100 protein-coding genes, 1 tRNA gene, 2 rRNA genes and 2 pseudogenes (2 of these 105 running past the window's edge) are annotated in these 115,343 nt (G+C 66.2%); 72 read left to right on the forward strand and 33 right to left on the reverse strand.

Annotation, left to right across the window (positions count from 1 at the left end):
- From gltB to D7316_RS01710, 7 genes are all read left to right on the forward strand, one after another.
- On the forward strand, positions 1-3,530 hold the 3' portion of the coding sequence (gene gltB, locus D7316_RS01680) for a glutamate synthase large subunit (RefSeq protein WP_124706760.1). The gene continues 1,042 nt to the left of window position 1, outside the view; only the last 3,530 of its 4,572 coding nucleotides appear in the window; the start codon falls outside the window, past its left edge; it ends in the stop codon at positions 3,528-3,530.
- Positions 3,523-5,028 (forward strand): glutamate synthase subunit beta, encoded by a 1,506-nt coding sequence (locus D7316_RS01685; protein ID WP_124706761.1) that lies wholly within the window; start codon positions 3,523-3,525, stop codon positions 5,026-5,028. The genes gltB and D7316_RS01685 overlap by 8 nt, the downstream gene beginning before the upstream one ends.
- Before the next feature lie 167 nt (positions 5,029-5,195).
- Positions 5,196-6,629, forward strand: a complete 1,434-nt coding sequence (pyk, locus tag D7316_RS01690; protein ID WP_124706762.1) for a pyruvate kinase — start codon at positions 5,196-5,198, stop codon at positions 6,627-6,629.
- Between the two features lie 36 nt (positions 6,630-6,665).
- Positions 6,666-7,541, forward strand: coding sequence for an acyl-CoA thioesterase (locus D7316_RS01695; RefSeq protein ID WP_124706763.1), 876 nt, complete (start codon positions 6,666-6,668; stop codon positions 7,539-7,541).
- Between the two features lie 235 nt (positions 7,542-7,776).
- Complete coding sequence (locus D7316_RS01700) at positions 7,777-8,346, forward strand: hypothetical protein (protein ID WP_124706764.1); 570 nt, start codon at positions 7,777-7,779, stop codon at positions 8,344-8,346.
- Between the two features lie 115 nt (positions 8,347-8,461).
- Positions 8,462-10,378 (forward strand): ABC transporter ATP-binding protein/permease, encoded by a 1,917-nt coding sequence (locus tag D7316_RS01705; protein ID WP_124706765.1) that lies wholly within the window; start codon positions 8,462-8,464, stop codon positions 10,376-10,378.
- A gap of 156 nt (positions 10,379-10,534) precedes the next feature.
- Positions 10,535-12,370 carry an AMP-dependent synthetase/ligase gene (locus D7316_RS01710; protein ID WP_124706766.1) on the forward strand — a complete coding sequence of 612 codons (1,836 nt, stop codon included), beginning with the start codon at positions 10,535-10,537 and terminating at the stop codon, positions 12,368-12,370.
- An 11-nt stretch (positions 12,371-12,381) separates the two neighbouring features.
- On the opposite strand, the gene D7316_RS01715 is transcribed toward D7316_RS01710, so the two are convergent.
- The gene (locus tag D7316_RS01715; RefSeq protein ID WP_124706767.1) at positions 12,382-13,071 is read right to left on the reverse strand and encodes a DUF998 domain-containing protein; all 690 of its coding nucleotides are present in this window, start codon (positions 13,069-13,071) and stop codon (positions 12,382-12,384) included.
- 218 nt (positions 13,072-13,289) lie between these two features.
- On the opposite strand from D7316_RS01715, the gene D7316_RS01720 reads away from it, so the two are divergent.
- Both D7316_RS01720 and D7316_RS01725 read left to right on the forward strand, forming a co-directional pair.
- Positions 13,290-13,718: a DUF6325 family protein gene (locus tag D7316_RS01720; protein WP_124706768.1), complete on the forward strand. Its 429-nt coding sequence runs from the start codon at positions 13,290-13,292 to the stop codon at positions 13,716-13,718.
- 51 nt (positions 13,719-13,769) lie between these two features.
- On the forward strand, positions 13,770-14,078 hold the full coding sequence (locus D7316_RS01725; protein ID WP_124706769.1) for an SHOCT domain-containing protein: 309 nt from the start codon (positions 13,770-13,772) through the stop codon (positions 14,076-14,078).
- Between the two features lie 12 nt (positions 14,079-14,090).
- Here the strand turns inward: D7316_RS01725 and D7316_RS01730 are convergent, their stop codons facing one another.
- Complete coding sequence (locus D7316_RS01730) at positions 14,091-15,725, reverse strand: MFS transporter (protein WP_232016721.1); 1,635 nt, start codon at positions 15,723-15,725, stop codon at positions 14,091-14,093.
- 188 nt (positions 15,726-15,913) lie between these two features.
- Between D7316_RS01730 and D7316_RS01735 the strand changes: the two genes are divergently transcribed.
- Genes D7316_RS01735 through D7316_RS01745 form a run of 3 tightly spaced genes read left to right on the forward strand, consistent with a single transcriptional unit; the run spans position 15,914 to position 18,310 of the window.
- Positions 15,914-16,168, forward strand: coding sequence for a BatC protein (locus D7316_RS01735; protein ID WP_124706770.1), 255 nt, complete (start codon positions 15,914-15,916; stop codon positions 16,166-16,168).
- A 10-nt stretch (positions 16,169-16,178) separates the two neighbouring features.
- The gene (locus D7316_RS01740; RefSeq protein ID WP_124711040.1) at positions 16,179-17,429 is read left to right on the forward strand and encodes a cupin domain-containing protein; all 1,251 of its coding nucleotides are present in this window, start codon (positions 16,179-16,181) and stop codon (positions 17,427-17,429) included.
- Complete coding sequence (locus tag D7316_RS01745) at positions 17,426-18,310, forward strand: sucrase ferredoxin (protein WP_124706771.1); 885 nt, start codon at positions 17,426-17,428, stop codon at positions 18,308-18,310. Before D7316_RS01740 ends, D7316_RS01745 begins: the two co-directional genes overlap by 4 nt.
- Before the next feature lie 36 nt (positions 18,311-18,346).
- On the opposite strand, the gene D7316_RS01750 is transcribed toward D7316_RS01745, so the two are convergent.
- The 5 genes and pseudogenes from D7316_RS01750 to D7316_RS01765 form a co-directional block, all read right to left on the reverse strand.
- The gene (locus D7316_RS01750; RefSeq protein ID WP_124706772.1) at positions 18,347-20,452 is read right to left on the reverse strand and encodes a glucose PTS transporter subunit IIA; all 2,106 of its coding nucleotides are present in this window, start codon (positions 20,450-20,452) and stop codon (positions 18,347-18,349) included.
- A 240-nt stretch (positions 20,453-20,692) separates the two neighbouring features.
- On the reverse strand, positions 20,693-21,199 hold the full coding sequence (locus tag D7316_RS27705; protein WP_408610063.1) for a pyridoxal-dependent decarboxylase: 507 nt from the start codon (positions 21,197-21,199) through the stop codon (positions 20,693-20,695).
- A 40-nt stretch (positions 21,200-21,239) separates the two neighbouring features.
- A pseudogene (locus tag D7316_RS27710) lies at positions 21,240-21,881 on the reverse strand (pyridoxal phosphate-dependent decarboxylase family protein); the annotation flags it as partial.
- A gap of 252 nt (positions 21,882-22,133) precedes the next feature.
- Entirely contained in the window at positions 22,134-22,454 is a 321-nt protein-coding gene (locus tag D7316_RS01760) for an SDR family oxidoreductase (protein WP_124706773.1), read from the reverse strand.
- 47 nt (positions 22,455-22,501) lie between these two features.
- Positions 22,502-23,101, reverse strand: a complete 600-nt coding sequence (locus D7316_RS01765) for a hypothetical protein (RefSeq protein ID WP_124706774.1) — start codon at positions 23,099-23,101, stop codon at positions 22,502-22,504.
- A 70-nt stretch (positions 23,102-23,171) separates the two neighbouring features.
- On the opposite strand from D7316_RS01765, the gene D7316_RS01770 reads away from it, so the two are divergent.
- The 4 genes from D7316_RS01770 to D7316_RS01785 all read left to right on the forward strand — a co-directional run bounded on the left by D7316_RS01770 (position 23,172) and on the right by D7316_RS01785 (position 26,811).
- The gene (locus D7316_RS01770; protein ID WP_232016722.1) at positions 23,172-23,585 is read left to right on the forward strand and encodes a YchJ family protein; all 414 of its coding nucleotides are present in this window, start codon (positions 23,172-23,174) and stop codon (positions 23,583-23,585) included.
- 66 nt (positions 23,586-23,651) lie between these two features.
- Positions 23,652-24,395 carry a hypothetical protein gene (locus D7316_RS01775; RefSeq protein ID WP_124706775.1) on the forward strand — a complete coding sequence of 248 codons (744 nt, stop codon included), beginning with the start codon at positions 23,652-23,654 and terminating at the stop codon, positions 24,393-24,395.
- Positions 24,396-24,418: 23 nt separating this feature from the next.
- Positions 24,419-25,183, forward strand: a complete 765-nt coding sequence (gene mddA, locus D7316_RS01780; RefSeq protein ID WP_124711042.1) for a methanethiol S-methyltransferase — start codon at positions 24,419-24,421, stop codon at positions 25,181-25,183.
- A gap of 62 nt (positions 25,184-25,245) precedes the next feature.
- The gene (locus D7316_RS01785) at positions 25,246-26,811 is read left to right on the forward strand and encodes an HD domain-containing phosphohydrolase (protein WP_124706776.1); all 1,566 of its coding nucleotides are present in this window, start codon (positions 25,246-25,248) and stop codon (positions 26,809-26,811) included.
- Between the two features lie 3 nt (positions 26,812-26,814).
- On the opposite strand, the gene D7316_RS01790 is transcribed toward D7316_RS01785, so the two are convergent.
- Positions 26,815-27,447, reverse strand: coding sequence for a DUF2461 domain-containing protein (locus tag D7316_RS01790; protein WP_124706777.1), 633 nt, complete (start codon positions 27,445-27,447; stop codon positions 26,815-26,817).
- A gap of 39 nt (positions 27,448-27,486) precedes the next feature.
- Positions 27,487-28,137: an MBL fold metallo-hydrolase gene (locus D7316_RS01795; protein WP_124706778.1), complete on the reverse strand. Its 651-nt coding sequence runs from the start codon at positions 28,135-28,137 to the stop codon at positions 27,487-27,489.
- Positions 28,138-28,210: 73 nt separating this feature from the next.
- Here D7316_RS01795 and D7316_RS01800 point away from each other — a divergent pair, with 73 nt between their 5' ends.
- Positions 28,211-28,678, forward strand: a complete 468-nt coding sequence (locus tag D7316_RS01800; protein WP_124706779.1) for a MarR family winged helix-turn-helix transcriptional regulator — start codon at positions 28,211-28,213, stop codon at positions 28,676-28,678.
- Positions 28,679-28,683: 5 nt separating this feature from the next.
- On the opposite strand, the gene D7316_RS01805 is transcribed toward D7316_RS01800, so the two are convergent.
- Positions 28,684-30,321, reverse strand: a complete 1,638-nt coding sequence (locus tag D7316_RS01805; RefSeq protein ID WP_124706780.1) for an SLC13 family permease — start codon at positions 30,319-30,321, stop codon at positions 28,684-28,686.
- A gap of 271 nt (positions 30,322-30,592) precedes the next feature.
- Between D7316_RS01805 and D7316_RS01810 the strand changes: the two genes are divergently transcribed.
- Genes D7316_RS01810 through D7316_RS01830 form a run of 5 tightly spaced genes read left to right on the forward strand, consistent with a single transcriptional unit; the run spans position 30,593 to position 35,970 of the window.
- On the forward strand, positions 30,593-30,886 hold the full coding sequence (locus D7316_RS01810; RefSeq protein WP_124706781.1) for a hypothetical protein: 294 nt from the start codon (positions 30,593-30,595) through the stop codon (positions 30,884-30,886).
- Entirely contained in the window at positions 30,883-31,707 is an 825-nt protein-coding gene (locus D7316_RS01815; RefSeq protein WP_124706782.1) for a hypothetical protein, read from the forward strand. Before D7316_RS01810 ends, D7316_RS01815 begins: the two co-directional genes overlap by 4 nt.
- A 59-nt stretch (positions 31,708-31,766) precedes the next feature.
- Positions 31,767-33,695 carry a fumarate reductase/succinate dehydrogenase flavoprotein subunit gene (locus tag D7316_RS01820; protein WP_124706783.1) on the forward strand — a complete coding sequence of 643 codons (1,929 nt, stop codon included), beginning with the start codon at positions 31,767-31,769 and terminating at the stop codon, positions 33,693-33,695.
- Between the two features lies 1 nt (position 33,696).
- Positions 33,697-34,443 carry a succinate dehydrogenase/fumarate reductase iron-sulfur subunit gene (locus D7316_RS01825; protein ID WP_124706784.1) on the forward strand — a complete coding sequence of 249 codons (747 nt, stop codon included), beginning with the start codon at positions 33,697-33,699 and terminating at the stop codon, positions 34,441-34,443.
- Between the two features lie 12 nt (positions 34,444-34,455).
- Positions 34,456-35,970, forward strand: coding sequence for an amino acid permease (locus D7316_RS01830; RefSeq protein ID WP_124706785.1), 1,515 nt, complete (start codon positions 34,456-34,458; stop codon positions 35,968-35,970).
- A 34-nt stretch (positions 35,971-36,004) separates the two neighbouring features.
- Here the strand turns inward: D7316_RS01830 and D7316_RS01835 are convergent, their stop codons facing one another.
- From D7316_RS01835 to D7316_RS01850, 4 genes are all read right to left on the reverse strand, one after another.
- On the reverse strand, positions 36,005-37,003 hold the full coding sequence (locus D7316_RS01835; RefSeq protein ID WP_124706786.1) for an NADP-dependent oxidoreductase: 999 nt from the start codon (positions 37,001-37,003) through the stop codon (positions 36,005-36,007).
- Positions 37,000-37,878 (reverse strand): alpha/beta fold hydrolase, encoded by an 879-nt coding sequence (locus tag D7316_RS01840; protein ID WP_124706787.1) that lies wholly within the window; start codon positions 37,876-37,878, stop codon positions 37,000-37,002. The genes D7316_RS01835 and D7316_RS01840 overlap by 4 nt, the downstream gene beginning before the upstream one ends.
- Positions 37,875-38,600 (reverse strand): SDR family oxidoreductase, encoded by a 726-nt coding sequence (locus tag D7316_RS01845; RefSeq protein WP_124706788.1) that lies wholly within the window; start codon positions 38,598-38,600, stop codon positions 37,875-37,877. Before D7316_RS01845 ends, D7316_RS01840 begins: the two co-directional genes overlap by 4 nt.
- A gap of 65 nt (positions 38,601-38,665) precedes the next feature.
- Positions 38,666-39,556, reverse strand: a complete 891-nt coding sequence (locus tag D7316_RS01850) for an alpha/beta fold hydrolase (RefSeq protein WP_124706789.1) — start codon at positions 39,554-39,556, stop codon at positions 38,666-38,668.
- Positions 39,557-39,682: 126 nt separating this feature from the next.
- On the opposite strand from D7316_RS01850, the gene D7316_RS01855 reads away from it, so the two are divergent.
- A complete protein-coding gene (locus D7316_RS01855; protein WP_124706790.1) occupies positions 39,683-40,270 on the forward strand; it encodes a TetR/AcrR family transcriptional regulator in 588 nt (195 codons plus the stop codon).
- Positions 40,271-40,382: 112 nt separating this feature from the next.
- Here D7316_RS01855 and D7316_RS01860 read toward each other — a convergent pair whose 3' ends face one another.
- Positions 40,383-40,991 (reverse strand): response regulator transcription factor, encoded by a 609-nt coding sequence (locus D7316_RS01860; RefSeq protein ID WP_124706791.1) that lies wholly within the window; start codon positions 40,989-40,991, stop codon positions 40,383-40,385.
- Between the two features lie 366 nt (positions 40,992-41,357).
- Here D7316_RS01860 and D7316_RS01865 point away from each other — a divergent pair, with 366 nt between their 5' ends.
- A complete protein-coding gene (locus D7316_RS01865) occupies positions 41,358-41,678 on the forward strand; it encodes a carboxymuconolactone decarboxylase family protein (RefSeq protein WP_124706792.1) in 321 nt (106 codons plus the stop codon).
- Between the two features lie 249 nt (positions 41,679-41,927).
- Here D7316_RS01865 and D7316_RS01870 read toward each other — a convergent pair whose 3' ends face one another.
- Positions 41,928-42,569 (reverse strand): TetR/AcrR family transcriptional regulator, encoded by a 642-nt coding sequence (locus D7316_RS01870; RefSeq protein WP_164473711.1) that lies wholly within the window; start codon positions 42,567-42,569, stop codon positions 41,928-41,930.
- 248 nt (positions 42,570-42,817) lie between these two features.
- Entirely contained in the window at positions 42,818-43,036 is a 219-nt protein-coding gene (locus D7316_RS01875; RefSeq protein ID WP_124706794.1) for a hypothetical protein, read from the reverse strand.
- Between the two features lie 106 nt (positions 43,037-43,142).
- Between D7316_RS01875 and D7316_RS01880 the strand changes: the two genes are divergently transcribed.
- Both D7316_RS01880 and D7316_RS01885 read left to right on the forward strand, forming a co-directional pair.
- Positions 43,143-44,786, forward strand: a complete 1,644-nt coding sequence (locus D7316_RS01880) for a linalool dehydratase/isomerase domain-containing protein (RefSeq protein ID WP_124706795.1) — start codon at positions 43,143-43,145, stop codon at positions 44,784-44,786.
- The gene (locus D7316_RS01885; RefSeq protein WP_124706796.1) at positions 44,783-45,667 is read left to right on the forward strand and encodes an oxygenase MpaB family protein; all 885 of its coding nucleotides are present in this window, start codon (positions 44,783-44,785) and stop codon (positions 45,665-45,667) included. The genes D7316_RS01880 and D7316_RS01885 overlap by 4 nt, the downstream gene beginning before the upstream one ends.
- 191 nt (positions 45,668-45,858) lie before the next feature.
- Here the strand turns inward: D7316_RS01885 and D7316_RS01890 are convergent, their stop codons facing one another.
- From D7316_RS01890 to D7316_RS01900, 3 genes are all read right to left on the reverse strand, one after another.
- On the reverse strand, positions 45,859-48,567 hold the full coding sequence (locus D7316_RS01890) for a cation-translocating P-type ATPase (RefSeq protein ID WP_124706797.1): 2,709 nt from the start codon (positions 48,565-48,567) through the stop codon (positions 45,859-45,861).
- A gap of 346 nt (positions 48,568-48,913) precedes the next feature.
- The gene (locus tag D7316_RS01895; protein ID WP_124706798.1) at positions 48,914-49,327 is read right to left on the reverse strand and encodes a VOC family protein; all 414 of its coding nucleotides are present in this window, start codon (positions 49,325-49,327) and stop codon (positions 48,914-48,916) included.
- Between the two features lie 308 nt (positions 49,328-49,635).
- Positions 49,636-49,712: transfer RNA gene (locus D7316_RS01900), tRNA-Leu, on the reverse strand.
- A 139-nt stretch (positions 49,713-49,851) separates the two neighbouring features.
- On the opposite strand from D7316_RS01900, the gene D7316_RS01905 reads away from it, so the two are divergent.
- From D7316_RS01905 to D7316_RS01960, 12 genes are all read left to right on the forward strand, one after another.
- Positions 49,852-50,478 (forward strand): ANTAR domain-containing response regulator, encoded by a 627-nt coding sequence (locus D7316_RS01905; protein ID WP_124706799.1) that lies wholly within the window; start codon positions 49,852-49,854, stop codon positions 50,476-50,478.
- A gap of 181 nt (positions 50,479-50,659) precedes the next feature.
- Positions 50,660-51,892 (forward strand): branched-chain amino acid ABC transporter substrate-binding protein, encoded by a 1,233-nt coding sequence (locus D7316_RS01910; protein ID WP_124706800.1) that lies wholly within the window; start codon positions 50,660-50,662, stop codon positions 51,890-51,892.
- Between the two features lie 84 nt (positions 51,893-51,976).
- Positions 51,977-53,017, forward strand: a complete 1,041-nt coding sequence (locus D7316_RS01915) for a branched-chain amino acid ABC transporter permease (RefSeq protein WP_124706801.1) — start codon at positions 51,977-51,979, stop codon at positions 53,015-53,017.
- Between the two features lie 47 nt (positions 53,018-53,064).
- The gene (locus tag D7316_RS01920) at positions 53,065-54,276 is read left to right on the forward strand and encodes a branched-chain amino acid ABC transporter permease (RefSeq protein ID WP_124706802.1); all 1,212 of its coding nucleotides are present in this window, start codon (positions 53,065-53,067) and stop codon (positions 54,274-54,276) included.
- Positions 54,273-55,250: an ABC transporter ATP-binding protein gene (locus D7316_RS01925; RefSeq protein ID WP_124706803.1), complete on the forward strand. Its 978-nt coding sequence runs from the start codon at positions 54,273-54,275 to the stop codon at positions 55,248-55,250. The genes D7316_RS01920 and D7316_RS01925 overlap by 4 nt, the downstream gene beginning before the upstream one ends.
- The gene (locus D7316_RS01930; protein ID WP_124706804.1) at positions 55,234-56,010 is read left to right on the forward strand and encodes an ABC transporter ATP-binding protein; all 777 of its coding nucleotides are present in this window, start codon (positions 55,234-55,236) and stop codon (positions 56,008-56,010) included. Before D7316_RS01925 ends, D7316_RS01930 begins: the two co-directional genes overlap by 17 nt.
- Before the next feature lie 63 nt (positions 56,011-56,073).
- Positions 56,074-56,643, forward strand: a complete 570-nt coding sequence (locus D7316_RS01935; RefSeq protein ID WP_124706805.1) for a GNAT family N-acetyltransferase — start codon at positions 56,074-56,076, stop codon at positions 56,641-56,643.
- A gap of 42 nt (positions 56,644-56,685) precedes the next feature.
- The gene (polA, locus tag D7316_RS01940; protein WP_124706806.1) at positions 56,686-59,454 is read left to right on the forward strand and encodes a DNA polymerase I; all 2,769 of its coding nucleotides are present in this window, start codon (positions 56,686-56,688) and stop codon (positions 59,452-59,454) included.
- Between the two features lie 17 nt (positions 59,455-59,471).
- Complete coding sequence (locus D7316_RS01945; RefSeq protein ID WP_124706807.1) at positions 59,472-60,524, forward strand: isocitrate/isopropylmalate dehydrogenase family protein; 1,053 nt, start codon at positions 59,472-59,474, stop codon at positions 60,522-60,524.
- Positions 60,525-60,742: 218 nt separating this feature from the next.
- A complete protein-coding gene (locus D7316_RS01950; protein ID WP_164473712.1) occupies positions 60,743-61,654 on the forward strand; it encodes an ABC transporter substrate-binding protein in 912 nt (303 codons plus the stop codon).
- Between the two features lie 4 nt (positions 61,655-61,658).
- Positions 61,659-62,615 (forward strand): amino acid ABC transporter permease, encoded by a 957-nt coding sequence (locus D7316_RS01955; protein ID WP_124706808.1) that lies wholly within the window; start codon positions 61,659-61,661, stop codon positions 62,613-62,615.
- Positions 62,602-63,375, forward strand: coding sequence for an amino acid ABC transporter ATP-binding protein (locus D7316_RS01960; protein WP_124706809.1), 774 nt, complete (start codon positions 62,602-62,604; stop codon positions 63,373-63,375). Before D7316_RS01955 ends, D7316_RS01960 begins: the two co-directional genes overlap by 14 nt.
- 140 nt (positions 63,376-63,515) lie before the next feature.
- On the opposite strand, the gene D7316_RS01965 is transcribed toward D7316_RS01960, so the two are convergent.
- From D7316_RS01965 to D7316_RS01975, 3 genes are all read right to left on the reverse strand, one after another.
- A complete protein-coding gene (locus D7316_RS01965) occupies positions 63,516-64,391 on the reverse strand; it encodes a class I SAM-dependent methyltransferase (RefSeq protein ID WP_124706810.1) in 876 nt (291 codons plus the stop codon).
- 5 nt (positions 64,392-64,396) lie between these two features.
- Complete coding sequence (locus D7316_RS01970) at positions 64,397-65,479, reverse strand: class I SAM-dependent methyltransferase (RefSeq protein ID WP_124706811.1); 1,083 nt, start codon at positions 65,477-65,479, stop codon at positions 64,397-64,399.
- Between the two features lie 63 nt (positions 65,480-65,542).
- Positions 65,543-66,103 carry a 2'-5' RNA ligase family protein gene (locus tag D7316_RS01975; RefSeq protein ID WP_124706812.1) on the reverse strand — a complete coding sequence of 187 codons (561 nt, stop codon included), beginning with the start codon at positions 66,101-66,103 and terminating at the stop codon, positions 65,543-65,545.
- A gap of 207 nt (positions 66,104-66,310) precedes the next feature.
- On the opposite strand from D7316_RS01975, the gene rpsA reads away from it, so the two are divergent.
- The 3 genes from rpsA (at position 66,311) to coaE (ending at position 70,452) form a co-directional block, all read left to right on the forward strand.
- Positions 66,311-67,789, forward strand: a complete 1,479-nt coding sequence (gene rpsA, locus D7316_RS01980; protein WP_124706813.1) for a 30S ribosomal protein S1 — start codon at positions 66,311-66,313, stop codon at positions 67,787-67,789.
- A 125-nt stretch (positions 67,790-67,914) separates the two neighbouring features.
- Complete coding sequence (aztD, locus tag D7316_RS01985) at positions 67,915-69,153, forward strand: zinc metallochaperone AztD (protein WP_124706814.1); 1,239 nt, start codon at positions 67,915-67,917, stop codon at positions 69,151-69,153.
- Positions 69,154-69,264: 111 nt separating this feature from the next.
- Positions 69,265-70,452 carry a dephospho-CoA kinase gene (coaE, locus tag D7316_RS01990; RefSeq protein ID WP_124706815.1) on the forward strand — a complete coding sequence of 396 codons (1,188 nt, stop codon included), beginning with the start codon at positions 69,265-69,267 and terminating at the stop codon, positions 70,450-70,452.
- Positions 70,453-70,464: 12 nt separating this feature from the next.
- Here the strand turns inward: coaE and D7316_RS01995 are convergent, their stop codons facing one another.
- Positions 70,465-70,944, reverse strand: coding sequence for an SRPBCC family protein (locus D7316_RS01995; RefSeq protein WP_124706816.1), 480 nt, complete (start codon positions 70,942-70,944; stop codon positions 70,465-70,467).
- 215 nt (positions 70,945-71,159) lie between these two features.
- Here D7316_RS01995 and D7316_RS27760 point away from each other — a divergent pair, with 215 nt between their 5' ends.
- The 5 genes from D7316_RS27760 (at position 71,160) to D7316_RS02020 (ending at position 74,061) form a co-directional block, all read left to right on the forward strand.
- Entirely contained in the window at positions 71,160-71,570 is a 411-nt protein-coding gene (locus tag D7316_RS27760; protein WP_232016723.1) for a hypothetical protein, read from the forward strand.
- A gap of 95 nt (positions 71,571-71,665) precedes the next feature.
- A complete protein-coding gene (locus D7316_RS02005; RefSeq protein ID WP_124706817.1) occupies positions 71,666-72,208 on the forward strand; it encodes a hypothetical protein in 543 nt (180 codons plus the stop codon).
- Between the two features lie 191 nt (positions 72,209-72,399).
- A complete protein-coding gene (locus D7316_RS02010; protein ID WP_124706818.1) occupies positions 72,400-72,822 on the forward strand; it encodes a hypothetical protein in 423 nt (140 codons plus the stop codon).
- 177 nt (positions 72,823-72,999) lie between these two features.
- Positions 73,000-73,398 carry a hypothetical protein gene (locus D7316_RS02015; RefSeq protein ID WP_124706819.1) on the forward strand — a complete coding sequence of 133 codons (399 nt, stop codon included), beginning with the start codon at positions 73,000-73,002 and terminating at the stop codon, positions 73,396-73,398.
- Positions 73,399-73,623: 225 nt separating this feature from the next.
- Positions 73,624-74,061, forward strand: coding sequence for a hypothetical protein (locus D7316_RS02020; RefSeq protein WP_232016724.1), 438 nt, complete (start codon positions 73,624-73,626; stop codon positions 74,059-74,061).
- A 49-nt stretch (positions 74,062-74,110) separates the two neighbouring features.
- Here D7316_RS02020 and D7316_RS02025 read toward each other — a convergent pair whose 3' ends face one another.
- Entirely contained in the window at positions 74,111-74,644 is a 534-nt protein-coding gene (locus D7316_RS02025; protein ID WP_124706821.1) for a DUF402 domain-containing protein, read from the reverse strand.
- A gap of 104 nt (positions 74,645-74,748) precedes the next feature.
- Between D7316_RS02025 and uvrB the strand changes: the two genes are divergently transcribed.
- Positions 74,749-76,914 carry an excinuclease ABC subunit UvrB gene (gene uvrB, locus D7316_RS02030; protein WP_124706822.1) on the forward strand — a complete coding sequence of 722 codons (2,166 nt, stop codon included), beginning with the start codon at positions 74,749-74,751 and terminating at the stop codon, positions 76,912-76,914.
- Positions 76,915-76,947: 33 nt separating this feature from the next.
- Here the strand turns inward: uvrB and D7316_RS02035 are convergent, their stop codons facing one another.
- The gene (locus D7316_RS02035; protein WP_124706823.1) at positions 76,948-78,171 is read right to left on the reverse strand and encodes an oxygenase MpaB family protein; all 1,224 of its coding nucleotides are present in this window, start codon (positions 78,169-78,171) and stop codon (positions 76,948-76,950) included.
- Positions 78,172-78,330: 159 nt separating this feature from the next.
- Here D7316_RS02035 and D7316_RS02040 point away from each other — a divergent pair, with 159 nt between their 5' ends.
- Together D7316_RS02040 and D7316_RS02045 are read left to right on the forward strand one after the other, a co-directional pair.
- The gene (locus tag D7316_RS02040) at positions 78,331-79,002 is read left to right on the forward strand and encodes a TetR/AcrR family transcriptional regulator (protein ID WP_124706824.1); all 672 of its coding nucleotides are present in this window, start codon (positions 78,331-78,333) and stop codon (positions 79,000-79,002) included.
- A gap of 204 nt (positions 79,003-79,206) precedes the next feature.
- Positions 79,207-79,653 (forward strand): universal stress protein, encoded by a 447-nt coding sequence (locus D7316_RS02045; protein WP_124706825.1) that lies wholly within the window; start codon positions 79,207-79,209, stop codon positions 79,651-79,653.
- 39 nt (positions 79,654-79,692) lie between these two features.
- Here D7316_RS02045 and D7316_RS02050 read toward each other — a convergent pair whose 3' ends face one another.
- Positions 79,693-81,999: a HelD family protein gene (locus D7316_RS02050; RefSeq protein ID WP_197718166.1), complete on the reverse strand. Its 2,307-nt coding sequence runs from the start codon at positions 81,997-81,999 to the stop codon at positions 79,693-79,695.
- A complete protein-coding gene (locus tag D7316_RS02055; RefSeq protein ID WP_232016725.1) occupies positions 81,996-82,460 on the reverse strand; it encodes a hypothetical protein in 465 nt (154 codons plus the stop codon). The genes D7316_RS02050 and D7316_RS02055 overlap by 4 nt, the downstream gene beginning before the upstream one ends.
- A gap of 16 nt (positions 82,461-82,476) precedes the next feature.
- Here D7316_RS02055 and D7316_RS27360 point away from each other — a divergent pair, with 16 nt between their 5' ends.
- Positions 82,477-82,647 (forward strand): hypothetical protein, encoded by a 171-nt coding sequence (locus D7316_RS27360; protein ID WP_232016726.1) that lies wholly within the window; start codon positions 82,477-82,479, stop codon positions 82,645-82,647.
- Between the two features lie 70 nt (positions 82,648-82,717).
- Here D7316_RS27360 and D7316_RS02060 read toward each other — a convergent pair whose 3' ends face one another.
- Both D7316_RS02060 and D7316_RS02065 read right to left on the reverse strand, forming a co-directional pair.
- Positions 82,718-83,857, reverse strand: a complete 1,140-nt coding sequence (locus D7316_RS02060) for a DoxX family protein (protein ID WP_124706826.1) — start codon at positions 83,855-83,857, stop codon at positions 82,718-82,720.
- 128 nt (positions 83,858-83,985) lie between these two features.
- Positions 83,986-84,669: an MBL fold metallo-hydrolase gene (locus D7316_RS02065; RefSeq protein WP_124706827.1), complete on the reverse strand. Its 684-nt coding sequence runs from the start codon at positions 84,667-84,669 to the stop codon at positions 83,986-83,988.
- A 329-nt stretch (positions 84,670-84,998) separates the two neighbouring features.
- On the opposite strand from D7316_RS02065, the gene uvrA reads away from it, so the two are divergent.
- A complete protein-coding gene (gene uvrA / locus D7316_RS02070) occupies positions 84,999-87,881 on the forward strand; it encodes an excinuclease ABC subunit UvrA (RefSeq protein WP_124706828.1) in 2,883 nt (960 codons plus the stop codon).
- A gap of 37 nt (positions 87,882-87,918) precedes the next feature.
- Here the strand turns inward: uvrA and D7316_RS02075 are convergent, their stop codons facing one another.
- Positions 87,919-88,500 carry a hypothetical protein gene (locus D7316_RS02075; protein ID WP_124706829.1) on the reverse strand — a complete coding sequence of 194 codons (582 nt, stop codon included), beginning with the start codon at positions 88,498-88,500 and terminating at the stop codon, positions 87,919-87,921.
- A 142-nt stretch (positions 88,501-88,642) separates the two neighbouring features.
- Here D7316_RS02075 and D7316_RS02080 point away from each other — a divergent pair, with 142 nt between their 5' ends.
- Positions 88,643-89,266, forward strand: coding sequence for a TetR/AcrR family transcriptional regulator (locus tag D7316_RS02080; protein WP_164473713.1), 624 nt, complete (start codon positions 88,643-88,645; stop codon positions 89,264-89,266).
- A gap of 10 nt (positions 89,267-89,276) precedes the next feature.
- Here the strand turns inward: D7316_RS02080 and D7316_RS02085 are convergent, their stop codons facing one another.
- Complete coding sequence (locus tag D7316_RS02085; RefSeq protein WP_124706831.1) at positions 89,277-89,621, reverse strand: PspA domain-containing protein; 345 nt, start codon at positions 89,619-89,621, stop codon at positions 89,277-89,279.
- Positions 89,622-89,680: 59 nt separating this feature from the next.
- A complete protein-coding gene (locus D7316_RS02090; protein WP_124706832.1) occupies positions 89,681-90,121 on the reverse strand; it encodes a DUF1844 domain-containing protein in 441 nt (146 codons plus the stop codon).
- Between the two features lie 287 nt (positions 90,122-90,408).
- Here D7316_RS02090 and infC point away from each other — a divergent pair, with 287 nt between their 5' ends.
- The 20 genes and pseudogenes from infC to D7316_RS02190 all read left to right on the forward strand — a co-directional run.
- Positions 90,409-91,002: a translation initiation factor IF-3 gene (infC, locus tag D7316_RS02095; RefSeq protein WP_124706833.1), complete on the forward strand. Its 594-nt coding sequence runs from the start codon at positions 90,409-90,411 to the stop codon at positions 91,000-91,002.
- A gap of 109 nt (positions 91,003-91,111) precedes the next feature.
- A complete protein-coding gene (gene rpmI / locus D7316_RS02100; protein WP_005178720.1) occupies positions 91,112-91,306 on the forward strand; it encodes a 50S ribosomal protein L35 in 195 nt (64 codons plus the stop codon).
- Positions 91,307-91,340: 34 nt separating this feature from the next.
- The gene (gene rplT, locus D7316_RS02105) at positions 91,341-91,721 is read left to right on the forward strand and encodes a 50S ribosomal protein L20 (RefSeq protein WP_124706834.1); all 381 of its coding nucleotides are present in this window, start codon (positions 91,341-91,343) and stop codon (positions 91,719-91,721) included.
- A gap of 61 nt (positions 91,722-91,782) precedes the next feature.
- Positions 91,783-92,589: a TrmH family RNA methyltransferase gene (locus D7316_RS02110; protein WP_124706835.1), complete on the forward strand. Its 807-nt coding sequence runs from the start codon at positions 91,783-91,785 to the stop codon at positions 92,587-92,589.
- 164 nt (positions 92,590-92,753) lie between these two features.
- Entirely contained in the window at positions 92,754-94,121 is a 1,368-nt protein-coding gene (locus D7316_RS02115; RefSeq protein ID WP_232016727.1) for an acyltransferase, read from the forward strand.
- Between the two features lie 82 nt (positions 94,122-94,203).
- Positions 94,204-95,235 (forward strand): phenylalanine--tRNA ligase subunit alpha, encoded by a 1,032-nt coding sequence (gene pheS, locus D7316_RS02120; protein ID WP_124711046.1) that lies wholly within the window; start codon positions 94,204-94,206, stop codon positions 95,233-95,235.
- 98 nt (positions 95,236-95,333) lie between these two features.
- Positions 95,334-97,865 (forward strand): phenylalanine--tRNA ligase subunit beta, encoded by a 2,532-nt coding sequence (pheT, locus tag D7316_RS02125; RefSeq protein ID WP_124706836.1) that lies wholly within the window; start codon positions 95,334-95,336, stop codon positions 97,863-97,865.
- A 52-nt stretch (positions 97,866-97,917) separates the two neighbouring features.
- Complete coding sequence (gene argC / locus D7316_RS02130; RefSeq protein ID WP_124706837.1) at positions 97,918-98,955, forward strand: N-acetyl-gamma-glutamyl-phosphate reductase; 1,038 nt, start codon at positions 97,918-97,920, stop codon at positions 98,953-98,955.
- Between the two features lie 32 nt (positions 98,956-98,987).
- Positions 98,988-100,241, forward strand: a complete 1,254-nt coding sequence (gene argJ, locus D7316_RS02135; RefSeq protein ID WP_408609960.1) for a bifunctional glutamate N-acetyltransferase/amino-acid acetyltransferase ArgJ — start codon at positions 98,988-98,990, stop codon at positions 100,239-100,241.
- A gap of 62 nt (positions 100,242-100,303) precedes the next feature.
- Positions 100,304-101,173, forward strand: coding sequence for an acetylglutamate kinase (argB, locus tag D7316_RS02140; protein WP_232017115.1), 870 nt, complete (start codon positions 100,304-100,306; stop codon positions 101,171-101,173).
- Positions 101,170-102,366, forward strand: coding sequence for an acetylornithine transaminase (locus D7316_RS02145; protein WP_124706840.1), 1,197 nt, complete (start codon positions 101,170-101,172; stop codon positions 102,364-102,366). The genes argB and D7316_RS02145 overlap by 4 nt, the downstream gene beginning before the upstream one ends.
- A complete protein-coding gene (argF, locus tag D7316_RS02150) occupies positions 102,363-103,286 on the forward strand; it encodes an ornithine carbamoyltransferase (RefSeq protein ID WP_124706841.1) in 924 nt (307 codons plus the stop codon). The genes D7316_RS02145 and argF overlap by 4 nt, the downstream gene beginning before the upstream one ends.
- Positions 103,283-103,831, forward strand: a complete 549-nt coding sequence (locus D7316_RS02155) for an arginine repressor (RefSeq protein WP_232016728.1) — start codon at positions 103,283-103,285, stop codon at positions 103,829-103,831. The genes argF and D7316_RS02155 overlap by 4 nt, the downstream gene beginning before the upstream one ends.
- A gap of 99 nt (positions 103,832-103,930) precedes the next feature.
- Positions 103,931-105,145, forward strand: a complete 1,215-nt coding sequence (locus D7316_RS02160) for an argininosuccinate synthase (RefSeq protein ID WP_124706842.1) — start codon at positions 103,931-103,933, stop codon at positions 105,143-105,145.
- A complete protein-coding gene (gene argH / locus D7316_RS02165; protein ID WP_124706843.1) occupies positions 105,142-106,566 on the forward strand; it encodes an argininosuccinate lyase in 1,425 nt (474 codons plus the stop codon). Before D7316_RS02160 ends, argH begins: the two co-directional genes overlap by 4 nt.
- Positions 106,567-106,657: 91 nt before the next feature.
- Positions 106,658-109,663, forward strand: a complete 3,006-nt coding sequence (locus D7316_RS02170; RefSeq protein ID WP_124706844.1) for an AMP-binding protein — start codon at positions 106,658-106,660, stop codon at positions 109,661-109,663.
- 96 nt (positions 109,664-109,759) lie between these two features.
- Positions 109,760-109,969 (forward strand): annotated as a pseudogene (locus D7316_RS02175) (Trm112 family protein); the annotation flags it as partial.
- Between the two features lie 77 nt (positions 109,970-110,046).
- Positions 110,047-111,342 carry a tyrosine--tRNA ligase gene (gene tyrS, locus D7316_RS02180; RefSeq protein ID WP_124706845.1) on the forward strand — a complete coding sequence of 432 codons (1,296 nt, stop codon included), beginning with the start codon at positions 110,047-110,049 and terminating at the stop codon, positions 111,340-111,342.
- A 480-nt stretch (positions 111,343-111,822) separates the two neighbouring features.
- Positions 111,823-113,343: ribosomal RNA gene (locus tag D7316_RS02185) — 16S ribosomal RNA — on the forward strand.
- A 400-nt stretch (positions 113,344-113,743) separates the two neighbouring features.
- Positions 113,744-115,343 (forward strand): 23S ribosomal RNA (locus D7316_RS02190) (it continues 1,535 nt past the right edge of the window).
- The 16S and 23S rRNA genes sit together here, the layout of an rRNA operon.

Consider the following 115,343-nt stretch of genomic DNA (forward strand, 5'->3'; position numbering starts at 1 on the left):
TCCTCCAGTTCAACGCGTCCCTGATGGAGGCGTGGGACGGTCCGGCATGTGTCACGTTCACCGACGGCGCCGTGGTCGGTGCGGTCCTCGACCGCAACGGCCTGCGCCCCGGTCGCTGGTGGCAGACCCGAGACGGCCGCGTCATTCTGGCGTCGGAGGCCGGCGTCCTCGACGTCCCGGTCGACGACGTCATCTCCAAGGGTCGGCTCGAACCGGGCCGCATGTTCCTCGTCGACACCAAGCAGGGCCGGATCATCCCCGACGAGGAGATCAAGGGTGACCTGATCCACGCCGAACCCTACGACGAGTGGCTGCACGCTGGGTTGCTCGACATCGCCACGCTGCCGAGCCGCCCGGTCTACAAGCCCAACCACGACACGGTGGTGCGGCGGCAGGTCTCGTTCGGCTACACCGAGGAGGACCTGCGCGTCCTCATGACCCCGATGGCCGCGTCGGGGTACGAGCCACTCGGCTCGATGGGCACCGACACCCCGGTGGCGGTGCTGTCCAAACGCTCACGACTGCTCTACGACTACTTCGTCGAGCTGTTCGCGCAGGTCACCAACCCGCCGTTGGACGCCATCCGGGAAGAGATCGTCACCTCGATGGCGCGGGTGATGGGCCCGGAGCAGAACCTGCTCGATCCGACGGCGGCGTCGTGCCGGCAGATCCTGCTGCATTGGCCGGTCGTCGACAACCACGATCTGGCGAAGCTCGTGCACATCAACGACGACGGGGACAACCCGGGGTTGTCGGCGAAGGTCCTGTCCGGCCTGTACGAGGTGGCCGAGGGTGGCTCCGGGCTGGCCGCGGCGCTCGAGGATCTGCGTCTACGGGCCAGTCAGGCGATCGCCGAAGGGCACACCACCCTGGTCATCTCCGACCGGCACACCGACCGCGAGCACGCGCCGATCCCATCGCTGCTGGCGACATCGGCGGTGCACCACCACCTGGTGCGTACCAAGGAGCGGACCAAGGTCGCTCTCGTCGTCGAGTCGGGCGATGCCCGCGAAGTCCACCACATCGCGTTGCTCATCGGTTTCGGGGCCGCGGCGGTCAACCCGTACCTGGCTCTGGAGTCGCTCGAGGACCTGATCGCCGAGGGCGAGCTGACCGGCGTGCGGCCGTCGAAGGCGAGCCGCAACTTCATCGAGGCACTCGGCAAGGGTGTGCTCAAGGTGATGAGCAAGATGGGCATTTCGACCATCAGCTCCTACACCGGCGCGCAGGCGTTCGAGGCCGTCGGGTTGTCGTCCGAGGTCGTCAAGGAGTACTTCACCCGGACCGTCTCGCGGATCGAGGGTGTCGGTCTCGACGAACTCGCCGAAGAGGTGCGGATGCGGCATCACCGGGCATTCCCCGAGAACCCCACCGAGCAGGTCTACCGCAGGCTCGAGGTCGGCGGCGAATATCAGTACCGCCGCGAGGGCGAACTGCACCTGTTCACCCCGGAGACGATCTTCCTGTTGCAACACGCGACGAGAACCGGGCAGGCCGAGGTCTTCCAGAAGTACTCCGACGAGGTCGACAAGCTGTCCCGCGAGGGCGGCACGCTGCGTGGGCTGTTCGATTTCGACATCGCCGGTCGGGACCCAATCCCGCTCGACGAGGTGGAGTCCGTCGAGTCGATCATGACCCGATTCAACACCGGCGCCATGAGCTACGGATCCATCTCGGCCGAGGCGCACGAGACCATCGCCATCGCGATGAACCGCATCGGCGGGCGGTCGAACTCCGGTGAGGGTGGCGAGGACGTCGACCGTCTGTACGACCCGGAGCGCCGCAGTGCCGTCAAGCAGGTGGCCTCTGGCCGATTCGGCGTGACCAGCGACTACCTGATCAACGCAACCGACATCCAGATCAAGATGGCGCAGGGCGCGAAACCCGGTGAGGGCGGACAACTTCCGGCCTACAAGGTGTACCCGTGGATCGCCAAGACGCGGCACTCGACGCCGGGTGTCGCGCTGATCTCGCCGCCGCCGCACCACGACATCTACTCGATCGAGGACCTGGCGCAGCTGATCCACGACCTGAAGAACGCCAACTCCGACGCGCGAATCCACGTCAAGCTGGTGAGTGCGGTCGGTGTCGGCACGGTCGCCACGGGGGTCTCCAAGGCGCACGCCGACGTCGTGCTGATCTCCGGTCACGACGGCGGCACCGGTGCGTCGCCGCTCACCTCGCTCAAGCATGCCGGAACCCCGTGGGAGATCGGGCTCGCCGACGCGCAGCAGACGCTGATGCTGAACGGGTTGCGCGACCGGATCACGGTGCAGTGCGACGGCGCGCTGCGGACCGGCCGCGACGTGATCATGGCCGCACTGCTCGGTGCCGAGGAGTACGGCTTCTCCACCGCGCCGCTGATCGTCACGGGCTGCATCATGATGCGGGTCTGCCACCTCGACACCTGCCCGGTGGGTGTCGCGACGCAGAACCCGCAGCTGCGGGCGCGGTTCACCGGACAGGCCGAGCACATCGTCAACTTCTTCCGGTTCATCGCCGAAGATGTCCGAAAGTATCTGGCGCAGCTGGGCTATCGCACACTCGACGAGGCGATCGGGCAGTCGCAGCGTCTGCACACCGACGCGGCGGTCGCGCACTGGAAGAGTCGTGGTCTCGACCTCACGCCCATCTTCCGCAAGTACGAGGACAAGGGTCCCACCCGCCGGATGCGCGGTCAGGACCACGGCCTCGACCGTGCACTGGATCAGACGCTCATCCAGCTCGCCGAGGGTGCGCTCGAGGACGCCCACACGGTGACCCTGGAACTGCCGGTCCGCAACGTGAACCGGACGGTCGGCACGCTGCTCGGGTCGGAGGTGACCCGACGGTACGGTGCCGAGGGCCTGGCCGAGGACACCATCGTGGTGAAACTGACCGGGTCGGCCGGTCAGTCACTCGGCGCGTTCCTGCCGCCCGGCGTCACCATCTCGCTGTCCGGCGACACCAACGACTACGTCGGAAAGGGCCTGTGCGGCGGCAAGATCGTCGTGGCCCCCGACCCCGACGCGTGGTTCATCGCCGAAGACCAGGTGATCGCCGGCAACACGATCCTGTACGGCGCGACCTCGGGCGAGGTGTACCTGCGTGGCCGCGTCGGCGAGCGGTTCTCGGTCCGCAACTCGGGTGCCACCGCGGTCGTCGAGGGCGTCGGCGACCACGCGTGTGAGTACATGACAGGTGGCCGTGTGGTGATCCTCGGTCCCACCGGACGCAACCTGGCCGCCGGGATGTCGGGCGGTATCGCGTTCGTCTACGACCTCGACGCCGCGAAGGTGAATCCCGCGATGGTGGCCCTGCTGCGGCCGGATCCCGACGACCTGCGGTTCCTGCACGAGACGATCACCAAGCACACCGAGCTCACCGGCTCGGCGATCGGCGCGTCGATGCTGGCGGACTGGCCGCGGCGTTGCCTGGCCTTCACCAAGGTCATGCCCACCGATTACAAACGAGTGCTCGACGCCGCCCGGATGGCGGAAGCCGAAGGGCGCGACGTCGATTCAGCGATCATGGAGGCGGCACGTGGCTGATCCACGCGGGTTCCTGGATGTCCCGAAGAAAGAGTCGAAGTACCGACCTGTCGCCGAGCGTGTGCAGGACTGGGGTGACGTCTACGCGCACTCGGAGAATCCTCTGCGCGAGCTCGCCGAGGTCTCCGAACAGGGTCGTCGCTGCATGGATTGCGGCATCCCGTTCTGTCACTCCGGCAGCGCGGGTTGCCCCCTCGGCAACCTGATCCCCGAGTGGAACGATCTCGTACGCCGTGGCCGCTGGGATGCGGCCAGTGCCCGGTTGCACGCCACCAACAACTTCCCGGAGTTCACCGGCCTGGTCTGCCCGGCGCCGTGTGAGTCCGCGTGCGTGCTGTCCATCAGTGAGCCGACGACCGGCGGCAGCGTCACGATCAAGCGGATCGAGAAGACCATCGCGCACGAGTCGTGGGCGGAGGGCATCATCGGGCCGGAGCCACCGGCGGCACGGTCGGGCAAATCGGTCGCCGTCGTGGGTTCGGGCCCGGCCGGTCTCGCGGCCGCGCAGCAGCTGACCCGCGCCGGACACGACGTGACCGTCTACGAGCGCGACGACCGGATCGGCGGGCTGCTGCGGTACGGCATCCCCGAGTACAAACTGCCGAAATCCGACATCGATCGCCGCATCGCGCAGATGCGCGCCGAAGGAACGCAATTCGTCACCGGTTGCGATGTGGGCACCGACCTGTCGGTGGCCGAGTTGCGCTCCGGGCACGAGGCGATCGTGCTGGCCATCGGGGCGATGGAGGCGAGGGACAATCCGGTGCCGGGTCGCGACCTGCGCGGCGTGTACCTCGCGATGGAACACCTCGTGCCGGCGAACAAGGAATGTGAGGGCGACGGTCCGTCGCCGATCTCCGCGGCCGGCAAGCACGTGGTGATCATCGGCGGTGGCGACACGGGTGCGGACTGCCTCGGCACCGCACACCGGCAGGGCGCGGCCTCGGTGGTGCAGCTCGACTACAACCCCGAGTTGCCGTCCGACCGGGACGATTCGCGGTCGCCGTGGCCGACCTGGCCGTTGATCATGCGGACGTCGTCGGCACACGCCGAGGGCGGCGAGCGCAAGTATCAGGTCGCGGTGCAGCGGTTCGTCGGGGACGAGAACGGCAACCTCACCGCCATGGTCCTGGCCGAGGTCGAGGTCGTTCGCGAACCGGACGGGCGCCGGGTCGTCTCTCCGGTCAGCGACGAGTTCGAGATCCCCTGCGAGATGGCCTTGTTCGCGATCGGCTTCGCCGGGGTGAAGGGTGGCCCGCTGCTCGATGATCTCGGCATCGACCGCAACGGGCGCGGAGCGCTCTCCTGCGGCAGTGATTGGCAGACCGACGCGCCCGGCGTGTTCGTCTGCGGTGATGCGCATCGTGGCGCATCCCTCGTCGTGTGGGCCATCGCCGAAGGACGATCGACGGCGCGCGCCGTCGACGAATTCCTGATGGGCGAATCCGACCTGCCGTCCCCCGTCCGGCCGGCCGCGCTGCCGTTGTCGGTGCGCTGAGTCCGACCACTCGAGAGCACATCGCAACTCGCGCGGACAGGATGTTTTCATTCTGTTCGCGACGACCGCGGCTACCTACGTTGACCTGCCCGAACCCCACGTGGACTGCAAGTGTCCAATCGCCGCTGAGATAGAGATGGCGATACAACGCGACTAAGGTGATCACAGTGACACGGCGAACAAAGATTGTCTGCACCCTGGGTCCGGCCACCAGCAGCGACGAGAAGCTCAAAGAGCTCGTCTCCGCAGGTATGGACGTGGCGCGAATGAATATGAGTCATGGCACCCACGAGGTGCACCGCGAGGTGTACGCGAGGGTTCGCAAGGCCAGCGACGCGACGGAGAAGGCCGTCGGCATCCTGGCCGATCTGCAGGGACCGAAGATCCGGCTGGGCAAGTTCCAGGACGACGGCGCACTCAACGGTGAGGTCATGTGGGCTACCGGCGACGAGGTCCGCATCACCGTCGACGACGTGCTCGGCACCCAGAATCGGGTGTCGACGACCTACGAGAACCTCGCCGAGGACGTCAAGCCCGGCGATCGACTGCTGATCGACGACGGAAAGGTCGGTCTGGTCGCCACGGCGATCGACGGGAACGACGTCGTGTGTGCGGTCACCGAGGGCGGCCCGGTCAGCAACAACAAGGGCTTGTCACTGCCCGGTGTCGACGTGTCGGTGCCGGCGATGTCGGAGAAGGACATCGCCGACCTGGAGTTCGCGCTGGAGCTCGGCGTGGACATGATCGCGTTGTCGTTCGTGCGCAGCCCTGCCGACATCGAGCTCGTCCATGAGGTGATGGACCGGGTGGGTCGTCGTATCCCGGTGATCGCGAAGCTGGAGAAGCCGGAGGCGATCGAGAATCTCGAGGCGATCGTGCTCGCCTTCGACGCGATCATGGTCGCTCGCGGTGATCTGGGTGTGGAGCTGCCGCTCGAAGAGGTGCCGCTGGTGCAGAAGCGGGCGATCCAGATGGCCCGGGAGAACGCCAAGCCGGTGATCGTGGCGACGCAGATGCTGGACTCGATGATCGAGAACTCGCGCCCCACCCGCGCGGAGGCCTCCGATGTCGCCAACGCTGTGCTCGACGGTGCTGACGCGGTGATGTTGTCGGGCGAGACGTCGGTGGGCAAGTGGCCGATCGATGCGGTGCTGACGATGGACAAGATCGCGCGCGCGGTCGAGGGCGGCTCGCGTGATGTGCCGCCGCTGTCGCACGTGCCGCGGACCAAGCGCGGCATCATCTCGTATGCCGCGCGGGACATCGGTGAGCGGCTCGAGGTGAAGGCGCTCGTCGCGTTCACCCAGTCCGGTGACACGGTGCGCCGTCTGGCCCGGTTGCATTCGCGGCTCCCGCTGCTGGCGTTCACGCCGATGCAGGAGGTGCGCAGCCAACTCGCGTTGAGTTGGGGCACCGAGACGTTCATCGTCGATCACGTCGACACCACCGACCACATGATCGATCAGGTCGATCAGCAGTTGCTCCGGATCGGCCGGCTCGCCGAAGGCGACGTGGTGGTGATCGTGGCCGGTGCTCCTCCCGGAACGGTGGGTTCCACCAACATGATTCACGTCCACCGGATCGGCGAGCAGGACCACTGAGCTTGCATCGGTCATGGGGGCATAGGGTGTGCTCTCATGACCGAACAATCCGCGGATCTCGGACAACTGTTAGCTCTGCTCGACGTCGAGCGGCGGGGTGACGACCTCTTCGTCGGACAACATCCGGAACAGAAGACCGCACGTACGTTCGGCGGGCAGTTGCTCGCCCAGGGCGTGGTGGCCGCGTCCCGGACGATCACCCGCGGCAACCCGCCGGTCCATGCGCTGCACGCCCACTTCATCCGCGGCGGCGACGTGAGCAAGCCGATGGAGTATCACGTCGCCCGGTTCCGGGACGGGAAGGCGTTCGCGAACCGGCAGGTGACGGCGGTGCAGGACGACGTCGAGGTGTTCACGATGCTGGTCGCGTTCCAGGACAACACCGCGGGGCTCGAGCACGCCGTCGAGATCCCGCAGGTGCCGTATCCGGAGGAGCTCCCGCCGCTCGGCGAGCACTTCAAGGGCTACGAGGACCGCATCGCGACATTCGTCAACGCGATGCATCCGATCGACATCCGATTCGCCAACGACCCGACCTGGAAGATGCGCGACGCGGGGGAGCGACTCAAGGACAACCGCGTCTGGATGAAGACCGACGGTCCGATGCCCGACGACCCGATCATGCACGTGGCGGCGATGTGTTACGCCTCGGACACCACCGTGCTCGATTCGATCATCACCACGCACGGTCTGTCGTGGGGGATCGATCGGCTGTTCGCCGCGACCGTCAACCATTCGATGTGGTTCCACCGTGAGTTCCGGTTCGACGACTGGATGCTCTACGCGACCCGGTCGCCGGTTGCCTCCGGATCCCGTGGCATGGGCTCGGGTCGATTCTGGATGCGCGACGGCCAGTTGGCGACCTCCGTCGTGCAGGAGGCTCTCATCAAGTACTTCCCGCCGAAGAGCTGAACCGCTCCGACCCGGTGGTCGAGTGGTCGGCGAGCGTTTCCCGGTGGTCGGGTGGTCGGCGCACATTTTCCGGTGGTCGGGTGGTCGACGCAATTTTTCCGGTGGTCGGGTGGTCGGCGAGCGTTTCCCGGTGGTCGGGTGGTCGGCGAGCGTTTCCCGGTGGTCGAGTAGTCGACGAGCCGCCAGGCGAGTCGGCGTATCGAGGCCAAATCCGTCTCCTGGCAGACTGGTCGCCATGACCTCCGCCCAGCCGCCTCGGCCCGACGGTCCGCCGCTCATGAACCCGCACGATGGGCCGGCCGAGTCCACGAGTACGACACCGCCGGTCGGCCCGTTCACCGGCGCGGCGCCCGCCGCGCCGCCACCGCAGTATTGGTTGCGCTCGGGACCGATGCTGCCGCAACGCACCTGGCAGCGCACCACACGGTCGCCGGTCATTCTGGTCAGCGCGCTGGCGGCCATGGCGCTCGCGGCGGTGGCGGTCGTCGCGCTGGTGGTCGGCTCGATCAACGCGTCCGCGTTCACCGCGCGCGGGGTGATCCTCTGCCCGACCGCGCCGGGCCTGGCGTTGCAGGTCGGCCCGGGTGCCCCCGTGCAGATCTTCGACGAGACCGGGGACGAACTGTCGGCCACCACCCTCGGCCCGCGACGCTCCGGCGACGCCGGGCGGTGCGAGATGCAGTTCCGGGCCCGCGACGTCCCGTCCGGCCGTGCCGGATATGTCGTGCGCGTCGGGAATGTCTTCCAGGAGACGGTGTCCGAATCGGCGCTCACCTCTGGCGCGGTACTGCGACCCCTCGGTTAGATCCCCGGGAGCCGGTTGGACCGGCCGCGGGGACGTTGACGGGTGCCGTCGGGGCCCGCGGGTTAGACTGCGGCGATCTGTCCGACCGAACGCAGGCTGATGCCGAGGGGGGTTGATGGAATACAGCATCGATTGGGCCACCGAGGTCTGGACGTCGTTACGGTGGATCGCGATCGCCAGCGCGATCTCGCTCCTCGGCCTCCTCGTGGTGGGCTTCTTCATCGCTCGCATGACCCGGTGGGGCCGCCAGTTCTGGCGGGTCAACGGGGAGTTCTTCATCGGCAAGGACACCCGTGTCGTCGCGTGGGCCTTCGTGATCGCGCTACTGGTGTTCTCCATCTTCGGCGTGCGGATGTCGATCCTGTTCTCCTACTGGGGCAACGATCTGTTCACGGCGCTGCAGAATGTCGGTTCCGGCCTCACCGGGGAAGGTGCGGCAGGCCGGCAGTTGATCGACGCGGGCAAGTCCGGTTTCTGGCACTCGATGTGGGTGTTCGGCATCATCGCGACGATCCACGTCGTCCGCACTCTCGTCGAGTTGTACATCGGCGCAGCGTTCGAGATCAGGTGGCGGCGGTGGCTCACCTCGTATGCGACGGCGGACTGGATGCGGGGCAACGCGTTCTACCGCAACAGGTTCGTGGACCTGGGCGACGACAGCAAAGACTCCGGAATCCAACCAGGCATCGACAACCCCGATCAGCGCATCGAATCCGACATCACGAACGTCGCGCAGTCGAGTCGGCTTCTGCTCTTCAGTTCCGGCGGATCGTCGACGAACGGTGTCATCCCCGCTCTGGTGACGATCGTGTCGTTCTCGCAGATCCTGTGGAACCTGTCGGGGCCGATGACGATCTGGGGTGTCGAGATCCCACGGATGATGGTCTGGCTCGTCTTCATGTACGTCCTCATCGCCACCGTGATCGCATTCTGGATCGGCCATCCGCTGATCCGCCTGAATTTCTGGCGCGAACGCCTGACGGCGAACTTCCGCTACGCCCTCGTGCGGGTCCGTGACGGCGCCGAGAACGTCGCGTTCTACCGGGGCGAGCGAGTCGAGCACGACGGTCTGATGACGCGTTTCTCCGCAGTCATCGCCAACTATTGGCAGATCGTGTTCCGCAATCTGAAGTTCGTCGGCTGGAACTTCAGCATCACCCAACTCTCGGTGGTGTTCCCATACCTCGTGCAGGCGCCCCGGTTCTTCGAGGGCCGGATCAGCCTGGGCGACATGACACAGACCGCCGACGCATTCGGCAACGTGCACGATGCGCTGTCGTTCTTCCGGAACTCATACGATGATTTCGCCGACCTACGGGCGTCGATCATCCGTCTCGACGGACTCGAGGACGCCGATCAGAAGTCGCGCACGCTGCCCGTGATCGCCACCACGGACCGCGACCGCGCGGTCCGGTTGACCGACGTCGACATCAACACGCCGAATGGCGCCGAACTCATCCGCGATCTGTCCCTGTCACTCGACCCCGGCGACGCCCTGGTGGTCAAGGGCCGTTCGGGCTCCGGCAAGACCACTCTGCTTCGTGGCCTGGCCGGGCTCTGGCCGTTCGTCGACGGTGAGTTCGCCCGGCCGGCGGGCGATCGCACGCTGTTCCTCTCGCAGATCCCGTACATCCCGCTCGGTGACCTGCGTACGGCGGTCGCTTATCCGGCGCTGCCCGATGACGTCGGTGACGATGCCATCCGGGCCGTCCTGGAACGCGTGTTCCTCCCGCATCTCGTCGATCGTCTCGCCGAGGAGGAGGACTGGTCCAAGGTGCTGTCGCCGGGTGAGCAGCAGCGCGTCGCGTTCGCGCGCGTCCTGCTGACACGTCCCGATGTGGTGTTCATGGACGAGGCGACCTCCGCCGTCGACGAGGGCTTGGAGTACTCGTTGTACACGCTGATCCGGGCCGAGCTCCCGGACACGATCCTGGTGTCGGTCAGCCACCGCAGCACCACCGATCAGCACCACACCGAGGTGCTCGAACTCACCGGCGGCGGCTCGTGGGATCTTCGGCCGGTGGGTGGCTGACGAGGCCGGTGCCGCGGGAGTTCGGGCCGTCGAAATGTGCCGCTGACGACTGATTTTTACTGTTGCATTACCAATCTCGTCGATCGCTGTCCGATGTCCGGTCCACTGGGTACTGTGATGCCGACCACGTAGTCGGGCAGAACGAGGAAATCGGTCATGGCGGACACAGAACTCATCACATTCCCACACCAGAGCGGCGTCGCTGTGAGCACCCTCCCGGAGGCCTTCCAGCAGACGGCGACCATCCGACCGGACGCCGTCGCGCTGCGCACCGTCGGCGGGATCCAGCAGATCACCTGGGCGGAGTACGCAGAGCGTGTCGAGGCGATCGCCAGGGGATTGGCGGCCCTCGGGGTCGGCCACGGCGACACGGTCGGGATCATGCTCACCAACCGTCCCGAGTTCCACCTCGTGGACACCGCGGCGCTGCACCTCGGCGCGGTCCCGTTCTCCATCTACAACACGAGTTCGCCGGAGCAGATCGAGTATCTCTTCGGCAACGCGGGGAACGCGGTCGTGGTGACCGAGCAGGTCTTCCTGCCGGCCATCCGGGCGGCGCGGACGGCGGTCACCACGACGATCGTCGTCGACGGCGCCGCGAGCGACGCGATGACTCTGGCCGAACTCGAACAGAGCACTGCGCCCGAGGGATTCGACCTCGATGCGGCGTGGCGTGCCGTGCGGCCCGACGACCTCGCAACTCTCATCTACACCTCGGGTACCACCGGTCCGCCGAAGGGTGTGGAGATCACCCACCGCAACATCGTCGCGCAGCTCGCCGCGCTCGCCGAGCACGTCGACGTCGGCTTCGACGACCGCATCATCTCCTATCTACCGGCCGCCCACATCGCCGATCGGGTCTCCTCGCACGCGGCGAACATGGTCCGCGGCATCCAGGTGACCACGGTCCCGGACCCGCGCGAGATCGCCGCCGCCCTGCCCGAGGTCCGGCCGACGTTCTTCTTCGGTGTGCCGCGCGTGTGGCAGAAGATCCGTGCCGGTATCGAGGCGAAGATGGCCGAGGAGTCGAGCCCGGTCAAGAAGAACCTCGCCGCGTGGGCGCTCGGCGCCGGTGCGAGCTCGGCCCGCGCGCACATTGAGGGACGTGGCGAAGGTCTGCTGGGCGGGGTCCAACACGGACTGGCCGACAAGCTGGTGTTGCACAAGGTGCGCGCCGCGATCGGGATGGATCAACTCACCTTCGCCGGATCCGGGGCAGCCGCGATCCCGCCGGAGGTGCTCCAGTTCTTCCTGGGCCTCGGCATCCCGGTCCTCGAGGTGTGGGGCATGTCCGAGACCACCGGTGTGTCGACGATGACCACGGCGGAGAACCTCAAGATCGGCACCGTCGGCAAGCCGGTCGCCGGGGTCGAGACGAAACTCGCCGACGACGGTGAGCTCCTCATCCGCGGGCCCGTGGTGATGCGGGGCTACCGCAAGCAGCCGGACAAGACCGCGGAGACGATCGACGACGACGGCTGGCTCGCCACCGGCGACATCGCCACGATCGACGGTGAGGGCAACGTGTCCATCGTCGATCGCAAGAAGGAACTGATCATCAACGAGGCCGGGAAGAACATGTCGCCGACCAACATCGAGAATGCGATGAAGGCCGCGTCGTCGTTGATCGGTCAGGTGGTCGCGATCGGCGATGCCAAACCGTATGTCGCGGCTCTCGTCGTCCTCGATCCGGATGCCGCCGCCGCACGCGCCAAGATGCTCAACATCCCCGACGCCGACATCGCCACATTGTCCGCGCGACGTGAGGTGATCGAGGAGGTCTCGGCCGCCATCAGGGAGGGCAACGGCAAGTTGTCGCGGGTGGAACAGATCAAGCGGTTCACCGTGGTACCCGCGGCCTGGGACCCGGGCGGGGACGAGCTCACCCCCACGATGAAGTTGCGGCGCAAGCCGATCGCGACCAAGTACGCCGAGCGCATCGCCACCATGTACGACGGTGACGCCCCCGGGGAGGTCATCGACCTGCGGTGACCTCCACCGCCTCAGGTCGGCGCGGATGCAGCGCCCCGTGGACGCCCGGAGATGATCGACCATCCCCACAGCACCAGCCACACGGTCATCCCGCCGACCTGGATCCGCTGCGCCAACCCCAGTCGGTAATCGCCGCCGAGGTTGTCGGCGACCAACATCCACACCGTCGCGAGGACAACGACTGTCAGCACGATCGCCCCGACGACACGCAGCAGCGGCCACACCCTGTCGCGGTGAGCGGCGACGGTGGCCGCGATCATCGCGGTGAAGATCGAGAACACCGCCAACGTGCTGGTGAGTGCGTGCACGTGATGCAGCTGCGGCAGGATGCCGCTGGGTTCGCTCGGACAGCCGGGATCGACGCCGGGTATGCACTCGATGGGTGAGAGGGCGTCGGCGATGGTCGATGCACCGAAGGCGCCCAGTGCGGCGACGGCGGTGATCGCGGGGAATCCGCGGGTGAGTGGCCGTGGCAACAGCATCAGGACGGCGGCGATCATCGCGCAGCACGAGGCGGCGATGTCGCCGCCGACGTAGACCTCGCGGTGGGGCCGGTGGGCCGCGTCGAGTTCGCTCAGGAAGCTGCGCATCGGATCGAGCGGACTGGCCCAGAAGAACTCGAGAACCCATGACGAGTAACAGATGCCGGCGAGGGCCACCAGGATTCCGGCGGCGACCGACCGGACCGCACTCGATGACATCCGGCCAGCCTAGTGCTTCGGCGGCACGGTGTGCGGCACGTCCGGGGACCCGAAGCCGCGTCGGCACCCACGTAGGGGTTTCACCCGACCCGGATGAGAATGGCCCCAAACCCGCGGTGCGGAGGTGGGTCCGCACTACCATCGGATCCGTAGGTCGCGGGTCGATGTCAGGCTGCGATCGACACCCACCTGTCAATCGCGACGCAGCGAGGATTCCCATGACCGAAGAAGACGTTCAGGAAATCGGTCCCATCGATTACCTGGTCCTGGAATGGCCCGACCAGCAACCCAGTGGTGAAGCGATTCCCCATCTGATCGAGCTGGTGGACCGTGGCATCATCCGCATCATCGATCTGGCCTTCGTGGCGAAGGCCGAGGACGGCACGGTCACCCAGATCGCGATCGACGAACTCGGCGGCGAGTTCGCCGTCCTCGACGGGGCGTCGGCCGACCTGATCGGCGACGACGACATCGCCGAGGCATCGTCGGTGCTCGAACCCGGGACTGCGGCGGGCATCATCGTGTATGAGAACTCCTGGGCCGCACCGTTTGCGACCGCCCTGCGTCGCAACGGCGCCCAGGTCGTCGCATCGGGCCGCATCCCTGTCGATGCCCTCGTCGAGGCTCTCGACGCCGCCGAGGCCTGACGCTCGACGCCGACCGACCCCAACCGTCCGCCACCCAGCAAGGAGCACATCATGCCCGGACTCATCCGCGCCGCCGCGCGCACCGCCGTCATCGCCGGAACCGCGACGTCGGTGAGCAATCGCGTCTCCCGGCGTCAATCGAACAAGTGGGCACAGCAGGAGTACGAGCAGCAGCAGCGCTACTCGCAGCCGCAGCAACCCGTTCCGGTCGCCGCACCCGCTCCGGCGCCTGCCGCCCCGCCGGCGGCATCGACGCAGGACACCATCGAACAGCTCAAGGAACTCGGTGCGCTGTACCAGCAGGGCATCCTGACCGAGCAGGAATTCGCCGCGCAGAAGGCAAAGATCCTCGGCGGCTGAGGTCGTCGCCGCTCACGGCTCTGGCGGTCCCGCGGCGGCCACCGGCGTGGTGCCCAACTCGGCACCCGGGATTCGGGGGAGACGCTGCGCGATCACCAGGCCGAGGGCGGCGAGGAAGACGGCGAGCAGGATGGACTGTTTGATCGCCTGGATCTGACCGTTCACGTAATGCTCGGTGAGTGAAGCGATCTCGCCCTCAGGAAGCCCGAGTTCCGCACCGGCCTCGACGATCTTGTCCTTGGTCACGATTTCCACGCCATCGGCCGAGAGCTCCGACACCGTCTGCTTGGTCTGCGCGGAGATGTTCGGATCGGCTTGGGCGGCGTTGTTGAATCCCGAACTCAGCGAGGCGATCAGCAGCGCACCGAGCATCGCGACGCCGACCGACGTTCCGATGTTCTGTGCGGTGCCCTGCAGCCCACCGGCCTCACCACGGTCGCGGTCGCCGATCGACGACATGATCACGTTGCCCAGCTGGGACGCGATCAGGCCGAAGCCGGCTCCGAACACCGCCATCCCGACGGCGAACAAGGCGTGCCGGAGTTCCGGGTCGATGGTCGTGATCAGCAGCAACGATCCCACGATCACCAGGATCAGGCCGGTGGTGACCATGCGCCGCGGTGACTGTGTCGCAGCGAGTTTCGGGCTCGCGAACGCGGCGATCAGCATTGCCAGGGACATCGGGGCCAGCTTGAGGCCGGTCTCGAAGGCATCTTTGAGCAGCACGTATTGCAGATAGATCGGGATCACGAAGAACATCCCGCCGATGATGGTCTGCTGCGCGATCAACATGACGAGCCCGTTGCGCAACTGGAGCTTTCGCAGCAGGTCGGGGTGCATGAGCGGCGTCTCCCCGCGCTCGATGACGCGACGTTCCCAGTGGACGAACGCGATGAGGCCGAAGATGCCCGCGACGATCATGAACGGCACGATGGAGAACCCGAACGGCGTGATCTCGGTGCCCCCGATGGTGAGGGCCCCGGAGGGGCGGATGAAGCCCCACGTCCCGGCCTTGAGCAGGGCCAGGACGATGAATCCGAGACCCAACGCGGACAGCACCGTTCCGCCCCAGTCCATCCGTCGCGAGGTCTCCGTCCGCGTGTCGGCGATGACCTTGACACAGGCGATGACCGCGATGCACACCACCGTCTCGGCGGCGAACACCACGCGCCAGGTGAGCGTTTCGGTGACCCACCCGCCGATGAGCGGACCCGCGGCGGCGCCGGCGGCGGCGATGCCGCCCAGCGCGCTGTAGGCGGTGGCCCGGTCCCGGCCCTCGTAGTTGGCCGCGGTGAGCGAGATGATCGCCGGCATCACGAGAACCGCACCGGCGCCCTCGACGAATGACCAACCGAACAGCAGGGTCCCGATGTTCGGGCTGAAGGCGGTGATCAACGAACCGAGGCCGTAGACGAGCAGACCGATCGAGAACATCCGCCGTCGGCCGAACATGTCGCCGAGTCGACCGCCGAACAACATGAACGAGCCCATCACCAGCGTGTAGAGGGTGATCGCCAACTGGACCTGGGTGATGGTGGTGTCGAGATCGACGACCACAGCAGACACCGACACGTTCATCACGGTGGTGTCGAGCACCATGATGAACTGCGCGGCGCACAGGATGACGAGGACGCCCCAATGTCTCACCGCGGACACGCTACGCCCGGATCTGTCCCGGACCATGTTTGCCGAACGCCGGAGCGGGGAAATCATCCGATTCGGGTGAGCGGCGCCGGCGTGACGATCCGGCCAATGCCCGGACACGTGGCGCGTTGCTGCCCATAGTGAAAGAGGAGCCCCGACCCGGCGGCTCCGCTGACGAGAGGATTCACCCGATGGCACTCGACGACGACGACATCACCACCTCCGGCGCCGGCGGCGAAGGTCCCGCCGATGGGGGCTCGAATCCCGGCGGCCATGACGGTGGCGCCGACGGTACCGCGGATGGCGGTGAGGGTCCCGCGGATGGCGGCTCCAACCCCGACGGCCATGACGGTGGCGCCGACGGTACCGCGGATGGCGGTGAGGGTCCCGCGGATGGCGGCTCCAACCCCGACGGCCACGACGGCGGTGCCGACGGCACCGCCTGATCGGAACGCGATGCTCAGCCGCTGCATCGCGGTCGATCCGGCAACTTTCGCGCGCGACCACTGGGGATGTCGTCCATTGCTCAGTCGCGCGGCGACGCTACCCCAGGGCTTCGACGATCTGCTCTCCGCCCGGATGGTCGACGAACTGATCGCCGAGCGTGGAGTGCGGGCACCGTTCATCCGGATGGCCAGGGACGGCGACCTCGTCGCACGAAACTGCTACCTGGGACCGGGTGGATTCGGCGCCGAGATGCCCGATCAGGTCGACTCCGCCAAGGTGCTCGCACAGTTCGCCGCCGGCGCGACCATCGTCCTGCAGGGCCTGCACCGACTGTGGCCACCGCTCATCGATTTCGTGGGCGAGTTGGTCGGCGACCTCGGGCATCCGGTGCAGGCCAACGCCTACGTGACGCCCCCGGAGAGTCGCGGCTTCGACGCCCACTACGACGTCCATGATGTGTTCGTCTTGCAGACGGCCGGACGCAAACAGTGGAGAGTGCACGAGCCGGTGCACCGCGATCCACTGCCGTCGCAGCCGTGGACGGATCATCGTGCCGCGGTCGAGGCACGCGCCCACGACGATCCGGTCATCGACACCGTGCTCGGCCCGGGTGACGCCCTGTACCTTCCGCGTGGCTGGATCCACTCGGCGCAGGCGTTGGGCGAGACATCGATCCACATCACCGTCGGGGTCGCCGCCACCACGGTCCACGACGTCATCGCGGCGATCGTCGACGAGCTCGGGACCGTCGACGACCTGCGTGCATCCCTGCCGATCGGCATCGATCCAACCGATCGTGACGAGGCCGTCGCGATCGCGACCAAGACGATGGCGACCTTGGTCGAGGTCCTGCGCGACCGCGCGCCCGAGATCGGCGAGGGCGTCGCGACGCGATCGGCCGCGCGCCACGCGGCGGCGACGAGGCCGCCGGCGGTGCGACCTCTCGCGACTCTGGACAGCGCGGCGCAACTCGATGTCGACACCCGGTTGCGATGGCGTCGAGGTCTGGTGGCCACGATCGCCGATGCGGGGGACAGGGTCGAACTCCGGTTGGCCGATCGCGTCATGAGTTTTCCGCACTTCTGCGCCGATGCTCTCGGCGTCGTGCGCAGCGGCGCGGACGTCGTCGCGGGAGATCTGCCGCGCCTCGATGCCGCCGATGGTGTGGTGCTGCTGCGCCGGCTGCTGCGTGAAGCTGTCGTGGTCCCGACTGCCGCCACCGATGCGCCCGGAACCCCGACGGCGGGGCGGGAGGCATGACGGATCGTCGCCCGTGCAGCGACCAAGCCCTGGAGCGCGACGATCCGATGTTCGCGACCGCGTCGGCCGGGTTCTCCTGGTTGCTGCTCGAGCTGCCCGGCGCCTGGGGACATTCGGTATTCCTCAACTCGCCCAAGATCATCGATCCGACCCTCGGCCGGTCCATCGTCCGCCGTGTCGAGGCGACGGGCATGCGTATCGTCGCGATCCGCCCACCCGGACGGCGGTCGCCGACACCACGCTGGCGATGGTTCATCGCCCATTCGGAGCCCGGTGCCGAGAAATTGTTCCGCGGCGAGGTGGACCACCCGGCGCAGTACCTCGACCTCGCGCTCGACGGGTCCGATGGGGCGGTCTCGACCGATCCGCTCATCGCCGTGTGCGCGCACGGGAAGCACGACCAGTGCTGCGCGGTGCGCGGACGGGCCGCGACGTCGGCCATTGCCGCCGAGTACCCCGAATCGACGTGGGAATGTTCGCATCTCGGCGGCGACCGGTTCGCCGCGACGATGCTCGTGCTGCCGCACGGTCTGTGCTACGGCCGGGTCGACTCGGCCCCCGATCCGGCCGAGCTGGTTCGCAGGTACACCGTCGGGCGACTCGACGATGCGTTCCTGCGGGGCCGGACGTCGCTGCCGCACGCCGTGCAGGCGGCCCAGCACTTTGTGCGACGGGAGACCGGTGACGACCGTATCGATGCCCTGGCGCCGATCGACGTGCAGCGCGGTGACCATCGGATCGTCGTCCGGCTGCGGGGACGGACCGGCCCCGTCGAGGTCACCCTCGCCGAGGAACTGTCCGATCCGCTGCTGTCCACCTGCAGCGCCCATGTCGCCGGGCGCGTGCGCCAGTTCGTGCTCGTCTCGATGAACGTCCTCTGAGCATCGAGACCGCGAGCCGTCAGGACGGGGCGACGATCAGGTCGTGCGCTTCGCTTCCACGGAGATGACCGGGGTGCCCACCGACGCCTCACCGTGGGCGATCTGCTCCACCGCCGCGAACTTCTTGGTGTTCATCACCACCACCGGGGTGATGAGCGGATAACCCGCAGCCTCGATGACCTTGCGATCGAAGGTCACCAGTGGCGTGCCCACATCGACCTTCTGTCCGGCCTTGACCTTGACGTCGAAGCCCTCGCCCTTCAGTTGCACGGTGTCGATGCCGACATGGATCAGCAGTTCGATACCGCCGTCGAGGACCAGCCCGAATGCATGCCCGGTGGGTTGGGCGGCCACCACGGTCGCGGCCGCCGGAGCGTAGACGGTGTCACCGGAGGGCAGGATCGCCACGCCGCCGCCCATGGTGCCCTTGGCGAACACGGGGTCGGGGACATCGCTCAGCGCCACCACCGTGCCGTCGAGCGGCGACGGGATCTCGGTGATCGCGCCGTGCTCGGAGGTCTCCGCGTCGGTTCTCTCGGCGGTCGCCACAGCACCCGCCGCGGCCACGGCACCTGTGCCGGACCGGGCGCCGGTCGACTCCGCATCGGCCAGGGCCGCCGCGGATGCGACGCCCTCGGCCGAATCGTCGATCGGGATCGGTCCCGGCGATTCCAGCCCGGCGTCGCGCGCTGCCTCGAACTCGGCCTGCTGTTCCGGCGTCCGGTACCCGGACAGGACCACCAGGATCATCGCCGTGAAGAACGCGGCCGCGACGGCGATCGAGTAGAGGATGACACTGTCGAACGCGGGGATGGTCAGCAGCGAGGTGAACACGAACGCGTTGGTCGTGACACCGCCGCCGATGCCGATGATCAGGCCGCCGATGAAGCAGCCCACGAGCATTCGTGGATAGATACGTTTGAATCGTAGATGGATGCCGTACAGCGATGGCTCCGAGATGCCGCCGAGGAGGCCGGCGGCGAGGGCGCCGGTCGCGGTCTGTCGCATCTGTGCGTCCCGTTCCCGCCAGGCGATCAGCAGGACACCGGCCGTGGCGCCGAAGCAGGCGAAGTTCCATGCGCCCATCGGCCCCTGGATGAAGTCGTACCCGAGGGTCTGGATGTTGAGCAGCATGATCGCGTTGATCGGCCAGTGCAGACCGAGCGGCACCATGAACGGGTACGCGAGCGGGATCACGATCGCGAAGATGAACGGCGAGAAGTCGTTGATGGACTTCAGGATGTCGGCCAGGCCGGCGCCGACGTAGACGCCGATCGGTCCGATGAGGAACGCGGTCAACGGGATCATGATCAACATCGCCAGGAACGGCACGAAGATCAGTTGAACGTTCTCCGGGATGATCTTCTTCAGCAGCTTGTACAACGGTCCGAGCACCGCCGCCATCAGCAGCGGCGGGAACACCTGGGAGCTGTAGTCGAAGACGGTGAGCGGGATGCCGAAGATGTCGATCGTCTGCACGTCGAAGCCGAAAATCGTGTGCTGCGTGGCATTGTCGGCGAAGTTCGCATAGGCGGGCAGCATCAGCACGGCCATGATCGCGAAGCCGACCCACGGGTCGGCGTCGAGCTTCTTCGACGCGTTGTAGGCGATCATCAACGGCAGGAAGACGAACACGCACTGCCAGCACAGGTTGACGAACTGCCACGATGGCGACAACTCGGTACGCGGATCGGCCCAGTTGCCGATCACGTCGAGTGTGCTCATCAGCGACATGAACGTGATGAACAGCGACGCACCCAGCAGGGCTCCGAGGATCGGGCGGAACGAGTCGGAGAGGTATTCGAAGAGCGAGTCCAGCCACGCCGACTTCCCCCGGGGGCCCTTGGCGCGCTCGGCCGCCTTGATGGCTGCGGCATCCGTCGGCGCTCCGCCACCCATGCCCGGTTGCGCCATGATCTCGTTGTAGACCGTCTGCACGCCGCCGCCGATGACAACCTGGTAGCGGTTGCCGCCCTGCGGCACCGCTCCCATCACCCCGTCGATCGCCTCCAGCGCCGACTGCTCCACCCCCGACGCGTCACGTAGTTGGAACCGCAGGCGCGTCGCGCAATGGGTGAGGCTTTCGATGTTGCCGGGTCCGCCGACACCTGCGACGATTTCGGCTGCCGAGTTCGTAGACATGACTCTCCCTTGAGAATGTCCGATCTTGAGTTGCTCGTTCCCAAGCACGGTCCCGACGACGCGACGAGTGCCCAGCGCCTCGGATGCTATCGCGCCACTCCCACCTCGCGTGTCGAGATGACAAAGGCCGGTAGGCAACCGTTACCGCCCTCCGCTGATCGAGTGCCGCGCTACTTACCGCCTCCCGCTGATCGAGTGCCGCGCGAGCGTAGCGAGCCGGCGTATCGAGATCACCCACCCTCACCGAGCGCCCGCGAGTCCCTCCCCGAGTAGCGCCACGAGCCGGTCGATGTGTTCGCGCCGCGTCCGCCACGACGACACCGAGATACGGAACGCCGGCTCATCCTGCCACCACGCCGGGCCGAACCAGACCTGGCCACCCTCGAGCAGTGACCGGCGGACGGCCTCGGTCCGGGCCGCGGTGTCGGCCCGCGCCAGCACCTGGTTCAGCACGCACCGGTTGAGCACCGTGAAGCCGTTGGCCCGCAAGCCTTCCGCCGCCGACCCGGCGAGTTCGACGCAGCGATCGACCAGCTCCTCGACGCCGTCGCCGCCGAGGGTACGCAGCGCGGCCCATACCGGGATCCCGCGCGCCCGTCGGGAGAACTCGAGTGTCAGGTTCTTCTGGGCGTCGGCCGATCCGGTCAGATAGGCGGCGTCGGAGTTCATCGCCGACGACAGCGCGTCGGCGTCGCGGACGATCACCATCGCGCTGTCGTAGGGGGGTGTTGAGCCACTTGTGCCCATCCGTGGTCCAGCTGTCGGCGGCGTCGACGCCGGTGGTGAGCGCTCGGTGCGTTCGCGAGGCGCGTGCCCAGAGGCCGAATGCGCCGTCCACGTGCACCCACGCGCCGGCGCGGCGCGCGGCGGGGATGATGTCGGCGAACGGATCGAACTCGCCGGTGTTGACCTCTCCGGCCTGCAGGATCACCAGGGTCATGTCGTCGAGGGCGGGCATCGTGTCGGCGACCACCCGTCCGTGCTCGTCGACGGGTGCGCGTTCGATGTTCTCGAGCCCGAATCCCAGGACCCGCAGCGCACGGACGACGGTGATGTGGGCGAGTTCGCCGATGACCACCCGGACTCGCGGGGCGTCGGTCAGCCCACGTCGATCGACGTCCCATCCGTGGCGCAGCAGAAGTGCGCGCCGGGCCGCGGTGATCGCGGTGACGGCGCCGGCGGTCGCGCTGGTGGTGAAGCCGACCGCCGACGCACGGGGGAGGTCCAGCGCGTCGAGCACCCAGCGGCCCGCCTGTTTCTCCAGGGTGTGGGCGGCGGGTGAGTTGTCGAACGACGACGCGCACTGATCCCACGCGAGGGCGATGCGCTCCGCGGCTGCGGCCACCGGCAGGGTCGATCCCACGACGAAACCGAAGTAGCGCGGGTCGTTCGACGCGACAACGCCCGTGCCGGCCACCTCGTCGAGCATCGCGATGGTCTCGTCGGCCGGCCGACCCGATGCCGTCAGCGGTTCGTCGAGGCGGGCCAGCCCGGCGAGCGCCTCGGCGGACGGGAACACCCGTCGGCTCACCGCCCCGATGCCCGCCGTCCACGCGCGGGCACGTCGATCGGCATCCGCGAGCAGTTCCAGCTCGTCACGGGTGGGGTCGGTGTCGTTGCCGGGCACGATCTGAGGCTACCGAGGCACGGATACCGGCGGACGGCCTCGAGCCGAACGAGATCAGGCGACCTGTCGGTCGGCGGAGTGGACGTCGGACAGCAGGCCGCCCGGATCAACGATCATGATGACCGACCCGACGACGTCGGACGCCCGCTCGATGACCGCGGCGATCTGTTCGGGGTCGGACGGATCGGACACCACGGCCCACACCTGGTGGCGTACGGCCGCGTCGACGAACGGGACGAGGTCTCGCGGCGACGGGCCGGTGAGCGCGACGTTGTGTCCCGATCGCACGATCTGATGGACGATGGCCCGGGCGCGCGAACTGCCGTCCATAACGACGAGAACTGTATCGGTGGCCGTGGTTTCGGTGGTGGTCATGCTGTCATCACACCGCGCGCGGCTGGGCCCGTCGTGTGGCCCGGCTGTCAGTTGGCTGGCAGCGCTGCGACGATCTGTCGAGCTGCGGTCGACCACGCCGCGTCGTCCGGCGGATGCGGGATGTTCCCGACGACGAGCACCACGCTCGTCACATGGCGATCGGTCGCGACGCGCATGGTGGGGAAGGCGTTTGGCCCGTCGAGTGGCTCGATGATGACGTCGAGCCCGATCCCCGGAATCGACCGGGCGCCATCGTCGCCGAGATCGGCGAGCATGTCCGGTGTGACGGTGCCGGTCACGGGCGCCTGCACCTTGACCACGGCGGTGAACGACAGTACGCCGCCCGCCGCCGTGTAGTAGCTGCAATTGTGGCCGGTGGTTCCGTCGGATTGCTTGACGTCGGTGTCCTCGCCGTCTTTCAGGCGTACCCCCGACAGTGCCGACATCTGTGCGCCCGTGAGGATGCAGTCGCTCGGCACTACGTGATCGCGCCATTCGACCGCGGCGGCCGTCGGTGACGAGGCGGTCGACGGCGCTGCCACCGCCTGGCCGTCGAGGCTCCGGGCGCAGCCGGAGGTGCAGCACAGCGCCACCAGGGCACAGACCGCGGTGGTGAGAAGGCTGCGCTGGCGTCGGGTCACGGGCACGCGGTCACGCTACCCGTCATCCGGCGACACCGAGATCGGCCCACCGGGACCACGGCATAGGCTCTCCGAGGTGAGCGATGCGAAGCGACTCCGGCCGAAGCCCGAGCGTTGCCCGTGCACGTCGGGCATGACTTTCGACGAGTGCTGCGGTCCCGTGCTGTCGGGCGTGCGGAAAGCCGGTACGGCCGAGGCGCTGATGCGCTCACGATTCACCGCGTTCGCCGTCGGAGACAGCGGATATCTGCTCGCGAGTTGGCATCCACGTACCCGACCGCGCACCCTCGACCTCGACGACACCATCGAGTGGTACCGACTCAACATCGAATCCGTCTCCGGTGGAACGCCATTCGACACAGCCGGCGAAGTGACATTCACCGCGCACCATCGACACGACGGCACCCGCGGCAGACTCCACGAGCGCAGCCGCTTCGAGCGGCACGACGGTCACTGGGTCTACGTCGACGGAGTGGTCTCCCCGGGCTGACACACCTGCGAAATGTGAGGCATTTGCCCCACGAGCCGGCACCGGTGTGCGGCACAGACTGAGTGCATGAGCACACATACTCCCCACGAGGCGGTCGCCGCCCTGCGCGCACACCCGCAACTCCCGGACGGCCCCGACGAACGGTTCGCCGGGTACGGGATCATGGGTATGCCATTCGAATCAGGCCATTACCTCGCGCTGCGCGAGATGGTCGCGAGCTCCCTCGGTCCGCCCTATCGGACCGTCTGGCACCGAGAACCGAACGGTACGTGGACGATTCACACCACCGCAGCTCCGGAGCTGAGCTGTCCCCGCTACTTCGGGAAGGCTACGGCCGTCAACCAGGTTCCACACATCGATGTCTCCTGGACCGGCGAGGCGCAGCTCGAGGTCAACCTCGGCGACGTCCTGCACTGGAACATCGAGTTGGCGTCGTCTCCGGCCACCCGGATGATGACCGCGATGGGCTCCGCGATGCCGATGCGCGCACTGACCAGCGCGCCGGTGTTGACCACCATGGGCCCGATCGCCGGCGCAGTGCTGCGATCCGGGCGCATGAGGTTGTGCGGACGAACCCCGAACGGGCCGCGATTCCGGGCCATCCCACTCGAGGTCTGGCGGGTCGCGACGGCCGAGGCCTCCCATCGGGGACGGGCTCTCGGTAGGCCGGCACCGCTGGACGATCAGACCGCCCTCGGGGACTTCTGGTTGCCCCAGCGCGGGTTGTTCTTCGTCGGGCAGGCGCGGTTCATGCCGGCGACCGCATCGGCCGGCGACGTCGCCATCGAACGGGCTGAGGTGTCACGGTGACGACCACCGAGCACCGTCCCGCCATGACCGCCGGCCGGATCGCCGCCGTCGTCTACGGCACCGTCGCCTATGTCGTCTTCCTGCTGGTGTTCTCGTGGGCCATCGCGTTCGTCGAGGACGTTCGCGTCACCATCGGCGACACCGCTCTCGTTCCCCGGACCATCGACCACGGTGGACCGACCGTACCGGCTGCCGTCGCGCTGTTGGTGAATGTCGTGTTGTTGACCCTCTTCGCCGCGCAACACAGCGTGATGGCGCGAGCCGGTTTCAAACGGTGGTGGACGCGCATCGTGCCCGCGCCCGTCGAGCGCAGTACCTACGTGCTCGCCGCCTCCCTGTGCCTCGCCGTCCTGATGTGGTGGTGGTGTCCGATCACCGCCGAACTCTGGACCGTGTCGGGCGCGGTATCGGGCATCCTGGTGGTCATATCGCTCGCGGGGTGGCTGCTCGTCCTGACCTCGACGTTCCTGATCGATCACTTCGATCTCTTCGGACTGCGGCAGGTGGTGGCCAACGCGCGCGGCCGCCCGGCGCCGACCTATCGGTTCGTCACGCCGCTCTGGTACGGAATCGTCCGTCACCCCATCTATCTCGGTTTCCTCATCGGGTTCTGGGTGACCCCGACGATGACGGTCGGGCACCTCGTCTTCGCCGTCGCCACCACCGGATTCGTCCTCGTAGGCATCCAGCTGGAAGAGCGGGACCTGATTCGTACGTTCGGCGACGACTACCGGTCCTACCGTCGGCGGGTCCCGATGCTGCTACCCGGCGCACACCGCCGCACCTGAGTGGTCACCCGATGTACGACAGGTGGCTGACACCGCGCCCGCAACGGGTCGACAATGGGGTCATGACCGGGCGAACCCCGCTGCCGCGACGTGTGGAGGTGTTGGCCGGGCTCTCGGTCGCCATCGACCTGGGGCTCGGTCAGCCTGCCGAACACATGCTGCGCTCGGCGGTCATCGCCTGTCGGTTGTGTGATCGTCTCGGCCTGGACCGGACGCAGCGGGCCACCACCTATTACGCGACGCTGCTGATGTGGATCGGGTGTCATGCCGATTCGCAGGAGTACGCGCGCTGGTTCGGCGACGACATCGCGGTACGCAGCGACGCGTATCTTGTTGACTGGTCCGGGATTCCGTACTTTCGATTCCTGCTGGGCAATGTGGGGCGCGGTGAACCCGTCGGGCACCGCGTGAAGACCTTGGCGACGTTGTTCCGGGATGCTCGTGGACAGATCGCCACCCTGGTGCACTCGCACTGCATGTCGGCCGCCGCACTGGCGCGCCATATCGGTCTCGGCCCCGATGTCGAGCGGGTGATCGCCTACACCTACGAGCGTTTCGACGGCGGCGGGCTGCCGAGAGGCGCGGCGGGCGAGGACATCCCGATCGAGATGCGGGTGGCGCAACTCGCCGACATGGTGGAGGTGCACCAGCGTGCCTACGGGGTCGACGGCGCGGTCGCGATGGCGCGTAGTCGTCGTGGAGGTCAATTCGACCCGACGATCGTCGACGCGTTCGTCGCGGATCCGGACGCAGTGCTCTCGCCGGGTGACGATGACCCCTGGGGATGCGCGATGTCTCTGGCGCCGGAGACCGAGATCGCGCTCGACGATGCCGGACTGGATGCCCTGGTGACCGCGATCGGTGACTTCGGTGATCTCAAATGTCCTTTCGCGCTGGGCCATTCACGAGGAGTGGCGACCATCGTCGACACCGCCGCCCGGCATCTGGGGATGTCGATGGTGGAGGTCGACACGGCGCGTCGCGCCGCTCATCTACACGACGTCGGGCGGATCGGCGTGTCCAGCCAGATCTGGTCCAAGCCCGGCGAACTCAGTGGCGCCGAGTGGGAACGGGTTCGGATGCATCCGTATCTCACCGACCGGGTGTTGATGCGGATTCCCGGTTTCGGCGACATCGCCGCGATCGCGCGCGCCCACCACGAGCACCTCGACGGCACCGGCTATCCCCTCGGGCTCGGCGGGGCGGCGCTCGGCCGGGCACAGCGGTTGCTGACCGTGGCGGTCGCCTACCAATCGGCGCTCGAACCGCGGCCCTATCGCGACGCGTACCCCGCGGAGCGTGCGGCATCACGGATCAGGGAGCGTGCGGACCGCGGGGTGCTCGACGGTGAGTGCGTCGAGGCTGTTCTGGTGGCCGCCGGTCACAAGCGGGCACGGGTGCGTCGCGACGACACGCTGACTCCCCGCGAGACCGAGATCCTCGGACTCGTCGCACGCGGAATGTCCAACCGGGAGATCGCGGCCCGGCTCGTGCTGAGCGAGAAGACCGTGCGTAACCACGTCGAGCGGACCTACACCAAGATCGGCGCCGCCAACCGGGTCGGCGCCAGCCTCTACGCACTGGAACACGGGCTGGTCGCTCCGGTGGCCGAGGATACGTCCGGTTGACGCCTATGCGGCTCCGTGCCGGACGACCCAGTCGACGAGCGGGGCGGTGGCTCGCCAGTCGGCGCGGACGCGATCGACCAGTCCGGCCGTGTGGATCACATCGTCGAATCCGTAGTCCCGGCCGACGGTGAGGGACTTGTGGCGCAGCAGGTCGATGCGCGGATGGTCGGCATCCCAGCCGCGCGGCGAGGTCTTGAGCTTGTCGCCGCCGACCTCCCAGCCGGTCTTCTCGAGTTTCCGCAGCAGTCGTTCGAGTTTCGGGCCGTGCTCGTCATGGTCGATCGCTGCCCGTAGCGCGGCGAGGCGCTCGGCGGAGGCCTCGTAGTACCCGGCGCCGACGCGGACTCCGGGGGCGCCGATCTGCACGTAGTATCCGGTCGCCGGGCCGAGTCCGACGAACGCGCCCTGATGAATCTTGTAGGGCGTCTTGTCTTTTGCGAACCGGACGTCGCGGTACGGGCGGAAGATCTTGGCGGCACCGAACTCGTCGGCCAGGGCGTCGGTGAGTTCCTGCATCGGACCGGCGACGGCCGTGCGGTACACCTCTTTGTGTTCTTCCCAGAAGGTCTTGGTGTTGTCCATCTCGAGGTCGTCGTAGAAGTCGAGGGCGGCCTCGGGAAAGCCCTGGAACGTCATGGTGGCGACGTTACGCCGGGGCGAACGGTCGAAATCGTCTCACGCATCTGTCAACTCCCGGTCCTCCCCGATGTCCAACACTTCCAATGGTGTTCCGGTCAGCGAGTTCTCGCCGAGAAACATGTCAGAGGTCGCCTTGCCGGTGTCGCTGAGCATGATGTCGTGGATCGCGATGCTGACCTTCGGTGCGACCGCGCGCACGAAGTCGATGGCTTGTTCGGTGGAGATCCACGGTCCGCTCACGGGCAGCAGCAGGGTCTCGATCGGCCGGCCGGGGTTGAGGTAGGCGTCGCCGGGATGGAAGACGCTGTGGTCGACCAGGTAGCCGACGTTGTCGACCAACGGGATCTCCGGATGGATCACGGCATGATCGGCGACGAATGTCTCGACGGCGAATCCGGCGATGTCGAAAGACTCTCCGGTCGCCACCGGATGGACACGATCACCGACCTCGGTCAACGCATCGGCGATCGATGCCGGCCCGTAGAGGTGCAGCTCGTCCCGTTCCTTCATGGCGGCCACGATCTTCTCGGCGTCGAAATGATCGAAGTGCTCGTGCGTGATGAGGACGGCATCGGCGTCGGCCAGCAGTTGCGCGGCGTCGGGGGTGAACGCTCCCGGATCGATCAGGATCGTCTTGTCCGCCTTGGTCAGGGTAACGGTGGCGTGGGTGTACTTGGTGAGACGCATGAGACCTCCGAGACGCGGTTCGGCTGCAGGCACAACCTGCAGATAAGTACAGTCCGACTGTACACTTCGAGACATGGATGTCGACTCGGACAATGCCGACGACGCAACGGGCCTCGACCTCGCCGAGGAACTCAGGCGCGCGGTGGGCAACTTCGTCCGCGCGGTTCGGTTGGTCCCCGATTCACTTCCCCCCGGCTACGGTGAGGTGCTCGGCGCACTCGACCGCGACGGCCCGCAATCGGTCGCTTCGCTGGCACGGCAACGCGGAGTCCGTCATCAGAGCATGCGGATCATGGTCCGAGACATGGCGGCCGACGGTCTCGTCTCGCGGGCACCCGACCCCGACGATGCGCGCAGCGCGCTCATCTCGATGACGAGCCGAGCGCATGCCGTTCTGGAGCGGGATCGGGCACGACGGCGCACAATCGTTGCAGCTGCGTCCGATACCGCCCTGACGCCTCGACAGCGCCGCGTGCTCGACCAGATTCCCGAGATCCTCGACGCCGTGGCGGATTCGGTGCGGGTGAGCGCAGGTCGATAGACGGGTCAGTAGGCGATGCCCAACGACCACGCGAACAGGGTGTAGCAGGCGGCGGTGATGAGGACCACGCCGACCACATTGAGCCAGATGCCACCTCGGATCATCTGGCCGATCGTCACATAACCACTCGCATAGGCGACGGCGTTCGGTGGTGTGGCCACCGGCAACATGAACGCGCATGTTGCCGCGAGAGCGACGGGCACCGTCAGCACGAGTGGGTCGAGGTTCATGCCCAGCGCGACGCCGCCGGCCACCGGCAGGAAAGTTGCGGCAGTCGCCGTGTTGCTGGTGATCTCGGTCAGGAAGATGATCGCGGCGGTCACCACGATGATCAACAAGATCACCGGTATGGCATCGAGGTCCGCTGCCACCTCGCCGATCCAGGTGGTCAATCCGCTCGACTCGAACTGCTCGGACAGGGCGAGGCCGCCGCCGAAGAGCAGGAGTACACCCCAGGGCAGTTTGACTGCTGTCTCCCAATCGAGCAGGCGCACACCTGGTTTGACACCGCTCGGGAGTAGGAAGAGAAGGACGGCCGCGGTCATCGCGATCCCGGTGTCGGAGATCGGTGGACTATCGTCCCAGATCAGCGGCACGGCGACCCACGAGAGTGCGGCGAGGCAGAAGATCGCGGCCACCCGGATCTCGCCCTGTGACATCGGTCCGAGTGCATCGAGTTCACCCCGGATCAGGCGCTTGCCACCGGGAATGTCGTCGATCTCGGGCTTGAACAGCACGTGCGTCAACAGGAACCAGGCGATGACCAGGAACAGTGCGGCCAGCGGCACTCCGGCGATCATCCACTCGAGGAATCCGATGTCGATGCCCTCACCCTCCAGGTACCCCACGAGCAAGGTGTTCGGCGGCGTACCGATGATGGTGCCGAGCGACCCGATCGATGCGGCGTACGCGATGCCCAGCATCAGTGCGGTACCGAAGTTGCTGCGGATCACTGCCTCTGCGATGGTGCCGGTCGCGCCCTCCGAGGGTTCTGTCTGCTCCGATGCCGGTTCTGCGGCCGCCTCCTTGTCGAGGTCGAGGACGAGGACCAGAACGGAGACACCGATCGGGATCATCATGACGGCCGTGGCCGTGTTCGACACCCACATGGACAGGAAGCCGGTGGCGATCATGAACCCGGCGATCACCATCGTCGGCTTCGTGCCCATGGCGCTGACCGTGAGGAGGGCTATCCGACGGTGCAGGTTCCATCGCTGCATCGCCAGCGCCAGCAGGAAGCCGCCCATGAACAGGAAGATCACGTTGTTGCCGTAAGCGGCTCCCACATCGTTCACGGCGACGTCGGTGCCGAAGACCGGAAAGATGACCAACGGCAAGAGGGCCGTCGCCGGAATCGGAATGGCCTCTGTCATCCACCAGATACCCATGAGCACCGCCGTCGCCGCAGTCAGCCGGGCGCCGTGATCGACGTCGGTCGGCATGACCACGTACACGAGCGCGGCGAGCAGCGGTCCTGCCGCCAGGCCGACCCATTGCCGCTTCCGGCGCCTCGGTTCCACTTCCTCGGCACGTTCGCCGGCTGACTGCTGGTCGACTTCGTCGTATTCCCGGGGGTCTGATTCCTGGGGCGCCGACCGACCCGCCGCGCCCTTGTCCTGCTCCGCATTCCCGAGTTGCGCCATCTGCGTACCTCCTTGTGCCGTGCCGCCAGCGTATCGAGATCGATGACCGAAATGTCCAGATTCTCTGAGGTGTTCGGCCGTGACGCCCCCTCTGCCTGGCTCCGGGGCCGGGAGATGTTGGGCAGGTGGCCCGGGTGATCGGACACCTCAGAGGTATCGAAGTTCGGCGAGTCGGGTGCCCTCCACGACGCGACACGTTCGGTCGAAACCGTTGACTGACCGAGTCGTGCCAGTACTGTGGTACACATCACAGAGGTCTTGGAGGGAAGCCATGGCAACGGCCGAAATGAAGGAACTCCATCGCAGCATCGTGACGCTACGCCATCACATCGCCGCGCTGAAGCTGCAGTACGGGGATGTCGATGCCGTCCGCCGGATGACCAACGACCTCGACCGACTCGAGATCGATCTGCACGACTTCGAACATGCGCCGCCGCCGGTGGTGCGGGCCCGGGTCAGCAAGGACGACGTGATCTACGTGCCGGACAGCAAATCAGACGAGGCGGCATGGCTCGGTGCACAAGACGAAGGGCTGGGCTTCCACTCGCGTGAGCGAACGAAGTGAGCGCCCCCGCGACTGAGCGGGAGGCAACCGGGGTTTTCTCTCCGGGACGGGCGCGCATCCTGGCGCGCACCCTTCGAGTGGACAGATGGTGGCTGTCGCCGCTGCTGACGGTGCTCGGTCTGTCGGCGTTCATCATCTACGCGACCGTGCGTTCGTTTGTGCGCAGCGCGTATTGGGTTGCGGACTATCACTATCTGACGCCCTTCTACTCGCCGTGCCTGAGTGAGTCGTGCGTTCCCGGATCGAGCCATTTCGGGACGCCGTTCCCCGAGCTCCCGATGTGGATTCCACTCGGTTTCGTGGTGCTGCCGTTCCTCTTGGGTTTCCGCGTGACCTGCTACTACTACCGCAAGGCCTACTACCGCTCCTTCTGGTTCTCCCCGCCGGCGTGCGCGGTGGCCGAGCCGCACCGCCGGTATACGGGGGAGACCCGGCTGCCGCTGATCATCCAGAATGCGCACCGCTACTTCTTCTATGCGGCAGTGATCGTCTCGTTGATCAACACCTACGACGCCATCACGGCGTTCCACGGTAAGGACGGCGGCTTCGGCTTCGGCCTGGGCAATGTGATCCTGCTGGTGAACGTCATCCTGCTGTGGACCTACACGGTGTCCTGCCATTCGTGCCGACACGTCACGGGTGGTCGGCTCAAGCACTTCTCGGCGCATCCGGTCCGGTACTGGATCTGGACCCAGGTCTCCAAGCTCAACACCCGACACATGCAGTTCGCGTGGATCACGCTCGGCACCCTGGTCCTCACCGATTTCTACATCATGCTGGTGGCCAGCAACACGATCTCCGACCTGCGATTCGTGGGTTGACCGCAGTCATGCACGGAACGCTTGTCGCGCAACTACTTCACGCTGGGGGTCTGTGTTAGATGACGGAACCGGGACGCCACAAATACGACGTTGTTGTGATCGGCGCCGGGGGAGCCGGTCTGCGGGCGGTCATCGAGGCCCGGGAGAAGGGCTATTCGGTCGCAGTGGTGTGCAAATCGCTGTTCGGCAAGGCGCACACCGTGATGGCCGAGGGCGGGTGTGCCGCGTCGATGGGCAATGCCAATTCGAAGGACAACTGGCAGACCCACTTCAAGGACACCATGCGTGGCGGCAAGTTCCTGAACAACTGGCGGATGGCGGAACTGCACGCCAGAGAAGCGCCGGATCGGGTCTGGGAACTGGAAACCTATGGCGCACTGTTCGATCGAACCCCAGACGGACGGATCGCCCAGCGCAACTTCGGTGGGCACACCTATCCGAGGCTGGCACACGTCGGCGACCGGACCGGTCTCGAACTGATCCGAACCATGCAGCAGAAGATCGTCTCGCTGCAACAGGAGGATTACGCGGCCACCGGCGACTACGAGGCGCGTATCAAGGTGTTCGCCGAGTGCACCATCACCGACCTCCTCAAGGACGGCGATGCCATCGCCGGAGCGTTCGGATACTGGCGTGAGTCGGGCCGTTTCGTCCTGTTCGAAGCACCGGCGGTCGTGTTGGCGACCGGTGGGATCGGCAAATCCTTCAAGGTGACCTCCAACTCGTGGGAGTACACCGGCGACGGACACGCGCTCGCGTTGCGGGCCGGCGCCAGCCTGATCAACATGGAGTTCATCCAGTTCCATCCGACCGGGATGGTCTGGCCGCCCAGCGTCAAGGGCATCCTGGTGACCGAGGGTGTTCGTGGCGACGGTGGCGTGCTGAAGAACACCGACGGCAAACGGTTCATGTTCGATTACATCCCACCGGTTTTCAAAGGCCAGTACGCCGAAACCGAAGAAGAGGCCGACAAGTGGCTGGCCGACAACGACAGCGCTCGCCGCACACCTGACCTGCTGCCGCGCGACGAGGTCGCGCGGGCGATCAACGAAGAGGTCAAGGCCGGCCGCGGCACCGAACACGGCGGCGTCTACCTCGACATCGCCTCCCGCATGCCCGCCGACGAGATCATCCGCCGGCTGCCGTCGATGCACCACCAGTTCAAGGAACTCGCCGACGTCGACATCACCGCCGAACCCATGGAGGTCGGCCCCACCTGTCATTACGTGATGGGTGGCATCGAGGTCGATCCGGACACCGGGGCGGCCAGAGTGCCGGGCCTGTTCGCGGCGGGCGAGTGTTCGGGCGGGATGCACGGCTCGAATCGGTTGGGCGGCAACTCGTTGTCCGACCTGCTGGTGTTCGGGCGGCGGGCCGGTCTCGGGGCGGCGTCGTACATCGAATCGCTGCAGACGCGACCGGAGGTCTCCCCGGCAGATGTCGACCGGGCCGCAGCCTTCGCGCTCGCACCGTTCGAGTCGCAGAGCACAGGCAAACCGGAGAACCCCTACACCTTGCACACCGACCTCCAGCAGTCGATGAATGACCTCGTCGGCATCATCCGCAAGGAGGCCGAAGTCGCCGAGGCCATCGAGGTCCTCGACGACATCCGCGGGCGCCTGCCCGGGATGCAGGTGGAGGGACACCGGCAGTTCAACCCCGGCTGGCATCTGGCCGTGGACCTGCGAAACATGCTGTTGGTCTGCGAATGTGTCGCCAAGGCGGCACTGCTGCGGACCGAGAGCCGTGGTGGCCACACCCGTGACGACCATCCGGGGATGGATTCGGGGTGGCGCAACACGCTGCTGGTGTGCACCGCCGATCTGGGCGACGATTCACCGGTTCCCGAGGTGACGGTGGTCAAGGAGGAGCAGATTCCGATGCGGCCGGATCTGCTGGAACTCTTCGATTTCTCCGAGATCGAGAAGTACTACACCGCCGGTGAGATCGCCGGGCATCCCGACGCCGGGGGCGGCAAGGAGAACTGACATGGGCTATGACGCGAAGTTCCGGGTGTGGCGTGGTGACGCCGACGGTGGCGATCTCCAGGACTACACGGTGCTGGCCAACGACGGGGAGGTGGTGCTGGACATCATCCATCGGCTCCAGGCGACGCAGACCCCGGACCTGGCCGTCAGGTGGAACTGCAAGGCAGGTAAATGCGGGTCCTGTTCGGCGGAGGTGAACGGCCGTCCGAAACTGTTGTGCATGACCAGGATGTCGACCTTCACCGAGGACGAGGTCATCACGGTCACGCCGATGCGAACGTTCCCGGTGATCCGTGACCTGGTCACCGACGTCTCGTTCAACTACGCGAAAGCCCGCGAGATCCAGTCGTTCACCCCACCCGAAGGTCTGAAGGCGGGGGAGTACCGGATGAAGCAGGTCGACGTTGCGCGGTCACAGGAGTTCCGCAAGTGCATCGAATGTTTCCTCTGTCAGGACACCTGCCACGTGGTCCGCGATCACGAGGAGAACAAACAGAATTTCGCCGGGCCCCGTTTCCTGATGCGTGTCGCCGAGCTCGACATGCATCCCCTGGACGTGGCCGAACGTCGCGATTCGGCGCAGTCCGAACACGGGTTGGGACTCTGCAACATCACCAAGTGCTGTACGGATGTCTGCCCCGAGCACATCAAGATCACCGACAACGCACTCATCCCGATGAAGGAACGGGTGGTGGATCGTCATTATGATCCGCTGGTGTGGTTGGGTAACAAGCTGTTCCGTCGGTAGTAGACTCTGCGGGTGTCCAGTCCTCTGGGGATCACCCCCGACGAGTCCCTGCGCAAGGGACTGCAGAGTCGCCACATCAGCATGCTCGCGCTGGGCGGTGCCATCGGCACCGGTCTGTTCGTCGCCTCGGGTGCGACCATTGCCGACGCAGGTCCCGGTGGCGCCATCACGGCGTATCTGCTCATGGGCGCCATGGTGTTCTTCCTCATGCAGAGTCTGGGCGAGATGTCGGCCCACATCCCGTGCAGCAATCCCTTCGAGGAGTACGGCAAGCGGTTCGTGAGCAAGTCATTCGGCTTCGCCGCCGGCTGGAACTACTGGTTCAACTGGTCGATCACCCTTGCCGCCGAGCTGGTCGCGGCCGGGTTGATCATGAAGTACTGGTTGCCCGACGTGCCGTCGTGGATCTGGTCGGTGGTGTTCCTCGGGGCGCTCCTCGCCCTGAACCTGTTTGCGGTCAAGGCATTCGGCGAGGCGGAATTCTGGTTCGCCACGATCAAGGTGATCGCGGTGGTCGTATTCCTCTTTGTGGGTGTGCTCTTGATCCTCGGTGTCGTCGGCGACATGCCGTCGCCCGGTTTCAGCAACTGGACCACCGGTGATGCGCCGTTCGTGGACTGGCCACTGGGCATGCTGTCGGTGTTCCTGATCGCGGGCTTCGCCTTTCAGGGCACCGAGATGATCGCGGTGGCCGCGGGGGAGGCCGTCGAGCCGAAGACCGCGATCCCGCGCGCCGTCCGGACGGTGTTCGTGCGAATCCTGCTGTTCTACATCGGCACCCTGACCATCATCGCGTTCCTGATCCCGTATACCGATCCGAACCTGCTGAACGCCTCCGAGGAGAACATCGCGATCGCTCCGTTCACGTTGGTGTTCTCCCAGGCGGGTATCTCCGTCGCGGCCTCGATGATGAATGCCGTCATCCTGATCGCGATCCTGTCGGCGGGGAATGCCAGCCTCTTTGCGGCAACCCGAGCGCTGTACGGCCTGTCGGTGGAAGGCAGCGCCCCGCGGCTGTTCGGCTGGGTCACCCGGTCGGGTGTCCCGCTGATGGCGGTGGCCGCCACGACAGCGATCGGCGCGCTGTGTTTCACGGCCAGCCGGGTGGGTGACGGTCGCGCGTACGTGTGGTTGGTGACCGCGTCGTCGGTGGCGGGGTTCATCACCTGGATGGGAATCGCGTGGGCGCACTACCGCTTCCGACGGGCGTGGAATGTGCAGGGCCGCTCGCTCGACGAACTGCCGTACAAGGCCTGGCTGTACCCGGCGGGCCCGATCATCGCGCTGCTCATGTGTGTCGCCGTCATCGCGGGCCAGAATCTTCCCGCCATCCGCGACGGCAGCGCGGGAAACCTGGAACTGTGGCTGACCGCCTACGGTGCACTGTTCGTGTTCCTCGCGTTCTGGTGGGGCCACAAACTCGTCACTCGTTCACCGACGGTTGACCTCCGTACCGCCGATCTGTCGCCCGCCGCGGCGGCATCGGCACACCGCGATCCTGACCCCGATCCCGAGCCGATCCACTGATCAAGCCCAGGCGCTCACATGTTCTGTGAGGGAATCAGTTGTGGGTGATGACGACCTTCCCGCCCTTGGTTTTGCCCGAGTGGACGTAGGCGAGAGCTTCGACAGTCTGGTCGAACGGAAATGTCGAGTCGATGACAGGTCGCAGGTGGCCGGCATCATAGAGCTCGGCCAGGCTGCGGAGTTGAGCGCCGTCTGATCGCATGAAGAAGAAGGAGTACTGAACGCCACGCTTCCGTGCGGCCGCTCGGACCTTGCGGCTGAGCAGATTCAGGACGAGCTTGAACGGGGCGGGGGCGCCGAGCTGTGTGGCGAATCCGGCGTCAGGTGGCCCGGTGACTCCAAGTGCCAGGCCGCCGGGGGCGAGGACGGAGAGGGTCTTCATGAGGTTGCCGCCGCCGACGGCATCGATGGCCAGATCGACGTCGGAGAGTACGTCGGCGAAATCGGTGGTGCGGTAGTCGATCACCATGTCGGCACCCAGGCTGGTGACCAGATCTGTCGATCCGCTTCCGGCGGTGGTCGCCACGTACGCACCCAGGTGTTTGGCCAGCTGGATGACGGTCGATCCCAGACCGCCGGCGCCGGCGTGGACGAGGACCTTCTGGCCCGGCCTGATGTGGGCCTTCTCGACGAGCATCTGCCATGCCGCCAACGCGACCAGCGGAACCGCAGCAGCCTCCGCGAAAGTGAGTGTCGCGGGCTTGTGCGCTGCGTCGTCCTGGTCGATGGCGATGTACTCGGCGAAGGTTCCGATCCGCAGGTCACGGGGGCGGGCGTAGATTTCGTCGCCGATTGCGAAGTCGGTTACCTCGTTGCCGATGTCGGTCACCACGCCGGAGACGTCGTGCCCGAGGATCAAGGGCATCTGGTATTTGAGGAGCTGCTTGAATTCACCGCTGCGGACCAACTGGTCGAGTGGGTTCACACTGGCGGCAACTACTTTGACGTAGATGTCGCGCGGACCGACCACGGGTGTGGGTACCTGGGCGGCGTGAATCGGGCCCTTGTAGTTGTCGATGACAAACGCTTTCACTGGCTTCCTTCTCGAGTGGGTTGGACGCCGGGGGCGCAATCGGGGCCGTCGAGGAACTCGAGGACCTTGGGAACGAACTCACGGTAGTGCTGGAAGACGCCGCCGTGGCCGGAGCCGGGATAGATCACGATTTCCGCGTTGGGCAGTCGGTTGGCCAAGTCGAATGAGTGTTCGCTGGCAACCATCACATCGTTGTTGCCGTTGGCAACCAGGACCGGTTGGGTGATGCCCGAGAGATCATCGGGCGCCGCCTTGCCGCCGGCGATGATGGCGCGCAACTGGGCCAGCCGTGCCTGTAGCGAGATCGCGGTGTCGAGGTCGGTGGTCCGTTCCGCCAAGCGGTCGAAATACGCTGCGGCCGCACGTTTGCCGTCTGCGGTCCGTGGGAAGAACAGGTAGTTGCGGGCGTCTTGGCGGGTGAGGGTGGCTTTGAGGTAAGCGCTCCCGACGATGATGGCCATCTTGTCGATACCGGCCCCTCCTCGTGGTCCCGTGCCGGTCAGCACGATCCTGCGCACGAGGTCGGAAGCGCGCAGCGCCACGACCTGGGCGACACCACCGCCGAGGGAGAAACCGAACAGGTCGACCTTGTTCAAGCCGAGGGCGCGGATGAAGGCGATTGCATCGGCAGCCATCTCATCAATGCTGCCCGGAACTTTCGATCCGGATCCGCCGACTCCGCGATTGTCAAAGGCGATGACCCGGTGCTTCTCGGCAACGCCGTCGATGACGCGGGGATCCCAGTCGTCCAAGGTTGCGGTGAAGTGGTGTAGGAACACCACTGGCACACCGCTGGTGGGGCCGAGCTCACGATAGACGAAACGGACACCTTTGACGTCGATGCTCTGGTTGGGAGTATCCGTCCACGCGGTCATGACTCGGCAGCTACGGAAGTCGATCGCAGGGCGGGGTACGACGATTCGATGGGTCCGCTCAGAGCCGTCTTGACCATGACGGTCAGCTCGTCGCCGAGGACCTCGTAGCCACCCGATGCGACAGTGTCGTACACCTGCGTCACCAGGTCCTCGGGCCGGAGTTTGGGGCCGTCGGCGTGCGCGGCCATGGCGGTGTCGACGTAACCCATGTGCACTCCCACGACGTGCACGCCGTGTGGAGCGAGTTCGAGGCGCAGCGAATTGGTGGCCGACCACAGGGCGGCCTTGGATGCGCTGTACACCCCGCCGAAGGCGTTCCAGCTGGCCACGGAGTGGATGTCGACGAGTGCCGCGCCGGGTGCTGCGATCAGCGACTGGGCAAACGCCTTCGCGATCAGGACCGGCCCGAAGAAGTTCGTCTCCATGGCCGCTCGCAGGTCGGATTCCGACAGCTCGAGGTAACTCGCGGTCGGCGGGACCACGCCGGCGTTGTTGATGAGCACCGTCACGTCGGACGCGAGCTCGGCGGCGGCGGTGATCGATTCGCCATCGGTGACGTCGAGTTGCAGGGGGACGATGCGCTCGTCCTCCCACGTGCGTGGAGATCGCGCCGCTGCGTAGACCTTTCGCGCACCGCGGGCGAGCGCCTGATGGACGAAGTGACCGCCGAGGCCGCCATTGGCGCCGGTGACCAGGACGACCGAATTGTCGAGACCAACCATGGTGTGACCTTTCTGAGGGAAGTGCTCGGCGCACAGCGTGCTGCCGGGAGGAAAGAGCTGGGGCGCTATGCCGCGAGAAACTCCAGTGCGGTGGGGACGAACTGCTCGTGCGCCTGGAAGATTCCGCCGTGACCGGCGTCGGAATAGATGCGCAGGGTGGCGTTGGGCAGGCGGCGTGCCAGATCGTAGGAGTTGCTGGTGGGCACCATCCGATCGTCTTCACCGTTGGCGACCAGCACGGGGTGGGTGATCGTACTCAGATCAGCCGGTTCGGTCAGGCCCCAGGTGTGGATCGCGCGAAGCTGGGCTTGGAAGGTTCTCAGCGAGACCTTCTTGTCGCGGTTGGTGGACCGTTCACCCAGGCGTGTGATAAACGCCCGCGCCTGCGCCTTGCCGTTCGCGGTCCGTGTGAAGAAGAGGTTCTGTTTGGGATCTTTGCGTGTCAGCACCCCTGCGATGGAGTCCGCGTAGGTCACCCGGGTCACCTTGTCGATGCCCTCGCCGCCGGCCGGGCCGGTGCCGGCGAGGATGAGTTTGCGGACCAGTGCGGGGCGTTCGATCGCGATGACCTGCGCGACGAAACCGCCCAGTGAGAAACCGAACAGATCAACCTTGTCGAGTCCCAGTGCCGAGATGAAGGCGATGACATCGTGAGCCATCTCGTCGACGGTCGCCGGTGTCGCGCCACTCGAACCACCGACGCCCGTGCTGTCGACCACGATGACGCGATGCTGGGCAGCGATGCCGTCGACGACGCGTGGATCCCAGTTGTCGAGGTTCGCAGCGAGGTGGTTCAAGAACACCACCGGCACGCCACCGGCGCGACCGTATGTGCGGTAGGCGAAGTCGGTGCCGTCGACCGAGATCGTTTGGTTCGCAACGGTCGTCCATGAGGTGTCTGGGGTCGCGCGCGGCGCAGTGATGTCGCCGGGGTTGCGAACTGTGTGGTCTGTCATGTGTCTCCCACTCAAGTAAACCGATCTGTCTACTTCACCGTAGATCACGATCAGCGGTTTGTAAACAGATCTGTGTATATTGAACGAGTAACCCGTTCGGCGAGACGTGATTGGTCGGTGACTTCGATGGCAAACGCAACACGCGCCCAAGGGCCGCGCCGTGGTGACGGGCGGGGGCCTCGGGAACGCATCCTCGCGGCCGCGACCGAGCTGTTCTACGTCGAGGGAATCAACGCCACGGGTGTCGATCTGATTGCCGAACATGCCGACGTGTCCAAAAGGACTCTCTACAAGTACTTTCCGAGTAAGTCGGCGCTGGTGGAGCAGTATCTTTCCAGTGTTCGTGGCGTGGCGGTCGACCCGAGGGACGTACCCGCTGCCGGACCGCGCGAACGGTTGATGCTGCTGTTCGCCATCCCGGAGCCGGGGGAGGGTCGGATGCGCGGATGCCCGTTCCACAACGCGTCGGTGGAGGCGGCCGGCATCATGCCCGACGTCACCGAGTTGGTGCACCTACAGAAGCGGGCCTTCGCCGCAGCGATCATTGATCTCTGTCGCGAGTATGGCGCTGCTGACCCGGAACTGCTCGGACACCAGATCGCGCTGCTCTACGAAGGCGCGGCGGCCCTGTCGACATCGCTCAACGACCCCCAACCGTGGGTCTATGCACGAACAACTGTCGAGACACTGCTCGATCAAACAATGCCCGAATGAACGTCGTTCGGGCACAACGGCTTGGTGTTCAACAAAGTCGTGAACAGCAACTCCTGGCAACCGCGAGCCGGAACAGTTCGGCCCGCAAAGGTCCTACCGATAGCCGGCGCAGTCAGAGAAGACCTCGGGCTCGTGCGTTGGTGATGAGTTGTGCGCGGTTGCGTGCTGTGAGCCTTTGCAGCACGTTTCGGACGTAGTCCTTCACCGTGTTGACCGACAAGTTCAACTCGGAGGCAATCTCGACGTTTGTATGCCCGGCCGCGATGAGCCTGAGCATGTCGTACTCACGAGGGGTGAGCAAGCTGGTACCGGAGGGGATCTCGGGCGACGACGTCAGGCGTCCGGTTGCTGCGGCATCGTGGACGGCCGCGCACAGGTCGTACCCGGAGATGTCTTTCACCAGTAGTCCGCACGCCCCCGCCGCAAGCGCGGCTGCTACACCGTCGTGTTCAGGGAATGCGGTGAAGATGATGATCTTCGACTCCGGTGAGGTCGCCGCGGCGCGCCGAACAACCTCGTGCGCCGGCATGTCTGGCAGCCTGAGATCGAGTAGCACTACGTCGGGCCGGTAGTTGCCACACATCGCGACGGCTTCGCGTCCGGACGGGGCCAGGCCGACCACCGATACTTCAGAACATGACTTGAGCTGCGAGGCGACACCGTCACGAACGACTGGATGATCGTCGACAACGATAACGCGGATGCTGGCAGAGTCAGTCACGGGGAAAGCCTCATCCTCCACGTGGCGCCATCCTCTGACGAGTCCGACGACAGATCGAACGTTCCGCCCAATCGTCTGACGGCTTCGTCGGTCTTACTGAGACCGAAGCCCTTTCGGATCGGACCAGCAAGACCGACGCCGGCGTCGGTGACTGCTACGGTCACGCGGCCAGCGGGGCAGTGGCGAACCCCACTCGAGGCGCGAGTCGAGCCCCTACCCGCGGAGCAATTGAATCGCGTTGCGCGCGCGGTGTTGTGGGTCATTCGTCGGTGAACAGGTCAAGTCGAAGACTTCACGGTCTTTCGAACGTTTGCCCGGCTCGGTCGGATCTTCCCGGCGCACGCGGTGTTCCTTTCGCAGATTCTCATGCACGGCAAACTGAACCCCGCCGAGAAGGAGCTCGTGGTACTGCATGTCGCTTGGCGAGTGGGATGTGTCTGCAAATGGGCGCACCACGCGCAGATGGCCGATGAGCCCGGCATCTCAGAGGAGCACATAGTCGCGTTGGCAACGCACAACCCCGTCGTGGCCGAACCTCGACTCCACGCCTTCATTACCGCCGCAGCGCAGCTCGTCGAAACCGGTCAACTCGATCAGAACACCTGGCGCGCCGTAGCCGACGTCGCAGGCGATGACACCGCCCTCGAGTTGTGCATGCTGGCGGTCATTACGTCATGGTCGCGATGACCATCAAACAGCGCGGGCATTCAGCTCGAACCAGCGTTCCACTGCCGTCACCGACCGCATCCTTGCAGCCGCCACCACCGCCTGATTCAGGCGGATCAGAGTCCATCCGTGTGTGAAGCCGGGGCAGTCCCCACGGCATCGGCGGCCTCACCCGATCCAACGACTACACGTTCACAACCTCACCGGGTCTTGCATCTAGCTCGTCGTCAACGAGGGTGTGCTCCCTGGAGGCGGCCTTGTTCGGCTCGTTCAGTGTGGTGGCTTCAGCCGGAGGATGTGGTTGACGGCGTCGACGCCGAGTGCGGTGAGTGTGGCGACGAGCTCTGTGCGTTCGAGTGTGACGTCGCCGCGCAGCCATAGCGCGACTCCTTCGGTGGTGCCGCCGACGAGCACTCGGGCGATGAGTTGAGCTCGTGGGTCGTCGGCCCGGTCGCCGGCGAGCAAGGTCAGTAGCTGAGTGACGAAGTGGGCCACCGCGTGATCTCGCGCTGCGCGGAGTCCGCGGTTGCCCGGGGCCTCGAGATATAGACGTGCGACGCGTGGATCGTCGAAGGCGGTCAGGATTTCTTCGACGGCGCCTTCGATCAGTCGGGCTCTGGGCGCGTCGCTGTCGAGTTCGGCTGATGCCGCGGCGATGCGATCGGCGACGTGTGCGAGCACGTCGGTCAGTGTCTCCTCCGTGAGGTCATCGAGATTGGAGAAGCTGAGGTAGAGATGGCGTTTGGAGACCGATGCGCGTTCGCAGATAGCTCCGACACTCAGCGATTCGATACCGCTCTCATAGACGAGGTCGAGGACGGCCTCGGTCAGTCGATTGCGGCGCGATAGGCGTCGCTCTGTAGCGCTTTGCCCGCCGTAGGGCCGCCCGGCTGGCTCGGTGGTCTGCGTCACGTGCCCATAGTGCCAGTGTCGGCGACCGACTGTCGTTCGCCGGTCGCACTGTTGACGACGCAGGATACACCGCCCTACGATAAGTGAAACCGAAACGGTACGGTTTCAGAATGGGGTTCGGATGCTGTGCTGCACGATTTTGCTGCTGTTGATGGTCGGCCTGCGCAAAGTTTTCCTCGTCGTCGGCTCGTCGGCGGGCCACCAGGTCTCTCAGGCGACGGCGATGCCGCCGGTCGCACGGCGGGTCGTCACGCCGGAGTTGCCAGTGCCTGAGGTGGCGGGGCGATGAGCGTCACGCCGGCGGCGCGGCTCGGTCGGCGGCTTCCGGCGCGGCTGTTGCCGACGTCGCGCCCGGTGGTGTCGCCGGTGACCAGAAGCAGGTTCGGCAGAGCTGCGGGGGTGTATGCCCTGCTGTGGGCCGGTGGCCTGCTGGTCACCGCCACCGGCAACACCGTGGCCGGCGTCACGGCGATGGGGTTGCTGCTTCCCGGCGGTGGTCATCTGGCATCGGGTCATGTCGGGCACGCGGCAATGGCGTTGGTCGCGTTCGGACTCGCACTTCTGGTGTGGTGGATGATCGGCGCGATCGTCGCCCCGATCATCGTGTGGCTAGCGTTCACGATCGAAGCGGCTCTGACGCATTCTCATGCACATCATCTGTCGATCACCTGGATCTCGATCACTGCCGGACTGGTTCCGGGTGGGGTGTTGGTCGCGTTCGGCGTACATGTCCTGCGTCACAGCCATCAGGTTGCGGTTGCGCAGTCTTTGAATACCGAACTCGCTGATGTCACGTTCTTCGAGACTGCGGTGCCGTCGTCTCCCGAGCCGCCAGTCGGTGAAGCGTCGACAGATGATCTCGCGCATCTTCGCTTTGCGCTCGACCTCGCTCTGCAACCGCTCGAGGACTTCGCGGGATTCGACCGCCGGGACCAGTTCCGGGAAGCCGCACTTCGCTACCAGCTCAGCGTCCTGGCCTATGCGCTGTCGATGTACCGATACTCCGCAACGCCGGCGTTCTCGGGCTATCTGGCCGAAGCGCAGGAGCGGGCAATCCTGAAAATGGGGAACAAGCGGGTCTGGGGATACTGGCCGCTGGAAAATGCCTGGGGGCGACTGTCCCTCGGTCGAGACCCGGTCGACAACAACGACAACGTGATGCTGACCGGATGGCAGGGCGCCGCGGTCGGGATGTACGAGAGCTTCGGCGACAACCGATTTTCCCGGCCGGGCGGGTTGACCTACACCTGGTCCGACGGACAAGAGTATCGGCACGACTTCCACAACCTCACAGAGTCCATCCACCGCAACATGCGCCGGTCGCCCTACACACTGTTTTCCTGCGAACCGACGTGGATCTATCCCGTCTGCAACACCTTTGGTGTCACCACCCTCATCGCTCATGACCGACTGCACGGCACGAGTTTTCATGCCGACCTCGACGAGGCGATCGCGCGCGCGTACGAAGACGAGTTCACGCGCCCGGACGGCAAACTCATCGGGGTTCGCAATGAGAGCCTGGGTTTGTCCTGGAACATCTGGGCCAGCGAAGGTGTCAGTCTCCCGACGACCTACTGGATGAACGCATTTCTGCCGGACCAGGCACAGCGGGCGTGGTGGCTCATGAAAAGAAACTCGTTGAAGTTCGAAGGAGAGCGCTTTGTGCTACCGCGGACCGCAGCCAATCGCTGCGACGTCGGCAACTACTCCTTCGGCAGTGACTCGTTCGCCCATACCTTTCTCTCGCTGACCGCTCGTGAGATGGGCGATGACGAGATCGCAGACGCCGCATTCGCCTACGTCGATACGAAAGAGCACATCGAACGCCAGGCAGGTGTCGCGCGGTATGACGGAATGTCCACGCAGGGCAACCTGTACTCGCTGCTCGCGCGGTTCTCGCGGGCGGCGGCCAATCGTGATCTGATCGGTGCGGGCCTGCCCGCCCATTGGCTCGCGGCCCCTCGTCTGGCCGAGGCCGCGTATCCCGATGTTCTCGTCGCCCGCGCTGTCACCGATGGCCGAGCACTGGAGCTGGTTCTCTATCCCGGTGATGGCGGCACTCGCGCAACACTGGTGATCGATCAGCTCCGGCCTCACCGCCGGTACGCGGTGCTGGGAGCCTTCAACCCGGCGGTCGAAGCAGACCACAATGGTTGCGCCCGAATTGATCTCGACATCGAAGGACGCACCGCCGTCCGAGTGGAGCCAACCTCATGAAACTACGTCCCGGTCTCGTTGTGTCCCGGCAGATCGCACGGTTGGATCCGGTCGTCGACGCCGACGAGATCGCTCGGCTGTCGTTGGTCACCTTGCACGGCAATCCGGCTTTGACCTACGCCCTGTTCACCGTCGCGTTCATGAAGCAGGTGGCGGTTCCGACCATGGCCCGAATCCTGTACCGCCGTGGAGGTGGGGACATCATGGCCTTCCCGGCGCAGCGCAATGACGACACCCTGCTGTTCTTCGGGCAACTGCTCGATCACGGACCGACCTCGCCAACAGGACGCGCGTGGATCGAACGTCTGAACCAGATCCACGCGCACTTCCCGATCCGCAATGACGACTCGCTCTACACGCTCTCGACGCTGGCTCTTGATCCCCATCAGATCACCTCCGACATCGCGCATTCCCCCTTCACGCCAACAGAATTGGAAGCGCAGTGGCACTTCTGGCGCTCGGTGGCCGAGTTGCAAGGACTCCACAGCCTGCCCGAGACGCGCGAAGCGCTCCACGGATGGGCACAGTCCTACGAGCAGCGTGAGTTTGCGCCGACCAGCGAAGGGCGCGCCGTGGCCCGCTCGCTGATCGACACGTTCGCAGAGCGTGTTCTGCCCAGACATCTGCGACAGTATGCGGACCAGATCATCTCGGCCGTCTGCCCACCGAATCTCCGCGACGTCCACGACCTACCCCAACCCCCTCCGCCCGTACAACTCGCGGCCGGACTAACAGTCGCTGCGTACGCTCGATCCGCTGCATTACGCCTGGTCGACCTCGAGCGATCCATGGTCGACACATTCGGCGTCCGACAGTACGGCGAGCGACAGCCGTCAGAAGTGGGTTATCAACGGTCACAGCGCAAGGACCACACCATCTGAGCGGGAAACGATCACCAGTGCTTGAGGGGCCACCGATCGCCGCTGGTCCCGTAGGACCGGGAACCGGTCATCGCGTCAGATCGAAGTGCTCCGGTCTAGGCCTACGTGGATTCGAGGGCCGGTACGGCGGTCTCGCGATATCGTGAATCGCTCCGTCACTCTGGCGGACTACATGAATGCCCTACACACCTTCACAGCCTCCGCATCCCGATCGCCTTGTCAATGCCGACGAACGTCGGCGTGATCAAGGACAGTCCCAACACCACCAGCCACTGCCCGCCGGTCAGCGACACGGTGTCGAGCAGTCGTTGCAGCATGCCCAGTTCCACTGCAGCCCACGTGAGTGTCCAGCCGGCGATGAGCCAGCCGAAGTAGGGGAACATCGGCTGAGACCACGGGACCTGGCGCTCGCGGCGCATGACCACGCCGAGGTTGACCCCGGTCAGCGCGACGACCGCGAAGGCCATCGTCATCGACACCGAACCCGTATCCGACGACGGCTCGTCGGGTCCCCACTGCAGAAGGGCCAGCGCGGTGACGGCGACGAGGAAACCGCTGATCACCCACCGGATGACCTGCGGGCCCTCGACGATGCGGGTTCCCGGCTTGCGGGGTGGACGCTGCATGACGCCGGGGTCGGGAACGTCAACGATCAGGCCGACCACCACAGTGACCACCACGAACAACTTGCAGAACAGCAGTTGCATCGGCAGCATGGCCACCCCGCCGTTGATGTTGAAGATCGTCGCGAAGACCATCAACTGCAGAACCGACGAAAGGATCGTCAACTGCAGGCGGATGTAGGTCGATATCCGGCGGTAGATGTCCCGGCCCAGTTCCACGGCTCGCACCAGCGTGGCGAAGTTGTCGTCGGTGAGCACGATCTTCGCGGCCTGCTTGGAGACCTCGGAACCGCTTCCCATCGCGACGCCGATGTCGGCCTGCTTCAGGGCCGCCGCGTCGTTGACCGCGTCACCGGTCATCGCGACCACGTCCCCGTCCTCCTGCATCAGCCGGGCCAGTCGGAGTTTGTCCTCGGGAGCGACGCGCCCGAAGACGTGCAGTTGGGGAAGTCGGGTCTTCACGTCGTCGTCGCTGAGTTTCTGCAACTCGGTGCCGGTGATCACGCCCGGCCCCAGCCCGAGTTGATCGGCGATCGCCCGCGCGGTGATCGTGTGGTCGCCGGTGATCATGCGGACGTCGATGCCCGCGCCGAGCGCCGCGTGTACCGCGTCGGTCGCCTCTGTCCGCAGGGGGTCGATGATGCCGACGAGCCCGACGAACACGAGATCGGTGACCGATCCCATCGGCTCGCGCGACGCGGCCGTCATCTCGGCGTCATCGAGGCCCCGGGCGGCGAAGGCCAATACCCGCAGACCCTTCTCGGACAGTTCACGATTGGCGTCGAGAATCTGCTGGCGCATGTCATCGATCGGCACGATCTCACCGCGCCGAAGTGCTGCACCGCAACGGTCGAGGACGACGTCGGGTCCGCCCTTCACGACGACGAGGTGAGGTTGATCGATCACCGCACCGTGGATCGTGGACGGGCGGTCGTGGAAGGTGGCCATGAACTTGTAGTCGGAATCGAACGGCACCTCGGTCACGCGGGAGATCGCGCGGCGGGTCGCCTCCGCGTCGACGCCCATCTTCGCGGCGAGCACCACGAGGGCCGCCTCGGTGGGATCGCCGATCACCGAACCGTCGTCGCCGACAGTCGCATCCGAGCAGAGCGAGAGTCCCAGGGCGAGTGGGGTGAAGTCGGGCGGATCGCCCGCGGCGCCGAGGATCGCACCGGACTTGGCATACCCGGAGCCCTCGACCCGGAACCACTGATCGCCTGCATACAGGGCGGTGACCGTCATGGCGTTCATGGTCAGGGTGCCGGTCTTGTCGGAGTTGATGACCGTGGTGCCGCCCAGAGTCTCGACGTCGGCCAAGGACTTGACCACCGCCTTCTGTTCCGCAAGATGCTGTGCTCCGGAGGACAGCATCGTCTGCACAAATGTCGGCAGGCCGGTGGGGATCGACGCGATGGCGGTGGAAATACACAGCAGGGCAAGGGTTTCGCCGCTCTGTCCGCGGAGCAGTCCGACGACACCGATGATCGCGACCGCACCCCAGGCGAGGAATCCGAATACCTTGGTCAGGCCGTCGAGCTCCAGTTGCAGCGGGGATTTCGACCGTTTGGTGGCGGTGACCATGTCCGCGATCCGACCCATCTGGGTCGCGGCGCCGGTGGACGTCACCACGAACACCGCGGATCCCCGGGTGACCTGGGTGTTCTGGAAGACCATGTTCGTGCGGTCGCCCAGCGCGATGTCGCCGCCCGAGACAACCGCCGGATCCTTCGCCACTGGGGCACTCTCGCCGGTGAGCGCGGCTTCCTGTATCTCGAGGGTCGCCGAGGTGATGAGTCGGCCGTCGGCGGGCACGAGGTCGCCCGACTCGATCAGGACGACGTCGCCGGGTACGAGGTCGACGGCCGGGACCTCCGCCACCTGTCCACCGCGACGTACTCGCGCCAGCGGCACTTGCAGACCGGCGAGAGCGTCGACGCTCGCCTGTGCCTTCATCTCCTGACGGGTGCCCATCACGATGTTGAACACCACGAGGAAGGCCACGACGAGGCCGGTGGCGATCTGACCGATGGCGAACGCGGCCACCGCGACGATGAGCAGCATGATGTTCATCGGGTTCGCGAGCTGGCTGCGCGCGACCGCCCAGATGGACGGCGGTGGTTCCGCTGTCACCTCGTTCGGTCCGTAGGTTTTCAGCCGGACGGCCGCGTCGACGGTGGCCAGGCCGACGTTCGGGTCCACATCTGCGTCGGCTGCGACGTCGGAGGCGCTGCGGAGATGGGCATCGCCCAGGGCGTGCGAATCACTGAGGGCTGGCATGCAGGGCGTCCTCTCGACACGCGATGGTCGACATCTGAAGCCCACCGCATCAAGCACTGTCGATGAGCGCCGAGCAGCACCCATCCGAGCACATCATGCCCCGATCGGTCGCCTGGTGCGCTCGGTATGGAATGGGTCGTGACAGAGAGGTGATGCCTGTACAGGGTGTCTTCTGGTCGTACTCGTCGGTCAGGTGTCCCAGGCGACCGCGCCGGGGAGCCCAGCGATGCGCACACGCCGTCGGTGCGAACGAAAAATCAAGCCAGGCAAAGTCGGTCGCGGCCTCAACTGGTCACCCGTGCGACGGGGGATGCCGAGCCGATTCGCTGATCGCGATCGCGACGCCTCACTCCGGTTCGGCTCCGGTGGCGGTCGCCGGGTCCATCCACATGATCTGCCACGAGTGACCGTCGAGATCGCTGTAGCTGCGGCCGTACATGAAGCCATGGTCCTCGGTGTCGCCCGGCGTGGCGCCTGCGGCGACGGCCCGGTCGACGAGCGCGTCGACGCCGTCTCGGCTGTCGGCGTCGAGGCAGACGATGCATTCCTTTGTGGTTGACGCGTCCGCGGTCGTGGCCGGGTGAAACGAATCGAAGTAGTCGCGCTGGAGCAGCATCGCGACGATGTTCTCGCCGAGCACGAGCGAGATGGCCTTGTCGTCGGAGAAGACCTCGTCGAATGTGTAGCCGAGGTCGGTGAAGAAAATGCGCGAGCGGGCCACGTCGGCCACAGGCAGGTTCACGTAGATCGTGTTGTGCATCGGATGTCTCCCTTATGCTGTGCGCCCGTTGTCGGGCGACGTCGAGTAGATAGACATCGCGAGACGCCGAAACTGATCGTCGTCGTTGCGGGGCAACTGATCGCTGCACGCGCGGCGGCCTCGGCCGGGCGTCCGGATTGCCAGGCGCGCCACCATTTCCCAGTTCGCGCATCGATTGAGGCCTTACCGTAACTACCCTTCCAGGGTGATCGAGGCGCGATGTTGCCGTCGCCCATGGTCCGCACGTGCGCGCTCGTGAACGCAGGAGGTACTCGAAGCAGAAAGCCCCCGCTGTGCGGGGGCTTTCGTGGTGCCCTCGGTGAGACTCGAACTCACACTGGACGGGTTTTGAATCCGTTGCCTCTGCCAATTGGGCTACGAGGGCATCCGCAGCGCCGACATTGCTGTGGCGGCTGCGACAGTCCACTTTAGATGATCGGCCGACCGCGGGACCAACCGGTACTCTGCACGCATCAGGTCGTGACAGATCATGCTGGTCACGGCTGGTACATGCGGAGGAGGGGATGGTGACGGTGGCAGACAGGGCTGCGGATCGGACCGGCGAACAGACGACAACCCATCGGGTGCTCGTCGCCGAGGACGACTCGCTGATCCGGATGGATCTGATCGAGATGCTCCGCGAGGAGGGCTACGACGTCGTCGGCGAGGCCCCCAACGGGCAGGTCGCCGTCGAGCTCACCGAGAGCCTCGCACCGGATCTGGTGATCATGGACGTCAAGATGCCGGTACGCGACGGTATCGATGCCGCGTCGGAGATCGCGCAGAAGAAGTTGGCGGCGGTGGTCATGCTGACGGCCTTCAGTCAGCGTGAGTTCATCGAGAAGGCGCGAGACGCCGGCGCGATGGCCTATCTGGTCAAGCCCTTCACCAAGGCCGACCTCGTGCCGGCGATCGAGGTGGCGGTCAGTCGCTACAACGAGGTCGCGGCCCTGGAGAAGGAAGTCGCGACGCTGGGCGAGCGGCTGGAGACGCGCAAGCTCGTCGAACGCGCGAAGGGTCTGCTGATGGAAAAGCAGGCGCTGACCGAACCCGAGGCGTTCAAGTGGATCCAGCGCGCCGCGATGGATCGGCGGACGACGATGAAAGCTGTCGCGCAGGTCGTTGTGGAGACTCTGGGCCCCACCGGCTGACGCGGGGTCGGCACGCCGTTAATTCTGTGAAAACACGGCGGACAAAGTCATGCGGCTTTGCTTCCAATCCATCGCGGGGGCCTGTGATTCGGACTATGTTTTCCGAAGGTCTCCTCAGCAGACCTCTCGGCTGCAGACGGATCGCCTGTACCGGGTGGGTGGGAAGTGAAGAGGTAAGAGAATGCATCGTCGTGTGACGACAGGTGCTCTCGCGTTGGCTATGGCGAGCGTGCTCGCCGTGTCCGCGTGTAGCAGCAAATCCAGCGACTCCGGATCCGAATCCGGGACCAGTGGCTCGGCTGCCGCGGGCTCCGGTCTACAGATCGCGCCCCTGGCCCAGATCGATACCCAGGGCAACGAGGTACAGGCCGCCGCGGAGTCGGCCGCTCTCAATCCGGCCGGTGACGGCAAGGCCGAGTGCCCGGAGACGACCATCGCCATGGCCGGCGCGTTGACCGGCGCCGACGCCGCACTGGGCATCAACATCCGCAACGGCGCGCAGCTCGCGGTGGACCAGCACAACAAGGCAAACCCGAACTGCCAGATCGCACTGAAGACCTTCGACACCGAGGGTGATCCGCAGAAGGCCACCCAGGTCGCTCCGCAGATCGTCAACGACGACGCCATCGTCGGCCTCATCGGTCCCGCGTTCTCCGGCGAGACCAAGGCCACCGGCGGCATCTTCAACCAGGCAGGTCTGGTGTCGGTGACCGCATCCGCCACCAACCCGACGTTGACCGACAACGGCTGGAAGACCTTCTTCCGCGGCCTGGCCAACGACGACGTGCAGGGTCCCGCGGTCGCCAAGTACCTCACCGGCACCATGGGCAAGAAGAAGGTCTGCGTCATCAAGGACGACACCGATTACGGTGTGGGACTTGCCAAGGCGATGACCGAGTCGCTGGGATCGGCCGCCGACGCGAGCTGCTCCGGTGACGTCAAGAAGGGTGACCGCGAGTTCTCGGCGATCATCTCCAAGGTGACCGCCGCCAACCCCGACGCGGTGTTCTACTCGGGTTACTACGCCGAGGCCGCGCCGCTGGCGCAGCAGTTGAAGACCGCCGGTTCCGAGGCGACCTTTGTCTCCGGTGACGGCACCAACGACCCGCAGTTCACCGCTCAGGCCGGTGACAGCTCGAAGGGTTCCATCCTGTCCTGCCCGTGCGGTCCGGCACCGTCGCAGTTCAAGACCGATTACGAGGCGGCCTTCAAGCAGGCTCCCGGCGTGTACTCGGTGGAGGCGTACGACCTCGCGACGATCCTCATGCAGGGCATCACCGAGGGCAAGCGCACCCGCCCCGAGTTGCTGTCCTACGTGGCCGGCTACAAGGGTCCGGGTCTGGCCCGTGAGTACGAGTGGAGCCCGACCGGCGAGCTGACGTCCTCGCTGATCTGGGTCTACGACGTCAAGTAAGACACAACCATCACGGTGCGTCCGGGCCACACCGGCCCGGACGCACCGTGGTCTGTGGGGGATTTCTGTGGCTGAAAGGCACGCATGATCGTGTACTCGATCGCCGAGACGGCGTCGGTGGCCTCGACCATCAACTTCGACCTCGGCGCACTCAAGAACGGCTTCTGGGGCCTGACGATCGAGGGGCTCACCTACGGTTCGATCTACGCGCTGGTGGCCGTGGGTTACACCCTCGTCTACGGCGTCCTGAGACTGATCAACTTCGCGCATTCCGAAGTCTTCATGCTCGGCATGTTCGGGCAGTACATCGGGCTGCTGCTGTTGGGCTTCACACCCTCGGGCAACACATACTCCGAGGGCACCTTCATGACGATCATCTACCTGCTGCTCGCGGGGCTGTGCGGCATGGCGGTATCCGGTAGCGCCGCCGTGGGTTTGGAGTTCGTCGCCTACCGGCCACTGCGTAAACGCAAAGCGAAACCGCTGGCCTTCCTGATCACCGCGATCGGTATGTCCTTCGTGCTGCAGGAGTTCGTGCACTACGTACTGCCGAAGCTGCCCATCGATCCGCCGCTCGGCGGTTCCAGTGCACAGCCGACGATCCGGCTCGTGCAGCCGGTCAAGGAGTTCAGCATCTTCGGCGCGCCGGTCTACAACCTGACGCTGATCATCATCATCTCCGCGCTGATCCTGGCGATGGGCACCGACTACATGATCAACCGCACCCGACTCGGCCGCGGTATCCAGTCGGTTGCGCAGGACCCCGACGCCGCGCTCCTGATGGGCGTCTCGCGTGAGCGCATCATCATGATCACGTTCCTGATCGGCGGCGTCCTGGCCGGCGCGGCCGCGTTGCTCTACACGCTTCGCGTGCCGACCAACATCGTCTACTACGGCGGCTTCATCCTGGGCATCAAGGCGTTCTGCGCCGCGGTCCTCGGCGGAATCGGCAACGTGCGGGGTGCGCTGCTCGGCGGACTTCTGCTCGGCGTCATGGAAAACTATGGGTCGGTGGTCCTCGGCAACCAGTGGAAGGACGTGGTCGCGTTCGTCCTGCTGATTCTGGTGCTGATGTTCCGTCCGACCGGAATTCTCGGCGAAAAACTCGGGAAGGCGAGGGTATGACGACACATCAGCCACCGGCAAACCCCTCTGCGGCGAACTCCTCTGCGATGAACTCCTCTGCGGCCAAGGACCCGAACGCTCCGAAGCCTCGCGGCATCGGCGACGCGATCCGCACCTGGTGGAACGGGCTGCCCCGCGTCATGCAGTGGCTCGTGGGTGTGCCGGCCATCATCGTCATCGGTCTTCTACCGGTGGTCAATCCACCCATCATCACCACCACCGCAACCGATTTCGGTGTGGTGATGGCGACCTTCGCGATGACTGCGCTGATCGCGATCGGCCTCAACGTGGTGGTCGGGCAGACCGGTCTGCTCGACCTCGGCTATGTCGGCTTCTACGCCGTCGGCGCCTACGTCGTCGCCTTGATGACCAGCCCGGCGAGCCCGTTGTGGAACAGCACCAATCACGGGATCTTCTCCGGCCCGTGGGCGTGGCTGGCGTGCGTGCCGTTGGCGATCGTCATCACCGGTATCACCGGCGTCATCCTCGGCACCCCGACCTTGCGTGTGCGCGGTGACTACCTGGCGATCGTCACACTGGGCTTCGGTGAGATCGTCCGGCTGCTCGCCGACAACCTGAGCGATGTCACCAACGGTGCGTCGGGCCTGCAGGCCGTGCTCTTCCCCGAGGTCGGACAGAACGACGCACACCCCGACGGCGTGTTCTCCAGCGCCAACAATGCCGGAGTCCTCAACTACGGAGTGTGGTGGTACTGGCTGGGCATCGTCCTGGTCATCCTGGTCCTCATCATCATCGGCAATCTGGAGCGCAGCCGGGTGGGCCGTTCCTGGGTCGCCATCCGCGAGGACGAGGACGCCGCCGAGATCATGGGTGTCCCGACGTTCAAGTACAAGTTGTGGGCGTTCGTGATCGGCGCCGGCATCGGCGGTCTGTCCGGTGCGGTCTACGCCGGGCAGGTCCAGTACGTCGATCCCAAGGCGTTCACCGTCATCAACTCGATGCTGTTCCTGTGCGCGGTGGTGCTCGGTGGTCAGGGCAACAAACTCGGCGTCATCGCCGGTGCCTTCCTGATCGTCTATCTGCCCGCCCGGGTGCAGGGCATCGAGGTCGGCGGACAATCGTTGAGCGAGTTCAAGTATCTGTTCTTCGGCATCGCGCTGGTGGTGCTGATGATCTTCCGTCCGCAGGGGCTGTTCCCGGCACGCGCCCGACTGGTCACGTTCGGCCGACGAATCTACGGGGCGGTCAAACGGGCGCCCGCGGCCACGACCCCGCACGGTGAGGAGGCGAGCGCATGAGCAGGCATCGCCAACCGGGTGACGAACCCGACGACATCGCCGATGGTGTGCCCGATCGCGACGAGCAGCTCGCCGAGGTCGCGGCCGACCCGGAGGCCACCACGATCGTGGATCCGGCGGCCATCGACCCCGATCTCGCCGACCCCGAGGTCGTCGCCGAAGTCGTTGCGCCTCAGCGTGAGATCGCGACTGCGACCGGTGATTCGCTGCTCGCGGTGGAGGGACTCACCGTCGAGTTCGGCGGCCTCGCCGCGCTCGACGACGTGACCTTCGACATCAAGAGGGGCGAGATCCTCGGCCTCATCGGGCCGAACGGCGCCGGCAAGACGACCTGTTTCAACGCGATCACCGGCGTGTACCGACCCACCCGGGGCACCGTCTCCTTCGACGGCGCGCCGCTGGGGAAGATCAAGCAGCACAAGATCACCCGGCTCGGTATCGCCCGCACATTCCAGAACGTCCGGCTGTGGGGCGAGATGACCGCGCTCGAGAACGTCTGTGTCGGCACCGACGCACGGCACAAGACGTCGGTGTTCGGCGGCATCCTCCGCACGCCGCGCCACTATCGGGAGGAACGCGACGCCGTCGATCGCGGGATGGCGCTGCTGGAGTTCGTGGGCATCGGGCCGCGGGCGGCGGAGAAGGCGTCCAACCTGCCCTATGGCGATCAGCGACGCCTGGAGATCGCGCGGGCCCTGGCCACCGAACCCAAGCTGCTCTGCCTCGACGAACCCGCGGCCGGCTTCAACCCGAGCGAGAAGACCGCGTTGATGGGACTCATCAAGAAGATCCGCGACGACGGGTACACGGTGTTGCTGATCGAACACGACATGCGACTGGTGATGGGGGTGACCGACCGCATCGTCGTGCTGGAGTTCGGCCGCAAGATCGCCGAGGGCAGCCCCAAGGAAGTCCGCGACAACCCGGCGGTCGTCGCCGCCTATCTGGGAGTTCCCGATGACGAAATCGCCTGAATCCGAGACATCGGCCACGGCCGGCACACCGGCGTCCTCGACGCCGGTGCTGGAACTGCGCGACGTGGTGATCCACTACGGCCGGATCCGTGCGTTGCACGGCATCTCGTTGCACGTCGGCGCGGGCGAACTGGTCACCCTGCTCGGTGCCAACGGCGCGGGCAAGTCGACCACCATGCGTGGCATCTCCGGCCTGAACCGGCTCACCGAGGGTGAGATCCTGTTCAACGGTGAGGTGATCTCCCACCTCGCACCACACGAACGGGTCAAGCGCGGCATCATCCAGGTTCCGGAGGGCCGCCGCATCTTCCCCGGTATGACGGTCCTGGAGAATCTCGACATGGGCTGCTATGGAAGGCGATTCGACTCCAAGGCCGCCTATCAGGAGTCGGTCGACCACATCTTCGACCTGTTTCCGCGACTGGGGGAGCGGCGCAAACAGTTCGGCGGCACCATGTCCGGTGGTGAGCAGCAGATGCTCGCCATCGGTCGCGCGCTCATGGCGCGTCCCAAACTGCTACTGCTCGACGAACCGTCGATGGGACTGGCGCCCATGGTGATCCAGCAGATCTTCCGGATCATCGCGCAGATCAACTCCGAGGGCACCACGATCCTACTCGTCGAGCAGAACGCCCAGCAGGCGCTGAGTAGATCCACGCGTGGGTACATCCTGGAGACCGGCGTCATCACCAAGGAGGGCAGTGGCAAGGACCTCCTGGTCGACGACGCGGTCCGCGAGGCATATCTGGGCGTCGCCTGATCGACGTCGCGGTCATGCGTCGATCCTGCCGGTGGCATGTCCGGATCGTCTAGGCTCGGCGTCATGCCGGGCATCGCAGTGAGCACGAGCCGAGATCTGGATCTGGTGAGTTCGATACTCGCGCAGGCCTTCGTCGACGATCCGGTCATCCGGTGGCTGCAGCCCGACACGCGCCACCACAAGCAGATCTTCCTCACCCTGGCGCGCTGGGTACACGGCGACGACGCCTCGATCGACCTGGCCGTCCGTGACGGTGTCCCGATCGGTGCCGCGGTGTGGGATGCGCCCGGCCACAAGATCTCCGCCAGGCAGCAGGTCGGTTCGATGGCGGGCTTTCTGCGGGGACTGCGCAGTCGCATGCGCTACGGCGCGCTCCTCGAGCAGGAGTTCGGCAAACTGCGTCCCAAGGAACCGCACTGGTACCTGGGGCAGGTGGGCGCCACCGTCCAGGGCGTCGGCGTGGGCACCGCACTGCTGCGGACCGGTATCGACCGGGTCGATGCGCCGGCATATCTGGAGAGCTCCAACGAGGCCAACATCCCGCTCTACGAGCGGTTCGGGTTCGAGGTCACCGGCGAGGTCACGTTGCCCTACGACGGCCCCACGGTGTGGCCGATGTACCGACGGGGCTGACACCCCCTCGACCTGTCCGATCGGGTCACTAGACTCGCTGAGGTGAGCCCCGCGAAGAGTTCGACAGCACCCGCGAAGCAGTCAACCGGCAAGGACGGGCAGCCGGTCCTGATGCTGCTCGACGGACATTCCCTGGCCTACCGGGCCTTCTTCGCGCTACCCGCGGAGAATTTCAAGACGGCGTCCGGTCAGACCACCAACGCCGTCTACGGCTTCACCTCGATGCTGATCAACCTGCTGCGCGACGAGGGCCCCACCCACATCGCCGCTGCCTTCGACGTGTCGCGTAAGACCTTCCGCTCCGAGATGTTCCCCGAGTACAAGGCCCAGCGATCCAAGTCGCCCGATGAGTTCAACGGGCAGGTCGACCTCACCAAGGAGGTGCTCGACGCGCTGGGCATCCCGGTGATGGCCATCGAGGGATTCGAGGCCGACGACATCATCGCCACCCTCGCGACGCAAGCCGAGGCCGAGGGCTACAAGGTCCTGATCGTGACCGGCGACCGCGACTCGCTCCAGCTCGTCGACGACTCGGTCACCGTGCTCTACCCGCGCAAGGGAGTCTCGGACCTGACGCGGTTCACGCCGGAAGAGGTGGAGAAGAAGTACGGACTCACCCCGGCGCAGTATCCCGACTACGCGGCATTGCGCGGCGACCCCAGCGACAACCTCCCCGGTATCCCCGGGGTGGGGGAGAAGACCGCGTCGAAATGGATCCGCGAGTACGGGTCACTCGCGTCGCTGGTCGACCACGTCGACGAGGTCAAGGGCAAGGTCGGGGATGCGCTGCGCGCGCACCTCGCGTCCGTGCAGACCAACCGCCAACTCACCGAGCTGATCCGCGACATGCAGCTGCCGGCCGGGCCCGACGAACTGGCCATGGTCGGGTGGGACCGCGACCGCATCCACCAACTCTTCGACGACCTCGAGTTCCGCGTACTCCGCGATCGGCTGTTCTCCACGCTGACTTCCGTTGAGCCGGAAGCGGAATCGGGTTTCGACCTCGACGGCACGATCCTCGGTGCGGGTGAGGTCCGGGCGTGGCTCGACGAGCACACGAAGACCGGCCGTACCGGGGTCGCGGTGACGTCGCCGCACCTGGTCGTCGGCGCCGACGCCACCGGCATCGCCCTGGCCGCGGCCGACGAGGCCTCCGCGTTCATCGACGTGACCACCCTGGACGCCGACGACGAACAGGCGCTGGCCGCGTGGCTGGCCGACCCCGAACTGCCCAAGGCATTGCACGAGGCGAAGTGGGCGATGCACGCGGTCCGCGCGCGGGGTTGGCTGCTCGCGGGTGTCACCAGCGACACGTCGCTGGCCGCCTACCTGGTGCGACCGGGTCAGCGGACGTTCAACCTCGACGATCTCGCCCTGCGTTATCTGCGCCGTGAACTCCGTGACGACGCCGCACCGGACGACGGCCAGATGTCGCTGCTCGACGAGGACGCCGGCGACGCCAAGGCGGCCGAGCACCAGATGCTCGAGGCGCGTGCCGTCGCCGAGCTCGCCGACACCCTGGACATCGAACTCGACCGTATCGACTCCAAACCACTGCTCACCGAGATGGAGTTGCCGCTGCTGTTCGTCCTCGCCGAACTCGAGGCGGCCGGCATCGCGGTGGACGTCGACCACTTCGGTGAGTTGGAAAGCACGTTCTCCCAACGCATCCGGACCGCCGCCGACGCCGCCTACGATGTGATCGGGGAACAGATCAACCTCGGCTCGCCGAAGCAGTTGCAGACCGTGCTGTTCGACAAGCTCGACATGCCGAAGACCAAGAAGACCAAGACCGGCTACACCACCGATGCCGACGCATTGCAGGGCCTGTACGAGAAGACCGAGCATCCGTTCCTGGCGCACCTGCTCGAACATCGCGATGCGACGCGGCTCAAGGTCACCGTCGACGGCCTGCTCAAGTCCGTCGCCGACGACGGGCGGGTGCACACCACGTTCAACCAGACCGTCGCGGCCACCGGCCGACTGTCCTCGACCGAACCCAACCTGCAGAACATCCCGGTCCGCACCGAGGCCGGCCGCGAGATCCGGCAGGGTTTCATCGTCGGGACGGGGAGCGGAGCGAGCGGGCCGGGAGTCTCCGGCGCGACCGACTACGACTGCCTGATGACCGCCGACTACAGCCAGATCGAGATGCGGATCATGGCCCATCTGTCGGAGGACGCCGGACTGATCGAGGCGTTCAACACCGGTGAGGATCTGCACAATTTCGTCGGGTCGCGGGCATTCGGCGTGCCGATCGACGAGGTCACCACCGAGATGCGGCACCGGGTGAAGGCGATGTCGTACGGGCTGGCGTACGGACTGAGCGCGTTCGGTCTCGCGGCGCAGCTGAAGATCAGCCGCGACGAGGCCAAGGAACAGATGGAGGCCTACTTCGCGCGGTTCGGTGGGGTGCGTGACTATCTGCACAACGTCGTCGACGAGGCGCGCCGCAACGAGTACACCGCGACGCTGTTCGGGCGCCGTCGCTATCTGCCCGACCTCAACAGCGACAACTGGCAGCGTCGACAGTCCGCCGAACGGATGGCGCTCAACGCCCCCATCCAGGGTTCGGCGGCGGACATCATCAAGGTCGCGATGATCAACGTCTACGGACGTCTTCGCGACGAGAAACTGCGGTCACGGATGTTGCTGCAGGTGCACGACGAATTGATCGTCGAGGTCGCCGCGGGGGAGCGCGATGCGGTGGAGGCGGTGGTCCGCGAGGAGATGGGCAACGCCATCACCCTGTCCGTGCCGTTGGAGGTCTCGGTGGGATTCGGTCGCTCCTGGGACGACGCGGCGCACTGAGTGGGGACGGCGCACTGATGACTCGGGTCGGAGTTCTCACCGGCGACGGCATCGGAGCCGAGATCGTGCCGGCCGCTGTCGCCGTCGCCGACGCAGCGGCGCAAGCCGAGGACCTGGCGTTCGAATGGGTGGATCTGCCGTTCGGGCGCAACGCCATCGAAACCCATGGGGATCCGGTGCCCGACGAGACGTTGCGGGCCCTCGATGATCTGGACCTCTGGGTGTTGGGGCCGCACGACTCGGCCGGCTATCCGCCGCAGCATTCGGGACGGACCCCGGGCGCGGTGATCCGCACCCGCTACGACCTCTTCGCGAATCTTCGGCCGGCGCGGGCGTTTCACGGGGTGCGCGCCACCGCGCCGTCCATCGATGTGTTGATCGTCCGGGAGAACAGCGAAGGGTTCTATGCCGACCGCAACATGTTCGCCGGCAGTGGCGAGTTCATGCCGACGCCGGATGTTGCGCTCGCGGTCGGCATGATCTCGCGGCCCGCGTGCGAACGTATCGCGCGGGTGGCGTTCGAGGCCGCGCGTGCGCGGGCGTCGCGGGTCACCATCGTGCACAAGGCGAATGTGCTGCGGATGACGACCGGACTCTTCCGGGATGTGTGCCGCGAGGTGGCGGCGGAGCATCCCGACGTCGTCGTCGACGAACAGCATGTCGACGCGATGGCCGCGCACCTGGTCCGCAGGCCTGGCGACTTCGACGTGATCGTCACGGAGAACCTGTTCGGCGACATCTTGTCCGACCTCGCCGGCGAACTCGCCGGATCGTTGGGCATCGCGGCGTCGGTCAACTGTTCGGACACCAAAGTGATGGCACAGGCCGCACACGGGGCGGCACCCGACATCGCCGGCCGCGGGCTGGCGAATCCGGTGGCGATGATCCTGTCGACGGCCATGGCGTTGCGCCGGCATGGGACGGCGTCGGCCGACGGCGCGCTGGTGGCGACCGCCGGCCGGATGGAGGCCGCGGTGGCCGACACCCTCGCCGAGTCGATCGCCACCGCCGACCTCGGCGGGACTGCGACGACCCAGGCCTTCACCGACGCCGTGGTCGCCCGCATCTGACACCCTTTCGCTGGTCGAGGTGTTCCTTCCGTTGGTCGAGTAGCCGAGGAGCTTGCGACGAGGCGTATCGAGACCCCGACCCGGTAAATCTCTCGTAACCAGCGTGTGGATCGGCTTGGTAGCCACTAAGTTCGACACTGTGCGTCGACGATGGCCGCGGTGGTCGTCGTGCGCCCGTTCCTGCGGATGCAGGGCGGATCGAACAGATGGGGTGTGTGATGCGTTTTCTGCGATCGTCCCGACCGGTAGGAGTGCTTGCGGCACTTCTCGCGGTCCTGGTTCTCGCCCTCGCAGGGTGTTCCAACAGCGAGTCCGAGTCGTCGGGCCCGGAGTCGTCGACGACCGCGGTCGAGGCGACTGAAGTTCCCGAGATCGCCGCACTCCTGCCCGAGAAGATCAAGAATTCGGGCCAGCTCATCGTCGGCGTCAACGTGCCGTACCAGCCGAACGAGTTCAAGGACTCCAGCGGCAAGATCATCGGCTTCGATGTCGACCTGATGAACGCCATCGGAGGCGTGCTGGGCGTGACGCCGGTCTACAAGGAGTCGGAGTTCGACAAGATCATCCCGGCCGTCCAGCAGGGCACCTACGACGTCGGCATGTCGTCGTTCACGGACAGCAAGGAGCGTGAGCAGCAGGTCGACTTCGTCACCTACTACAGCGCCGGAATCCAGTGGGCGCAGCGCAAGGGCGGGGGCATCGACCCCAACAACGCCTGCGGCAAGCGCGTCGCCGTGCAGTCGACGACGGTCGAGGACACCGACGAGATCCCGGCCAAGAGCAAGGCCTGCACCGACGCCGGTAAGCCGGCCATCGAGAAGACCAAGTTCGACTCCCAGGACGAAGCGGTCAATGCGCTGGTGCTCGGCAAGGTCGACGCGATGTCGGCGGACTCCCCGGTCACCGCGTACGCGATCAAGCGGTCCGACGGCGCGCTCGAGCCGGCCGGCGGCGTGTTCGAGTCGGCTCCCTACGGCTACCCGATCGCGAAGGGTTCCCCGCTGGGCAAGGCGCTGCAGCAGGCCGTGCAGCACCTCATCGACAACGGCCAGTACAAGCAGATCGCCGAGAACTGGGGCGTCCAGGCGGGCACCATTCCGAACTCGGTGATCAACGGCGCGGTCAGCTGACGACGTGACGGCTCCCTCGACCGGGCCCATCGGCCTCGACCCGGACGAACCCGCACCCATCAAAGCGGTACCGCTGCGTCACCCCGGCCAGTGGATCGCCGCTGCCGTGGTGCTCATCCTGGTGGCGCTGTTCATCTGGGGTGCGGCGACCAATGACGCCTACCGCTGGGACACCTACGCGAGCTACCTCTTCGACACCCGGATCCTGTCCGGTGTCTGGTACACGCTGGCGCTGACCGTGCTCGCGATGATCATCGCGATCGTGCTCGGCGTCGTCCTGGCGGTGATGCGGTTGTCGCCGAATCCGGTGCTGCGGTACACGGCGTGGGTCTACCTGTGGATCTTCCGCGGCACACCCGTGTACGTGCAGTTGGTGTTCTGGGGGCTGTTCCCGTCGATCTACAAGCGGATCGACCTCGGCATCCCGTTCACCGTCCAGTTCGCCCACTTCGACATCCAGACGCTCAACGCGGCGTTCCTGTTCGCAGTCATCGGTCTGGGCCTGAACGAGGCGGCGTACATGGCGGAGATCGTGCGGGCCGGTGTGTCGTCGGTCGGGGAAGGCCAGACCGAAGCGTCTGTCGCACTGGGTATGTCGTGGACGCAGACGATGCGTCGGACGGTGCTGCCGCAGGCGATGCGGGTGATCATCCCGCCGACGGGCAACGAGCTGATCAGCATGCTCAAGACCACCAGCCTCGTCGCGGCGGTGCCGTTCAGCCTCGAGTTGTACGGCCGCGCCAGGGACATCTCCGGCGTCAACTTCCAGCCGATCCCGCTGCTGATGGTGGCGTCGACCTGGTACCTGATCGTCACGAGCATCCTCATGGTCGGGCAGTTCTACCTCGAGCGCTACTACTCGAAGGGTGCCAGCAAGCAGATGACGGCCCGGCAGTTGAAAGCCATGGCCGCCGTGCAGAATGCACCGATCATTGATGGGGAGAGCGATGAGCGCCGCTGACAGGCCGATGGTGGTCGCGGAACGCGTCTGCAAGAACTTCGGCTCACTGGAGGTTCTCAAGGGGATCACCCTGGAGGTCGGGCGCGGGGAGGTGCTGTGCATGATCGGGCCCTCCGGGTCCGGCAAGTCGACGTTCCTGCGCTGCGTCAACCACCTCGAGGTCGTCAACGCCGGCCGGCTCTACGTCGACGGCGATCTGATCGGCTATCGGGAGCGGGGCGACAAGCTCTACGAGATGAGTCCGAAGGACGCGGCCAAGCAACGGCGTGACATCGGCATGGTGTTCCAGCATTTCAATCTGTTCCCACATCGGACGGCGCTGGAGAACGTGATCGAGGCGCCCACCCAGGTCAAGGGGGAGAGCAAGAAGGCGGCCACCGAGCGTGCGCGTTACCTGCTCGACCGGGTGGGGCTGGCGGAGAAGTCGGACACGTATCCGGCGCAGCTCTCGGGTGGACAACAGCAACGCGTCGCGATCGCCCGTGCACTCGCGATGGAGCCGAAGCTGATGTTGTTCGACGAGCCGACGTCGGCGCTCGATCCCGAGCTAGTCGGTGAGGTCCTCGGCGTCATGCGCGAACTCGCCGCCAGCGGCATGACCATGGTGGTGGTGACCCACGAGATGGGATTTGCCCGGGAGGTCGCCGACCAACTCGTCTTCATGGACGGTGGGGTCGTCGTGGAGAAGGGGAATCCGCGTGAGGTGCTGGCGAATCCGCAGCACGAGCGGACGAAGGGCTTCTTGTCGAAATTGTTGTGAGCGTTGCGCATCGGACGTCCGCGGCCGGTTCGTCGACTATTTGTGTGGTCTCGATACGACCCTCGCCTAGCGGCTCGGGTCTACTCGACCAGCGGTGGTGGCGGCTCGGATCTACTCGACCAGCGGTGGTGGCGGCTCGGCTACTCGACCAGCGGTGGTGCCGACGGCTTCCGGCAACAGAAGATGGCGGTGCCGGGGAAATACTGGCCACGGAAAGGGCTCCACTGGCCCCATTCCTTGGTGAAACCGTCGGGCCATTCGGGCTCGACGATATCCTCGAGAATCAGTCCGGCGGAGCGTATTTCACGGACCCGGTCGCCGATGGTGCGGTGGTGTTCGACGTAGGTGATCGACCCGGCATCATCGACCTCGGTGTAGGGCGTGCGGTCGAAGTACGGGATTCGGACGATCAGCCCCTCGGGTCCGGGGTCGTCGAGGAACATCCACCGCATCGGATGGTTGACCGCGAACACCCATCGGCCGCCGGGACGCAGGACGCGGGCGACCTCGGCCATCACCCCGGCGGAGTCGGCGACGAACGGGACCGCGCCGAACGCAGAGCAGACGACGTCGAAGGACTCGGCGGCAAAGGGCAGCGACTCGGCGGTCGCCTGCACCAGCGGAACCCGCGTGCCGTCCGCGGCCATCGCCGCCACGCCGATGCCGAGCATCCGACGCGACAGGTCGACGCCGACAGCATGGGCGCCCTGACCGGCCAGCCATCGCGCGCACGGCGCGGACCCGCACCCGACCTCCAGTATGTCGCGCCCCGCGACGTCACCGAGCAGGCCGACGTCGGCCTCGCGCAGACCCTCTGGGCACCACACGAAATCGCCGCCGGCCGCGTACGTGCCGAGGAACTCACCGTGCTCGTCGTGATAGGTCTGCGCGTCGTGGTCCCACCACCACCGGTTGGCCCGGTCGCTGGTCGCCGAATCGACGCTGGTCAGCAGCCGCGGCGGCCGCACGGAATCCTCCTGCACCGAACCCTCGTGTGCGGTGTCGTCCTCGATCATCCGCCTCAGTCTGTCACGAGTTCGTAGAAGCGGAAGAAGCTGAAGTCCTCGATCGGGAGCACGTCGACCCGACTGAAGCCGGCGTCGTGAGCGTACGAACGCAGGGTGGCCGGGCGCATCACCGTGCCGGTCGCCGCCGACGGGGGAGAGCTCATCGAGTCGGGCAGGCAGACGAACAACGAGAACCCGTACATGATCTTGTCCAGATCGTCTGCGGGCCCGGCAAATTCATCCGATACGGCTTCGTCCATGACCACCATCGATCCCCCGGGCGCGAGCGAGGCCCGTGCAGCCGAGAGGACGTCGACGGGCCTCGGCATGTCATGCAGGCATTCGAACGCGAACGCGACGTCGAAGGGTCCACGGGCGGATGCGTCCGCGCCGTCGGCGAGCAGGAACTCGACGCGATCGGCGACCCCCGCATCGGATGCGGTGCGACGTGCCATCTCGACCGATTCCGCGTCGATGTCGAGTCCGACGAACGTCGCCGCCGGATAGGCCTTCGCGAGCGCAACGGTGGAGTGGCCGCCGCCGAAGCCGATGTCGGCGATCCGTGCACCTGGCCGTGACAACCGGGTGTGCAGATGCTCGACCCCGGCGAGCGCGGGAGCCAATTGCCGGTCGAACCACGGCCGGTTCATGCCGGCCTGGGATTCGCGTGCGTCGACGCCGAGCCGCTCCCAGCTGACCCCGCCGCCGGTGCGATAGGCCTCGAGCAACTCGGGCAGATGGGTGAACGATGCCGCGAACATCTGCGGGAGCGTGCCGAGGAACGAGAGGCTCGACGTGTCGGTGAGGACTTCGGCCACCCCGGGCGAGATCGCGAACCGGGCGGGGTCGGTGGCCAGGTCGGCATCGAGGATGCCGAAGGCTGCCTGCATCTCCAACCACTCCCGGGCGTAGCGGGGATGCGTGCCGCTGCGGTCGGCGAGTTCGTCGGCGGTCAGCGGCCCGTGTTCGGCCAGGGCTGCGTACCAACCGAGCCGGTCACCGAGGTAGACGCTCATCGTCTCGGCGGTCGCGAGGGCCGACGAGAAGAGACGTTCCGCGAACTCGTCTGCGCTTGCGTTCGACGATGATGTGGTCATTCATCAATGATGCGCCGGTGCCGTAGTCGACGGCCAGCACTGATTTCGCAGGTCATTCGATTGTCAGCAGGCGCGTCCGCCCAGTATGTGCTCGGTCTTCGCGTCGCCGTCCCAATGTCGTAGCCCGACGAACGAACCGTCGATGGTGGCGCGGGTCCGGAGCAGCGCGAGTGCGCGAACGAGCTGATCCGGTTCCAGCCGGCGGGCGAGCGTCACGTGTGGTGTCCACCGACCGGGTGCGCTGTGCGGCATCATCGCGGGTCCGGCGTTGTGGTGGTCGGCGTCGCCGAGATGGCCGGCGACCAACCGGATCGTCTGGGCGTGGACCGACAGCAGTTCACTCGACGGCACGACGAGCCGCGCGAGCGTGAATCGGGATCCCTGGGTGAACAGGATCGGCGCCCCCAGGACGGCGGTGAACGGGAGGCGCAGACTCACCGGGACGAGGGCCGCATCGGCGGTCGCATCGATCCGTTCCGCGGCTGCCAGCGTGACGTGGGGGCGGTTGCTGCCGGCCCGGATGGTGCTCTGGTTCGGCAGGCCCGCGTCGTGCAGTGTGTGCCATTCGTCACGTATGTACTGGTCAGAGGCTTCGTCGAGGAGCAATTCGAGCGAGTGGACCATCCGCCGACCTCCTGGTGGCACGTATTTGCCCAGTACAGCGGGCCTGGAGTACGCTTGCTCACGCGCGTGTGCTCGATAACGCGCGGTTCAGCATGCCAATCCGGTGTACGACTGCTCGTCGGTCGAACCGTCCGGAGGCGGTCCATGCCGATCCACAGACTCGAAAAAACTGTACCTACTACACACCTGTCCGGAGCAACTCAACATATGTCGTCCCCCACGATCACCTCCCCGCAAGTAGCCGTCAATGACATCGGCTCGGCGGAGGACTTCCTCGCTGCCATCGATTCCACGATCAAGTACTTCAACGATGGCGACATCGTCGAGGGCACCATCGTCAAGGTCGATCGGGACGAGGTTCTGCTCGACATCGGTTACAAGACCGAAGGCGTCATCCCTTCCCGTGAACTCTCGATCAAGCACGACGTCGACCCCAATGAGGTCGTCAACGTCGGTGACGAGGTCGAGGCCCTGGTCCTCACCAAGGAGGACAAGGAAGGTCGCCTGATCCTGTCCAAGAAGCGCGCTCAGTACGAGCGGGCCTGGGGCACCATCGAGGAGCTCAAGGAGAAGGACGAGGCCGTCAAGGGCACCGTCATCGAGGTCGTCAAGGGCGGCCTGATCCTGGACATCGGTCTGCGTGGCTTCCTCCCGGCGTCGCTGGTCGAGATGCGTCGCGTCCGCGACCTCCAGCCGTACATCGGCAAGGAGATCGAGGCCAAGATCATCGAGCTCGACAAGAACCGCAACAACGTGGTCCTGTCGCGCCGTGCATGGCTCGAGCAGACCCAGTCCGAGGTCCGCAGCGAGTTCCTGCACCAGCTGCAGAAGGGCCAGGTCCGCAAGGGCGTCGTGTCCTCGATCGTCAACTTCGGCGCGTTCGTCGATCTCGGCGGCGTCGACGGCCTGGTGCACGTCTCCGAGCTGTCCTGGAAGCACATCGATCACCCGTCCGAGGTCGTCGCCGTGGGCGACGAGGTCACCGTCGAGGTTCTCGACGTCGATCTGGACCGCGAGCGCGTGTCGCTGTCGCTCAAGGCGACTCAGGAAGACCCGTGGCGTCAGTTCGCCCGCACCCACGCGATCGGTCAGATCGTGCCGGGCAAGGTCACCAAGCTGGTTCCGTTCGGTGCGTTCGTCCGCGTCGACGAGGGCATCGAAGGTCTGGTCCACATCTCCGAGCTGGCCGAGCGCCACGTCGAGGTGCCGGATCAGGTTGTCGCCGTCGGCGACGACGCGATGGTCAAGGTCATCGACATCGACCTCGAGCGTCGTCGTATCTCGCTGAGCCTCAAGCAGGCCAACGAGGACTACACCGAGGAGTTCGACCCGTCGAAGTACGGCATGGCCGACAGCTACGACGAGCAGGGCAACTACATCTTCCCGGAGGGCTTCGACGCCGAGACCAACGAATGGCTCGAAGGCTTCGAGAAGCAGCGTGAGGCATGGGAGGCCCGGTACGCCGAGGCCGAGCGTCGCCACAAGATGCACACCGCCCAGATCGAGAAGTTCGCGGCTGCCGCCGCCGAGGCCGAGAAGGCCCCGACGGACTACTCGTCGGCATCGGAGAACCGTGGCGGCGGATCGTCGTCGTCCTCCTCCACCGGCGCTGCGTCGACCGGCGGCTCGCTCGCCAGCGACGAGCAGCTCGCCGCACTGCGCGAGAAGCTGTCCGGCAACGCCTGATAGCGGTTCGTAGTTCCACTCAAAGCTCCCCGGCTCGTCTTCGAGCCGGGGAGCTTTGCTGTATCCGGCTGCCGGGAACCATTAGCAGTTGACAATAATTTTCATTAACAAGTTGACTGTCCGGCGTGCATCTACAACGGACAAAACTGACACGGGTCGTCGCGCTGCTGGTCGCGTCGTCCTTCGCGCTCACCGCCTGCGGTTCCGACTCGGAAGAATCGGCGGCCACCAGCAGTGCGCCAACGAGTTCGACGCCGGTCGAAGAGCAGAGCGCGACACCACGTCTCGCGCTCAGCTACGACGGCGGCATTCTCGTTCTGGACGCGGAATCGTTGCAGCAGGTGGCCGACATCCCGGCCGACGGCTTCATCCGCCTCAACAGCGCCGACAACGGCCGCAACGTCTTCGTCTCGGAGACGGGCGGATTCCGCGTTCTGGACATGGGCACCTGGACGCGTCAGCACGGCGATCACGGGCACTACTACACGGCGCAGCCGGCGATGACGGACATGCGTTTCGGCGGTGCGGAGCCCGGCCACGTGGTGCCGCATGACTCCCGCATCACGCTCTTCAGCGACGGCACGGGCGAGGTCGACATCGTCGAGCCCGCAGAGTTGCTGCGCGGCAACGCGAAATCCACGGAGTACACGGTGCCGGAACCGCATCACGGTGTCGCCGTGTCCCGCGGCGACGGCTCGCTGGTGGTGACGTCGGGCAACGAGGAGACCCGCACCGGCATCGTCATCCTGGACAAGGACCGCACCGAGATCGCCCGCAACGATCAGTGCCCCGGCATCCACGGTGAGGCCGCGGCCACCGGCGGAGTCCTCACATTCGGGTGCCAGGACGGCATCCTGATCGTGCGCGGCAACGAGATCCAGAAGGTGCAGAGCCCCGACGCCTACGGGCGTATCGGCAACCAGGCCGGCAGCGAGGAGTCGCCGATCGTGCTGGGCGACTACAAGACCGACAAGGACGCCGACCTCGAACGACCGAACCGGTTCACCCTCACCGACACCCGCACCGGGGAGCTGCGCATCGTGCCGTTCCCGGCGAGCTACAGCTTCCGATCCATCGAGCGCGGCCCGAACGGCTCGGCGGTGATCCTCGGCACCGACGGTGCGCTGCACGTCTACGACCCCGCCACCGCCACCGAGACCAAGAAGATCGACGTGATCGGTGCGTGGACCGAGCCCGACGAATGGCAGTCGCCGATGCCCAACCTGCATGTGCAGGACGGCATCGCCTACGTCACGGACCCGACCGCCAAGACGGTGACCGCGGTCGACCTCGCGTCGGGTGAGCAGAAGGCGAAAGCCGACCTGCCGCAGCCCACGGTCGAACTCACCGGCGTCACCGGCTGATCGGCAAAGGTTCTCGCTCCCGCGTTACGAATCCGCGCACTCGATCGAAGGCGCGGACACGAAACGAGGGAGCGGCAACCTGGCAATCGGACGTTTGCGAGACTGGTAGCCGTGATCAGACTGGGACTGTCCGGCGGCATCGGCGCGGGCAAATCGACGGTGGCGAAGACGTTCATCGAGCGCGGCGGCTACCACATCGATGCGGACAAGGTGGCCCGCGAGGTGGTCGAGCCGGGTACACCGGGTCTGGCCGCACTGGCAGAGGCGTTCGGCGACGAGATCCTCGCGGCCGACGGAAGCCTCGACCGCCCGGCGCTCGCGGCCAAGGCGTTCGTCGACGACGAGCAGCGCAAGAAGCTGAACTCGATCACGCATCCGCTGGTGGGTGCCCGGACACAGGAACTGCTCGAGGCCGCGCCGGCGGACGCGATCGTGGTCCAGGACATCCCCCTGCTCGTCGAGGGCAACATGGCACCGTTCTTTCACCTGGTGGTGATCGTGCACGCCGACGCCGACGTCCGAATCGACCGGCTGACCACCGCCCGGGGGATGCCCGAGGGCGACGCCCGTGCCCGGATCGCCGCCCAGGCTTCGGACGAGCAGCGCCGCGCCGTCGCCGACGTCTGGCTCGACAATCATGGGTCGCCGGCGGATCTGGCCGCGGCCGCCGCAGCGCTCTGGGACGAGCGCCTGGTCCCGTTCGAACAGAACATCCGTTCGCGGACCTTGGTGCGGGGACCGCTGACCCTGGTCGATCCGGACCCGGAGTGGGCCGCCCTGGGGAATCGGATCGTCAACCGTCTCTGGGCGATCGTCGGTGACAAGGCCTCCGCGATCGACCACGTCGGCTCGACGGCCGTCCCCGGCCTGGCTGCGAAGCCGACCATCGACGTGCAGATCACCGTGGCAGACCTCGACGTCGCCGACGGACTCGCCGACACTCTCGCCGACGGCGGATTCCCGAAGGTGGCCGGGATCGAGGGCGACGAGCCCAAGGCGGATCCGTCGACCGGATCGGTCGATCGCGGGCTGTGGGGCAAGCGCTTTCACGGCTCGGCCGATCCCGGGCGTCCGGTCAACGTCCACCTGCGCGCTGCCGGATCGCCCGGCGGTCGCTTCGCCATCGATTTCCGCGACTGGCTGCGCGCCGACGACGCGGCCAGGGACGAGTACGCACAGATCAAACGTGCGGCTCTCGACAGCGCCGACGGTGACCTCGCGCGGTATGTCACCGCCAAGGAGCCGTGGTTCGACGACGCGTATCGCCGCATCGCCGACTGGAAACGGTCGCGCGACTGAGCGCGCGGCGCCTCAGTCGAAGTGTGCGGCCAGTCGTCGATGCCGATGCCGGAACAGACGGCCGACGAACCACACGAGGCCCGGAGTCAGCGGACGCAGCGGTAGACGTGGCCGGAAGTGCAGCTCGTCGACGACCTCCGTGCCGTCCCTCGTGGGGGACAGTCGGCGTTCGTGATGCCAAACCGCCATCGATGCCATCGATGACTCCTCGCGGAAGCAGCGCCCGGGCGTCAGTTCGACGATGGTGAGGTCGTCGTAGTCGGCGGGTAGGAGACCGCCGTAGAGGATCATCACCTTGCCGAGCGGGACGCCCACCTCGATGTCGGCGAGCGACTTCCCGCGGTGACGTCGGGGGAGGACCATCCGCATGTACGGCATCAGCTCGTCGTTGATGCCCTCCATGCTCGCCACGCGGGTCCAGACATCGTCGATCGGTGCACGGATCACGGACCGCTGGGTATGGCTGCTCAGCTCCGCTCGCCCGGCGCTCATCGCCCGAGCGTGGCAGGGGAGTCCGGCCAGGTCAAGGCCATACCGACCGCCGAGCAGGTGCGACACCCGGCGACTCCCACGAACAGATGAAATCTGGGGACAGATGTGGCCAGAAGTCGGTACCGAGGTCCACTTGTCCTGCGATCCTTTGCTAGCGTGAAGCGCGACAAGTAGGTGCGACCTACATCACTGCTCTGAGTCGAGGGAGAACAGCCATGGGTGTCCGCACGAAGAGCCGCGTTGCGGCCGCGGGAATTGCATTCGCGAGTGTCGCGGCGGCCGGAGCGGTGATGGCCGCGCCGGCGAATGCGGCGGTCAGTGACATCACGATCGACAACTCCGCCCTGTTGGGGTCCGTCGGTGAGCAGCGATACGGAGCGGGATGCGGATATGGCGTCATCGCCACTGCCACTCCGGATTCAAATGTTGATTTCTACATCAACAACAACAAAGTCGGCACCTTCAAAGCAGATGGCGGCAAGGCCACCTATCCGTGGTTCCCTGTCGCCCCGGGCAAGTACACGATCGTGGCCAAGGAGGGGGCCCAGGACCCGGGTAAGTCGACCGGTGAGATCACCGTCGGCGTGGGTGTCTACACCGGAAGTTCGTGCATTGTCATAGGCTGACATCGTAGTCCCAGATCAGACGTGGTCACAGCGCGTGAACTCTGCGCGACGATGCGGCCATTTCCGGCTACAACGGTTGCCGAATCCTGATTTCTGTGAAATACCTGAACCTGCGGTCGCGATCGTCGGGATGCGACCGTTTCAACGAAATGCCAAGGGAGAACCAGCACATGGCTGTTAGCAAGACCCGCCGCACCCGTATTCTCGGTGCCGCCACCGCATTCATCGGCGTCGGAGCAGCAGGCCTCGTGATGGCCGCTCCGGCCAGTGCTGATGTGTCTAAAGTCGAGATCACCACTCCGTCCGGCTACGGCTCCACTATCGGCCAGTACGGCACGACTTGCGCGTACGATGTCGCGGCAACTGTCGACAATTACGCATCCTCGGGTGCCCCCCAGGTGACTTTCACAGTCTCGAAGGACGGCGGCGCATTTGCGCCACTCGGTGCTGCAGTTGATGCTACGTCGGAGGTTGTGACGACCGAGTGGACGCCGACTACTCCCGGCACCTACAAGATCCGAGCGACGCAAGAGGGCGTGAGCGCGACTACCGCAAACTTGTCGGTTGCCCAGGGCTTCTCGCCTAACAGTGGCTCGGTGGAGCTTCCGCTGACCGACGCCTGCATCGTTCTGGGCTAATTCTCTGATCTCACCTCAACGGGTGTTGCGGACCACCGGTCCGCAACACCCGTTGTGTTTTCTCGCATCAAAAACAATGCACCACAAGAGATTTCCGTTTCCAAACCCTGGGGTATCCTCATCCGTGTTTGTTACGTTCGTTGGGAGCGGACGTCTGTTCCGCTCGAAGACGAGGCAACGGAAAGGACATCATGACCATTTCCAGGAGTCGTATCTTCGGCACAACCGCTGCGTGCGCCGCGATCGCCGCCACCGGTTTCGTCATGGCGGCGCCCGCGAACGCCGCGGTCAGCGGCCTCACCCTGCAGGAGCAGTCGGGCTACGGCTCGGTCGAGGGTTTGCGTGGTGCGGGTTGCACGTACGTTGCGAAAGTCGATGTGGCCGGGGACAACTCGGTCGTGACATTCAAGGTCGACGGACCCGGCAATGCGGACTCCGAGTCCACCGTGACGCCGGCCGACGGGACGGCGACATACCCGTTCAAGCCCGCCGGCCGCGGAACCTACAAGATCACGGCGGTACAGGGCGGGATCAGCTCGAACACAGTCACGGCCGAGATCGGTGGCAACGGTATCCAGATCGACCCGGAGACCTGTCTCGTGCTGGCTCCCTGATTCTCGCCTGATTTCGCGAATCCGTTCTCCGAGAAACTCGTTACGAACATTCCGCGAAATGCACTATCGTGTTGCACTGCTTTGATACGTTCGCGACAGTCGGTGGTCGCCGATGCCTGTCGAGAAGGGTCGCATCTGATGAACGGAAAGCGTTGGGTCTGGACTGCCGGAGCAATCGTGAGTGTCGGTGTCGTCGGCCTGGTGATGGCCGGACCGGCGAGCGCGGCCACCACCAAGGTCGAGATCACCACGCCTTCGGGCTACGGCCTCGTGCAGAACCGCTACGGCACCAACTGTTCGTACGAGGTGGCGGGGACGGTCGACGATTATTCGGCCGACGCGGAGACTGTCACCATCACTGCGAAGCCCCCGACGGGAGCGGTCAAGACTTTGTACGGACCGCAGAAGCCGGCGGCGGGCACGGTGACTGGAACCTGGAAGCCGACCGTCCGTGGGAGTTGGACGATCACCGCCGCGCAGGGCACGTCAACGAAGTCGGTCACCGTGCAAGTCGGCACCGGTACCCAACTCCCGCCGTTCATCCTCGGCGGCGGTTGCCTCATCACAGCTCCATGACCGTGTGACCACATAGATTCGGGCGCCGCGAGCTACGTTCGCGGCGCCCGATGCCGTGTGTCCACAAGGCAAACTCGTCGAAGGTCACCAACTGACAACGGATGTGTTCAAATGGGCCCGAAACGGCCCATGCCGTTGTTAGCCTGAGTACACGCCCGTCGGGGGCGACGTTTACCGAGAAGCGTCGAGAAGTGGAGTAGTTCAATGATGAATCACCGTCGCTCTGTGCGAACCGGCTGTGCCGCAATCGCATTCCTGGCCGTCGCGGCCGTCGGCTCGGTGCTGGCGGCACCGGCGGGTGCGGAGGTCAGGGGAGTGGCGGTCGATACGCCCGCCGGCTACGGGTCCACCAGTGGCTCAACCAATTACGACGTCTACGGCACAGGTTGCGCTTATCAGCTCGACATCATCGTCGACGGCTTCGCTGCGTCGAAGTCGAACCTCGTGGTGACGTCGACCGCCAACGGGAAGAAAGTCACCCTGCTGAACAAGAAGCCGACCGCTTCGCTGGTGAAGGCGACCTGGCGTCCCACCACTCCGGGTGCACACGTCCTGTCGGCCACGCTGGACGGTGTCACCAAGACCCGGACCGTCAAAGTCGCGTCCGGTGTTCAACTCCCGTGGTTCATTCGTGGCGGCCCGTGCTTCGTGCTGCCGTACTGAGACTGCGGCGGTCCAACGAGCCTGCGGCGTCTGGCCCGCAGGATGAGCGTCAGTCGGTGAGGCGGTCCCTGAAGTAGACCGCTCCACCGGCGGCCTCGTCGAGCCAGCCTTGCACGTTGTGTCCGTGCTCGGCCGCGCCGACCAGTGCACGCGTCGCGATGGCGACGGCCTCCTCACATTCGGCTGTGCCGAGCAAACCGGCGGTGTGTGCCTCGAACAGCTCGTCGACGTCGATGAGGTGGAGGGGAAGGCCCGGCACGTCCACCAGGTCGAGGTACCAGTCCTCGGCGTGCCAGCGTCCGTGGTCGTCGGGGCCGGTGAAACGACCGACGTCCAGATAGAGGCGCTGCCCGTCACGGTGTCCGGGGGTGAAGTGGAAGATGTTTGCGCGCAACCCGAGTTGCGGGAGCAGCCACGACTCCAGGTGAGAGAACCGTGGGTGGTCCGCGGTTCGGGACATGTAGAGCCCGTGCCCGGAGACCTCGTACCGCTCGACCGGCCGTACGAACCCCTTGTTGTCGGTGTTGGTCATCGCCGGTACGTCGAAGACCTCGCGTTTGGGCGGATGGGGAGCGTCTGCCATAGCCGAAACCCTAATCGCTGCGTCGGACGTCGGTCGGGCCGTCGCGGCTCCATCCGATCGGCCGGTGGAACACAACTGTCGTAGCGCGCGTTTACCCTGGCACTATGGCTTTTGCAGCAGAACGCCCGGTCCTCGCGCACTCCGAGTTCCGCCCCGTCGGTGAGATCGAACGCACCGGTGGGAACTTCGAGGTGGTCAGCGAGTACGAACCGGCCGGTGACCAGCCCGCGGCCATCAACGACCTGGAACGACGCATCTCGGCGGGCGAGAAGGACATCGTCCTGCTCGGTGCCACCGGTACCGGTAAGTCGGCCACCACGGCCTGGCTGATCGAGCGGGTTCAGCGGCCGACCCTGGTGATGGCGCCGAACAAGACTCTCGCGGCCCAGCTCGCCAACGAGCTGCGCGAGATGTTGCCGAACAATGCCGTCGAGTACTTCGTCTCGTATTACGACTACTACCAACCCGAGGCATACATCGCGCAGACCGACACCTATATCGAGAAGGACTCGTCGATCAACGACGACGTCGAGCGGCTCCGTCACTCGGCGACCTCCAACCTGCTGTCCCGGCGGGACGTGGTGGTGGTGGCGTCGGTGTCGTGCATCTACGGTCTGGGTACGCCGCAGTCCTACCTCGACCGGTCGGTCGAGATCAGTGTCGGCGAGGAGATCGATCGCGACGCACTGCTGCGACTGCTCGTCGACGTCCAGTACACCCGCAACGACCTCTCGTTCACCCGCGGCGGTTTCCGGGTGCGCGGCGACACCGTCGAGATCATTCCGTCCTACGAGGAACTCGCGGTACGGATCGAGTTCTTCGGCGACGAGGTCGAATCGCTCTACTACCTGCATCCGTTGACGGGAGACGTTGTCCGACAGGTGGATTCGTTGCGAATCTTCCCGGCAACCCACTATGTCGCCGGACCGGAGCGGATGGCGAAGGCGATGACGAGTATCGAAGAAGAACTCGAGGCGCGCCTCGCCGACCTGGAATCCAAGGGCAAGCTCCTGGAGGCGCAGCGCCTGCGGATGCGTACGTCCTACGACCTCGAGATGATGCGGCAGGTCGGATTCTGCTCCGGCATCGAGAACTACTCGCGTCACATCGACGGACGTGCCGCCGGCAGTGCCCCGGCCACGCTGATCGACTACTTCCCGGACGACTTCCTGCTCGTCATCGACGAGTCCCACGTGACCGTGCCGCAGATCGGCGGCATGTACGAGGGCGACATGTCGCGCAAACGCAACCTCGTCGACTACGGATTCCGGCTCCCGTCCGCCGTCGACAACCGGCCGCTCACCTGGGACGAGTTCGTCGACCGGATCGGGCAGACGGTCTATCTCTCCGCGACACCGGGCCCCTACGAACTCGGCCAGGCCAACGGCGAGTTCGTGGAGCAGGTGATCCGCCCGACCGGACTGGTCGATCCGCAGGTGATCGTGAAGCCGACCAAGGGCCAGATCGATGATCTGGTGCACGAGATCCGTGAACGCACCGAACGCGACGAACGCGTGCTGGTCACCACGCTGACCAAGAAGATGTCCGAGGACCTCACCGACTATTTGCTTGAACTGGGTATCCGGGTGCGCTACCTGCACTCCGAGGTCGACACCCTGCGCCGGGTGGAACTGCTGCGCCAGTTGCGCTCGGGTGAATACGACGTGCTGGTGGGCATCAACCTCCTGCGTGAGGGGCTCGATCTCCCCGAGGTCTCCCTGGTGGCGATCCTCGACGCCGACAAGGAAGGTTTCCTGCGATCCACCACCTCGTTGATCCAGACCATCGGTCGCGCCGCTCGTAACGTGTCCGGCGAGGTCCACATGTACGCGGACAAGATCACCGACTCGATGCGCAATGCGATCGACGAGACCGAACGTCGCCGTGAGAAGCAGGTTGCCTACAACAAAGAGATGGGCCTCGACCCGAAACCGTTGCGCAAGAAGATCGCCGACATCCTCGACCAGGTATATCGGGAGGCAGAGGACGACTCGGTTGCCGTGGGCGGGTCCGGCCGCAACGCCAGCCGCGGTCGGCGGGCGCAGGGCGAGATGTCCAAGGCGAAGGGCGGCGGCAGCGCCGGGGTCATCGAGAAGCGGGACGCGTCGTCGATGCCACGGGCCGAGCTCGCCGACCTCGTGGCACAGCTGACCGACCAGATGATGAGTGCCGCACGGGATCTGCAGTTCGAGCTCGCCGGCCGCCTGCGCGACGAGATCGCCGACCTGAAGAAGGAACTGCGCGGGATGGACGCCGCCGGCATCAAGTGAGCCGACGGCGCCGCCGCGGTCGGGCGCGTTCCGTCAGTTGTAGCGCGGGTTGTTGAGCACCGGGATCTCGATGTTGATCGGCATCCGCAGTTCGGACATGTAGAACAAGACGAACTGGCGGAGGAACTCATCGAACAGCCAGTACGCCTCCCGGGGCATGCCGACGTTCAGAAGTCCCTCGCGCACAGCAACATACGGACCCCACGCCGTTTCCAGCAGCGGCGTCCAGACCGGTTCGCGCGGGATCTGCAGCCATCCCGCGATCTGATCGCCGAGCATGAACCGGGTGAGCGCACCCAGAACGGGCCGACTCAACAACGAGAGGTCGAGGTTCATCCCCAGGTCGAGCAGGATGTTGGCCAGCTTGATGCCCTCGGGGGTCGGTGCCAGGATCGGATCGAGAACCTGCTTGGCCTGCGCATCGGCCTGATGCCACGACGCCGGGATGTACTGGTCCTCCACTCCGAGCATGTGCGCGCTCACCTGCCACGAGTGCAGGAAGCCCTCGGACTCGTCGGGGGCGATCGGCACCTTCCACTTCTGCAGATTGCGCATCACCGTGGTCGGCAGGCTGTGCCAGGTGACCATGATGTCGGCCTGACTGATCGGCTTGTCCTCGGTCGCGGCATGCACCCAGTACGGGGACTGGGGAAGGAGGTGCCGGACGGAGGCGTGCGCGAGACGCGTCTTCACACAGGTGACGACCATCTCGCCGTCGGGCTGATAGGCGTTGAGCGAGCCGATGTCGTAGCCGAGTTTTGCGGTCTTGGTGATGCGGTCCTTCATGTCGGCGCCGCCCTTGGAGTAGTAGACCGCGCGCGCCTCCTTCGGGATGACGGTGCTCATCATGCCGCTCGCGAAGCCGTACAGGACACCGAGATAGGTGCCGCGTTTCTGATTGAAACGCACCGCGGTCGCCAGCTTGCCGCGATCGGTCCAGGACGGCAGCTGCCGGGCATGCTCCATGAAGTCGCGGAGTTCGGGTGGCAGGCCCGCGGGCAACGGCTGCCCGTTCTTGGTCCACGAGCGGAGCAGCCGATTGACCTCGGGTACCTGGCCACGGTCGAGCAGATTGGCGACCACGGTGTCCCCGTCGGGATCCCAGGCCTTGCGCGGATCCAGGCCGCTGCCGGTGCCGGGCACGGACCCGGCGGGCGACCAGGTCCACGGCGTGGCCGGTGCCACCGCCGCGACCGCCCCGGCCGCACCGACTGTGCCGCCGACCTTCAAGAAATTCCGTCTGTTCAGGCTGTCCATCTCAAGCTCCCCGTCCACGTCGACCACCGATATGATGCAATGAAACGCAACTTGTTTCCTCGTAACATCAATAGCACTGTGTGGCTGACATCACAAGATGCTGCGCACGCGGGCTGAGTCACGCACCCGGGGTAGTCTGGGTTCTCCCAGGAGGAGTGCATGGAATCTGCGCCGCCCGACAGCGCGAGCCCGAAGTCCCTTCTCGAGCGCGCATTGACCGACGTCCTCGAGCAGGCCGACGATGTCGACCCCACCCGCGTCCGTCTGCTCGACGCGGCATTCGATCTGTTCTGTCGTAGGGGAATCCAGCGGACCTCGATGGAACAGGTCGCCAAGCGGGCCGACCTGTCGCGGATCACCGTCTATCGCAAGTTCGAGACGAAGGACGCTCTGGTCGATCAGGTCATGCTGCGAGAGTTCCGTCGCTACTTCGCCCAGTTCCTCACCGACATCAGGCTGGCGCAGACCACCGCGGACCGGGTGGTCGTCGGATTCGTCAGTTCCCTGCGCGCGATCGGCGGCAATCCTCTGATCGGCGGTCTCATCGAATCGGAGTCCACCCTGGTCGTCGGCTCGTTGATCGGCGATGACGGCAAGATGGTCGCGACCGTGCGGGAGTTCGTCGCGGGGCAACTGCGCCGCGAACAGCGGGCCGGCTACATCGCGGCAGCGGTCGACGTCGACCTCGTCGCGGAGATGATGGTCCGGATCTCCGCGTCGTTCCTGACGATTCCGAGCCGCATCGTGGACCTCGGCGACGACGGCCAGTTGGAACGGATCGCGCGGCAGTTCCTGGTGCCGATGCTCGATGGCCCGGGCGCCCTCGGGTGACCAGGCCCGACTCTGCGTGCGGCGGAACATCGGAATTCGACCTGGATCCCACCCGATCGGCAAGTGTGCCGATCCCCACGAACTGCGGACAAATCGGCACGTCGCCAACTAACCTGCGGGAACAGGGGATCTAGAGTGTTCTTACAGTGTGGGGATGACACCTGTCCCGAGACCATCGGGACAGACTGACTCGTGGAGGTAGGGATGAGCGCTTATCAGACGGTCGTCGTCGGCACCGATGGCTCTGAGTCATCGTTGAAGGCGGTCGATCGCGCGGGGGCACTGGCCGGGGCCGACAAGGCAACATTGGTGATCGCATGCGCGTACTTTCCGAACGACCGCGGCGCCGGAGGCGCCGCAGACGTGCTGAAGGATGAGGCCTACCAGATCACCGGGTCGTCGCCGACCGAGGAGATTCTGCGGAAGGCCAAGGAACGCGCCACCAGTGCAGGTGCCGAGACCATCGATCAGCGATCGGTCAAGGGAGCACCGGTGGACGCGCTGCTGCAGTTGGTGACCGACGTCAAGGCCGATCTTCTGGTCGTCGGTAACCGCGGACTGAACTCGATCGCCGGGCGTCTGCTCGGTTCCGTGCCGGCCGACGTCGCCCGGAAATCCGCGTGTGACGTACTGATCGTGCACACCACGTAGGTCCGGCGCACAGCAACGGACGTCCGGCCCTCGACACCGCTACCAGGTGTCGGGGGCCGCGTTCGTCATGTCGGCGAGTTCGTCGGGGAGATCGTCGGCGTGGATCACCGTGAGCCGCTGCGTGGCACGGGTCAGGGCGACGTAGAGATCCGAGTAGCCCAGCGGGGAGTCGGCGATGATCGCCGACGGCTCCACCACCACGGTGTTGTCGAACTCCAGGCCCTTGCACGCACCCACGGTGAGAATCCTCGGTGGCGAATCGATGTCCTCCGTCGCGGCGACCACGTCGTCGTAGAGGTCGTCGGGAACGATGACCGCGCTCAGTCCGGACAGCTCGGGTCGGGTGGCCGCGCGGAGGGCGATCTGCCCGCGCTTGGCGGCATCGGTGCGAATGGCCACCGGCTCGATGCCGTTGCTTCGCAACGACGTCGGCGGGGACTGCGTCGGACTGATCTGAGCCAGCACCCGGGTCGCATAGGTCATGATCTCGGCCGGCGTGCGGTAGTTCACGGTCAGCTCGCGCAGATGCCATCGGTCGGCGACGTAGGGCGTGAGCACATCGCCCCACGATCTCGTACCCGCCAGGTCGCCGGTCTGCGCCGTGTCGCCGATGATCGTCATCCAGCGATTGGGTATGCGCCGCATCACCATCCGCCAGGCCATCGCGGACAGCTCCTGCGCCTCGTCGACGATCACATGGCCGAACGCCCAGTTGCGGTCGCCGTGTGCGCGTTCCGCGGTGGTCAGCCGCTGGGTCTCGGTCTGGCGGGCGGCGAGTTGTTCGGCGTCGATCAGGTCGTACGCCATCAGGATCTCCGGGTCCAGCTCGTCCTCGAGGTCCTGCGGAGCCGAACCGGTGAGGATGTCCAGGGCATCCTGAGCGTCGGCGAGCTGACGCCGCCACCGCTCACGCTCGGTACGCTCGGCATCGTCGGTGCCGTAGCCGATCAGTTCGGCGAGCTCGTCGAGCAGCGGGACGTCGGCCGGGGTCAGGTCACTACCATCGCGTTGCGGGGCAGGCGAATCACGCTGCAATCCGGCACGATCGGTGTCCGACCAGCCGGGCGAGGCCTTGCGGATCGCCGTTGGATCCGCGTAGAGCTCCCGCAACATCTCCTGCGGACCGAGCGTCGGCCAGTACATCAGCAGCGCGCGGCGGATCTCGCCGTCCTGGCTCATCTCGGTGCGGATGTCGGCGATGTCGGCGCCACTGAGCAACTGGGTGCCGTCGAGGAGGCTGGAGCCGATGGTGCGGGCGTGCGCCTGCGCGAGACCGTCGAGTGCCGCCCGGATGAAGACGGGTTGCGCGAGATTGTGGGCGCGGCGGGAACTGCGGGCCTTGGCCCGCGCCGCCTTGATCAGATCCGAATCGATCATGACCTGGTAGGTGTCGAAGTCCACCGGAACCGGCTTGGACGGCAACGACTGCCGCGCGCGCACCGCACGTTTGAGCAGATCGACCATGCGCAGATCGCCCTTGACCGCGGCGGCGTGCCGCGTCTCGGTCGCCGCGGCGTGCACACCGGGGTACATGTCGCCCACGGTGGACAGCAGCACGCCCGACTCACCCAGCGAGGGCAGCACCTGGCCGATGTAGGTGAGGAAGTCGTCGTTGGGTCCGATGATCAGGATGCCGCTGCGCGACAAGATGTCCCGATGGGTGTACAGCAGGTAGGCCGCGCGGTGCAGGGCCACCGCGGTCTTGCCGGTGCCCGGGCCGCCCTGGATGACGGTGACGCCCCGATGCGGTGACCGGATGATCAGATCCTGCTCGCGCTGAATCGTCTCCACGATGTCGGTCATCTCACCGGTGCGGGCCGCGTTCAGCGCGGCGACGAGCGCGTTCTCGTTGACGACGTCGCCGTGGCCCACGTCGTCCGGGGATGCGTCGCCCAGGGTGAGGTACTCGTCGTTGACCGCGCGGACCCGACGACTGCGGGTGCGGACGTGCCGTCGACGGTCCACCTCCTCGGGCGCTGCCGGGGTCGCGAGATAGAACGGCCGCGACAAGGGTGCGCGCCAGTCCAACAGCAGAGTTGTGTCCGTGGCATCGTCGTCGAGGACGCCGATGCGACCGATACGGCGGATCTCGCCGTCGTCGAGGTCGAGGCGCCCGAAGTACAGATTGTGTTCGGCCGCATCGAACTTGGCGAGGTCGTCGGTGTACATCCGCTCATACGACTCGCGTTCGGACCGCGCCTGTGGGGTGCCACCGGCCTCGCGCAGGGTCGTCGACAGGCGGCGTTGGGTGTTGGCGCGCATGCGATCGAGGCGTGCGTAGACCAGATCGAGGTGGTCCTGCTCTTCGGTGATCCGTGAATCGACCTGGGTCTCTGTCGAACTCACCGCGACGCCACGCTTTCCGTGTGGGCCGACAGGTGTGACGGTCTGACCAGGCCGGCCGAGCGCATGTCGCCGGTCACCCGGGCCCGGACCGTCGGGTCGGTCAGGCGGACGCAGGCGTCCTCGACCGGGCCACTGAGGGCGGGGTCGGCCAGATGGGCGTCGAGCCACGACAGGACCGTGCGTTGGGGCCCGAGAGGTAGCGGTGTGCCCGACGTCGGGTCGGCGAGGACGCCGTGCCGGGAGACATACAGCGAGAAGGTCTGCGGCACAACAGTGGGCGCGACGACCTGATGGTCGGCGGTGGAGAGCATCATTCGATCGTAATTCGGTTCGGTCTGGTCGAGGGCATCGGTCTCGTGGTCGGTGAGCCAGGCGCCGACGGTGCGCAGCGAGATGCCGGCGGCGCGATACGGCGCCGCCGGCACATAGCCACGAGCAGAGACATGGGCGGAATGTCCCACCGCGAGGTGAGACACCGTGACAGGCACGATCGGCGGGCCCGAATCCTCGGTCGTCGCGGCGAGTTTGGCGCGCAGCACGGTGGCGGATGCGTTGGATCCGACCGCGACGACCAGGCGGCGCCCGACTAGCGATCCCGGATGGATCGTCGCGCTGTCGTCGGCGACGTCGACCGTCGCCCACGGGTAGTCGTGGGCGGGGAGGACCGTCGTCGTGGCGGTGGGCGGCCCACCCGGGCCGCCGGATTCAGCGGTCGGGTCTATGAGCGGGCCTTCCGCCAGCGCCGCCGGCCCTCCTCGGCACCTTCGGTCGCCTTGTCCTTCGCGGCGTTCGCGCGGGCGGTGACCTCGTCGGCGGCGGCGTTCGCGCGCGCCACGATCTCGTCGGCCACCTCGGGTGCACGCTGCCGGATGCGGTCGGCGACGTCGGCCGACCGATCGCGCGCGGCTTCCGCGAGTTCGGGGGCGCGGTCCTTGATCTGGTCGGCGGCCTTGCCGGCACGCTTCTGCGCCACCTTGGTGGCCTTGTCCGACTTCTTCTGGGCCTTCTTGGCGGCCTTGGCCGCCTTCTCCGAACGCTTCTGTGCGAGGGCCGCGAACTCGGCGGAGTGCTTCTGGGCCGCGTCGGCGAACCCGACGGACTTCTTCTGCGCGGCCTCGGCCAGCTCCGGCGCCTTGTGGCGGATCAGTTCGGCCGCCTCGCTGGAGTATTCGCGGGCCGCCTCGGCGATCTCGGGTGCGCGGTGGCGGATGACCTCGGCCGCTTCGACGGACCGCTCGCGGGCCGCCTCGGCGATCTCGGGTGCGCGGTGCCGGACGACCTCGGCCGCATCCGCGGAGCGCTCGCCCAGGACGTGGGCGCCTTCGGCCGACCGCTCGCGGATGGTCTCCCATGTCGAGTCGGATGCCGCGACGCCTGCCGGCAGGGCGGCGGCGATCGCATGGCTGGCCGCGGAGGCCTTCTGCCGTCCACGCCAGGCGATCGAGGGCTTGCCCTCGGTGTCGACCGCCGCGATGAGCAGACCGCCGAGAAGGCTGACGTTCTTGAGGAACTGCGTGCGCTGACGGGCCTTGGCCTCGGGGTCGGTCTCTTCCCAGAAGGCATGTCCGGCCAGTGTGGTCGGAATCAGTGAGCCGGCGAGGCCGAGCGATGCGATCCGGGGGAACTTGCCCGTGGCCAACAGGATTCCGCCGCCGACCTGGACCGCTCCGTTGATGCGGACGAGGGTGATGGGTTCGGTGGGCACGCTGTCGGTGACGCTGTTGGGCAATGCCTCCACCGACTTGTCGACGAGGTCGCGGGACATCTCGGCCCTCGGCCCCGGGTTACGCAAGGCGTCGATGCCCGACGCGACGAAGACGGTGGCCAGCATGGGCCGGGCAATTCGGCGGATCAACATTGACAGCCTCCTCGTGACAGAGCTCGGATGTTCCACCGCCCATGTCTTGAGTGGTGAACCTCATCGAGGCTACCGGTGTCGGGCAGCGATCGCAGGCGCCCCGACGGCGACGTCGGCTGCCCGGCGGGTCACCAGCCCCGCTCGCGCCACTCCGGAAGGGCGGGGCGCTCGGCACCGAGTGTGGTGTCCTTGCCGTGTCCCGGATAGACGACGGTCGAATCCCCGAAGCGGTCGAAGACCTTGGTGGAGACGTCCTGGAGCAATGTCTCGAAGTCACCGGGTTCCCACGTCTTGCCGATGCCACCGGGGAACAGACAGTCACCCGTGAACAGATGCACGGTGTCGCCGTCGGTCAGCGCGAGGGCGATCGAGCCGGGCGTGTGGCCGACCAGGTGGATGGCCTCGAACGTGAGGTCGCCCACCGCGACGGTGTCGACGTCGTCGATCAGGCGGTCCGGGGTGACCGGTAGTTCGTCCGCGTCCAGACGGCCGGCGGCGGTCGGGACCCCGAGTCCCGAGACGACTGCCTCGAGTGCCTGCCAGTGGTCGAAGTGGCGATGTGTGGTGAAGATGAGCCGGGGTGTCCCGGGGAGCTCGCGGACCACCTCGAGGACACGGTCGGCGTCGTTCGCCGCGTCGATGACGAGCTGGTCGCCGGTCTGCCGGGAGGTGATGACGTAGACGTTGTTGTCCATCGGTCCGACCGACAGCTTCACGATCGTCGCGGAGTCGAGGGTCCGACGCTGCGGGACGGGTGACTCCGACAGGTCGCCGGTATAGGTGTCGCTGACAGAAACATCCTGTGGGCTCATGTTCGTCAGGCTATGTCACGACAGGGGGTCACAACGAGGGGTCACCACGAAGGGTCACCACGAGGGGTCGCCACCCGGGGACGCCGGTCGACGGGGATCGGTGCGGTCGGAGCGAGAGTATCGTGGAGCACTGGTCGAAGTGACCATCGAGCATGCTCGCGCGGCGGGACTCCTGAAGCCACGGGGAGGGCTGTCGGGCCGTCCGATCTTGTCGGTGGTCGCCGCTAGGGTATGCGCGGAGCGGTCCGGCCTCGGCTGGATTCGGCTCCGACCAGCTCACACACCAACATCCCGGCGTCAGCCGGATCAGCAACGAATGAGGACTGCAAGTGGTTGACCGTCTGATCGTCCGCGGCGCCCGGGAACACAACCTCCGCGGCATCGATGTGGATCTCCCGCGCGACAGTCTCATCGTGTTCACCGGTTTGTCCGGATCGGGTAAGTCGTCGCTCGCGTTCGACACGATCTTCGCCGAGGGGCAACGACGCTACGTCGAGTCCCTCTCGGCGTACGCCCGCCAGTTCCTCGGCCAGATGGACAAGCCGGACGTCGACTTCATCGAGGGGTTGTCGCCGGCCGTCTCCATCGACCAGAAGTCGACCAACCGCAACCCGCGGTCGACCGTGGGAACCATCACGGAGGTCTACGACTACCTCCGCCTCCTGTACGCACGGGCCGGGCGCGCGCACTGCCCGCAGTGCGGTGAGTTGATCGCCAAGCAGACCCCGCAGCAGATCGTCGACCAGGTCCTCGAGATGGAGTCGGGCATCAAGTTCCAGGTGCTCGCGCCGGTCGTGCGTACCCGTAAGGGCGAGTTCGTCGACCTGTTCGGCGAATTGCAGACACAGGGCTTCTCGCGTGCCCGCATCGACGGTGTGGTCCACCAACTGACCGATCCGCCGAAGCTGAAGAAGCAGGAGAAGCACGACATCGAGGTCGTCGTCGACCGGCTCGCGGTGAAGCCCAGCGCCAAGCAGCGACTCACCGACTCGATCGAGACCGCGCTACGCCTCGCCGACGGCATCGTGGTGCTCGACTTCGTGGACCTCGAGGAGACCGACCCGCATCGCGAACGCCGGTTCTCCGAGCGGATGGCGTGTCCGAACGGTCACCCGATCGCCATCGACGATCTCGAACCGCGGTCGTTCTCGTTCAACTCGCCCTACGGCGCCTGCCCCGAGTGCGACGGTCTCGGCGTGCGTAAGGAGGTCGACGAGGAGCTGGTGGTGCCCGATGCCGAGCTCTCGCTGTCCGAGGGGGCGATCGCACCCTGGTCCGGCGGGCACAACGCCGACTACTTCTTGCGGCTGATGAGCGGACTGGCCGACCAGATGGGGTTCGACGTCGACACCCCGTGGCGCAAACTGCCGGCAAAGGCGCGCAACGCGATCCTCAACGGCAGCGATCACCAGGTGCACGTCAAGTTCCGAAATCGGTACGGCCGCACCAGGTCCTACTACACCGAGTTCGAGGGTGTGCTCTCGTTCCTCGCCCGCCGGATGGATCAGACCGAGTCGGAGCAGATGAAGGAGCGCTACGAGGGCTACATGCGCGACGTGCCGTGCCCGGCATGTCAGGGTGCTCGGCTGCGTCCGGAGATTCTTTCCGTCACCCTCGATCACCCCACCTATGGACCGATGTCGATCGCACAGGTCTGTGCGCTGTCGGTGTCCGAGTGTGCCGACTACCTCAACGGTTTGCGCCTCGACAAGCGTCAGCAGGCCATCGCCGGTCGCGTCCTCAAGGAGGTGCAGGCGAGAATCACCTTCCTGCTCGACGTCGGCCTGGAGTACCTGTCGTTGTCGCGTGCCGCGGGTTCGTTGTCCGGTGGGGAGGCACAGCGGATCCGGTTGGCGACCCAGATCGGATCCGGTCTGGCCGGTGTGCTCTACGTGCTCGACGAGCCGTCCATCGGTCTGCATCAGCGCGACAACCGTCGTCTCATCGAAACCCTCACGCGGCTGCGGGATCTCGGTAACACGCTGATCGTCGTCGAGCACGACGAGGACACCATCCGGGCCGCGGATTGGATCGTCGACATCGGCCCGCGCGCCGGTGAACACGGCGGCGAGGTGGTGCACAGCGGTAGCTACAAGGATCTTTTGAAGAACCGTCGGTCGCTGACCGGTGCCTACCTGTCCGGTCGCGACGAGTTGCCGGTCCCCGCCATCCGACGGCCGATCTCGCGCAGGAAGCTGCTGACGGTCGTCGGTGCGCGGGAACACAACCTGCGCGGGATCGACGTGGCGTTCCCGCTCGGCGTGCTGACCGCGGTCACCGGCGTCTCGGGTTCGGGGAAGTCGACCCTCGTCAACGACATCCTCGCCACGGTGCTCGCCAACAAACTCAACGGCGCACGTCAGGTGCCGGGCCGGCACACCCGCGTCAAGGGCCTCGACCACCTCGACAAGTTGGTGCAGGTCGACCAGTCGCCGATCGGCCGGACGCCGCGGTCGAACCCGGCGACCTATACGGGTGTGTTCGACAAGATCCGCACCTTGTTCGCCGCGACCACGGAGGCGAAGGTGCGCGGCTATCAGCCGGGCCGGTTCTCGTTCAACGTCAAGGGCGGGCGCTGCGAGGCGTGCACCGGCGAGGGCACCATCAAGATCGAGATGAACTTCCTGCCCGACGTCTACGTGCCGTGCGAGGTGTGTCACGGGGCTCGCTACAACCGCGAGACGCTCGAGGTGCACTACAAGGGCAAGACCATCTCCGAGGTGCTCGACATGCCGATCGAGGAGGCCGCGGAGTTCTTCGAGCCGGTCACCTCGATCCACCGTTACCTCAAGACGTTGGTCGACGTGGGGCTCGGCTACGTGCGCCTCGGTCAGCCGGCACCCACGCTGTCCGGCGGCGAGGCGCAGCGCGTCAAGCTCGCCGCGGAACTGCAGAAGCGGTCCACGGGTCGCACGGTCTACATCCTGGACGAGCCGACGACCGGCCTGCACTTCGAGGACATCAAGAAGCTCCTCGGCGTGATCAGTGGTCTCGTGGACAAGGGCAACTCGGTGATCGTCATCGAACACAACCTCGACGTCATCAAGACCGCCGACTGGGTCATCGACATGGGACCCGAGGGCGGTACCGGTGGTGGCGAGGTGGTGGCCGAGGGGACACCCGAGGACATCGCCCTGGAACCGTTGAGCCACACCGGCAAGTTCCTCTCGGGCATCCTCGACCTCGATGAGGCGGTGGCGTCGGCGGGCTGAGTGCCCGCAGACCTGTCCGCCCGCAGACCTGTCGTCCTCAGACCTGTGCGAGTTCGGTACGCGCAGGCGCCGACGTCGGTTCGGCCTGCGTGCGAAGCGCCACGGCGACGCCGAAGGCCATGTACCACACGGCAACTCCGGCGACGCCCGGGAACAGCACGGTCATCTGGACGTCGCGGGTCACCAGTACCAGCGGCACCGCCAACCCGGCCGCGGTCCCGCCGACGACGGCCGGGATGGTTGCCGTCCACCAGAGCACCCGATGTCGGGTCGCGGTTACGGCGACTGCGATTGCGAGTACAGCGGTGCCGAAACCAAACAGCGGGCCGGAGAACGCCGCGATCAGTTCGTGCGTCCGCGTGATCGGTGCGGGCCCGCCGACCCGGAGTTGTTCGAGTTCGGTGACCGCCAGGATGTGCGGGATGTACTCGATCGCGGCGAGCGAGGCCCCGACCGCCGCCACCGTGACGAACGGCGCGAGCGCGTGGGGCCGGATCGAGCGTGCGAGCAGCGCCAGCGACGCCGCGATCAGCACCGTGCCGGTCATCGCGATCACGTGTGACAGCACCCAGGTCGGGCTCTCCATCATCGAGATCATGTGCGCTTCCAGGGAGTCCATCGATCCGTGCGGGTGCATGGGTCCACCGACACACACGAGTAGTCCACCCAGAACAAGGCCGTAACCGGCAGGATTGGCTTTTCGCACGAGAACTCCTAGATTGAATGAGTGCGACTCAATGAATATAGGTGAGGTCATCGGAATGGGGCAAGAGAAACGCGCATATCGGTCTCCGCGTCGGGAGGCGCAGGCCCGCGAGACGCGGGAGCGACTGATCGCCGCGGCACGGCGGCTGTTCGCCGACGGGGGATGGAACGGCACCACGCTGAAGGCGATCGCCCGCGAGGCGGAGGTCGCCGAGCCGACCGTCTACGCCGTGTTCGGCAACAAGGCGGGCCTGGCGATGGCGCTGACCGACACCGTCGACGACGAGGCGGACGTGGCCACCCTGGTGGCCGAACTCGACGCAGCGCCGGGGCCGGCGCACCAGCTCGAGGCGATGGCGCGGTTCGAGAAACGGATGTACGACGGCGCGGGCGACATCGTGCGGCTGTTACACGAGGGTGCCCGGACGAACCACGACCTCGACGTCGCGTACCGGGAAGGCCTGTCCCGCGGAGATGCGGGACGGCGGCGGGTGCTGTCGGGCTGGCCGACAGGCGCTCTCCGTGCGGGGCTCACGCTCGATCAGGCGCTGGACCTCTGCTCGCTCGCGCTGAGCTTCGAGGTCTGGGACCATCTCGCGCACCGAGGATGGTCGAGCGACCAGATCGCCGCGTGGGCCACCGCCATGCTTACCCGGGAGATCCTCCGGGATCAGGGCTGACGCGAGTTGCTCAGCGCCCCATGGACTTCCGGATCTCGTCCAGTTTCTTCTTCGCGGCCTCGTCGCGCTTGCGCATCATCTCGTCGACCTGTTGGCCCTCCGGGCCGCCCTCGGCGAGTTCCTTGGAGCCGATGGCGGTGGAGATCCGGTTCTCGATCTTGTCGCGGACGAAATCGAAGGTCGGCACGCCCGACGCGCTGTAGTTGGGGTCGGTCACCGGCGGGACGTAACCCGGGGTCGGCGACGCCGGGGGAGCCGGCGTGGTGGTCGGCACCGACGACACCGGGGCAGATTCGGGCACGACCTCGCCGTCGACGATGTCGGGGTTCGGCTCCTGGGGTGTCTGGCTGCTCACCCCTCCAGCGTACGTCGACCCGACGCGACGATCGGTCCCGTTGCGGCAACGGCCTGCGACTACGGCCTGCGACGCTCGCGCACCGGTCCGGTGAACTTCTCGCCAGGGCCCTCGCCCGGGGCGTCCGGGTGCGCGCTGGCCTCCCGGAACGCCAGCTGCAGGCCCTGCAACCCGTCGCGGATCGGCGCGGCGTGGATCCCGAGATACTCGGTCGAGGCCTGCACGAGCCCGGCCAGCGAGGTGATCAGTCGGCGTGCCTCGTCCAGATCGACCTTCTCCGGATCGGCGCCCTCGGCCAGACCGAGCTTCTCCGCCGCGGCGCTCATCAGCATCACGATCGCGCGCGTGACGACCTCGATCGCCGGAATATCGGCGAGATCGCGGACGTTGTCGAAGTCGGTCTGATCCGGACCGGGTTCTCCCGCGCCGCCATCTGTGCCGCCCGCTGCGGCATCCCCGCCGGGCATCGGTGCAGGTGACGAATAGGAGTTCTCGGTCATGGCTGCTAGACTTCCACGTACGACCGCCCCGGTTTGCGCCGGGGTCGCAAGTGGAGTTCCGCTCCCACCGTCACGACGCGTTTTCACCGCAGTTGGACGGTCCGGTTCACACCGATCGTCGCGAGGCCCTGAGCTGCGCGTTCGCATCGGTCCGACATGTGTCGGAGAACCGGTCGGTAACGGAGCCCTGTGGATGCATCAGCGTCCCGGGGCTCTTCTGCTGAGAGCGATCCCTTGTACCCAGTCATTCCTGGCGGTCACCAGAGAACACTGATCAAGGAGGCCCCATCAGCACTGAGACCCGCATCAACGAGCGCATCCGCGTCCCTGAGGTCCGACTCGTCGGACCGAACTCGGAGCAGGTGGGCATCGTGCGTGTTGAAGATGCGCTTCGCTTGGCCTATGAGGCCGATCTCGACCTGGTCGAGGTCGCGCCCGACGCGCGCCCGCCCGTGTGCAAGATCATGGACTACGGCAAGTTCAAGTACGAAGCGGCCCAGAAGCAGCGCGAGTCGCGACGCAACCAGCAGATGACCGTCATCAAGGAGCAGAAGCTCCGCCCGAAGATCGACGACCACGACTACGAGACCAAGAAGGGTCACGTCGTCCGGTTCCTCGAGGCAGGGTCCAAGGTGAAGGTCACCATCATGTTCCGCGGCCGCGAGCAGTCCCGACCCGAGTTGGGTTACCGACTGCTCCAGCGCCTGGGCAACGACGTCGCCGACTACGGCTTCATCGAGACCTCGGCCAAGCAGGACGGCCGCAACATGACCATGGTGCTGGCACCGCACAAGGGTGCAAAGACCCGGCAGAAGGCTCAGCAAACCCGCGAACGCGGGCCGAAGTCGGCTGCCACGCAGGACGAAGAGACCAGCCAGTAAACCCGTTCGGGGGCCACCACCTCCGGATCGGTCGCTGACCACCCAGCGCGCGAGAGATGACACCCGACACCCACGGGTGGGCTCCCGTTCGCTCGAATGAAGGAAGAACATGCCGAAGAGCAAGACCCACAAGGGCACCGCGAAGCGATTCAAGGTCACCGGCAGCGGCAAGATCGTGCGCCAGAAGGCCAACCGCCGCCACCTGTTGGAGCACAAGTCGTCGCGCCGCACCCGTCGTCTCGACGGCGTGGCCGTCGTGAGCGAGAACGACGCCCCGCGCATCAAGCGACTGCTCAACCGCTGACACCGACACCCTGACGACCAAAGAGGACTGAGACATGGCACGCGTGAAAAGGGCGGTCAACGCCCAGAAGAAGCGTCGGACAACCCTGGAGGCTTCCAAGGGCTACCGCGGACAGCGTTCGCGTCTGTACCGCAAGGCGAAGGAGCAGCAGCTCCACTCGCTGACCTACGCCTACCGGGACCGCCGCGCCCGCAAGGGTGAGTTCCGCAAACTGTGGATCTCGCGTATCAACGCCGCGGCCCGCGCCAACGACATCACCTACAACCGCTTCATCCAGGGCCTGAAGGCCGCTGGTGTCGAGGTGGACCGCAAGGTGCTCGCCGACATCGCCGTCACCGACCCCGAGGCCTTCACCGGCCTGGTCGAGGTGGCCCGCAAGGCGCTGCCGGCCGACGTCAACGCCCCGGCGGCCTGACGCATTCGTTGATCCAGGCGATCACGCGACCCGCGAGCGACGCGCCGACCGGATCCGTCCCATGACGGAGATCCTGTCCGAGCGCTCCTCGCGGGTCGTGTCATTTGCCAAACTCCATCGGGCGTCGGTGCGGCGCTCCGAGGGGCGATTCCTCGTAGAGGGGGCGAACTCGGTGACATCCGCGCTCGCCGTCGGGCGGGCGGAGGTCGTCCTGGTGCCCGAGGACGAATCGTCCCGGCACCAGCAGATCGTCGAGGCCGCCGAGTCGCAGGGCGTCCCGGTGTTCGCGCTGACCCCGCGTGCGGCCGCCAAGCTGGCCGAGACCGACACCCCGACAGGCGTGTTCGCGATCTGCCCGCTGATCGACGTCCCGCTGGCGGAGGTTCTCGCGGCGAGCCCGCAGCTGCTCGCGGTCGCCGTCGAGCCGCGCGAACCCGGGAACGTGGGCACCCTCATCCGATGCGCGGACGCGATGGGCGCGGACGGCCTCGTGCTGCTCGGTGACGCGGTGGACCCGCACAACGGCAAGTCCGTGCGTGCCTCGGCGGGCAGCGTCTTCCACCTGCCGATCGCCCGTGAGCGATCGATCTCCGCCGGTCTCGACGCGATCCGGCAGGCAGGCATCGCGACGCTGGCGACCGCCGCCGACGGCGAACTCTCCCTCGACGACGCCGACAAGATCCTCGCAGGTCGCTGCGCCTGGCTGTTCGGCAACGAGGCGCACGGCCTCGCCGACGACGTCCTGCACACGGCAGACCATCGGGTGTCCATCCCGATCCGTGGTCGCGCGGAGAGTCTGAATCTGGCCGCGGCGGCGGCAATCTGCCTGTACGCGAATGCGCGGGTACACGCGACCTCCGGCCGCTGAGCCGGCGGCGACGCTGATCATCCACGGCTCATCCACGGCCGACCCGCCGCACGTGCACCGGGCATCCCGAGCAGGGGTGACGAGCCGCCGGGGCGGGAAGTCCCCATACGGATCCGAGTAGAACTGCTCATCCCGCGGGCGCCGTCGCGCAGGATTCTCGATGCATGCGAACTCACCTCGACATGCGGGCACAGAACGCCGCCCGACGCAGCGCCCTCCCGACCCCGGCCGAACTCGATGCGATCAGCGGTGGCCGCGACCGGGTGGTCGACCTGATCCGCCTGTCCTCGCTGGTCGTCGTCATCGCGGGGCATTCGCTGATGCTCACCGTCGTGATCGATTCCGACGGCATCCGGCTCGGCAACCTCCTCGCCGACGTCCCGGTCATGCAGGCGGCCACGTGGCTCCTGCAGATCCTCCCGCTGTTCTTCCTCGCGGGCGCGGCGGCGGCGACCTACGGACTGCGATCCCGTCCAACGCCATCGACCGGTCACTGGCTGCTGGGTCGCGCCCGCCGGCTGCTTCGCCCGGTGTTCTGGTACCTGCTGTTCGTCACGATGCTGCTCGCCGCGCTGGGCATGCTCGGCATGCCGACCGTCGCCGATGCGATCGCGCGTCTCGGCGTCCAATTGCTGTGGTTCCTCGGTGCCTACCTGCTCGTGCTCGCCATCGTGCCGCTGCTGCAGCGCATCTCGACCACCGCGCACGTCGTCGTCGCCATCGGACTCGGCTGGGGTGCGACGGCGGCCGTCGATGTCGCCCGTCTGACCTTCGGATGGGAACAGGCCGGCTACCTGTCGTTCGTGACCGTGTGGTCGCTGCCCGCCGTGCTCGGTGTCGCCTATGCGAAGCGGCTGCTGACGACCGCGCAGGCGGCGTTGCTGGTGATCGTGTTCCTCGTCGTCGACGTGGCCCTCGTATTCTTCGGCCCGTACGAGGTGTCCTTGGTGACCGTCCCGGGACAGCGTCTGTCGAACATGAGTCCGCCGAGCCTGCTGCTCGCCGGGCATGCGATCGTGCTGTGCGCCTTGGCCATCGCGGCGGTTCGCCGGCTGCGGGCCGTCGTGGCCCGACCGCGGATCTGGTGGTGGGTGGCGGTGGGCAACCGAGGTGCGATGACGCTGTATCTCTGGCACCTCCCGGTACTGGCAGTGATCATCGCCGCGGGAGAGCTGCTCGGCCTCACCCGCGACGATCCGGGCTCGGCGATGTTTCCGCTGATCATCGGCCTGCAGACGGCGCTTCTCCTGGCGGCCATGGTCCCGGTGGTCGCGGTGCTGTCGGGCCTGGAGCACAGTCCGTTGCCGTGGTGGGACGATCCGGTCGCCCCGACCGCGGGTCGATCACGCGACGTCACCGTGCTGCTCGCTGTGCTGATCGTGGGGATTTCGACCCTGATGTTGGCGCGGACGGGTCTGGTGGACGCCGGTCCGGTCTGGCTCGTCGCCGCGGTCGGCGGGGCAGCGCTGGCCCGCGCCGTCAGCGCGCGGACGGGTCAACCTGCGCCGCGTCGTCACGATCCGGTCGTCTAGGGTTGTACGCGCACCTAGACGCCAGTTTTCATGACCGAGGAGATCGCTGCCCGTGGCCAGCCCCGCCGACGACGCCCAGCAGATGCGGTTCCCCGAACCGCAGGAACTCGATGCGGCGGCCGCGGCCGCCGTCGCGGCGTTCGAGGCGGCCGCCGACCTCGACGCACTCGCGCACGCCAAGACCGCCCACCTCGGTGACCGGTCGCCCATCGCGCTCGCGCGACGCGCACTCGGCGGAATCCCGAAGGATCAGCGCTCCGCGGCGGGCAAGCTGGTCAACGAGGTCCGCGGTCGGGTGAACGCGGCCTTCGATCTCCGGACCGCGACGCTGCAGGCCGAACGCGATGCGGCGGTGCTGTTCGCCGAGTCGGTCGACGTCACGCTGCCCAGCAGTCGTCGCCGTGTCGGCGCCCGCCACCCGATCACCGTCATCGCCGAACAGGTCGCCGACGTCTTCGTCGGCATGGGATGGGAGATCGCCGAAGGGCCCGAGGTCGAGACCGAGCACTACAACTTCGACGCGCTCAACTTCCTGCCCGACCATCCCGCACGCTCGATGCAGGACACCTTCTACATCGCTCCGGAAGGTTCGCGGCAGGTGTTGCGTACACACACCTCGCCGGTGCAGGTGCGCTCGATGCTCAACCGCGAACTGCCCATCTATGTCGCCTGTCCGGGCCGTACCTTCCGGACCGACGAACTCGACTCCACTCACACTCCGGTCTTCCACCAGATCGAGGGCCTGGCCGTCGACAAGGGGCTCACCCTCGCCAACCTGCGCGGCACGCTGGAGGTGTTCGCGCGGGCGTTGTTCGGGCCCGAGACCACCACCCGCATGCGGCCCAGCTACTTCCCGTTCACCGAGCCGTCGGCAGAGGTCGACGTGTGGTTCCCCGGCAAGAAGGGTGGTGCCGGATGGGTCGAGTGGGGTGGCTGCGGCATGGTCAATCCGAATGTGTTGCGCGCCAGCGGAATCGATCCCGATGTGTACACCGGCTTCGCCTTCGGGATGGGATTGGAACGAACCCTGCAGTTCCGCAACGACATCTCCGACATGCGTGACATGGTCGAGGGGGACATCCGGTTCACCGTCCCCTTCGGTCCGGCGGTGTGACCCGCCGCCGATCGAGCTCCCGTCGCTCCGCTCGCCCGATCCCGGCCCCCACCGGCAATTCCATACGAAAGCCCGATCGATGAAAGTAGTTGGTTGACGTGCGTGCCCCACAGTCCTGGTTCACCGAGGTGCTCCGTCAGGGAGACCCGCAGTGGTCGGCGACGGCCGCGGAGATCGACCACGGTTTCGTCCGTGTCGGGTTCGAGATCGAGGACGTCGAGCCGTTTCCGACGATCACCGGCCCCCTCGTGATCGGCCGGGTGGAGACCATCGAAGAGCTGACCGAGTTCAAGAAGCCGATCCGCTTCTGCACCGTCGAGGTGGGGGAGGCGGAGCCGCGGGGCATCGTCTGCGGGGCACGCAATTTTGCCGAGGGCGATCTCATCGTGGCGGCCCTGCCGGGCGTCGTAATGCCCGGACCGTTCGAGATCGCGTCGCGCAAGACCTACGGTCGCGTGTCCGACGGAATGATCTGTTCGGTGACCGAACTCGGCATCGGCAACGACCACAGCGGCATCCTGGTGCTCGCGCCGGGCACCGCCGCACCCGGCGCCGATGCCCGTGACGTGCTGGGCCTCGACGACACCGCCATCGACATCAACGTCACCCCCGACCGCGGGTACGCCTTCTCGGTTCGTGGTCTCGGCCGCGAACTCGCCGGCAGCTTCGGCGTTCCGTTCGTCGACCCCGGTCTCGGGGGTGCGGCCCAGTCGGATCCCGTGCATTCGGAGCCACCGGCCACCGGGACCGGCGACACCTGGCCGGTCGCGATAGACGAGGCGTCGTCGGCGACCCGGTACACCGCGCGCGTGATCACCGGTGTGGATGCCGATGCGATCTCACCGTGGTGGATGCAGAAGCGGCTCATGGTGGCGGGCATCCGGCCGATCTCCGCGATCGTCGACATCACCAACTACGTGATGATCGAACTGGGGCAGCCGCTGCACGCGTTCGACGCCGACAAGCTGTCCGGCACGATCACCGTCCGCCCGGCGCGACCCGGGGAGAAGCTGACCACCCTCGACGGCGTCGACCGTGTCCTGGATCCCGAAGACGTCGTGATCGCCGACGACAGCGGCCCGGTCGCGTTGGCCGGTGTGATGGGTGGTGCGTCCACCGAGGTCGGCGCAGACACCACCCGCGTGCTGCTCGAATCGGCGACCTTCGATCCGGTGCGGGTGTTCCGCACGGGCAAGCGCCACAAGCTCACCTCGGAGGCGAGCAAGCGGTTCGAGCGCACCGTCGATCCGGAGGTCACCGCGGTGGCCTCGGACCGTGCGGCCCGGCTACTCGTCGAGATCGCCGGCGGCGCCGTGGCCTCGCCGCTCGCCGAGGCGCGCGTCGCGACACCGGCCGCACCGGTCATCGCCATCGCTACCGACGAGCCCGACCGCACCGCGGGCATCGACTATCCGGCCGGGACCACCGAGACCCGGCTGCGCGAGGTCGGCTGCTCGGTCGACGGGCGGGGAGCGGCCGAGGCGACGGGGGAAGTGACCGTTGCCCTCGACGTCACGCCGCCGTCCTGGCGACCCGACCTGCGTCAGCGGGCCGATCTCGTGGAAGAGGTGTTGCGGCTCGAAGGACTCGAGGACATCCCGGCGGTGGTACCGCGTGCCCCCGCGGGCACCGGGCTCACCGCAGCCCAGCGACGCCGGCGCGGCATCGGCCGCACGCTGGCGCTCGACGGCTACGTCGAGGTGCTGCCGTATCCGTTCATGCCGGCCGGTGTCTTCGATGTCTGGGATCTGCCGGCCGACGACGCACGGCGACGCACGGTCACCGTGCTGAACCCGCTGGAGTCCGACCGTCCGGAGCTCAACACCACCCTGTTGCCGGGCTTGCTGGAGATGACGGCCCGCAACATCGCGCGCGGGCAGCGCGATCTGTCGCTCTACACGATCGGGCAGGTCGTCCTGGCCGGCGATCACGTGGCATCGGTGGGTGCCCTGGACGTGACCCGACGCCCGACCGCCGAGGACATCACCGCACTCGACGCGTCGTTGCCGCACCAACCGTTGCATGTGGCGGTGGTGCTCACCGGTCTGCGGGACCCCGCGGGCCCGTGGGGTCCGGGCCGGGTCGCCGATCACGTCGACGCCTTCGAGGCCGCCCGGTCGATCGGACGCGCATCCGGCGTCGACATCGAGCTGACCGCGGGTGAACAGCGTCCATGGCATCCGGGGCGCTGTGCCCGACTGAGCGTCGACGGCACCACCGTCGGATACGCGGGCGAACTGCATCCCGGGGTCCTCGAACGGGCCGGGTTGCCGAAGCGGTTGTGCGCCGTCGAGATCGACGTCGACGCCCTGCCGTTGGTCGACCGCCTGCCGGCGCCGCACGTGTCCCCCTTCCCGGCGGTGCTGCAGGACGTCGCTGTCGTCGTCCCCGACGCGGTGTCGGCGGCCGACGTCGAAGCGGCGCTGTGGGCGGGCGCCGGCGACCTGATCGAGGCCATCGACCTGTTCGACGTGTTCACCGGCGACCAGGTCGGCGCGGGCAGCAAATCACTGACCTTCGCGCTTCGTTTCCGCGCCGCCGACCGGACGCTGACCGAGGAGGAGGCCAACGAGGCCAAGCTCGCCGCGGTCGCCGTGGCGGGCGAACGGGTCGGAGCCCGGCTGCGCTGACCGCCCTCCACCCACCTCTGAATTGATTTGCATCGTCATGCATAATGATCGTATGACGACCAAGGTGGCGGTGGCCGGCGCGAGCGGCTATGCGGGCGGGGAGATCCTTCGACTTCTCTTGGGACATCCGCGACTGCGATCCGGGGAGCTGGAGATCGGCGCGCTGACCGCGGGTGGGAACGCCGGCGCGACCCTCACCTCGCAGCATCCGCACCTGCTGCCGCTGGCCGATCGCGTGCTCGAGGAGACCACGCCCGAGATCCTGGCCGGACATGACGTCGTGTTCCTGGGGTTGCCGCACGGGACGTCGGGGGAGATCGCCGACGCATTGCCGCCGGCGACGCTGATCATCGACTGCGGGGCCGATCACCGACTGCAGAACGCCCAGGACTGGACCGACTACTACGGCGGCGAGCACGCCGGGACATGGCCCTACGGCCTGCCGGAGCTACCGGGCAACCGGGTGGCCCTGCGCGACGCCAGTCGGATCGCCGTCCCGGGCTGCTACCCGACGGTCTCGATCCTCGCCCTGCGGCCGGCGCTGGCCGCCGGGTTGATCGAGCCGCAGGTCACCGTGGTCGCCGTCAGCGGCGCATCCGGGGCCGGCCGGTCACCCAAGGTCGATCTGTTGGCGTCCGAGGTGATCGGATCGGCCCGGGCCTACGCCGTCGGCGGAGTCCATCGGCACACCCCCGAGATCGCGCAGGCGCTGTCCGCGGCAGCCGAGATCCCGGTCTCGGTCTCCTTCACGCCGGTGCTCGCGCCCATGGCGCGTGGCATCCTGGCCACCTGCACGGCACGGACGGCCGCGTCGGCGGCCGAGGTCCGCGCCGCCTACGAGAAGGCTTACGGCGACGAGCCATTCGTGCATGTTCTGCCCGAGGGCATGCTCCCGACGACCGGTTCGGTGATCGGCGGGAACGCCGTGCAGCTCGCCGTCACCGTCGACGAGCGTGCCGGGACACTGGTCGTCGTCGGCGCGATCGACAACCTGACCAAGGGCACCGGCGGGGCTGCGGTGCAATCGATGAATCTCGCGCTCGGCTGGGACGAGACCGAGGGCCTGAGCACCGTGGGGGTGGCGCCGTGATGGCATCGCAACAGTCGACAGGGGCGAGCGGAGTGAACGGAGATGCAACCGACTCCGACGACCGGATCACTCCGGGCGCGCCGCTCGACGCGCCCCGGCTCGTCCGCGAGCAGGGCGTGACCGCACCACTGGGCTTCCGGGCGGCCGGGATCGCCGCCGGTATCAAGGCATCCGGCGCCGCGGACCTCGCGTTGGTCTTCAACGAGGGCCCCGACTACTCGGCCGCCGGTGTCTTCACCCGCAACCAGGTGAAGGCCGCGCCCGTGCTGTGGAGTCAGCAGGTCCTGACCACCGGTCGGCTGCGGGCCGTGATCCTCAATTCCGGTGGCGCCAACGCCTGTACCGGTCCGGGCGGTTTCCAGGACACCCATGCCACGGCAGAGGCCGTCGCGGAGGCGTTGAGCAACTGGGGCACCGAGACCGGCGCTGTCGAGGTGGCGGTGTGCTCGACCGGACTGATCGGTGATCGTCTGCCGATGGACAAGGTGCTCGCCGGCGTCACCGAGATCGTGCACGAGATGGGTGGCGGGCTCTCCGGTGGAACGGATGCGGCGCACGCCATCATGACGACCGACACCGTGCCCAAACAGGTTGCGCTGCACCATCCGCAGGGGTGGAACGTCGGTGGCATGGCCAAGGGTGCGGGCATGCTCGCTCCGTCGCTGGCCACCATGCTCTGCGTGCTCACCACCGACGCGAACGCGACGGCGGAGCAGCTCGATGCCGCGCTGCGCAAGGCGACCGCCCGCACTCTCGACCGGCTCGACGTCGACGGCTCGACGTCCACCAACGACACCGTTCTGCTGCTCAGTTCCGGCGCCAGCCAGATCCCGGTCGTCCAAGAAGATCTCGACGCCGCCGTGTACGCCGTCTGCGACGACCTCGCCGCCCAGATGATGGCCGACGCCGAAGGCGTGACCAAGCGCGTCGTGATCACCGTCGCCGGTGCCGTGTCGGAGGATGACGCGGTGGTGGTCGCGCGGACCGTCGCGCGCGACTCGCTCGTCAAGACCGCACTCTTCGGCTCGGACCCCAACTGGGGCCGCGTCCTCGCAGCCGTGGGGATCTCGCCGGTCACCATCGACCCCGATCGGATCACCGTGTCCTTCAACGGGAGCCCTGTGTGTGTGAACGGCTGCGGCGCGCCCGGAGCACGGGACGTCGATCTGTCCGGCGCCGACATCGCGGTCCGGATCGAACTCGGGCTCGGCGACGCGTCGGCCAGTATCCGTACCACGGATCTGTCGCACGCCTACGTCGAAGAGAACTCGGCGTACTCATCGTGATCTCGACAAGCTCGATCAGCGGGGGAGGCGACTCGAGCGCCCTCAGCGCGCTGGACAAGGCCATGGTGCTCGCCGAATCACTTCCGGCGTTGCAGTCGTTGCACGGCGCCACGGTGGTGATCAAGTACGGCGGCAACGCCATGATCGACGACGATCTCAAGCGGGCCTTCGCGCTGGACATGGTGTTCCTGCGCGCCTGCGGAATTCATCCGGTGGTGGTGCACGGCGGCGGCCCACAGATCTCGGCGATGCTGGCCAAGCTCGGACTCGAGGGCGAGTTCCGCGGCGGGTTCCGCGTCACCACACCAGAAGTGATGGACGTCGCCCGCATGGTCCTGTTCGGTCAGGTCGGCCGGGAGTTGGTCGGCCTGATCAACGCGCACGGACCGTATGCGGTCGGCATCACCGGTGAGGATGCCCATCTGTTCACCGCCAGCCGGCGCACCGTGCTCGTCGACGGTGTCGCCACCGACATCGGCCTGGTCGGCGACGTCACCTCGGTGAACACCTCGGCCGTCCTCGACCTGGTGGCGGCCGGGCGGATCCCGGTGGTCTCGACGATCGCCCCCGATCGGGATGGCGTGGTGCACAACATCAACGCCGACACCGCGGCCGGCGCACTCGCGGAGGCGCTGGGCGCATCACGCCTGGTGATGCTCACCGATGTCGAAGGCCTGTACACCGATTGGCCGGACCGTACGTCGCTGGTGTCCCGGATCGGAACCGGTGACGTCGCCCGACTTCTCGGGTCGCTGGACGCCGGCATGGTGCCGAAGATGGAGGCGTGCCTGCGCGCCGTGGACGGCGGGGTGCGACAGGCCCATGTGATCGACGGACGGGTACCGCATTCGGTGCTCGCCCAACTGCTGACCGAGAGTTCGACCGGTACGACCGTCGTCGCCGACTCAGACAACCCAGGGGGCCAATCATGACCGAGCCGTTGCAGCAGCGGTGGTCGGCCGCGTTGATGAACAACTACGGAACCCCGGCGATCGCATTGACCAACGGATCCGGCGCCGTCGTCCGCGACGCGGACGGCAAGGAGTACCTCGACCTTTTGGGTGGAATCGCGGTCAACGCGTTGGGTCACGCGCACCCGGCGATCGTCGACGCGGTGACGACCCAGCTGCAGACGTTGGGTCACATCTCCAACCTGTACATCAGCGCGCCCGTCGTCGAACTGGCCGAGCGCCTGCTGGGCAAGTTCGGCCACTCCGGTCGGGTCTTCTTCTGCAACTCGGGAACCGAGGCCAACGAGGCCGCGTTCAAGATCGCGCGCCGCACCGGCAGGCCGGAGATCGTGGCCGCCGACAAGGCATTCCACGGGCGCACCATGGGTGCGCTGGCGATGACCGGCCAGCCGGCCAAACGCGAACCCTTCGAACCTATGCCGCCAGGTGTCCGGTTCGTGCCCTACGGTGACGTCGAGGCGCTCGACGCCGCCGTGACCGAGAACACGGCAGCGGTGATCCTGGAGCCGATCCTCGGGGAGAGCGGTGTCGTCGAGCCACCCAACGGCTATCTGGCCACAGCGCGTCGGATCACCTCCGAGCGTGGTGCACTGCTGATCCTCGACGAGGTCCAGACCGGGATCGCCCGTACCGGCGTGTTCTTCGCGCATCAGACGGCCGGGATCGTGCCCGACGTGATGACCTTGGCCAAGGGACTCGGCGGCGGGATGCCCATCGGTGCGTGCATCGCCACCGGTGCGGCCGCCGACCTGTTCGAGCCCGGGCAACACGGCACCACCTTCGGCGGCAACCCCGCATGCGCCGCGGCGGCGCTCGCGGTCCTGAAGGTGATCGACGACGAGGGTCTCGTCGACCACGTTGCGTCCGTGGGCAAGTCGATAGCGGCGGGGATCGAGGACCTCGGTCATCCGCAGATCTCGCACGTGCGGGGTGCCGGTCTGCTGCTCGGCGTCGTGCTGAACGACGCGATCGCCGGCAAGGTGGAACTCGCCGCGCGCGATGCCGGATTCCTGATCAACGCGCCTGCCCCGGACGTCCTACGACTCGCACCGCCGCTGATCCTGACGGAGGAACAGGGCGCGGGATTCGTGGCAGCGTTGCCCGGCATCCTGGACGTCGCGACGGCCCGGGCCGAGCAGGAGAAGACAGCATGACACGACATTTCCTTCGCGACGACGACGTGACACCCGAGGAGCAGGCCGAGATCCTGGCGTTGGCCGCCGAGGTCAAGTCGGCGCCGTTTGCGCACCGGCCACTCGACGGTCCGCGCGGTGTCGGCGTCATCTTCGACAAGAACTCCACGCGTACGCGCTTCTCGTTCGAGATGGGCATCGCGCAACTGGGCGGCCACGCGGTTGTCGTGGACGGCACCACGACCCAGCTCGGCCGTGACGAGACCATCGAGGACACCGGTCGGGTGCTGTCGCGGTTCGTCGACGCCGTGGTGTGGCGGACCTTCGGTCAGGACCGACTCGACGCGATGGCGTCGTCGGCGACGATACCGATCGTCAACGCGTTGTCGGATTCCTTCCACCCGTGCCAGGTGCTCGCCGACCTGCAGACCATCATCGAGCGCAAAGGCCGGACCGCGGGTCTGTCGATGACCTACCTCGGTGACGGCGCCAACAACATGGCGCATTCGCTGGCGCTGGGTGGGGTCACCGCGGGCATGCACGTGACCATCAGTGCACCAAGCGGTTTCGAGCCGGCCGCCGAGGTCGTCGAGGCGACCGAGGCGCGCGCGGCGCTCACCGGTGGCTCGCTGCGGGTCGTCACCGACCCCGTGGCCGCAGTCACCGGAGCCGATGTCCTGGTGACCGACACGTGGACCTCGATGGGGCAGGAGGGTGACGGCAAGGACCGCCATGCTCCGTTCCTGCCGTATCAGATCAACGACGCCCTTCTCGCGCACGCGGATCCGGCGGCGATCGTCCTGCATTGCCTGCCCGCGCACCGCGGCGAGGAGATCACCGACTCGGTCCTCGACGGTCCGGCCAGCGTGGTCCTCGACGAGGCGGAGAACCGCCTGCACGCGCAGAAGGCCCTGCTGATCTGGCTGTTGGGGCAGCGATGACCGCCACCGGCAGATCGACGTCGGGCGGTGCCGGACACCCCGAACCCCGGCTGGTGGCCGGTGAGACCCGGCTGGCGGCGACGAAGGCGGGCCGGCATGCGCGGGTCGTCGAGATCCTGTCCACCCACCAGGTGCGTAGTCAGTCCGAGCTCCAGCATCTCCTCGCCGGCGAGGGCATCGAGGCCACCCAGGCCACGCTCTCGCGCGACCTCGACGAACTCGGTGCGGTGAAACTGCGGGCCGCCGACGGCGGTGCCGGGGTCTACGTGGTTCCCGAGGACGGGTCACCGGTCCGCGGTGTGTTCGGCGGGACCGACCGGCTCACGCGGCTGCTCTCAGAGCTGTTGGTCTCGACCGACAGCAGCGGAAACCTGGCGGTGCTGCGTACCCCACCGGGCGCAGCACATTACCTGGCCAGCGCGATCGATCGCGCCAGCCTGCCCGACGTCGTCGGCACCATCGCCGGTGACGACACCATCTTCGTCGTCGCTCGCGAACCCGTCGACGGAGCAGAACTCGCACGACGAATCGAGGGCCTCGTGTAACCCACGCGGCCCCACAGCCCAGCCCTTCGACGACAATCAATCACGGGCACTGCGCGGCACCAGACGCCGCGGGTGCGCAGCAACACACAGGAGACAGACATGGCGGAACGCGTCGTACTCGCGTACTCGGGCGGACTCGACACCTCGGTCGCGATCAGTTGGATCGGCCGGGAGACCGGCAAGGAGGTCGTCGCTGTCGCCCTCGACCTCGGGCAGGGCGGCGAGGACATGGACGTGATCCGTCAACGCGCCCTCGACTGCGGTGCGGTCGAGGCCGTCGTGGTGGACGCCCGCGACGAGTTCGCCGACGAGTACTGCCTGGGCGCGATCATCGCCAACGCCCTCTACATGGACCGCTACCCGCTGGTGTCGGCGATCTCGCGGCCGCTGATCGCCAAGCACCTGGTCACCGCCGCCCGCGATCACGGCGGCACCGTGGTCGCCCACGGCTGCACCGGCAAGGGAAACGACCAGGTGCGCTTCGAGGTCGGATTCGCCTCGCTCGCGCCCGATCTCGACGTCCTCGCGCCCGTGCGTGACTACGCGTGGACCCGGGAGAAGGCGATCAGCTTCGCCGAGCAGAACCAGATCCCGATCAATGTGACCAAGAAGTCGCCGTTCTCGATCGACCAGAACGTGTGGGGCCGTGCCGTGGAAACCGGATTCCTCGAGGATCTCTGGAATGCGCCGACCAAGGACGTCTACGACTACACCGACGATCCGACCGTGAACTGGAACTCGCCCGACGAGGTGATCATCAGCTTCGACAAGGGGCGCCCGATCGCCATCGACGGCCGCCCGGTCAGCGTCCTGGGCGCGATCCAGGAGCTGAATCGTCGTGCCGGCGCACAGGGTGTCGGTCGCCTCGATGTCGTCGAGGACCGGCTCGTGGGCATCAAGAGCCGCGAGGTCTACGAGGCGCCGGGCGCGATGGTGCTCATCCGGGCCCACGAAGAGCTCGAGCATGTCACGCTGGAACGCGAACTGGGCCGCTACAAGCGGCACACCGACCAGAAGTGGGCCGAGCTGGTGTACGACGGACTGTGGTTCTCACCGCTGAAGCGGTCGCTGGACGCCTTCGTCGCCTCGACCCAGGAGCATGTCAGCGGTGACATCCGACTCGTCCTGCACGGCGGTCACATCGCCGTCACCGGCCGACGCAGCGGCGAGTCGCTCTACGACTTCAACCTCGCCACCTACGACGAGGGCGACAGCTTCGATCAGTCTGCGGCCCGCGGGTTCGTCGAACTGCACGGTCTCTCGTCGAAGATCGCGGCGAAGCGTGATCTCGCCGGGGGAGACCTCGGTCTGTGAGCAGTACCAACGAGGGTTCGCTGTGGGGTGGCCGGTTCGCCGACGGCCCGGCCGCCGCGATGGCCGCGCTGAGCAAGTCGACTCATTTCGACTGGGTGCTGGCACCGTTCGACGTCCGTGCGTCGATGGCGCATGCCCGGGTGCTCAACAGCGCCGGACTGCTGACCGACGATGACCTCGAGGCGATGCTGGTCGGGCTCGAACAACTCGCCGCCGACGTCGCCGACGGTTCGTTCGGTCCCGCGGAATCGGACGAGGACGTGCACGGTGCGCTGGAGCGCGGTCTGATCGAACGTGTCGGACCCGAGCTCGGTGGTCGGCTCCGTGCCGGACGGTCGCGCAACGATCAGGTGGCGACCCTGTTCCGGATGTGGCTGCGGGACGCGATGCGTCGCGTCGCCCTCGGCGTACTCGACATCGTCGACGCCTTGATCGGCCAGGCCACGGCACATCCCGATGCCGTGATGCCCGGCAAGACCCACCTGCAGGCGGCGCAGCCGGTGTTGTTGGCGCATCACCTGCTCGCACACGCGCACCCGCTGATCCGGGACGTGGACCGCCTTGCCGACGCCGACCGCCGAACCGCCGTGTCGCCCTACGGGTCCGGTGCGCTGGCCGGTTCGTCGCTGGGCCTGGACCCGGCGGCCATCGCGGCCGATCTGGGCTTCGACAGGCCGTCGGAGAACTCCATCGACGCGACGGCGGCGCGCGACTTCGCCGCCGAGGGTGCCTTCGTCCTGGCGATGATCGGAGTCGACCTGTCCAGGCTCTCCGAAGAGGTGATCCTTTGGAGCACACCCGAATTCGGCTACGTGACGCTCGCCGATGCGTGGTCGACGGGTAGTTCGATCATGCCGCAGAAGAAGAATCCGGATGTCGCGGAGCTCGCGCGCGGCAAATCGGGCCGGCTCATCGGAAACCTGACGGGCTTGCTAGCGACGCTCAAGGCCCAGCCGCTGGCGTACAACCGCGACCTGCAGGAGGACAAGGAACCGGTCTTCGACTCGGTCGCACAGCTCGAACTCCTGCTGCCCGCGGTGGCCGGTCTCGTCGGCACTCTCGAGTTCCACGAGGACCGAATGGCCGAGCTGGCCCCCGCCGGCTTCACCCTCGCCACCGACATCGCGGAATGGCTGGTCCGACAAGGGGTTCCGTTCCGGGTGGCACACGAGGTCGCCGGGGCCAGTGTTCGGGCCGCGGAGGAGCGTGGGATCGGGCTCGCCGATCTCGACGACGACACGCTGGCGTCGATCAGTCCGGATCTGAATCCGGCGGTTCGCGACGTCCTGACCGTGCGTGGATCGATCGAGTCGCGCAACGCTCACGGCGGGACCGCGTCGGTGCAGGTCGAACGTCAACTCGGTGAGTTGCGGTCGCAGGTGGCACAACGGCGCGCCACATGGTCGGGCGTCGAGGCATGACCGACACCTGAGTACGCTGAGGGCGCCGCCTACGGGGAGGTCGGTACAGAGACGTGCATCACTCGACGAATGATGGGAGGGCATCGGCGTCATGGTGGGACTCCCCGCGCTGCCCGATCTCGGGGGCGCATTCGACCGTGTCCTCGCCACTGCACAGAACGGCCTCGAGGTCTTGCGGCTCGGCGGTCTCGAGACCGGGACCGAGCCCGCCCCGTTCAGCATCGTCGAGACGGAGAAGATGTTCCGTCTGCGCCGGTACTTCCCGGATACCCGCACCGACGGACCCCAGGTCGTCATGGTTCCCCCGATGATGGTGTCGGCCAACGTCTATGACGTCACCGAACAGAACGGCGCGGTGTCCATCCTGCACCGCAACGGGATCACCCCCTGGGTGATCGACTTCGGATCGCCCGACTCCGAAGAGGGCGGCATGGAACGTAACCTGGCCGACCACGTGATGGCGGTCAGTCGGGCGATCGACCTCATCATCGAGGCGACCGGACGCGACATCCACCTCGCGGGTTACTCGCAGGGTGGGATGTTCGCCTATCAGACCGCCGCCTACCGCCGATCCTCCGGGATCGCCAGCGTCATCACCTTCGGCAGTCCGGTCGACGTCCTCGCCGCACTGCCGCTGGGACTGCCGGCCGGCCTGGTGGTGCCCGGTGCCGAACTGCTCGCCGACAAGGTGTTCAACCGGCTGTGGGTGCCCGGCTGGATGGCTCGGGCCGGATTCCAGCTCGTCGACCCGGTGAAGACCGCGCGCAGCCGCATCGACTTCCTCCGTAAGCTCCACGACCGGGATGCGCTGCTCCCACGCGAAGACCAGCGCAGGTTCATCGAGGCCGAGGGCTGGGTCGCCTGGTCGGGTCCCGCGGTGGCGGAACTGCTGCGTCAGTTCGTGGTGCACAACCGGATGATGTCCGGTGGCTTCGTCATCAACGGTGATCTTGTGTCATTGACCGAGATCACCTGTCCGGTACTGGCTTTCGTCGGCGACGCGGATGACATCGGACAGCCGCTGGCGGTCCGCGGCATCCTGCGGGCGGCACCGGGTGCCGACGTCTACGAGTCGCGGGTGCCGGTCGGGCACTTCGGATTGGTGGTGGGGAGCACCGCGGGCGCGCACACCTGGCCGACCACCTCGGACTGGGTGTCGTGGCAGGAGGGCACCGGTGAACGTCCGCCTCTCGTCGAGGAGATGCCGGAGACACAGGATCCGCATGGCACCGGCGTGAGCATGTCGTCGCGGATCACCCATGGGCTCGGTTCGGTCGCCGACGCCGGCGCGGGGGTCTCCCGCGAGTTGCTCGGCATCGCCACATCGCTGCAGCGGACCTCGCGCGCGGTCGCCCAGGAATCCGTGCGGACGGTGCCGCGGCTGTTGCGACTGGGGCAGATCCAGTCCGGCACGAGGATATCGCTGGGCAAGCTGATGTCGGAGAACAGCAAACGGGCCGCCGACAAGGAATTGTTCCTCTTCGAGAACCGCGTGCTGACCCATGCCCAGGTCAATGCGCGCATCGACAACGTCGTGGCCGGCCTCATCGAGTGTGGCGTCCGACCGGGCTCCCACGTCGGCGTCATGATGGACACCCGACCGAGTGCACTGGTCGTCGTCGCCGCCTTGTCCCGCCTCGGGGCCGTCGCGGTCCTGTTGTCGTCCGATGGCGACGGCGACATCCCGGAGATGCTGCGCCTCGGGGAGTGTCTGACCGTGGTCACCGACCCCAACCACCTCGACGTCGCGGCGAAGCACAGCGATCGGGTTCTGGTCCTGGGCGGGGGCAGCGGGGAGTCGCGGGACATCGACTCCGCCGACGGCGCATCGATCATCGACATGGAGCGGATCGATCCTGACGCCGTCACCATTCCGTCCTGGTACCGGCGTGATCCCGGACTCGCGGGCGATCTGGCCTTCATCCTGTTCACCCGATCCGGGGGCAACCTCGCACCCTGGCCGGTGACCAATCACCGTTTCGCGATGTCGGCGTTCGGTGCCGCGTCCGCGGCCGGGCTCACCGACCGCGACACCGTCTACTGCCTGCCGCCGTTGCACCACGCGTCCGGGCTGCTCACCACGCTCGGTGCGACGGTCGTGGGTCGGTCGCGGATCGCGCTCTCCGAGCGGATCGACCCGGAGACCTTCGCGATGGAGGTCCACCGTTACGGTGTCACCGTCGTGTCCTACACGTGGACGATGCTCCGCGAGATCGTCCGGACCCCGGATTTCCGGGTCAATCAGTACAACCCGATCCGGTTGTTCATGGGATCGGGGATGCCTGCCGGTCTGTGGTCGGAGGTGCTCGAGAGCTACCCCCGTGCCCGGGTCCTCGAGTTCTTCGCGACCGCCGACGGCTCGGCGATCCTCTCCAACGTCTCCGGCGACCGGGTCGGATCGATGGGGCAGGCGTTGCCGGAGACCAATCCGGTCGAGGTGGCCGCATTCGACGTGGTCCGCAACCGGCTGATCATCGACGGCTCCGGATATGTCCGTAAGGCCGGGGTCGGCGAGGTCGGTCTGTTGATGGCCAAGGCCCGCCACCGGGTGGACACCTCGTCGACCGTCCTGCGTGACGTCTTCATCGCGCGTGACCGCTGGGAGGTGTCCGGACATCTGTTCCGCCGCGACGCCGCAGACGACCTGTGGTTCTTCGGGTCGGTCGAGACCGTCATCCGCACCTCGACCGGTCCCGTCTATGTGCCGCCGATCGAGTTCGCCCTGTCGCAGGTCCGCGGTGTCGACCAGGTCGCCGTCTACGGCGTCGGCGAACCCGACCAGCAGGTCGCGGTCGCCGCGGTGACGACTCGGAGCATCGCCGGGAAGTCGGAGTCACTCACCGTGTCCGCGCTGCGCATCGGCCTGGGTGGGCTGCCCGCGGAGGAACGACCGCACCTGATCTGGGTCGTCGACGAGATCCCGGTCTCCGACTCGTATCGGCCGCAGGCGAGTCGACTGGCTCGACGCGGAGTGCCGAAGCCGGGAGCTCGGGTCTGGTATCGGGATCCCGCCGGACGATATCGGCGGTATACGAGAAATGTTGCGGCCGAAGCCAATTGGTCGGGTTTCGACGCCTCGGAGCAGGCGTCCTCGTAGAACGGTGGCAGCCGGGCAGGGAGTCGGCGCGGGGGATTAGAGTGACAGTGCCGACACCGGTGATGCGGAAGTACCGACAGGAAGTGGGAGCCAGACGTGACGTCACGCGCCGAAGCCATCGATCCGATCACCCGGGAGCGGCTCGTGTGCCCGCAGGATCATGGGCCCCTGCTCGACGCGGGCGATGAGCTCTACAACCCGCGCCTGCGCGTGGCCTACCGGATCGACGACGACGGCATCCCGGTCATGCTGGCCGACGAAGCGCGCAAGGTCGACGACATCGAGCACGCGACATTGACCGGCGGCGCGGCCGACGATTCCGACCAGAACCCGGCGCCGGTGGTCGTCGATGAAGGTCCCGCGGAGGATGACAAGATCGATGGGTGACCACCGAGACGTCTGACCGCAGCACTGCCGACATCCTCTCCGAGCTCGAATGGCGAGGTCTGGTCGCCCAGTCGACCGACCTCGACGAACTGCGTGCCGAGCTGACTCGCGGGCCGATCACTCTGTATGCGGGCTTCGACCCGACCGCGTCCAGCCTGCATGCCGGCCATCTCGTCCCACTGCTGACGCTGCGCCGATTCCAGGAGGCCGGACATCGGCCGATCGTGTTGGCCGGTGGCGCGACGGGTCTCATCGGAGACCCCCGCGACGTTGGCGAACGCACCATGAACACCACCGACACCGTCGCCGAGTGGGCCGGCCGCATCGACGCGCAGCTGCGACGGTTCGTGACCATCGACGATTCGTCGAACGGGGCGGTGGTGGTCAACAACATGGATTGGACGGCCGAGCTCTCGGCCATCGAATTCCTCCGCGACGTCGGAAAACACTTCTCGGTGAACGTGATGCTGGCGCGCGAGACCGTGCGCCGACGACTCGAGGGCGACGGCATCAGCTACACCGAGTTCAGCTACCTGCTGTTGCAGTCGAACGACTTCGTCCAACTCCATCGGCGTCACGGCTGCACACTCCAGATCGGTGGTTCCGACCAGTGGGGCAACATCGTCGGCGGTGTCGACCTCGCCCGACGCATCGACGGCGCGACGTTGCATGCGATGACGGTTCCGCTGGTCACGTCGTCGGACGGGAAGAAGTTCGGCAAGTCCACCGGTGGGGGCAGCCTCTGGCTCGATCCCGAGCTGACCAGCCCATACGCTTGGTACCAGTACTTCGTGAACACGGCCGATGCCGATGTCGTGCGCTATCTGAAGTGGTTCACGTTCCTGAACCGAGACGAGATCGCGGAACTCGAGCAGGCCACCGCGGAGACACCGCATCTGCGGAAGGCCCAGAAGCGCCTCGCCGCCGAGATGACCACCCTCATCCACGGTGCCGCGCACACCGCGGCGGCCGAACTGGCCAGCCAGGCACTCTTCGGACGGGCCGAACTCACCGACCTCGACGAGCAGACGCTCGCCGCCGCGCTGGGGGAGACGTCCGTCGCCGACTATGCCGGCACGCGTCCGACCATCGTCGAGCTCTTGGTCGACACCGCGCTGTCGGACAGCAACAAGGCTGCACGACGTGCCGTCGCCGAGGGTGGTGCGTACGTGAACAACACGAAGATCGTCGACGCGCAATGGCAGCCGGCGCCCCAGGATCTGCTGCACGGGCGATGGTTGGTCATCCGCCGCGGGAAGAAGAGTTTCGCCGGCGCGACGATATCGCTCTGACCAGGCGATTTGACGCGTTGTTCGCACCTGTGTAACTTAATCGACGCACCGCAGAGAGCAACTCCCCCGGGGCCGACAAGGACTCGGGGAAGTGAAAGTGCCAAGAGCCAATGGTTCTGGGCGGCTTAGCGAGGCCAGCCCGCGAAACGAAGTCAGAATCGCGAGTTGCGGACCGGAAAACGGTCTGGTAGGCTGGAAGAGTTGCGCCGGAGACGGACAACAAATCCAAACAGAACGTAAAGCTTGCAGGTGAGCGCCTCTTTACGGGGTAGTGCCGGTGGGTGTGTGTTCTTTGAGAACTCGATAGTGTATTGGTGGATTGTTTGATGCCATTTATTTTGAATGGCATTGGATTTTTGGCGCCACAATTTTGTGGCGTTGAGTTTTTTGCCAGTTTTTAAGGATTGTTTTAGTCAGGTTTTGCTTTCCTGATTGTGTTGAAACTCTGCCGGCTCTCGAGTCGGCGGCTTTCAGTAAGTTTTCATGGAGAGTTTGATCCTGGCTCAGGACGAACGCTGGCGGCGTGCTTAACACATGCAAGTCGAACGGAAAGGCCCAGCTTGCTGGGTACTCGAGTGGCGAACGGGTGAGTAACACGTGGGTGATCTGCCCCAAACTTTGGGATAAGCCTGGGAAACTGGGTCTAATACCGGATATGACCATGGGATGCATGTTCTGTGGTGGAAAGCTTTTGCGGTTTGGGATGGGCCCGCGGCCTATCAGCTTGTTGGTGGGGTAATGGCCTACCAAGGCGACGACGGGTAGCCGACCTGAGAGGGTGATCGGCCACACTGGGACTGAGACACGGCCCAGACTCCTACGGGAGGCAGCAGTGGGGAATATTGCACAATGGGCGCAAGCCTGATGCAGCGACGCCGCGTGAGGGATGACGGCCTTCGGGTTGTAAACCTCTTTCACCAGGGACGAAGCGTGAGTGACGGTACCTGGAGAAGAAGCACCGGCCAACTACGTGCCAGCAGCCGCGGTAATACGTAGGGTGCAAGCGTTGTCCGGAATTACTGGGCGTAAAGAGCTCGTAGGCGGTTTGTCGCGTCGTCTGTGAAATTCTGCAACTCAATTGCAGGCGTGCAGGCGATACGGGCAGACTTGAGTACTACAGGGGAGACTGGAATTCCTGGTGTAGCGGTGAAATGCGCAGATATCAGGAGGAACACCGGTGGCGAAGGCGGGTCTCTGGGTAGTAACTGACGCTGAGGAGCGAAAGCGTGGGTAGCGAACAGGATTAGATACCCTGGTAGTCCACGCCGTAAACGGTGGGTACTAGGTGTGGGTTCCTTTTCACGGGATCCGTGCCGTAGCTAACGCATTAAGTACCCCGCCTGGGGAGTACGGCCGCAAGGCTAAAACTCAAAGGAATTGACGGGGGCCCGCACAAGCGGCGGAGCATGTGGATTAATTCGATGCAACGCGAAGAACCTTACCTGGGTTTGACATACACCAGACGCATACAGAGATGTATGTTCCCTTGTGGTTGGTGTACAGGTGGTGCATGGCTGTCGTCAGCTCGTGTCGTGAGATGTTGGGTTAAGTCCCGCAACGAGCGCAACCCTTGTCCTGTATTGCCAGCGGGTTATGCCGGGGACTTGCAGGAGACTGCCGGGGTCAACTCGGAGGAAGGTGGGGATGACGTCAAGTCATCATGCCCCTTATGTCCAGGGCTTCACACATGCTACAATGGCCGGTACAGAGGGCTGCGATACCGTGAGGTGGAGCGAATCCCTTAAAGCCGGTCTCAGTTCGGATCGGGGTCTGCAACTCGACCCCGTGAAGTCGGAGTCGCTAGTAATCGCAGATCAGCAACGCTGCGGTGAATACGTTCCCGGGCCTTGTACACACCGCCCGTCACGTCATGAAAGTCGGTAACACCCGAAGCCGGTGGCCTAACCCTTGTGGAGGGAGCTGTCGAAGGTGGGATCGGCGATTGGGACGAAGTCGTAACAAGGTAGCCGTACCGGAAGGTGCGGCTGGATCACCTCCTTTCTAAGGAGCACACAACATCACTCGTTTCGTGGGCGTATGTTCCGCGGCGAGTGTGTGTTCGAGGGTGAAACATCAAACAAGCCCATGTCTGTCGCATCAGCGGCCGGCAGGGTCGTCGTCGGTCGTGAGGCCGATGTGCTGCCAGTACACTATCGGGGTTCTGAGGGAACACGCGTTTCTTCAGGGCCGTTCATAGCGCTGCTCTACTGATCCGTCTTGTGATGAGGCGGGGAGGGGTAAGTGGATGAATGGTGTGTGTTGTTTGAGAAGTGCATAGTGGATGCGAGCATCTTTATTTGTCATGAACACTGTGGTGTTTGTGGTTGATTTTGTTGTTTATCGTTTTGTGGTGATGTCTACATTTGGTCCTCACTGTGTGTGGGGTTGTTTGTAGGTGTTGTTGTAAGTGTTTAAGGGCGTTCGGTGGATGCCTTGGTACCAGGAGCCGATGAAGGACGTGGGAGGCCGCGATAGTCCTCGGGGAGTTGTCAACCGTGCTGTGATCCGAGGGTGTCCGAATGGGGAAACCCAGCACCCGTGATGGGGTGTTACCACCAGGTGAATGTATAGCCTGTGTGGGGGGAACGTGGGGAAGTGAAACATCTCAGTACCCATAGGAAGAGAAAACAATTGTGATTCCGTGAGTAGTGGCGAGCGAAAGCGGAGGAGGCTAAACCATGCGCATGTGAGACTCGGCAGGGGTTGTGTGTGTGGGGTTGTGGGGTTCATCTTCTCAGTGCTGCCGTGCTGGGCGTGAGTGATAAAATTGTGGGTTAGGTGAAGTGGCCTGGAATGGTCTGCCGTAGTCGGTGAGAGTCCGGTAGCTGAAAACCTGCAGTCTTGCGTGATGTTCTCCCAAGTAGCAGCGGGCTCGTGGAATCTGCTGTGAATCTGCCGGGACCACCCGGTAAGCCTGAATACTTCCTGGTGACCGATAGCGGACTAGTACCGTGAGGGAAAGGTGAAAAGTACCCCGGGAGGGGAGTGAAATAGTACCTGAAACCGGACGCTTACAATCCGTCAAAGCCTGTGCACCCTTTGGTGGGTGGTGGGTGATGGCGTGCCTTTTGAAGAATGAGCCTGCGAGTTAGTGCTCGGTGGCGAGGTTAACCCGTGTGGGGTAGCCGTAGCGAAAGCGAGTCTGAATAGGGCGTTGAGTCGCCGGGTCTAGACCCGAAGCGGAGTGATCTACCCATGGCCAGGGTGAAGCGACGGTAAGACGTCGTGGAGGCCCGAACCCACTTCAGTTGAAAATGGAGGGGATGAGCTGTGGGTAGGGGTGAAAGGCCAATCAAACTCCGTGATAGCTGGTTCTCCCCGAAATGCATTTAGGTGCAGCGTTGCATGTTTCTTACCGGAGGTAGAGCTACTGGATGGCCGATGGGCCCTACTAGGTTACTGACGTCAGCCAAACTCCGAATGCCGGTAAGTGAGAGTGTGGCAGTGAGACTGCGGGCGATAAGGTTCGTAGTCGAGAGGGAAACAGCCCAGATCGCCGGCTAAGGCCCCTAAGCGTGTACTAAGTGGAAAAGGATGTGGGGTCGCGAAGACAACCAGGAGGTTGGCTTAGAAGCAGCCACCCTTGAAAGAGTGCGTAATAGCTCACTGGTCAAGTGATCCTGCGCCGACAATGTAGCGGGGCTCAAGTACACCGCCGAAGCCGCGGCACTCCACCAATACATCCGCAATGCCTTACGGGGTGTTGTGTAGTGGGTGGGGTGGGTAGGGGAGCGTCCTGCATCCCTGGAAGCACCGGCGTGAGCTAGGTGTGGAGGGTGTGGGAGTGAGAATGCAGGCATGAGTAGCGAAAGCAGAGTGAGAAACTCTGCCGCCGAATGACCAAGGGTTCCTGGGCCAGGCTAATCCGCCCAGGGTGAGTCGGGACCTAAGGCGAGGCCGACAGGCGTAGTCGATGGACAACGGGTTGATATTCCCGTACCCGTGTACAGGCGTCCATGCTGAATCAGTTGTACTAACCATCCAAAACCGGATGGATCACC

It is taken from the genome of Gordonia insulae (assembly GCF_003855095.1).
Taxonomy (GTDB): Bacteria; Actinomycetota; Actinomycetes; order Mycobacteriales; family Mycobacteriaceae; genus Gordonia; species Gordonia insulae.

Bases quoted from the DNA above. Each gene is read 5' to 3' on its own strand.
- D7316_RS01695 (WP_124706763.1), top strand. From the start codon at position 6,666: ATGACCGAACAATCCGCGGATCTCGGACAACTGTTAGCTCTGCTCGAC.
- D7316_RS01700 (WP_124706764.1), top strand. From the start codon at position 7,777: ATGACCTCCGCCCAGCCGCCTCGGCCCGACGGTCCGCCGCTCATGAAC.
- D7316_RS01705 (WP_124706765.1), top strand. From the start codon at position 8,462: ATGGAATACAGCATCGATTGGGCCACCGAGGTCTGGACGTCGTTACGG.
- D7316_RS01710 (WP_124706766.1), top strand. From the start codon at position 10,535: ATGGCGGACACAGAACTCATCACATTCCCACACCAGAGCGGCGTCGCT.
- D7316_RS01715 (WP_124706767.1), bottom strand. From the start codon at position 13,071: ATGTCATCGAGTGCGGTCCGGTCGGTCGCCGCCGGAATCCTGGTGGCC.
- D7316_RS01720 (WP_124706768.1), top strand. From the start codon at position 13,290: ATGACCGAAGAAGACGTTCAGGAAATCGGTCCCATCGATTACCTGGTC.
- D7316_RS01725 (WP_124706769.1), top strand. From the start codon at position 13,770: ATGCCCGGACTCATCCGCGCCGCCGCGCGCACCGCCGTCATCGCCGGA.
- D7316_RS01735 (WP_124706770.1), top strand. From the start codon at position 15,914: ATGGCACTCGACGACGACGACATCACCACCTCCGGCGCCGGCGGCGAA.
- D7316_RS01740 (WP_124711040.1), top strand. From the start codon at position 16,179: ATGCTCAGCCGCTGCATCGCGGTCGATCCGGCAACTTTCGCGCGCGAC.
- D7316_RS01745 (WP_124706771.1), top strand. From the start codon at position 17,426: ATGACGGATCGTCGCCCGTGCAGCGACCAAGCCCTGGAGCGCGACGAT.
- D7316_RS01750 (WP_124706772.1), bottom strand. From the start codon at position 20,452: ATGTCTACGAACTCGGCAGCCGAAATCGTCGCAGGTGTCGGCGGACCC.
- D7316_RS27705 (WP_408610063.1), bottom strand. From the start codon at position 21,199: ATGGGCACAAGTGGCTCAACACCCCCCTACGACAGCGCGATGGTGATC.
- D7316_RS01760 (WP_124706773.1), bottom strand. From the start codon at position 22,454: ATGACCACCACCGAAACCACGGCCACCGATACAGTTCTCGTCGTTATG.
- D7316_RS01775 (WP_124706775.1), top strand. From the start codon at position 23,652: ATGAGCACACATACTCCCCACGAGGCGGTCGCCGCCCTGCGCGCACAC.
- mddA (WP_124711042.1), top strand. From the start codon at position 24,419: ATGACCGCCGGCCGGATCGCCGCCGTCGTCTACGGCACCGTCGCCTAT.
- D7316_RS01785 (WP_124706776.1), top strand. From the start codon at position 25,246: ATGACCGGGCGAACCCCGCTGCCGCGACGTGTGGAGGTGTTGGCCGGG.
- D7316_RS01790 (WP_124706777.1), bottom strand. From the start codon at position 27,447: ATGACGTTCCAGGGCTTTCCCGAGGCCGCCCTCGACTTCTACGACGAC.
- D7316_RS01795 (WP_124706778.1), bottom strand. From the start codon at position 28,137: ATGCGTCTCACCAAGTACACCCACGCCACCGTTACCCTGACCAAGGCG.
- D7316_RS01800 (WP_124706779.1), top strand. From the start codon at position 28,211: ATGGATGTCGACTCGGACAATGCCGACGACGCAACGGGCCTCGACCTC.
- D7316_RS01805 (WP_124706780.1), bottom strand. From the start codon at position 30,321: ATGGCGCAACTCGGGAATGCGGAGCAGGACAAGGGCGCGGCGGGTCGG.
- D7316_RS01810 (WP_124706781.1), top strand. From the start codon at position 30,593: ATGGCAACGGCCGAAATGAAGGAACTCCATCGCAGCATCGTGACGCTA.
- D7316_RS01820 (WP_124706783.1), top strand. From the start codon at position 31,767: ATGACGGAACCGGGACGCCACAAATACGACGTTGTTGTGATCGGCGCC.
- D7316_RS01825 (WP_124706784.1), top strand. From the start codon at position 33,697: ATGGGCTATGACGCGAAGTTCCGGGTGTGGCGTGGTGACGCCGACGGT.
- D7316_RS01840 (WP_124706787.1), bottom strand. From the start codon at position 37,878: ATGACCGCGTGGACGGATACTCCCAACCAGAGCATCGACGTCAAAGGT.
- D7316_RS01845 (WP_124706788.1), bottom strand. From the start codon at position 38,600: ATGGTTGGTCTCGACAATTCGGTCGTCCTGGTCACCGGCGCCAATGGC.
- D7316_RS01850 (WP_124706789.1), bottom strand. From the start codon at position 39,556: ATGACAGACCACACAGTTCGCAACCCCGGCGACATCACTGCGCCGCGC.
- D7316_RS01855 (WP_124706790.1), top strand. From the start codon at position 39,683: ATGGCAAACGCAACACGCGCCCAAGGGCCGCGCCGTGGTGACGGGCGG.
- D7316_RS01865 (WP_124706792.1), top strand. From the start codon at position 41,358: ATGCACGGCAAACTGAACCCCGCCGAGAAGGAGCTCGTGGTACTGCAT.
- D7316_RS01880 (WP_124706795.1), top strand. From the start codon at position 43,143: ATGATCGGCGCGATCGTCGCCCCGATCATCGTGTGGCTAGCGTTCACG.
- D7316_RS01885 (WP_124706796.1), top strand. From the start codon at position 44,783: ATGAAACTACGTCCCGGTCTCGTTGTGTCCCGGCAGATCGCACGGTTG.
- D7316_RS01890 (WP_124706797.1), bottom strand. From the start codon at position 48,567: ATGCCAGCCCTCAGTGATTCGCACGCCCTGGGCGATGCCCATCTCCGC.
- D7316_RS01895 (WP_124706798.1), bottom strand. From the start codon at position 49,327: ATGCACAACACGATCTACGTGAACCTGCCTGTGGCCGACGTGGCCCGC.
- D7316_RS01905 (WP_124706799.1), top strand. From the start codon at position 49,852: ATGGTGACGGTGGCAGACAGGGCTGCGGATCGGACCGGCGAACAGACG.
- D7316_RS01910 (WP_124706800.1), top strand. From the start codon at position 50,660: ATGCATCGTCGTGTGACGACAGGTGCTCTCGCGTTGGCTATGGCGAGC.
- D7316_RS01915 (WP_124706801.1), top strand. From the start codon at position 51,977: ATGATCGTGTACTCGATCGCCGAGACGGCGTCGGTGGCCTCGACCATC.
- D7316_RS01920 (WP_124706802.1), top strand. From the start codon at position 53,065: ATGAACTCCTCTGCGGCCAAGGACCCGAACGCTCCGAAGCCTCGCGGC.
- D7316_RS01925 (WP_124706803.1), top strand. From the start codon at position 54,273: ATGAGCAGGCATCGCCAACCGGGTGACGAACCCGACGACATCGCCGAT.
- D7316_RS01930 (WP_124706804.1), top strand. From the start codon at position 55,234: ATGACGAAATCGCCTGAATCCGAGACATCGGCCACGGCCGGCACACCG.
- D7316_RS01935 (WP_124706805.1), top strand. From the start codon at position 56,074: ATGCCGGGCATCGCAGTGAGCACGAGCCGAGATCTGGATCTGGTGAGT.
- D7316_RS01945 (WP_124706807.1), top strand. From the start codon at position 59,472: ATGACTCGGGTCGGAGTTCTCACCGGCGACGGCATCGGAGCCGAGATC.
- D7316_RS01950 (WP_164473712.1), top strand. From the start codon at position 60,743: ATGCGTTTTCTGCGATCGTCCCGACCGGTAGGAGTGCTTGCGGCACTT.
- D7316_RS01960 (WP_124706809.1), top strand. From the start codon at position 62,602: ATGAGCGCCGCTGACAGGCCGATGGTGGTCGCGGAACGCGTCTGCAAG.
- D7316_RS01965 (WP_124706810.1), bottom strand. From the start codon at position 64,391: ATGATCGAGGACGACACCGCACACGAGGGTTCGGTGCAGGAGGATTCC.
- D7316_RS01970 (WP_124706811.1), bottom strand. From the start codon at position 65,479: ATGACCACATCATCGTCGAACGCAAGCGCAGACGAGTTCGCGGAACGT.
- D7316_RS01975 (WP_124706812.1), bottom strand. From the start codon at position 66,103: ATGGTCCACTCGCTCGAATTGCTCCTCGACGAAGCCTCTGACCAGTAC.
- rpsA (WP_124706813.1), top strand. From the start codon at position 66,311: ATGTCGTCCCCCACGATCACCTCCCCGCAAGTAGCCGTCAATGACATC.
- D7316_RS01995 (WP_124706816.1), bottom strand. From the start codon at position 70,944: ATGAGCGCCGGGCGAGCGGAGCTGAGCAGCCATACCCAGCGGTCCGTG.
- D7316_RS27760 (WP_232016723.1), top strand. From the start codon at position 71,160: ATGGGTGTCCGCACGAAGAGCCGCGTTGCGGCCGCGGGAATTGCATTC.
- D7316_RS02010 (WP_124706818.1), top strand. From the start codon at position 72,400: ATGACCATTTCCAGGAGTCGTATCTTCGGCACAACCGCTGCGTGCGCC.
- D7316_RS02025 (WP_124706821.1), bottom strand. From the start codon at position 74,644: ATGGCAGACGCTCCCCATCCGCCCAAACGCGAGGTCTTCGACGTACCG.
- uvrB (WP_124706822.1), top strand. From the start codon at position 74,749: ATGGCTTTTGCAGCAGAACGCCCGGTCCTCGCGCACTCCGAGTTCCGC.
- D7316_RS02035 (WP_124706823.1), bottom strand. From the start codon at position 78,171: ATGGACAGCCTGAACAGACGGAATTTCTTGAAGGTCGGCGGCACAGTC.
- D7316_RS02040 (WP_124706824.1), top strand. From the start codon at position 78,331: ATGGAATCTGCGCCGCCCGACAGCGCGAGCCCGAAGTCCCTTCTCGAG.
- D7316_RS02045 (WP_124706825.1), top strand. From the start codon at position 79,207: ATGAGCGCTTATCAGACGGTCGTCGTCGGCACCGATGGCTCTGAGTCA.
- D7316_RS02060 (WP_124706826.1), bottom strand. From the start codon at position 83,857: ATGTTGATCCGCCGAATTGCCCGGCCCATGCTGGCCACCGTCTTCGTC.
- D7316_RS02065 (WP_124706827.1), bottom strand. From the start codon at position 84,669: ATGAGCCCACAGGATGTTTCTGTCAGCGACACCTATACCGGCGACCTG.
- D7316_RS02075 (WP_124706829.1), bottom strand. From the start codon at position 88,500: ATGGACTCCCTGGAAGCGCACATGATCTCGATGATGGAGAGCCCGACC.
- D7316_RS02080 (WP_164473713.1), top strand. From the start codon at position 88,643: ATGGGGCAAGAGAAACGCGCATATCGGTCTCCGCGTCGGGAGGCGCAG.
- D7316_RS02090 (WP_124706832.1), bottom strand. From the start codon at position 90,121: ATGACCGAGAACTCCTATTCGTCACCTGCACCGATGCCCGGCGGGGAT.
- rpmI (WP_005178720.1), top strand. From the start codon at position 91,112: ATGCCGAAGAGCAAGACCCACAAGGGCACCGCGAAGCGATTCAAGGTC.
- rplT (WP_124706834.1), top strand. From the start codon at position 91,341: ATGGCACGCGTGAAAAGGGCGGTCAACGCCCAGAAGAAGCGTCGGACA.
- D7316_RS02110 (WP_124706835.1), top strand. From the start codon at position 91,783: ATGACGGAGATCCTGTCCGAGCGCTCCTCGCGGGTCGTGTCATTTGCC.
- D7316_RS02115 (WP_232016727.1), top strand. From the start codon at position 92,754: ATGCGAACTCACCTCGACATGCGGGCACAGAACGCCGCCCGACGCAGC.
- pheS (WP_124711046.1), top strand. From the start codon at position 94,204: ATGCGGTTCCCCGAACCGCAGGAACTCGATGCGGCGGCCGCGGCCGCC.
- argC (WP_124706837.1), top strand. From the start codon at position 97,918: ATGACGACCAAGGTGGCGGTGGCCGGCGCGAGCGGCTATGCGGGCGGG.
- argB (WP_232017115.1), top strand. From the start codon at position 100,304: ATGGTGCTCGCCGAATCACTTCCGGCGTTGCAGTCGTTGCACGGCGCC.
- D7316_RS02145 (WP_124706840.1), top strand. From the start codon at position 101,170: ATGACCGAGCCGTTGCAGCAGCGGTGGTCGGCCGCGTTGATGAACAAC.
- argF (WP_124706841.1), top strand. From the start codon at position 102,363: ATGACACGACATTTCCTTCGCGACGACGACGTGACACCCGAGGAGCAG.
- D7316_RS02155 (WP_232016728.1), top strand. From the start codon at position 103,283: ATGACCGCCACCGGCAGATCGACGTCGGGCGGTGCCGGACACCCCGAA.
- D7316_RS02160 (WP_124706842.1), top strand. From the start codon at position 103,931: ATGGCGGAACGCGTCGTACTCGCGTACTCGGGCGGACTCGACACCTCG.
- D7316_RS02170 (WP_124706844.1), top strand. From the start codon at position 106,658: ATGGTGGGACTCCCCGCGCTGCCCGATCTCGGGGGCGCATTCGACCGT.